98 protein-coding genes and 1 pseudogene (2 of these 99 running past the window's edge) are annotated in these 115,343 nt (G+C 61.0%); 55 read left to right on the forward strand and 44 right to left on the reverse strand.

From position 1 onward, the window contains the following. The 14 genes from tssA to NDJ82_RS04965 all read left to right on the forward strand — a co-directional run. Positions 1-528: the 3' portion of a type VI secretion system protein TssA gene (gene tssA / locus NDJ82_RS04900; protein WP_112192774.1), read on the forward strand. 492 nt of this gene lie to the left of the window's left edge; only the last 528 of its 1,020 coding nucleotides appear in the window; its start codon lies off the left edge, out of view; it ends in the stop codon at positions 526-528. Between the two features lie 54 nt (positions 529-582). Continuing rightward, on the forward strand, positions 583-1,089 hold the full coding sequence (gene tssB / locus NDJ82_RS04905; protein WP_017135823.1) for a type VI secretion system contractile sheath small subunit: 507 nt from the start codon (positions 583-585) through the stop codon (positions 1,087-1,089). Positions 1,090-1,091: 2 nt separating this feature from the next. Beyond that, positions 1,092-2,588 (forward strand): type VI secretion system contractile sheath large subunit, encoded by a 1,497-nt coding sequence (tssC, locus tag NDJ82_RS04910; protein ID WP_099586039.1) that lies wholly within the window; start codon positions 1,092-1,094, stop codon positions 2,586-2,588. Positions 2,589-2,759: 171 nt separating this feature from the next. Beyond that, entirely contained in the window at positions 2,760-3,248 is a 489-nt protein-coding gene (locus NDJ82_RS04915; RefSeq protein ID WP_017735732.1) for an Hcp family type VI secretion system effector, read from the forward strand. Between the two features lie 77 nt (positions 3,249-3,325). Next, positions 3,326-3,841, forward strand: a complete 516-nt coding sequence (gene tssE, locus NDJ82_RS04920; RefSeq protein WP_005792513.1) for a type VI secretion system baseplate subunit TssE — start codon at positions 3,326-3,328, stop codon at positions 3,839-3,841. After that, complete coding sequence (tssF, locus tag NDJ82_RS04925) at positions 3,838-5,697, forward strand: type VI secretion system baseplate subunit TssF (RefSeq protein ID WP_099586040.1); 1,860 nt, start codon at positions 3,838-3,840, stop codon at positions 5,695-5,697. The genes tssE and tssF overlap by 4 nt, the downstream gene beginning before the upstream one ends. Beyond that, positions 5,661-6,704: a type VI secretion system baseplate subunit TssG gene (gene tssG, locus NDJ82_RS04930; RefSeq protein WP_099586041.1), complete on the forward strand. Its 1,044-nt coding sequence runs from the start codon at positions 5,661-5,663 to the stop codon at positions 6,702-6,704. The genes tssF and tssG overlap by 37 nt, the downstream gene beginning before the upstream one ends. Next, entirely contained in the window at positions 6,697-9,351 is a 2,655-nt protein-coding gene (gene tssH, locus NDJ82_RS04935) for a type VI secretion system ATPase TssH (RefSeq protein ID WP_099586042.1), read from the forward strand. The genes tssG and tssH overlap by 8 nt, the downstream gene beginning before the upstream one ends. A gap of 86 nt (positions 9,352-9,437) precedes the next feature. Further along, positions 9,438-11,378, forward strand: a complete 1,941-nt coding sequence (locus tag NDJ82_RS04940) for a type VI secretion system Vgr family protein (protein ID WP_250925021.1) — start codon at positions 9,438-9,440, stop codon at positions 11,376-11,378. Positions 11,379-11,393: 15 nt separating this feature from the next. Beyond that, positions 11,394-11,828: a DcrB-related protein gene (locus NDJ82_RS04945; RefSeq protein WP_099586044.1), complete on the forward strand. Its 435-nt coding sequence runs from the start codon at positions 11,394-11,396 to the stop codon at positions 11,826-11,828. Between the two features lie 12 nt (positions 11,829-11,840). Then, positions 11,841-16,202, forward strand: coding sequence for an RHS repeat-associated core domain-containing protein (locus tag NDJ82_RS04950; RefSeq protein WP_191946686.1), 4,362 nt, complete (start codon positions 11,841-11,843; stop codon positions 16,200-16,202). Continuing rightward, the gene (locus NDJ82_RS04955) at positions 16,196-16,654 is read left to right on the forward strand and encodes a hypothetical protein (RefSeq protein ID WP_099586046.1); all 459 of its coding nucleotides are present in this window, start codon (positions 16,196-16,198) and stop codon (positions 16,652-16,654) included. Before NDJ82_RS04950 ends, NDJ82_RS04955 begins: the two co-directional genes overlap by 7 nt. A gap of 201 nt (positions 16,655-16,855) precedes the next feature. Then, entirely contained in the window at positions 16,856-21,310 is a 4,455-nt protein-coding gene (locus NDJ82_RS04960) for an RHS repeat-associated core domain-containing protein (RefSeq protein WP_250925022.1), read from the forward strand. 19 nt (positions 21,311-21,329) lie between these two features. Continuing rightward, complete coding sequence (locus NDJ82_RS04965; protein WP_099586047.1) at positions 21,330-21,929, forward strand: hypothetical protein; 600 nt, start codon at positions 21,330-21,332, stop codon at positions 21,927-21,929. 100 nt (positions 21,930-22,029) lie between these two features. Here NDJ82_RS04965 and NDJ82_RS04970 read toward each other — a convergent pair whose 3' ends face one another. The 3 genes from NDJ82_RS04970 to NDJ82_RS04980 form a co-directional block, all read right to left on the reverse strand. After that, the gene (locus NDJ82_RS04970) at positions 22,030-22,305 is read right to left on the reverse strand and encodes an HU family DNA-binding protein (protein WP_003176958.1); all 276 of its coding nucleotides are present in this window, start codon (positions 22,303-22,305) and stop codon (positions 22,030-22,032) included. A 191-nt stretch (positions 22,306-22,496) separates the two neighbouring features. Next, positions 22,497-23,645, reverse strand: coding sequence for an NAD(P)/FAD-dependent oxidoreductase (locus tag NDJ82_RS04975; protein WP_250925023.1), 1,149 nt, complete (start codon positions 23,643-23,645; stop codon positions 22,497-22,499). A 37-nt stretch (positions 23,646-23,682) separates the two neighbouring features. Then, positions 23,683-23,850: a rubredoxin gene (locus NDJ82_RS04980; RefSeq protein WP_017528588.1), complete on the reverse strand. Its 168-nt coding sequence runs from the start codon at positions 23,848-23,850 to the stop codon at positions 23,683-23,685. A gap of 196 nt (positions 23,851-24,046) precedes the next feature. Here NDJ82_RS04980 and NDJ82_RS04985 point away from each other — a divergent pair, with 196 nt between their 5' ends. Continuing rightward, positions 24,047-24,610: a chorismate--pyruvate lyase family protein gene (locus NDJ82_RS04985; protein WP_112192779.1), complete on the forward strand. Its 564-nt coding sequence runs from the start codon at positions 24,047-24,049 to the stop codon at positions 24,608-24,610. Further along, positions 24,610-25,500, forward strand: coding sequence for a 4-hydroxybenzoate octaprenyltransferase (gene ubiA / locus NDJ82_RS04990; protein ID WP_191958796.1), 891 nt, complete (start codon positions 24,610-24,612; stop codon positions 25,498-25,500). Before NDJ82_RS04985 ends, ubiA begins: the two co-directional genes overlap by 1 nt. Positions 25,501-25,612: 112 nt before the next feature. On the opposite strand, the gene NDJ82_RS04995 is transcribed toward ubiA, so the two are convergent. Next, positions 25,613-25,990 carry a COG4315 family predicted lipoprotein gene (locus NDJ82_RS04995; protein ID WP_158879253.1) on the reverse strand — a complete coding sequence of 126 codons (378 nt, stop codon included), beginning with the start codon at positions 25,988-25,990 and terminating at the stop codon, positions 25,613-25,615. A gap of 155 nt (positions 25,991-26,145) precedes the next feature. On the opposite strand from NDJ82_RS04995, the gene phoB reads away from it, so the two are divergent. The 3 genes from phoB (at position 26,146) to NDJ82_RS05010 (ending at position 29,814) form a co-directional block, all read left to right on the forward strand. Then, positions 26,146-26,835 carry a phosphate regulon transcriptional regulator PhoB gene (gene phoB, locus NDJ82_RS05000; RefSeq protein ID WP_003231714.1) on the forward strand — a complete coding sequence of 230 codons (690 nt, stop codon included), beginning with the start codon at positions 26,146-26,148 and terminating at the stop codon, positions 26,833-26,835. Positions 26,836-26,917: 82 nt separating this feature from the next. Next, entirely contained in the window at positions 26,918-28,204 is a 1,287-nt protein-coding gene (gene phoR / locus NDJ82_RS05005) for a phosphate regulon sensor histidine kinase PhoR (RefSeq protein ID WP_250925094.1), read from the forward strand. A gap of 269 nt (positions 28,205-28,473) precedes the next feature. Further along, the gene (locus NDJ82_RS05010) at positions 28,474-29,814 is read left to right on the forward strand and encodes a hemolysin family protein (RefSeq protein ID WP_099586053.1); all 1,341 of its coding nucleotides are present in this window, start codon (positions 28,474-28,476) and stop codon (positions 29,812-29,814) included. Between the two features lie 3 nt (positions 29,815-29,817). Here the strand turns inward: NDJ82_RS05010 and NDJ82_RS05015 are convergent, their stop codons facing one another. The 8 genes from NDJ82_RS05015 to NDJ82_RS05050 form a co-directional block, all read right to left on the reverse strand. Then, the gene (locus NDJ82_RS05015) at positions 29,818-30,489 is read right to left on the reverse strand and encodes a peptidoglycan DD-metalloendopeptidase family protein (RefSeq protein WP_250925024.1); all 672 of its coding nucleotides are present in this window, start codon (positions 30,487-30,489) and stop codon (positions 29,818-29,820) included. 55 nt (positions 30,490-30,544) lie between these two features. Continuing rightward, positions 30,545-30,844, reverse strand: a complete 300-nt coding sequence (locus tag NDJ82_RS05020; protein WP_191958794.1) for a helix-turn-helix domain-containing protein — start codon at positions 30,842-30,844, stop codon at positions 30,545-30,547. A 193-nt stretch (positions 30,845-31,037) separates the two neighbouring features. Further along, entirely contained in the window at positions 31,038-31,946 is a 909-nt protein-coding gene (locus NDJ82_RS05025) for a response regulator (protein ID WP_099586057.1), read from the reverse strand. Between the two features lie 168 nt (positions 31,947-32,114). Next, a complete protein-coding gene (gene phoU / locus NDJ82_RS05030; protein ID WP_053127580.1) occupies positions 32,115-32,876 on the reverse strand; it encodes a phosphate signaling complex protein PhoU in 762 nt (253 codons plus the stop codon). A gap of 70 nt (positions 32,877-32,946) precedes the next feature. Beyond that, positions 32,947-33,780 carry a phosphate ABC transporter ATP-binding protein PstB gene (gene pstB, locus NDJ82_RS05035; RefSeq protein ID WP_027608247.1) on the reverse strand — a complete coding sequence of 278 codons (834 nt, stop codon included), beginning with the start codon at positions 33,778-33,780 and terminating at the stop codon, positions 32,947-32,949. 118 nt (positions 33,781-33,898) lie between these two features. Continuing rightward, positions 33,899-35,569: a phosphate ABC transporter permease PstA gene (gene pstA, locus NDJ82_RS05040; RefSeq protein ID WP_099586058.1), complete on the reverse strand. Its 1,671-nt coding sequence runs from the start codon at positions 35,567-35,569 to the stop codon at positions 33,899-33,901. A gap of 15 nt (positions 35,570-35,584) precedes the next feature. Further along, on the reverse strand, positions 35,585-37,618 hold the full coding sequence (locus tag NDJ82_RS05045) for an ABC transporter permease subunit (protein ID WP_178075390.1): 2,034 nt from the start codon (positions 37,616-37,618) through the stop codon (positions 35,585-35,587). Positions 37,619-38,002: 384 nt separating this feature from the next. Beyond that, positions 38,003-38,989 carry a phosphate ABC transporter substrate-binding protein PstS gene (locus tag NDJ82_RS05050; RefSeq protein ID WP_099586060.1) on the reverse strand — a complete coding sequence of 329 codons (987 nt, stop codon included), beginning with the start codon at positions 38,987-38,989 and terminating at the stop codon, positions 38,003-38,005. A 307-nt stretch (positions 38,990-39,296) separates the two neighbouring features. On the opposite strand from NDJ82_RS05050, the gene NDJ82_RS05055 reads away from it, so the two are divergent. Both NDJ82_RS05055 and NDJ82_RS05060 read left to right on the forward strand, forming a co-directional pair. Next, a complete protein-coding gene (locus NDJ82_RS05055; RefSeq protein ID WP_191958792.1) occupies positions 39,297-40,331 on the forward strand; it encodes a helix-turn-helix domain-containing protein in 1,035 nt (344 codons plus the stop codon). Beyond that, a complete protein-coding gene (locus tag NDJ82_RS05060; RefSeq protein WP_250925025.1) occupies positions 40,328-40,828 on the forward strand; it encodes a PIN domain-containing protein in 501 nt (166 codons plus the stop codon). The genes NDJ82_RS05055 and NDJ82_RS05060 overlap by 4 nt, the downstream gene beginning before the upstream one ends. Here NDJ82_RS05060 and NDJ82_RS05065 read toward each other — a convergent pair. Beyond that, positions 40,825-42,114: an MFS transporter gene (locus NDJ82_RS05065; RefSeq protein WP_250925026.1), complete on the reverse strand. Its 1,290-nt coding sequence runs from the start codon at positions 42,112-42,114 to the stop codon at positions 40,825-40,827. The two genes, NDJ82_RS05060 and NDJ82_RS05065, sit on opposite strands and share 4 nt — an antisense overlap. Before the next feature lie 241 nt (positions 42,115-42,355). On the opposite strand from NDJ82_RS05065, the gene NDJ82_RS05070 reads away from it, so the two are divergent. Both NDJ82_RS05070 and NDJ82_RS05075 read left to right on the forward strand, forming a co-directional pair. After that, on the forward strand, positions 42,356-42,760 hold the full coding sequence (locus NDJ82_RS05070) for an acyl-CoA thioesterase (protein ID WP_003176975.1): 405 nt from the start codon (positions 42,356-42,358) through the stop codon (positions 42,758-42,760). Positions 42,761-42,817: 57 nt separating this feature from the next. Further along, positions 42,818-43,717: a D-hexose-6-phosphate mutarotase gene (locus NDJ82_RS05075; protein WP_250925027.1), complete on the forward strand. Its 900-nt coding sequence runs from the start codon at positions 42,818-42,820 to the stop codon at positions 43,715-43,717. Positions 43,718-43,772: 55 nt separating this feature from the next. Here NDJ82_RS05075 and NDJ82_RS05080 read toward each other — a convergent pair whose 3' ends face one another. The 5 genes from NDJ82_RS05080 to NDJ82_RS05100 form a co-directional block, all read right to left on the reverse strand. Beyond that, positions 43,773-44,309, reverse strand: coding sequence for a DUF3299 domain-containing protein (locus NDJ82_RS05080; protein WP_099586063.1), 537 nt, complete (start codon positions 44,307-44,309; stop codon positions 43,773-43,775). A gap of 77 nt (positions 44,310-44,386) precedes the next feature. Then, the gene (locus NDJ82_RS05085; protein ID WP_099586064.1) at positions 44,387-44,632 is read right to left on the reverse strand and encodes a GlsB/YeaQ/YmgE family stress response membrane protein; all 246 of its coding nucleotides are present in this window, start codon (positions 44,630-44,632) and stop codon (positions 44,387-44,389) included. A gap of 104 nt (positions 44,633-44,736) precedes the next feature. Then, the gene (locus NDJ82_RS05090; RefSeq protein WP_250925028.1) at positions 44,737-45,822 is read right to left on the reverse strand and encodes a 5-(carboxyamino)imidazole ribonucleotide synthase; all 1,086 of its coding nucleotides are present in this window, start codon (positions 45,820-45,822) and stop codon (positions 44,737-44,739) included. An 11-nt stretch (positions 45,823-45,833) separates the two neighbouring features. Next, positions 45,834-46,325, reverse strand: a complete 492-nt coding sequence (purE, locus tag NDJ82_RS05095; protein WP_003176980.1) for a 5-(carboxyamino)imidazole ribonucleotide mutase — start codon at positions 46,323-46,325, stop codon at positions 45,834-45,836. Positions 46,326-46,597: 272 nt separating this feature from the next. Next, positions 46,598-47,506, reverse strand: a complete 909-nt coding sequence (locus NDJ82_RS05100) for a LysR substrate-binding domain-containing protein (protein WP_053127569.1) — start codon at positions 47,504-47,506, stop codon at positions 46,598-46,600. Between the two features lie 182 nt (positions 47,507-47,688). Here NDJ82_RS05100 and aspA point away from each other — a divergent pair, with 182 nt between their 5' ends. The 3 genes from aspA to NDJ82_RS05115 all read left to right on the forward strand — a co-directional run bounded on the left by aspA (position 47,689) and on the right by NDJ82_RS05115 (position 52,013). Next, complete coding sequence (aspA, locus tag NDJ82_RS05105) at positions 47,689-49,113, forward strand: aspartate ammonia-lyase (protein WP_032884466.1); 1,425 nt, start codon at positions 47,689-47,691, stop codon at positions 49,111-49,113. A 390-nt stretch (positions 49,114-49,503) separates the two neighbouring features. Further along, entirely contained in the window at positions 49,504-50,949 is a 1,446-nt protein-coding gene (locus NDJ82_RS05110) for an alanine/glycine:cation symporter family protein (RefSeq protein ID WP_158879256.1), read from the forward strand. Positions 50,950-51,026: 77 nt separating this feature from the next. Further along, entirely contained in the window at positions 51,027-52,013 is a 987-nt protein-coding gene (locus NDJ82_RS05115) for an asparaginase (RefSeq protein WP_250925029.1), read from the forward strand. A 40-nt stretch (positions 52,014-52,053) separates the two neighbouring features. Here NDJ82_RS05115 and pdxR read toward each other — a convergent pair whose 3' ends face one another. Next, a complete protein-coding gene (gene pdxR / locus NDJ82_RS05120; protein WP_250925030.1) occupies positions 52,054-53,601 on the reverse strand; it encodes a MocR-like pyridoxine biosynthesis transcription factor PdxR in 1,548 nt (515 codons plus the stop codon). A 90-nt stretch (positions 53,602-53,691) separates the two neighbouring features. Here pdxR and NDJ82_RS05125 point away from each other — a divergent pair, with 90 nt between their 5' ends. Genes NDJ82_RS05125 through NDJ82_RS05135 form a run of 3 tightly spaced genes read left to right on the forward strand, consistent with a single transcriptional unit; the run spans position 53,692 to position 55,455 of the window. Next, the gene (locus NDJ82_RS05125; protein WP_250925031.1) at positions 53,692-54,330 is read left to right on the forward strand and encodes an FMN-binding negative transcriptional regulator; all 639 of its coding nucleotides are present in this window, start codon (positions 53,692-53,694) and stop codon (positions 54,328-54,330) included. Next, positions 54,327-54,773 carry a GNAT family N-acetyltransferase gene (locus tag NDJ82_RS05130; protein WP_250925032.1) on the forward strand — a complete coding sequence of 149 codons (447 nt, stop codon included), beginning with the start codon at positions 54,327-54,329 and terminating at the stop codon, positions 54,771-54,773. Before NDJ82_RS05125 ends, NDJ82_RS05130 begins: the two co-directional genes overlap by 4 nt. Positions 54,774-54,783: 10 nt before the next feature. After that, the gene (locus NDJ82_RS05135; RefSeq protein WP_250925033.1) at positions 54,784-55,455 is read left to right on the forward strand and encodes a GNAT family N-acetyltransferase; all 672 of its coding nucleotides are present in this window, start codon (positions 54,784-54,786) and stop codon (positions 55,453-55,455) included. Between the two features lie 110 nt (positions 55,456-55,565). On the opposite strand, the gene NDJ82_RS05140 is transcribed toward NDJ82_RS05135, so the two are convergent. The 4 genes from NDJ82_RS05140 to NDJ82_RS05155 all read right to left on the reverse strand — a co-directional run bounded on the left by NDJ82_RS05140 (position 55,566) and on the right by NDJ82_RS05155 (position 60,146). Next, positions 55,566-56,654: a BsuBI/PstI family type II restriction endonuclease gene (locus NDJ82_RS05140; RefSeq protein ID WP_250925034.1), complete on the reverse strand. Its 1,089-nt coding sequence runs from the start codon at positions 56,652-56,654 to the stop codon at positions 55,566-55,568. An 11-nt stretch (positions 56,655-56,665) separates the two neighbouring features. Next, positions 56,666-58,462 carry an HsdM family class I SAM-dependent methyltransferase gene (locus tag NDJ82_RS05145; RefSeq protein WP_250925035.1) on the reverse strand — a complete coding sequence of 599 codons (1,797 nt, stop codon included), beginning with the start codon at positions 58,460-58,462 and terminating at the stop codon, positions 56,666-56,668. Between the two features lie 234 nt (positions 58,463-58,696). Beyond that, complete coding sequence (locus NDJ82_RS05150; RefSeq protein ID WP_352230432.1) at positions 58,697-58,936, reverse strand: hypothetical protein; 240 nt, start codon at positions 58,934-58,936, stop codon at positions 58,697-58,699. A 313-nt stretch (positions 58,937-59,249) separates the two neighbouring features. Next, the gene (locus NDJ82_RS05155; RefSeq protein WP_250925036.1) at positions 59,250-60,146 is read right to left on the reverse strand and encodes a homocysteine S-methyltransferase family protein; all 897 of its coding nucleotides are present in this window, start codon (positions 60,144-60,146) and stop codon (positions 59,250-59,252) included. Between the two features lie 112 nt (positions 60,147-60,258). Between NDJ82_RS05155 and NDJ82_RS05160 the strand changes: the two genes are divergently transcribed. From NDJ82_RS05160 to NDJ82_RS05170, 3 genes are all read left to right on the forward strand, one after another. Beyond that, positions 60,259-61,080, forward strand: a complete 822-nt coding sequence (locus tag NDJ82_RS05160) for an ABC transporter substrate-binding protein (RefSeq protein WP_112192792.1) — start codon at positions 60,259-60,261, stop codon at positions 61,078-61,080. Then, the gene (locus tag NDJ82_RS05165) at positions 61,077-61,847 is read left to right on the forward strand and encodes an amino acid ABC transporter permease (RefSeq protein WP_099586074.1); all 771 of its coding nucleotides are present in this window, start codon (positions 61,077-61,079) and stop codon (positions 61,845-61,847) included. The genes NDJ82_RS05160 and NDJ82_RS05165 overlap by 4 nt, the downstream gene beginning before the upstream one ends. A 145-nt stretch (positions 61,848-61,992) precedes the next feature. Next, complete coding sequence (locus tag NDJ82_RS05170) at positions 61,993-63,303, forward strand: autotransporter outer membrane beta-barrel domain-containing protein (protein ID WP_250925037.1); 1,311 nt, start codon at positions 61,993-61,995, stop codon at positions 63,301-63,303. Between the two features lie 84 nt (positions 63,304-63,387). On the opposite strand, the gene oadA is transcribed toward NDJ82_RS05170, so the two are convergent. Both oadA and NDJ82_RS05180 read right to left on the reverse strand, forming a co-directional pair. Beyond that, positions 63,388-65,196, reverse strand: coding sequence for a sodium-extruding oxaloacetate decarboxylase subunit alpha (gene oadA, locus NDJ82_RS05175; protein ID WP_099586076.1), 1,809 nt, complete (start codon positions 65,194-65,196; stop codon positions 63,388-63,390). A gap of 11 nt (positions 65,197-65,207) precedes the next feature. Further along, positions 65,208-66,623 (reverse strand): acetyl-CoA carboxylase biotin carboxylase subunit, encoded by a 1,416-nt coding sequence (locus NDJ82_RS05180; RefSeq protein ID WP_003213442.1) that lies wholly within the window; start codon positions 66,621-66,623, stop codon positions 65,208-65,210. Positions 66,624-66,818: 195 nt separating this feature from the next. Here NDJ82_RS05180 and NDJ82_RS05185 point away from each other — a divergent pair, with 195 nt between their 5' ends. Next, complete coding sequence (locus NDJ82_RS05185; protein ID WP_099586077.1) at positions 66,819-67,793, forward strand: LysR family transcriptional regulator; 975 nt, start codon at positions 66,819-66,821, stop codon at positions 67,791-67,793. On the opposite strand, the gene NDJ82_RS05190 is transcribed toward NDJ82_RS05185, so the two are convergent. The 3 genes from NDJ82_RS05190 to NDJ82_RS05200 form a co-directional block, all read right to left on the reverse strand. Continuing rightward, positions 67,723-67,920, reverse strand: a complete 198-nt coding sequence (locus tag NDJ82_RS05190; protein WP_099586078.1) for a PA3496 family putative envelope integrity protein — start codon at positions 67,918-67,920, stop codon at positions 67,723-67,725. The genes NDJ82_RS05185 and NDJ82_RS05190 overlap by 71 nt on opposite strands. Positions 67,921-68,068: 148 nt before the next feature. Further along, positions 68,069-68,935, reverse strand: a complete 867-nt coding sequence (gene hexR, locus NDJ82_RS05195; RefSeq protein ID WP_003177007.1) for a transcriptional regulator HexR — start codon at positions 68,933-68,935, stop codon at positions 68,069-68,071. A gap of 161 nt (positions 68,936-69,096) precedes the next feature. Continuing rightward, positions 69,097-71,970 carry an EAL domain-containing protein gene (locus tag NDJ82_RS05200; protein ID WP_250925038.1) on the reverse strand — a complete coding sequence of 958 codons (2,874 nt, stop codon included), beginning with the start codon at positions 71,968-71,970 and terminating at the stop codon, positions 69,097-69,099. Between the two features lie 278 nt (positions 71,971-72,248). Between NDJ82_RS05200 and uvrD the strand changes: the two genes are divergently transcribed. The 3 genes from uvrD to NDJ82_RS05215 all read left to right on the forward strand — a co-directional run bounded on the left by uvrD (position 72,249) and on the right by NDJ82_RS05215 (position 76,058). After that, complete coding sequence (gene uvrD / locus NDJ82_RS05205) at positions 72,249-74,432, forward strand: DNA helicase II (protein ID WP_250925039.1); 2,184 nt, start codon at positions 72,249-72,251, stop codon at positions 74,430-74,432. A gap of 189 nt (positions 74,433-74,621) precedes the next feature. After that, on the forward strand, positions 74,622-75,509 hold the full coding sequence (locus NDJ82_RS05210) for a Tim44 domain-containing protein (RefSeq protein WP_250925040.1): 888 nt from the start codon (positions 74,622-74,624) through the stop codon (positions 75,507-75,509). 141 nt (positions 75,510-75,650) lie between these two features. Next, positions 75,651-76,058 carry an SMI1/KNR4 family protein gene (locus NDJ82_RS05215; RefSeq protein ID WP_250925041.1) on the forward strand — a complete coding sequence of 136 codons (408 nt, stop codon included), beginning with the start codon at positions 75,651-75,653 and terminating at the stop codon, positions 76,056-76,058. Between the two features lie 57 nt (positions 76,059-76,115). On the opposite strand, the gene NDJ82_RS05220 is transcribed toward NDJ82_RS05215, so the two are convergent. Further along, the gene (locus NDJ82_RS05220) at positions 76,116-77,879 is read right to left on the reverse strand and encodes a cation:proton antiporter (RefSeq protein ID WP_250925042.1); all 1,764 of its coding nucleotides are present in this window, start codon (positions 77,877-77,879) and stop codon (positions 76,116-76,118) included. A 291-nt stretch (positions 77,880-78,170) separates the two neighbouring features. Here NDJ82_RS05220 and NDJ82_RS05225 point away from each other — a divergent pair, with 291 nt between their 5' ends. Then, positions 78,171-78,647 (forward strand): acyl-CoA thioesterase, encoded by a 477-nt coding sequence (locus NDJ82_RS05225; RefSeq protein WP_028618540.1) that lies wholly within the window; start codon positions 78,171-78,173, stop codon positions 78,645-78,647. A gap of 79 nt (positions 78,648-78,726) precedes the next feature. Here NDJ82_RS05225 and pdxY read toward each other — a convergent pair whose 3' ends face one another. Next, positions 78,727-79,599 (reverse strand): pyridoxal kinase PdxY, encoded by an 873-nt coding sequence (pdxY, locus tag NDJ82_RS05230; protein WP_250925043.1) that lies wholly within the window; start codon positions 79,597-79,599, stop codon positions 78,727-78,729. 117 nt (positions 79,600-79,716) lie between these two features. Between pdxY and NDJ82_RS05235 the strand changes: the two genes are divergently transcribed. Continuing rightward, the gene (locus tag NDJ82_RS05235) at positions 79,717-80,112 is read left to right on the forward strand and encodes a DUF3301 domain-containing protein (protein WP_099586085.1); all 396 of its coding nucleotides are present in this window, start codon (positions 79,717-79,719) and stop codon (positions 80,110-80,112) included. On the opposite strand, the gene NDJ82_RS05240 is transcribed toward NDJ82_RS05235, so the two are convergent. The 4 genes and pseudogenes from NDJ82_RS05240 to NDJ82_RS27595 all read right to left on the reverse strand — a co-directional run. Continuing rightward, positions 80,106-81,068 (reverse strand): CobW family GTP-binding protein, encoded by a 963-nt coding sequence (locus tag NDJ82_RS05240; protein WP_250925044.1) that lies wholly within the window; start codon positions 81,066-81,068, stop codon positions 80,106-80,108. The two genes, NDJ82_RS05235 and NDJ82_RS05240, sit on opposite strands and share 7 nt — an antisense overlap. A 44-nt stretch (positions 81,069-81,112) precedes the next feature. Further along, entirely contained in the window at positions 81,113-81,757 is a 645-nt protein-coding gene (locus NDJ82_RS05245) for a DUF1826 domain-containing protein (RefSeq protein ID WP_099586086.1), read from the reverse strand. Continuing rightward, positions 81,757-82,962 carry a zinc metallochaperone GTPase ZigA gene (gene zigA, locus NDJ82_RS05250; protein WP_099586087.1) on the reverse strand — a complete coding sequence of 402 codons (1,206 nt, stop codon included), beginning with the start codon at positions 82,960-82,962 and terminating at the stop codon, positions 81,757-81,759. The genes NDJ82_RS05245 and zigA overlap by 1 nt, the downstream gene beginning before the upstream one ends. A gap of 92 nt (positions 82,963-83,054) precedes the next feature. After that, a pseudogene (locus tag NDJ82_RS27595) lies at positions 83,055-83,129 on the reverse strand (RNA polymerase-binding protein DksA); the annotation flags it as partial. 126 nt (positions 83,130-83,255) lie between these two features. On the opposite strand from NDJ82_RS27595, the gene NDJ82_RS05255 reads away from it, so the two are divergent. Then, the gene (locus NDJ82_RS05255) at positions 83,256-83,624 is read left to right on the forward strand and encodes a glutamine synthetase (protein ID WP_191946666.1); all 369 of its coding nucleotides are present in this window, start codon (positions 83,256-83,258) and stop codon (positions 83,622-83,624) included. Here NDJ82_RS05255 and NDJ82_RS05260 read toward each other — a convergent pair. Next, positions 83,621-84,832: an N-acetylmuramoyl-L-alanine amidase gene (locus NDJ82_RS05260; protein WP_250925045.1), complete on the reverse strand. Its 1,212-nt coding sequence runs from the start codon at positions 84,830-84,832 to the stop codon at positions 83,621-83,623. The genes NDJ82_RS05255 and NDJ82_RS05260 overlap by 4 nt on opposite strands. 128 nt (positions 84,833-84,960) lie before the next feature. On the opposite strand from NDJ82_RS05260, the gene folE2 reads away from it, so the two are divergent. Genes folE2 through NDJ82_RS05295 form a run of 7 tightly spaced genes read left to right on the forward strand, consistent with a single transcriptional unit; the run spans position 84,961 to position 90,580 of the window. Continuing rightward, positions 84,961-85,851, forward strand: coding sequence for a GTP cyclohydrolase FolE2 (folE2, locus tag NDJ82_RS05265; RefSeq protein ID WP_158879266.1), 891 nt, complete (start codon positions 84,961-84,963; stop codon positions 85,849-85,851). Beyond that, the gene (locus NDJ82_RS05270; RefSeq protein WP_099586091.1) at positions 85,848-86,516 is read left to right on the forward strand and encodes a metal ABC transporter ATP-binding protein; all 669 of its coding nucleotides are present in this window, start codon (positions 85,848-85,850) and stop codon (positions 86,514-86,516) included. Before folE2 ends, NDJ82_RS05270 begins: the two co-directional genes overlap by 4 nt. Continuing rightward, positions 86,516-87,382, forward strand: coding sequence for a metal ABC transporter permease (locus NDJ82_RS05275; RefSeq protein WP_250925046.1), 867 nt, complete (start codon positions 86,516-86,518; stop codon positions 87,380-87,382). The genes NDJ82_RS05270 and NDJ82_RS05275 overlap by 1 nt, the downstream gene beginning before the upstream one ends. Positions 87,383-87,393: 11 nt before the next feature. Continuing rightward, positions 87,394-88,272 (forward strand): metal ABC transporter substrate-binding protein, encoded by an 879-nt coding sequence (locus tag NDJ82_RS05280; RefSeq protein ID WP_112192805.1) that lies wholly within the window; start codon positions 87,394-87,396, stop codon positions 88,270-88,272. Then, on the forward strand, positions 88,269-88,682 hold the full coding sequence (hisI, locus tag NDJ82_RS05285) for a phosphoribosyl-AMP cyclohydrolase (protein WP_099586094.1): 414 nt from the start codon (positions 88,269-88,271) through the stop codon (positions 88,680-88,682). The genes NDJ82_RS05280 and hisI overlap by 4 nt, the downstream gene beginning before the upstream one ends. Further along, positions 88,679-89,239, forward strand: a complete 561-nt coding sequence (locus NDJ82_RS05290; RefSeq protein ID WP_048721911.1) for a gamma carbonic anhydrase family protein — start codon at positions 88,679-88,681, stop codon at positions 89,237-89,239. The genes hisI and NDJ82_RS05290 overlap by 4 nt, the downstream gene beginning before the upstream one ends. A gap of 3 nt (positions 89,240-89,242) precedes the next feature. Further along, a complete protein-coding gene (locus NDJ82_RS05295) occupies positions 89,243-90,580 on the forward strand; it encodes a dihydroorotase (RefSeq protein WP_250925047.1) in 1,338 nt (445 codons plus the stop codon). Here the strand turns inward: NDJ82_RS05295 and NDJ82_RS05300 are convergent. After that, entirely contained in the window at positions 90,577-91,098 is a 522-nt protein-coding gene (locus NDJ82_RS05300) for a DUF3617 domain-containing protein (protein ID WP_112192808.1), read from the reverse strand. The two genes, NDJ82_RS05295 and NDJ82_RS05300, sit on opposite strands and share 4 nt — an antisense overlap. A gap of 130 nt (positions 91,099-91,228) precedes the next feature. Here NDJ82_RS05300 and cls point away from each other — a divergent pair, with 130 nt between their 5' ends. Next, complete coding sequence (gene cls, locus NDJ82_RS05305) at positions 91,229-92,668, forward strand: cardiolipin synthase (protein ID WP_099586097.1); 1,440 nt, start codon at positions 91,229-91,231, stop codon at positions 92,666-92,668. Between the two features lie 47 nt (positions 92,669-92,715). On the opposite strand, the gene cfaB is transcribed toward cls, so the two are convergent. The 8 genes from cfaB to hflK (NDJ82_RS05345) all read right to left on the reverse strand — a co-directional run bounded on the left by cfaB (position 92,716) and on the right by hflK (NDJ82_RS05345) (position 101,862). Further along, positions 92,716-93,900 carry a C17 cyclopropane fatty acid synthase CfaB gene (cfaB, locus tag NDJ82_RS05310; RefSeq protein WP_250925048.1) on the reverse strand — a complete coding sequence of 395 codons (1,185 nt, stop codon included), beginning with the start codon at positions 93,898-93,900 and terminating at the stop codon, positions 92,716-92,718. A gap of 86 nt (positions 93,901-93,986) precedes the next feature. Further along, positions 93,987-94,775 carry an HvfC/BufC N-terminal domain-containing protein gene (locus NDJ82_RS05315; RefSeq protein WP_250925049.1) on the reverse strand — a complete coding sequence of 263 codons (789 nt, stop codon included), beginning with the start codon at positions 94,773-94,775 and terminating at the stop codon, positions 93,987-93,989. Then, positions 94,766-95,611, reverse strand: a complete 846-nt coding sequence (gene bufB, locus NDJ82_RS05320) for an MNIO family bufferin maturase (protein WP_112192812.1) — start codon at positions 95,609-95,611, stop codon at positions 94,766-94,768. The genes NDJ82_RS05315 and bufB overlap by 10 nt, the downstream gene beginning before the upstream one ends. A gap of 64 nt (positions 95,612-95,675) precedes the next feature. Next, positions 95,676-95,927, reverse strand: a complete 252-nt coding sequence (gene bufA2 / locus NDJ82_RS05325) for a BufA2 family periplasmic bufferin-type metallophore (RefSeq protein WP_099586101.1) — start codon at positions 95,925-95,927, stop codon at positions 95,676-95,678. Positions 95,928-96,044: 117 nt separating this feature from the next. Beyond that, positions 96,045-97,931, reverse strand: a complete 1,887-nt coding sequence (locus tag NDJ82_RS05330) for a cation-translocating P-type ATPase (protein ID WP_099586102.1) — start codon at positions 97,929-97,931, stop codon at positions 96,045-96,047. Next, on the reverse strand, positions 97,928-98,962 hold the full coding sequence (gene hflK / locus NDJ82_RS05335) for a protease modulator HflK (RefSeq protein ID WP_099586103.1): 1,035 nt from the start codon (positions 98,960-98,962) through the stop codon (positions 97,928-97,930). Before hflK (NDJ82_RS05335) ends, NDJ82_RS05330 begins: the two co-directional genes overlap by 4 nt. Next, a complete protein-coding gene (hflC, locus tag NDJ82_RS05340; protein ID WP_371926585.1) occupies positions 98,959-99,948 on the reverse strand; it encodes a protease modulator HflC in 990 nt (329 codons plus the stop codon). Before hflC ends, hflK (NDJ82_RS05335) begins: the two co-directional genes overlap by 4 nt. Before the next feature lie 9 nt (positions 99,949-99,957). Next, entirely contained in the window at positions 99,958-101,862 is a 1,905-nt protein-coding gene (gene hflK, locus NDJ82_RS05345; RefSeq protein ID WP_250925050.1) for a protease modulator HflK, read from the reverse strand. Between the two features lie 316 nt (positions 101,863-102,178). On the opposite strand from hflK (NDJ82_RS05345), the gene NDJ82_RS05350 reads away from it, so the two are divergent. The 8 genes from NDJ82_RS05350 to pbpC all read left to right on the forward strand — a co-directional run. Further along, complete coding sequence (locus NDJ82_RS05350) at positions 102,179-102,796, forward strand: CDP-alcohol phosphatidyltransferase family protein (RefSeq protein ID WP_099586106.1); 618 nt, start codon at positions 102,179-102,181, stop codon at positions 102,794-102,796. A gap of 10 nt (positions 102,797-102,806) precedes the next feature. Then, entirely contained in the window at positions 102,807-104,561 is a 1,755-nt protein-coding gene (locus NDJ82_RS05355) for a bifunctional alpha/beta hydrolase/class I SAM-dependent methyltransferase (protein WP_250925051.1), read from the forward strand. A gap of 2 nt (positions 104,562-104,563) precedes the next feature. Then, positions 104,564-105,862 (forward strand): phosphatase PAP2/dual specificity phosphatase family protein, encoded by a 1,299-nt coding sequence (locus tag NDJ82_RS05360; RefSeq protein WP_250925052.1) that lies wholly within the window; start codon positions 104,564-104,566, stop codon positions 105,860-105,862. Beyond that, positions 105,852-106,295, forward strand: coding sequence for a hypothetical protein (locus NDJ82_RS05365; protein ID WP_122306941.1), 444 nt, complete (start codon positions 105,852-105,854; stop codon positions 106,293-106,295). The genes NDJ82_RS05360 and NDJ82_RS05365 overlap by 11 nt, the downstream gene beginning before the upstream one ends. Before the next feature lie 9 nt (positions 106,296-106,304). Then, entirely contained in the window at positions 106,305-106,925 is a 621-nt protein-coding gene (locus NDJ82_RS05370) for a lysophospholipid acyltransferase family protein (protein ID WP_099586110.1), read from the forward strand. 1 nt (position 106,926) lies between these two features. After that, positions 106,927-107,859: a phosphatidate cytidylyltransferase gene (locus tag NDJ82_RS05375; RefSeq protein WP_032885177.1), complete on the forward strand. Its 933-nt coding sequence runs from the start codon at positions 106,927-106,929 to the stop codon at positions 107,857-107,859. Between the two features lie 203 nt (positions 107,860-108,062). Next, positions 108,063-113,867, forward strand: a complete 5,805-nt coding sequence (locus tag NDJ82_RS05380; RefSeq protein ID WP_250925053.1) for an alpha-2-macroglobulin — start codon at positions 108,063-108,065, stop codon at positions 113,865-113,867. Next, positions 113,848-115,343: the 5' portion of a penicillin-binding protein 1C gene (gene pbpC, locus NDJ82_RS05385; protein ID WP_250925054.1), read on the forward strand. It continues 802 nt past the right edge of the window; the window shows 1,496 of its 2,298 coding nt (coding positions 1-1,496); its start codon is at positions 113,848-113,850; its stop codon lies off the right edge, out of view. The genes NDJ82_RS05380 and pbpC overlap by 20 nt, the downstream gene beginning before the upstream one ends.

The following is a 115,343-nucleotide window of genomic DNA, read 5'->3' on the forward strand; positions in this document are numbered from 1 at the left end:
AATTTCCCCGATGAACAACTCGGCGCCCAGCAACTGCACGCCGCGTTCCTCGACAGCGACCCCGAACACCTGCAAGCCACCCGCGACGCCTTGAGTGCCGCCCGTGCGGCCTGCGAAGCCATCGAGCAGCAGGTCAGCGACCAGGTCGGTTCCGCCCAGGGCGTGGACCTGACCCTCTTGAAGCAACCGCTCAAGCAAGCGCTGCAAGTGCTCAACCAAGCGGTTCCAGACACCCAAGGCAGCAGCGAACCCGAGGCCGTCAGTGACGACAATGCCCCCTCGGTCGAGTACGCCGCTGCCCCTGCCGCACCCCGCCCGGCCGGCGACATCGCCAGCCGCGATGAGGTGCTGCGCAGCCTCGACAAGATCCTTGCGTACTACACCCGTCACGAGCCTTCGAGCCCGCTGCCGGTGCTGTTGAACAGGGCGAAGAACCTGGTGCATGCCGACTTTGCGGCGATCGTGCGCAATCTGATTCCCGATGGCATGTCCCAATTTGAAAACCTGCGTGGCCCGGACGGCGAGTAAGCCGGCCGACTGCGCAGTAACAACACCGTCGCTCAAGCGACCAGGAGCAGCAACGTGGCGAAGCAAAGTTCTCAGAAATTCATCGCGCGCAACCGCGCGCCTCGGGTGCAGATCGAGTACGACGTCGAGCTCTACGGCGCCGAGAAAAAGGTCCAGCTGCCCTTCGTAATGGGTGTGATGGCCGACCTCGCCGGCAAACCTGCCGAGCCTCTGGCGCCAGTGGCTGATCGCAAGTTCCTTGAAGTGGACGTCGACAACTTCGACTCGCGCCTCAAGGCCATGCAGCCGCGCGTAGCGTTCCACGTACCGAACGAGCTGACCGGCGAAGGCAACCTGAGCCTGGATATCACGTTCGAAAGCATGGACGACTTCAGCCCGGCCGCCGTGGCCCGCAAGGTCGATTCGCTCAAACAGCTGCTCGAAGCCCGCACCCAGTTGGCCAACCTGCTGACCTACATGGACGGCAAGACCGGCGCTGAAGAAATCATCATGAAGGCAATCAAGGACCCGGCACTGCTTCAAGCACTTGCCAGCGCGCCCAAGCCTGCAGGGGACCAATAATCATGACTGACAATACCGCCCGCGAAGGCGCGCTCAACCTCGGCGCCACCGAAGAAACCAGCGAGTTCGCCTCGCTGTTGATGCAAGAATTCAAGCCCAAGACCGAGCGTGCCCGCGAAGCCGTGGAAACCGCCGTGCGCACCTTGGCTGAACAGGCACTGGCCCAGACTGACCTGGTGTCCAACGACGCGATCAAATCGATCGAATCGATCATCGCTGCCATCGACGCCAAGCTCACCGCCCAGGTCAACCAGATCATCCATCACCAGGATTTCCAGCAGCTGGAAAGTGCCTGGCGTGGCCTGCACTACCTGGTCAACAACACCGAGAGCGATGAGCAGCTGAAGATCCGCGTGCTCAACATCTCCAAGCCGGACCTGCACAAGACCCTGAAGAAATTCAAGGGCACCGCGTGGGACCAGAGCCCGATCTTCAAGAAGATGTACGAAGAAGAATACGGCCAGTTCGGCGGCGAACCGTACGGTTGCCTGGTAGGCGACTACTACTTCGACCAGTCGCCTCCGGATGTCGAGCTGCTGGGCGAGCTGTCGAAAGTCTGCGCCGCCATGCACTCCCCGTTCATCGCTGCGGCCTCGCCGACCGTGATGGGCATGGGCTCGTGGCAGGAACTGTCGAACCCGCGCGACCTGACCAAGATCTTCACCACCCCGGAATACGCCGGCTGGCGCTCGCTGCGTGAGTCGGAAGACTCGCGCTACATCGGCCTGACCATGCCGCGCTTCCTGGCGCGCCTGCCGTATGGCGCCAAGACCGACCCGGTGGAAGCTTTCGCCTTCGAAGAAAACACCGACGGTGCCGACAGCTCCAAGTACACCTGGGCCAACGCCGCATACGCGATGGCGGTGAACATCAACCGTTCGTTCAAGCACTACGGCTGGTGCTCGCGCATCCGTGGCGTGGAGTCCGGTGGTGAAGTGGAAAACCTGCCGGCCCACACGTTCCCTACCGATGACGGTGGCGTGGACATGAAGTGCCCGACCGAAATCGCCATCAGCGACCGCCGTGAAGCGGAACTGGCGAAGAACGGTTTCATGCCACTGCTGCACAAGAAAAACACCGACTTCGCCGCGTTCATCGGCGCCCAGTCGTTGCAGAAACCGGCCGAATACGACGACCCGGACGCCACCGCCAACGCCAACCTGGCTGCGCGCCTGCCGTACCTGTTCGCCACCTGCCGTTTCGCGCACTACTTGAAGTGCATCGTGCGCGACAAGATCGGTTCCTTCAAAGAGAAGGACGAGATGCAGCGCTGGTTGCAGGACTGGATCCTCAACTACGTCGACGGCGACCCGGCGCACTCCACCGAAACCACCAAGGCCCAGCACCCATTGGCTGCCGCCGAAGTGATCGTGGAAGACGTCGAAGGCAACCCGGGTTACTACAACTCCAAGTTCTACCTGCGCCCGCACTATCAGCTTGAAGGGCTGACCGTGTCGCTGCGCCTGGTATCGAAGCTGCCTTCGGCCAAGAGCGCCTAACCCACGGATGAGCTGGCTCTTCTGCGGGAGGGGGCTTGCCCCCGATAGCATCACTGGGGTGTGACTGACACACCGAGGTGCCTGCATCGGGGGCAAGCGCCCTCCCACACAAAAGCACTGCCCATTTGGAGTAACTCAAATTCAGTGGCAAGCGCCACACAGGGAGAAAACATGGCTGTTGATATTTTCATCAAGATCGGCGACATCAAGGGCGAGTCCATGGACAAGGCCCACAAGGACGAAATCGACGTACTGAACTGGAGCTGGGGCATGGCCCAGTCCGGCAACATGCACGTGGGCGGCGGTGGCGGCGCGGGCAAGGTGAATATCCAGGACCTGTCGCTGACCAAGTACGTCGACAAAGCGTCGCCGAACCTGATGATGCACTGCGCCAGCGGCAAGCACATCGACAAGGTCAAGCTGACCGTCCGTAAGGCCGGTGGTGAAAGCCAGGTCGAGTACATGGTGATCAACCTGGAAGAAGTGCTGGTCACTTCCCTGAGCACTGGTGGTTCGGGTTCCGATGACCGCCTGACCGAGAACGTCACGCTGAACTTCGCCCAAGTGATGGTCGACTACCAGCCGCAGAAAGCCGACGGCACCAAAGACGGCGGCGCGATCAAGTTTGGCTGGAACATCCGTTCCAACACCAAGCGCTGATAGCCCTTGTGGCCATGGCTTCGCGCCATGGCCCAAGACATTTGTTTCTCTCGCAACCCGTCCGTGGAGCTGCTTTGGTGGTAACTGAAATCGCTTCCCGCGACCGTCTGCAGCCGTCCTTGCTGGACCGGCTGACCGACGACGATCCAACCAACCCGAAGGAAAGCGCCGACAAACGCGTGCTGTCCCTGACCCAATTGAAAGCCTCGGTCTTGCGCGACCTGGCGTGGCTGCTCAACACCACGTCGTTGCTCGATGCCGATGCCACGCTGCACACCCCGGCCGGCACTTCGGTGGTCAATTACGGCCTGCCGGCGCTCGCCGGCAACAGCGTTTCCAGTGTCGATATCAAGGCCCTGGAAGCCCTGATCTACCAGGCCATCGCCACCTTTGAGCCACGCATTCTGCGTCACACCCTGCGGGTCAAAGCCCGTGTCGGCCATGGCGAAATGAACCACAACGCCCTGAGTTTCGAGATCGAAGGCGACCTGTGGGCGCAGCCGGTGCCGTTGCGCCTGTTGCTGCAAACCGACCTCGACCTGGAATCCGGCCACGTGCGCGTGGTCAATGCCGACCAGCGGAGACGCCCATGAACCCGCGCCTGCTGGAGCTGTACAACCAGGAACTGCACCACGTGCGCGAAAGCGCCGCCGAGTTCGCCAAGGAATACCCGAAGATCGCCAGTCGGCTGACGTTGTCCGGTATGGACTGCGCCGACCCGTACGTCGAACGCCTGCTCGAAGGCTTTGCCTACCTCACGGCCCGCGTACAGCTCAAGCTCGACGCCGAGTACCCGACCTTCACCCACAACCTGCTGGAAATCGCCTACCCGCATTACCTGGCGCCAACCCCGTCGATGACCGTGGTGCAGTTGCAGACCGATCCCGACGAAGGCTCCCTGGCCAGTGGTTTCCCCCTGCCCCGCGACACCGTGTTGCGCGCCGCCCTGGGCCGCGAAACCCAGACCTGCTGCGAGTACCGCACCGCCCACCCGGTGACGTTGTGGCCGTTGCAGGTCAGCAACGCCGAATACTTCGGCAACCCCGCCGCCGTGCTCGGCCGCCTGGCCGCCAGCGAACCCAAGGCCAAGGCCGGTTTGCGCCTGACCCTGCGCACCGGCGCCGAATTGCCGTTCAACAGTCTCGACCTGGACAACCTGCCGCTCTACCTCAGCGGCGCCGACGAGCAACCGTTCCGCCTCTACGAGCAACTGCTGGGCAACGCCTGTGCGGTGTTCGCGCGCAAGCCCGGTGGCGATTGGGTTGAGCGCTTGCCCCAGGACGCATTGCGCTCCCGGGGTTTTGACGATGCCGACGCGGCCATGCCAGTGGTAGCGCGGGCGTTCCAGGGCTATCGGTTGTTGCAGGAGTACTTCGCCCTGCCCCATCGCTTCCTGTTCGTCGAATTCGCCGAGCTGAGCCGTGCGGTCAAACGCTGCGATGGCCAGGAACTGGAGCTGATCGTACTGTTCGACCGCCACGAACCGAGCCTGGAAGGCAGCGTCGGCGCGGCGCAGTTCCTGCCGTTCTGCACGCCGGCGATCAACCTGTTCCCCAAGCGCGTGGACCGTATCCACTTGTCCGACCGCGTCAACGAACACCATGTGATCGCCGACCGCACGCGGCCGATGGATTTCGAGATTCACTCGCTCAGCGGCATCACCGGCCACGGCACCGGGCCGGAGCAGCCGTTTTTGCCGTTCTACGCGGTGCGTGACCCGTCCCGTTACGGCCGTGACCAGGCCTACTACACGGTGCGTCGCGAGCCCCGCGTGCTGTCCAGCGACCAACGTCGCAACGGCCCGCGCTCCACCTACGTGGGCAGCGAAACCTTCGTCAGCCTGGTGGACAGCCGCCAGGCACCCTACGGCCACGACTTGCGCCAGTTGGGCGTGACGGCGCTGTGCACCAACCGCGATTTGCCGCTGTTCATGAGCGTGGGCAATGGCAAGACCGACTTCACCCTGGCCGACAGCGCCCCGGTGCTGGCCGTGCGCTGCGTGGCGGGCCCGAGTCGCCCGCGTGCCAGCCATGCCCATGACGCCAAGGCCTGGCGCCTGATCAGCCAGTTGTCACTCAACTACCTGTCTTTGAGCGAGCAAGGCCAGGGCGCCGGCGCCTTGCGCGAACTGCTGCGCCTGTACGGCGACAGCAACGATGCGGCGCTGCAATTGCAGATCGAAGGCCTGCGCGACGTCAGCAGCAAAGCCGTGACCCGCCGCCTGCCGATGCCCGGCCCGATTGTGTTTGGCCGTGGCCTTGAGATCACCTTGGAATTCGATGAAAACGCGTTTCGCGGCACCGGCGTGTTCCTGCTCGGTGCGGTGCTGGAACGCTTCCTGGCACGCTACGTGTCGATCAACAGCTTTACCGAGACGGTGATCCGTACCACCGAACGCGGCGAGATCATGCGATGGAAAGCCAAGCCCGGGCGGCGTCCGACCCTGTGAGTACCCTGGATGCGATGCATCAGGAGCCCTGGGAATACGATTTCTTCCAGGCATTGCGGCGTATCGAGTGCGAATCGCCCGAGCTGCCGCGCCTGGGCCATTCCCTGCGCCTGGCCGATGACCCGCTGCGTCTTGGGCAACAGGCCGATTGCACCTTCGCCCCGGCCACGCTGGCCTCGGTCGATCCCGGTGGCGACGGCAAGCCGGCGCGGCTGGAGCAGTTCTTTTTCGGCCTCGGCGGCCCCAACGGCCCGCTGCCGCTGCACATCACCGAGTATGTGCGTGAGCGCCAGCGCAACAACGCCGACAGCACCAGCAAGCAGTTCCTGGACGTGTTCCATCACCGTCTGCTCAGCCTGTTTTACCGCGCCTGGGCCGAGGCCCGGCCGACGGTCAGCCATGACCGCCCGGACGATGACTACTGGTCTGCACGCCTCGCCGCCCTGAGTGGCCGGGGCATGCCAAGCCTGCTCAACCAAGGGCTGATTCCCGACACCGCGAAGCTGCATTACAGCGGCCATTTATCCGCACAGACCCGTTATCCAGACGGCTTGAAGGCGATCCTCAGCGAGTATTTCGGCCTGCCGGTGGCGATTGAAGAATACGTCGGCCAATGGCTGGAACTGCCCGAGCGCAGCCGCGTGAGTGTCAGCGCCAACCGGTTGGGCGTGGACTTCTGCCTGGGCAGCCATGTGTGGGACCGCCAGCATAAATTTCGTATTCGCCTCGGCCCGCTCACGCTGGATGACTACATGGGCATGCTGCCCGGCCAACAGCCGTTCAACGAGCTGGTGGCGTGGGTCGCCGAGTACCTGGGCCATGAATTGGACTGGGATCTGAACCTGGTTTTGCAACAACCCGAAGTACCGGCGCTGCAACTCAACGGTCAGTTCCGCCTGGGCTTCAACACCTGGCTCGGCCGCCCTGCGGTTGACGCCAACGACCTAATCCTGGCCCGGCATTACGCCGATCACGCCACCACCTCAAGGAATCCAGAGCATGGGTGAAATCAGTCGCGCCGCGTTGTTCGGCAAACTCAATAGCGTGGCCTACAAGGCCATCGAAGCCGCCACGGTGTTCTGCAAATTGCGCGGTAACCCGTATGTGGAACTGGCCCACTGGTTTCACCAGTTGCTGCAACTGCAGGACTCGGACCTGCACCGCATCATCCGCCAGTTCAACGTGGAGCCGGCGCGCCTGGCCCGTGACCTGACCGAAGCCCTGGACCGCCTGCCGCGCGGCTCGACGTCGATCACCGACCTGTCGTCCCATGTGGAAGAAGCCGTGGAACGCGGCTGGGTCTACGGCAGCCTGATGTTCGGCGAAAGCCAGGTGCGCACCGGTTACCTGGTGCTGGGCATCCTCAAGACGCCAAGCTTGCGCCATGGGTTGCTGGGCTTGTCGTCGGAGTTCGACAAGATCAAGGCCGAGGCCCTGAGCGAACGCTTTGACGAGTACGTCGGCGACTCCCCGGAAAATGCCCTTAGCGCCAGCGACGGCTTCAACGCCGGGGTGCCAGGCGAAGCCAGCGGCGCGATGGCGCCGAGCGCGATGGGCAAGCAGGAAGCGCTCAAGCGTTTCACCGTGGACCTGACCGAACAGGCGCGCAGCGGCAAGCTAGACCCGATTGTTGGCCGCGATGAAGAAATTCGCCAGTTGGTCGACATCCTCATGCGCCGACGCCAGAACAACCCAATCCTTACCGGTGAAGCCGGGGTAGGCAAGACCGCCGTAGTCGAAGGTTTTGCCCTGCGCATCGTCGCCGGTGATGTGCCGCCGGCACTGAAAGACGTGGAACTGCGCAGCCTCGACGTGGGCCTGCTGCAAGCCGGCGCCAGCATGAAAGGCGAGTTCGAACAGCGCCTGCGCCAGGTTATCGAAGACGTTCAGGCGTCACCCAAGCCGATCATCCTGTTCATCGACGAAGCCCACACGCTGGTGGGTGCCGGTGGCGCCGCCGGGACGGGCGATGCGGCCAACCTGCTCAAGCCCGCCCTCGCCCGTGGCACCTTGCGTACCGTGGCCGCCACCACCTGGGCCGAGTACAAGAAGCACATCGAGAAAGACCCGGCCCTGACCCGCCGTTTCCAGGTGGTGCAAGTCGCCGAGCCGTCGGAAGACAAAGCCCTGCTGATGATGCGCGGCGTGGCCTCGACCATGGAAAAACACCACCAGGTGCAGATCCTCGACGAAGCGCTGGAAGCGTCGGTGAAGCTGTCGCACCGCTACATCCCGGCGCGCCAGTTGCCGGACAAATCCGTGAGCCTGCTGGACACCGCCTGCGCCCGCGTCGCCATCAGCCTGCACGCCGTACCGGCCGAAGTGGACGACAGCCGCCGCCGCATCGAAGCCCTGGAAACCGAGCTGCAAATCATCGCCCGCGAGCATGCCATCGGCATCGACATTGGTGCACGCCAGAGCAACAGCGAAGCCTTGCTGACGAGCGAACGTGAACGCTTGGCGACACTGGAAAGCCGTTGGGCCGAAGAGAAAACCCTGGTGGACGAGTTGCTCGCCACCCGCGCAACCCTGCGTGAAAAAGCCGGGGTGGTGGACAGCGGCAACGATGAATTGCGTGCGCAATTAATCGACTTGCAACAGCGCCTCACCGCGCTGCAAGGCGAAACACCGCTGATCCTGCCGACCGTGGATTACCAGGCCGTGGCCTCGGTGGTCGCTGACTGGACCGGTATTCCGGTGGGCCGCATGGCGCGCAACGAACTGGAAACCGTGCTCAACCTCGACCAGCATCTGAAGAAACGCATCATCGGCCAGGACCATGCCTTGCAGATGATCGCCAAGCGCATCCAGACCTCCCGCGCCGGCCTCGACAACCCGAGCAAGCCGATTGGCGTGTTCATGCTCGCCGGCACCTCCGGCGTGGGCAAGACCGAAACCGCCCTGGCCCTGGCTGAAGCCATGTACGGCGGTGAGCAGAACGTGATCACCATCAACATGAGCGAGTTCCAGGAAGCCCACACGGTGTCGACCCTCAAGGGCGCGCCACCGGGCTATATCGGCTACGGCGAAGGCGGCGTGCTGACCGAAGCGGTGCGGCGCAAGCCCTACAGCGTGGTGCTGCTGGACGAAGTGGAAAAAGCCCACCCGGACGTGCATGAGATCTTCTTCCAGGTGTTCGACAAGGGCGTGATGGAGGACGGCGAAGGCCGGGTGATCGACTTCAAGAACACCCTGATCCTGCTGACCACCAACGCCGGCACGGAGCTGATTTCCCAGGTCTGCAAAGACCCGGCGAACATCCCCGAGCCCGAGGAAATAGCCAAGGCCCTGCGCCAGCCACTGCTGGAGATTTTCCCGCCGGCGCTGCTGGGCCGCCTGGTGACGATTCCGTACTACCCGCTGAGTGACACGATGCTCAAGGCGATTACCCGCCTGCAATTGGGGCGCATCAAGAAGCGTGTGGAGAGCACCCACAAAGTCGCCTTCGACTACGACGACGCGGTGGTCGACCTGATCGTCTCGCGCTGCACCGAAACCGAAAGCGGCGGGCGCATGATCGACACCATCCTCACCAACAGCCTGTTGCCGGACATGAGCCGTGAATTCCTCACGCGCATGCTCGAAGGCAAGGCGTTGGCGGGGGTGCGGATCAGCAGCCGGGATAACGAGCTGCACTACCAGTTCAACGATTGACCTGACGGAACGCGGAAAAAAATGTGGGAGGGGGCTTGCCCCCTCCCACATTTGGATTGGGTTCCTTCAGCTATTAGGGTACTTCGATGCTTTTTAACCAAGCCTCACGCCTGGCCAAGATCACCAGCCCCCTCGGGCCGGATGTGCTGTTGCTCAATGAAATGGGCGGCGGTGAAGAACTGGGGCGGCTGTTCAACTATGAGCTGCAACTGACGTCCCTGGACGCCAACATCGATCTCAACCAGTTGCTGGGCAAGTCGATGAGCGTCGGTGTGCAACTGGCGGACGGTGGCGAGCGGCACTTCAACGGCATTGTTGCGCGCTGCAGCCAGAACATCGACCGGGGCCAGTTCGCCAGTTACCAAGTGACGCTGCGCCCGTGGTTCTGGCTGCTCAGCCGCACCTCGGACTGCCGGATTTTCCAGAACCTGAGCATCCCGCAGATCATCAAGCAGGTGTTCCGCGACCTGGGTTTTTCCGACTTTGAAGACGCCCTGAGCCGGCCGTACCGCGAGTGGGAATACTGCGTGCAGTACCGCGAGACCAGCTTCGATTTCGTCAGCCGCCTGATGGAACAGGAAGGCATCTACTACTTCTTCCGCCATGAACAGGACCGCCACGTGCTGGTGCTGGCCGACGCCTATGGCGCCCACACCACCGTGCCGGGCTATGCGTCGATCCCGTATTACCCCAAGGATGAGCAGCAGCGCGAACGCGACCACATGCACAATTGGCACCTGGCGCAGGAAGTGCAGCCGGGTTCCCTGGAGCTCAACGACTACGACTTCCAGCGCCCCAGCGCCAGCATCGACGTGCGCTCGGCCATGCCGCGCCCGCACACTGCCGGCGATTACCCGCTGTACGACTACCCCGGCACCTATGTGCAAAGCGCCGACGGCGAACACTACGCGCGCACCCGCATCGAAGCCCTGCAAACCCTGCATGAGCAGATCGAGTTCAACGGCAATGCCCGCGGCCTCGGTTCGGGCCACCTGTTCAGCCTCACCGGCTTCAGTCGCCAGGACCAGAACCGCGAATACCTGATCGTCGGCTGTCGCTATCTCATCGTCCAGGAAAGCCTGGAAAGCGGCGGCGGCTCAGGCTCGGCGCAGTTCGAAAGCAGCCTGACCTGCATCGACGCCCAACAAAGCTTCCGCCCCCTGGCGAGCACCTATCGCCCCATCGTCAAAGGCCCGCAGACCGCGTTGGTGGTGGGCCCCAAAGGCGAGGAAATCTGGACCGACCAGTACGGCCGCGTGAAGGTGCACTTCTACTGGGACCGTCACGACCAATCCAACGAAAACAGCTCGTGCTGGATTCGCGTGTCGCAATCCTGGGCCGGCAAGAACTGGGGCTCGATGCAGATCCCACGGATCGGCCAGGAAGTGATTGTCAGCTTCCTCGAAGGCGACCCCGACCGGCCGATCATCACCGGCCGGGTGTACAACGCTGAGCAGACGGTGCCCTACGACTTGCCGGAAAACGCCACCCAAAGCGGTATGAAAAGCCGCTCCAGCAAGGGCGGCACACCGGCCAACTTCAATGAAATCCGCATGGAGGACAAGAAGGGGTTGGAGCAGTTGTATATCCATGCCGAGCGTAATCAGGACATCGTGGTGGAGGTGGATGAGAGCCATTCGGTGGGGCATGACCGTAATAAAAGCATTGGGCACAACGAGACGGTGACCATTGGCAACAACCGCCTGCGCGTCGTCAAGCAGGAAGACATCCTCTCGGTGGGCCAGAGAAAGACCGACAGCATCAGCCAGAGCTACGTGATCGAAGTGGGTGAAAACCTGCGTCTGGTCTGCGGCGAAAGCATTCTGGAGCTCAACGCCAGCGGGCAGATCAACCTGACCGGCGTGCAAATCAGCTTCTACGCCAGCGGCGATGCCGAGTTCAACACCGGCGGCGTGCTGCACCTGAACAATGGTGGCGGCGCTGGCGCCACGCCCGACGGCCAGGGCGTCAAAGCCAGCATCGACGCCAATATCAAAGCCGCTTTTCCAGCGCCTAAAGGCTCCTGACGAGATCTGTTTGCCATGACGTACCGAATCAACGAATTCCAGCTTCAACTGCCGGCCGGCGAGCTTCAGGACGCGACGATCAACATCCTCAAGTTCCCCGAACTGGGCACGTCCCTAATCATCAGCCGCAGCTTGCTGGCCGATGGCGAAACCCTGCACAGCAACTTCAATGACCAGCTCCAGCGCCTGGAAAAGCAGGTGCAGGACTTGCGCTACCAACCGGGCGTCGACGTGCGCCTGGGTGCCGCGCAGGAAGTCGAAGGCATCGAACTGCGCAGCCAATTCAACAAGGGCAATGACAAGGTGTTCCAGTATCAGCTGGCGTTGGTGATACCGGGCACGCGCAAAATGCTCGCGTTGAGTTACGTGAAGGCGGACAAGCTTGGAGATACCGAGGCGGCGCATTGGGCGCTGATAAAAAACTCGCTGTCGTTTGACGCTATTTCTTGATGAGCCAATTGCATGTCTGACGCGTTATGGGCTGCCCGGCTAGGCGATGCGCTGACCCACACTTCCATGATGGCCGATATCCTCGGCGGTGTATTGGAGGTGGCGGCCAACGTGGCGATTACGGCACTCGCAACCGCTGCGGTGGCGGCGGCAATAGGTGTGACGGTCGCAACCGCCGGTATTGGCGGCTGCATCCTCGGCGCGGTGGTGGGCATCGTCGTCGGCATGGCAATGAGCAAGACGGGGGCCGATAAGGGCCTCAGTAAGATGTGCGAGGATTTCAGCAACGCACTGTTTCCGCCCGTGGTGGAAGCGACGATTGCGGTGGGTTCAACCAATACTTTCGTCAACAGCATTCCGGCGGCCCGAGCGGCAGGTTCAATTCCTTCTCATGTTGCGCCTGCGGGCACTGAACTCGAACAAGCGCCACCTGAGCCCGACTCTATGCCGCAAGCAGAACCAGGCTTTCTGGATATGGCCGAGGGCTTCTTCTCCCAACTCTGGCGACCAACCGTCGCAACGCCAGCTCCAGGCGTTGTGCCTGCGCTTACCGACATGGTGCTGTGCGCCCGTCACCCGCCGATGCCGCCCCAGCTTCTCGCCGAAGGTTCGGACAAGGTCACCATCAACGGCCAACCCGCCGTGCGCAGCGGCGACCGCAGCATGTGCGACGCGACGGTGGTGTCGTCGGGTTTGATCTCGCCGAACGTCACGATTGGTGGCGGAACGGTGGTGGTGCAAGAGATTCGTAGCGGCAAGACGCCAGGCGTTGGGCTGGCGATTGAAGCGCTGATGATGCTCAAAGGAGCGAAAGGCAAGGCGCTAAGCGACTTGCCCTGCATGTTGCTCAGCGGCGTCTCATCCTATGCGGTCAGCCAGGCCATGGGCGCTGCCGCCAATGCGACGATGGGTTCACCCAACCCGGTGCATGCGGCGACAGGGGCGAAAGTGTTGGGAGGCGATACCGAACTGGACTTCGTATTGCCAGGTATCTTGCCGATCGATTGGCAGCGCTTCTACAACAGTCGGGATGAGCGCCGCGACGGCATGTTTGGCGCGGGCTGGAGCGTTTCGTATGAGGTAAGCGTAGAAATCCTGGCGCATCCGGATGGCGGCGAAGAACTTATCTACACCGACGAACAGGGTCGGCGTATCAACCTGGGTTCGGTGGCGCTGGGCAGCGCGATGTTCAGTCCAGGCGAGGGTTTGAGTGTTCGGCGTCATCGTAACGGTCAATTGTTGATCGAGCGAGATGACGGTCTCTATCGCTTGTTTGATCCAACCCCGACAGCCCGATCAGTGCTACGCCTGAGCCAGTTGGGCGACCGAAATGACAACCGTATTTTCCTCGAGTATGACCCACAAGGGCGCCTGGTCGGCCTGCGAGATACCTTCACGCTGGTGCAGATTGAGCTGGTCCGCGAGCTTGATCGGGTAATCCGGGTCGAGCGTATTCACTCCGATCAACGCCGGGAAACGCTCGCCAGTTATAGCTATGACCTGAACGGCAGTTTAGCCACCGTTACTGATGCGACCGGTCATGTCCAACGGCGCTTCGCCTACGACGCTGGCCTGCGGATGACCGAGCATCAACTGCCCACTGGGTTGCGGTGTTTTTACGATTGGGGCTTGGTTGAAGGGCGCGAATGGCGTGTCGTTCGGCACTGGACCGATGAGGGCGATGAGTACCGATTCGATTACGACTTGAGCGCAGGGGTGACACGTATCACCGACAATTTGCAGCGCGTAAGCATGCGTCTGTGGAATCTGCAGCACCAGATCATTTCGTCCACGGACAACCTTGGCCAAACGTGGCGGTTCGAGTGGAATGACGAACGTCAGATGCTGAGTGCGACCGATCCTCAAGGCGGGCGGTACTCGTTCAACTATGACGAAACCGGAAACCTGATCAGTGAGCAAGACCCCCTGGGGCGTATTGACTCAACCCTGTGGCTGGCGCATTGGGCTTTGCCGCTGATACAGACGGATCCCGCTGGAAACAGCTGGCACTACCGATATGACGCACGCGGAAACTGTATTTGTGCAACCGACCCACTGGGGCATAGCACCCACTACCGTTACGACGTACACGGCCAGGTCGTGGAGATCGTCGACGCGATGGGCAAGAGCAAAAAGCTGCGTTGGAGCTCTCTGGGACAGCTGATCGAGCATATTGACTGCTCCGGCTACCCGACGCGCTTGAGCTATGACAGTCGGGGCTATCTGGCAGTCATCGCCGATGCCTCGGGTGAGCGAACTCAATTCGGCCATGACCCGCGTGGTCGGTTGCTCATGACTCAGTTTCCGGACGGACGAACAGAGCACCTTCAACGTGACGCCAGCGGGCAGCTGGTAAATTACATTGATACTGCGGGACATACCACGCTCTATCAACATAATCGCCGAGGCCAAGTACGCCTGCGCATCGATGCACATGGCCGGCAGGTTCAGTTTGGGTATGACGCCTACGGACGATTGCAAACGCTGGCCAACGAGAATGGCGAGAGCTACCGGTTCGCCTGGGACGATGGGGACCGATTGGCAGAGCAGTACAACCTCGATGGCAGTAGCAAACGATATGAATATGACTCGCTGAACAACATAGTGACAGTCAGCCTCGTACCCGCACCTTACGGGAACAGGCTCGACCTTATGCCATCAACCCCCACGGCCCCCCTCGTTTATCAGCTTTCACGGGATGCAGTGGGACGGCTCACCCAAAAAGAGACCGTGGATGGCATCACTGACTATACCTACGCACCTACAGACCAATTGGTGGCGGCTACATTCACCGACAGGCACGGGCGACGCCAGGAGTTGACGTTTGCCTATAATGGCCTTGGGCAACTGCTGAAAGAAGCTAGCCACTCAGGCACGCTTGAACATCACTATGACGAACTGGGTAATCTGATCCAGACCCAATTGCCCGATGGTCGCTGGCTCAGTCGTTTGCGCTACGGCAGTGGCCACCTGCATCAGATCAATCTGGACGGCCAGGTGATAACTGATTTCGAACGTGACCGTCTGCACCGTGAAGTGTTACGCACCCAAGGCCAGATCAGTACGTGCAGCGAATACGACCGCAACGGTCGCTTGCGCTCGCGCTCACGGCAACAGACAGGCCCACTCTACAGGCGACCCGGCGCGATACAGAAACATTTCGAATACGACCCGGCAGATAACCTTGTCGGCAAGTTGGATCAACATCTCTCCGGCCAACACCGTCAGTTGTTCCATTACGATTCCACCGGACGCATTATTGCCAGTCAGGACAGTACGGATGGCCAGCAGGAGACTTTCGCGTACGACGCTGCGGCAAACTTGCTGGATGGACCAGATGCCGGCACCGGGTTCGTCGTTCATAACCAAGTGATCACCTATCAGGATAAACGTTACCGCTACGACGGCTGGGGTCGGATGATCGAAAAGCGCAGCGGTCGCCATGGCGTACAACGCTTTCGCTACGACGCGGAAAATCGATTGATAGAAGTGCTTAACGAACGCGGCCATACCGTCACGATGACCTACGACCCACTCGGCCGGCGCATAGAGAAAGCCGAGCGGGACCATAAAGGACACTTATTGGGCAACACGTGCTTCATATGGGACGCGGCGCAACTGCTGCAAGAGCACCGTCATCAGCAAACCAGTCTCTATATCTATGGTGATAGTGGCTATGAAGCGCTGGCGCGGGTGGATGGAACAGGCCCGCTGCAAAAGGTCCGGTACTACCACAGCGACCTTAATGGCATGCCGGAGCTGTTGACTGAGGCGGATGGCTCCAGCGTTTGGCAGGCCCATTACCGAGTGTGGGGAAATACCTTGAAAGAGGTACGTGAACCTTACTACATAGAAGAGCAAAACCTGAGATTCCAGGGGCAGTATCTGGACCGGGAGACCGGACTGCACTACAACACCTTTCGTTTTTACGACCCGGATATCGGAAGGTTCGCCACCCCTGACCCGATTGGCCTGAGCGGGGGGTTGAATCTATATACCTATGCGCCGAACCCCTTTGGCTGGATCGACCCATGGGGCTGGTCCTGCTGGAGCACTTCGCGGAAAAAATTCTGGAAGGAGGAGGCGACCAATAACGCATCGCGCTACTCAAAAAATAACCTGGCGCGTATGAAAGACGGCTTGGCTCCGCAAATGAAAGTGGAAGTCGTCAACCGCAAGACGGGCGCGGTTGAGGAGAGAGTGGTTTCGATGGAGCTGCACCACCGTGATATACCTCAGCGTACAGGCGGTACGGGCGTCCATGATTCAAAAAACCTCGATGCACTGACCCCGTGGGACCATGAGGCCGCGGATCCTTATAGACATACCGGATATGATCTTTCCAAAATAATCACGGGTATCGACAAATGGTAAATATTGACGACGTTAAGGCGTTCATAGAGAGCGATCACTATCAGGCCATGTTGCTGGCGGTTCAGGAGCAGTTGAATCTCGACATTAACGAGAGTCAGCCCTCGGACATACTTTTCCAACACGACGCCAATAAAATCAATATCGCCAAAGTAGATATCGACGCGCTTGAACAGCTTTTAGAGCACCGTAAAGTCGGGCTTGTACCGTTCGTAAGAGCAAAGCTATCGACACTTATGTCGACCGCTCACGAGCAAGAGGGAAATCAGGACGAGGATAAAATAGTCAAAACCCTCCCTTTCTATAAAAATTTCCTGATCATCTATTTGCTTGAGCTGTTCTTCCTTGAGAACGCACCTGAACAACTGGATGCTTATCTGAAAGGCATACGCATACCCAACAGTAAGAAATACAAAGAGCAACTAGTGAAAATCCATGCAGCACTGGACCATTGAAACCCATATTAAGGTGGGCGTCCCAACTCAGTCGGCGTGCCATTTTCACTACCACGCTGCTGCCTGGCAAGCGAGGGCTTGAAAGACAAGCTGTGGTGAATGGCGCGTCAGAACTGCTTTGATGAGCATGTCGTAACCAGACCAAGAGACCAACTGGCATTGGAAAATCTCAAGTGAATGCCGTGACGCTGGACAAAACGCGTGCCTGACGCACTCTGGGCTGCCCGCATGGGCGATGCGCTGACCCACACTTCCATGATGGCCGATATCCTCGGCGGTGTGCTGGAGGTGGCGGCTAATATCGCGATCACCGCCGTGGCGACCGCTGCCGTGGTCGCGGCCACCGGCATTACCGTCGCCACCGGCGGGCTCGGCTGCTTCCTGTTGGGCGCAGTTGTGGGCACGATTGTCGGCCTGGCCATGAGCAAGACGGGCGCGGACAAAGGCCTGACGAATTTATGCGACAGCTTCAGCAACGCGCTGTTTCCGCCCACGGTGCAGGCCAACATTCTCACCGGTTCCACCGACACACTGACCAACAGCATCCCCGCAGCCCGTGCCGCCGGGGCGATCAGTTCCCACGTCGCGCCAGCCGGTACCGAGCTGGAAGAGCCCGCGCCTGAACCCGAAGCCAGCTATCTGGACATGGCCGAGAGTTTCTTCTCGCAGATGTGGCGTCCGACCGTTGCGACACCGGCTCCCGGCGCCGTGCCCAAGCCGCTGGACGTGGTCGTGTGCATGAAGCACCCGCCGATGCCACCGCAGTTTCTGGCCGAGGGTTCGGACAAGGTCACGATCAACGGCCAGCCGGCGGTGCGCAGCGGTGATCGCAGCACCTGCGATGCAACGGTGGTGTCGTCGGGGCTGATCTCCTCCAACGTGACCATTGGCGGCGGCTCGGTGGTGGTGCGTGAGGTTCGCAGCGGCAAGACACCGGGCGTCGGGCTGGCGGTGACGGCGTTGCTGATGCTCAAGGGCGGCAAGGGCAAGTTCTTCAGCAAGCTGCCGTGCATGTTGATCGGCGGCGCGACTTCGATGGCTGTCAGCAGTGCGATGGGCGCAATGGCCAACGCGGCGATGGGCTCATCGAATCCGGTGCATGCGGCGACGGGCGCGAAGGTACTGGGCGATGTCGAGGAACTGGATTTTGTGCTGCCCGGCATCCTGCCGATTGACTGGCAACGCTTCTACAACAGCCGCGACGAACGCTCGGGCAGCCTGTTTGGTGCTGGCTGGAGCGTGCCCTATGAAGTGTGCGTAGAGATCCGTGCGCATCCCGAAGGCGGCGAGACGTTGGTGTACACCGACGAGCAGGGACGCCCGATTGACATGGGTTCGATCCCGTTGGGCGGCGCAGTATTCAGCGCCGGTGAAGGGCTCGCCGTGCGGCGACACCTCAATGGGCAGTTGCTGATCGAAAGTGATGATGGTCTGTACCGCTTGTTCGAACCCACTGCCAGCCCGTCGCAGTTGCGCCTGAGCCAGCTCGGCGACCGCAATGACAACCGAATCCATATCGACTACGACGAAACCGGACGCCTGGTGCGGCTGCGCGACACGTTCGACCTTGTGCAGGTGGAGCTGATCCGCGATCAAGGTCTATTGGCGCGAATCGAGCGTGTGTACCCCGACCAGCGTCGTGAAGTGCTCGTCAGCTATGCCTACGACGCAGCCGCAAGCCTAGCCGAAGTACGCGACGCGACCGGCCAGATACAGCGTCGCTTTGTTTACGACAACGGTCGCCGGATGGTGGAGCACCAACTGCCCACCGGATTGCGCTGCTTTTATGAGTGGGCGTTGGTTGAAGACATGGAATGGCGTGTGGTTCGACATTGGACCGACGACGGCGACGCCTATCAGTTCGACTACGACTTGCAAGCCGGTCTCACGCGCATCAGCGACGGCTTACAGCGCGTCAGTTCCCGGTATTGGAACGCACAGCACCAAATCATTGAGTACAACGACAATCTCGGTCAGACCTGGCTTTTTGAGTGGAACGACGAGCGCCAACTGCTCAGTGCCACTAACCCGCAGGGTGGCCGCTATGCGTACAGCTACGATGACCCCGGCAACCTGATCGGCGAGAGCGATCCATTAGGGCGCAATAATTCAATAGTGTGGTTGGAGCATTGGGCGTTGCCGGTTTCGGTGACTGATAGCGAGGGCAACACCTGGCATTCACGCTACGACTCGCGGGGCAACTGTATTGTCGAGACCGACCCGCTGGGTCATATCACACGGTATCGCTACGACAGCAGCGGACAACCGGTAGAGATCATCGATGCAACGGGGAAAAGTAAACGGCTGCGTTGGAACCCGTTCGGTCAACTCATTGAGCATATTGACTGCTCCGGCTACCCGACGCGGTTCAGCTACGACGAAAGAGGTTATTTGCAGGTCATCACTGATGCACTGGGTGAGCGTACGACATTCGTACACGACGTCCAGGGTCGAGTGCTGAGCACTCAACTTCCGGATGGGCGTATTGAGTATTTCCAACGCGACACCATCGGCCAACTAACGGCTCATACCGACTTCGCCGGGCACTCTACACACTACCTGCGAAATCGAAAGGGGCAAGTCCGCCAGCGCGTCGACGCGCACAATCGCGAGGTCAACTTTGCCTATGACAGCTATGGCCGGCTGCGCACATTGACAAACGAGAACGGCGAACGATATCGCTTCGAATGGGACGCCAATGATCGTGTGACCGAACAGCAGGATTTGGATGGGAGTATCCGCCGCTATCACTACGACGTACTGAACAATATTTCGCGCATGGAAGCGGTTGCAGCACCGTACGGTAGCGGGATGGCAGTAGTCACGGCCGTGCTCGAACCGACTGTCGTGCATGACTTTGAGCGCGACGCGGCAGGGCGACTGGTGGGCAAGGTCACCGATGATGGCCGTACTGAGTACACCTACGACTTACTGGACCAACTCAAGGCTGTCACCTTTACCCATAAGACAGGCCAGCAACAAACCGTCTGCTTCAGCTATGACGCCCTGGGTCGAGCTGTAGAGGAGAAAACCGCAGCAGGTGCGTTACAGCATCACTACGACGAGCTGGGAAACCTCAACCAGACGCGCTTACCCGATGGGCGCTGGCTCAATCGCCTCTATTACGGCAGCGGGCACCTCCATCAGATAAACCTAGACGGACGTGTCATCAGCGATTTCGAGCGCGACCGTCTACACCGTGAAGTACTGCGTACTCAGGGGTATCTGAGTACACGCCAGCATTATGATCGCTGTGGCCGTCTGCGCTCCCGCGAACGCGGCCACATCACCCGGGCATCTGTACTGCCTGGCGCAGTACAAAAACAGTTCGAGTACGACACCGCCGATAACTTGGTGGGCAAGCTTGAGCAACAGACCGATGGCCAGCACCGTCAATTGCTGCATTACGATGCAACCGACCGAGTCATCGCCAGCCAGGACAATTTTGCAGCACGACACGAAACCTATTCCTACGACGCCGCTGCCAACCTGCTCGATGGCCCACAACCCGGGGCCGGGCTGGTGGTGCACAACAAGCTCCTGACTTTCCAGGACAAACGCTATCGCTACGACGGTTTCGGCCGGATGATCGAGAAGCGCAGTGTCAAGCGCGGCGTCCAGCGTTTCGCCTATGACGCCGAACATCGTCTGATCGAAGTACGAAATGAACAGGGCGGGCAGCAATCGGTCGTGCACATGACCTATGACCCGCTGGGCCGACGAACATCCAAGACAACCCACGACGCAAATGGCCAACTGCTGAGCGAGACTCGATTCACTTGGGACGGGTTACGGTTGGTGCAAGAGCACAAATATGCGCAGACAAGTCTTTATATCTATGGTGACGAAAGCCACGAACCCCTGGCTCGGGTTGATGGAACAGGCGCCCAGCAAAAAGTGCGCTATTACCATAATGACCTGAACGGGCTGCCCGAGCTGCTTTCGGAAAATGATGGCCAGACAGTTTGGCAAGCCAGCTATCAGGTATGGGGAAACACCGTTCGGGAAACGCGTGAACCCTACTACATCGAAGAACAGAACCTGAGATTCCAGGGGCAGTACCTGGACCGGGAAACCGGCCTACATCACAATATTTTTCGCTACTACGATCCGGACATCGGCCGCTTCACTACGCCTGACCCCATTGGCCTTGCCGGGGGACTGAATCTTTACCTGTATTCAACGAATCCACTGACGTGGATCGACCCCTACGGCCTGAACCCGAAGGATTTGGTACGGTACAAGCCCAAGAATTCCGTTACACCCAAGGCCGGCGGCCGTGGGACAGCCATTAATCGGGCCTGGGGAGAAGAGCGGGAACTCGTGAGCCGCGGTGGTGGTTCAAGAGACTGGGCGCCCCATGAGCGAGACTTGATCGAAAATACCAAGAGCAATGCCCGCTTGAACTCTTTGATGTCCAAAGCGGGTTACACCGGCCACCATATCAACAGTGTCGAAGGTAACGGTGCACTGGGCAAGGCCTGGAAAGGTGACCCACGGAACATTGTATTCTTGCAAAACGCGAACCATCCAAGTGGCATTGACGAACACTTGAACAGCCCCCAAGGGCACAGGAAGAATTACGGTAATGCAGGCAAAGGCCGATTGATCGACCGAGCCAGGACACCGGCTACAAAACCCGGCTGCGGTAAATAGGTTTCCATTGGAGAAGAATATGAGCGCCCTTGATAACGCATTTAAAGAACTGCGCCGCGTCCACAAGAAATTTGACATCGAAGGTCGCTTCGAAAACAACGGCCAGGCAAACGCCAAATGGCCGCAAACCCTGCCTCGGTCCGCTGAGATGGACTCCTTCTACGAACTTTGCGAGCCGGTCGATGTGGAAGTCGAAACGGGCTTGACCCCCATCTGCTTTTTCAACTTGGACGCATTGGAAGACGGTCAAGTCGGCTTCAAGTGGGCAGGCGAATCCAACAAGACTGAGTTGAATGGGAACTGGCCTGCGCAACACTTGGTTTTCATGGATGACATAGGCGGTGGCAAGCCCGTTATCGCGGTGACCGATATGCCAGGCACACCCGTACTGGCGAGCTACGATGCCGTAGCACCGTTCAAGATTGCCGACTCTCTCGCTGATTTCCTGCTGGCATTCGCCAAGACTGTCGAGATCGTCCATGGAAAATTCGACATCTTTGATATCTACAACGACGATGATGAGCTTTCTAGCACGTTCGTGAAGTTACTCAAAAAGGAAGTCAGCCCCTTGTTGGGCGAGGATAACTACGAACGCTTTTTTGACTATTTCTACGGTTGAGCCCAAGCCCATAATCAGCCCCAACAAAAATGGGCACCCAACCCAGTCGGCGTGCCCATTCTTCTTACCGCCCCGCCTCCCTTCGAGACGGTACTGCGCGTTAAGCGTTAACGGTATCTTTCAGCGATTTACCCGGTTTGAACGCAACGGTATTGCTCGCCTTGATTTTCACTGGCTCGCCAGTTTGCGGGTTTTTGCCGGTGCGGGCGCCGCGGTGGCGTTGCAGGAAGGTGCCGAAGCCAACCAGGGTGACGCTGTCCTTGCGGTGCAGGGCGCCGGTGATTTCTTCGAGAACGGCGTTGAGGACGCGGTTGGCCTGTTCTTTGGTGAGATCCGCTTTTTCAGCGATTGCGGCTGCGAGTTCTGGTTTACGCATGTGTGAAGCCTCTTTGACGGTTTTTTGTTGTTATGTCCGTGCCGCTCTCTGACGGAACGGCGCCCAAAGCGCCGCAGGCTCTACTCTGCGGCAGACGGAAGTGAGGATGGCATGCCCTCGCACGCTCCGCCAGCCTCGCGGCGACCTTTCTGGGGTGAAAAACGTGCTTATTCCGACAGAACGACCAGCATTTACGCCAGTAGCGGCGGAAGTTCTTTGTTGAGGGCCAGTTTTTCCATCACGGCTGTGCCCGTCAGTGCGTAACCCAGCAGACGACCGCTGGCGTCGCGGCACAGGGCCTTGATGTCGGCGCCCTGGCCCTCGACGCTCCATACACCTTCGGTGCCCCGTGGTGGCGGCGAAACCACCAGCGGGCAGACCGGGGTTTTCACGGTGACGGGCATCGGGCCGTAACTGACGGCTGTCGCGTTGCCTGCCAGCGTCTGGGCCAGGGCGCGGGCGCAGGTCATCAGGGGCATGACGTACAGCAGGTTCAGGCCGTCGACCTCGGCGCAGTCGCCCAGGGCGTAGATATTGGCGTGGGAGGTCTTGAGGTGGCGGTCCACCATGATCCCACGGTTGATTTGCAGGCCGGCAGCGGCCGCCAGGTCCACACGCGGACGCAGGCCGACGGCCGAGACCACCAGGTCACAGGGGATCACGTCACCGTCCGACAGATGCGCTTCAAGCCCATCCGCCGTGCGCTGCAGGCGGTTGAGCACCGGGCCCAGGTGGAACCGCGCACCCAGGCCTTCCAGGCCAGCCTGTACAGCGGCAGCGGCCGCCGGATGCAGCAGGGTTGGCATTACTTGTTCGCACGGGGCGACCAAGTCGATTTCATAGCCGCCGAGGATCAGGTCGTTGGCGAATTCACAGCCGATCAGGCCGGCGCCCAGCAGTAGCACGCGGCGTTTGCCGGCCGCGGCAGTGCGAAAGCGCGCGTAGTCTTCAAGGTCGTTGATCGGGAAAATCAGTTCTGCAGCGTCGCCTTCAACCGGCACGCGCACGGTTTCTGCACCCCAGGCCAGGATCAGGTCGCGGTAAGCCACGGCTTCCTCGCCGATCCACAGGCGCTTGTGGCCCGGATCGATGCCGCTGACGCGGGTGTGGGTACGCACTTGGGCCTTGAGTTGCTCGGCCATGGTGCCCGGTTCGGCCATGCTCAGGCCATCGGCTTCCTTGTTTTTGCCAAAGCCGGTGGAGAGCATGGGCTTGGAGTAGGAGCGCCCGTCATCTGCGGTGATCAGCAACAAGGGGGTTTCGCTGTCGAGTTTGCGAAACTCCCTGGCTACGTTGTAACCGGCCAATCCTGTGCCGATGATCACGACAGGTGCGTTCATTCCTTTCTCCTTGTAGTACTTTTCTGAAAGCTGAAAATTAGCCGATTTCGATCATTTCGAAATCCATTTTGCCCACGCCGCAATCCGGGCACAGCCAGTCTGCCGGGACATCTTCCCAACGAGTGCCGGGCGCGATGCCGTCATCAGGCCAGCCGTCTGCTTCGTTGTAGATAAGGCCACAGACGATACATTGCCACTTCTTCATTACGTGCTTCCTCAGGTTCAGGCGTCTTGGCCGGCGGTCGATGGATCCAGCGTTGCCGCGCGGCTCAGGGCGTTTTGTACTGATCGGGGCCGGCAGATGCAAGCGCGATCGACGCAAGGTGCCGGTTGAGCCCGGCAAAAGTCCAGGGTGCCATGGTAAGCTCGCCGCCTCTTTTGCTGCCAATTACTGACTCTCCGTGCCGCATTCAACCGCCCTCCCCGATGCTTGCCAATGGCTGATCCAGAGCCGTTTGAGCCCTCTGCCCACGCCCTTGACCCTCAATTGGCTGTTCGATGAAGGCTCGCTGACGCGACGGCTGACATGGCTGTCCGACGAGGCTTTCAGCGTGACGCCGCTGTTCGAAGGCTGGCAGCCGTTGCGGGACGATGAGTGCGTGGCCCTTGACCTGGCCCCGGCCACTGTTGGCTGGGTGCGCGAGGTGTATCTGCGCGGGCACGGCCAACCGTGGGTGTTTGCCCGCAGCGTGGCGGCGCGCAGTGCCTTGCAGGGCGACGGGCTGCACATGGATGAGTTGGGCAGCCGCTCACTGGGCGAGTTGCTGTTCTGCGATCAAGCGTTCACGCGCCAAGCCATCGAGGTGTGCCATTACCCACGGCAATGGCTGCCGACTGCCGATCAGGCCGATGAGCTGTGGGCGCGCCGCTCACGTTTTGATCGTGGGTCGCTGAGCGTGCTGGTGGCGGAAATCTTCCTGCCGAGCTTCTGGCACGCGCTGCATGACCATCCGGAGAACCGCTGATGTACCAACGTCTGCTCAAATCCCTGAACCGCCTGAATCCCAGGGCCTGGGACTTCATCCAACTGACCCGCATGGACAAGCCCATCGGCATCTACCTGCTGCTGTGGCCGACGCTGTGGGCGCTGTGGATTGCCGGCAAGGGTTCGCCTTCATTTATCAATATCGTGATTTTCGTACTGGGCGTGGTGCTGACTCGGGCCGGTGGCTGCGTGATCAATGACTGGGCCGACCGCAAGGTTGACGGCCATGTGAAACGCACCGAGCAACGCCCGTTGGTGAGCGGCAGGATCAGTTCCAAAGAGGCGCTGGTGTTTTTTGCAGTGTTGATGGGCATCAGTTTCCTGCTGGTGCTGCTGACCAACGCCACCACCATCCTGTTATCCCTTGGCGGATTGGCGCTGGCGGCGAGTTACCCGTTCATGAAGCGCTACACCTATTACCCGCAGGTGGTATTAGGCGCCGCGTTCTCCTGGGGTATGCCGATGGCGTTCACCGCCGAAACGGGCCACCTGCCAGCCACGGCGTGGTTGTTGTACATCGCCAACCTGCTGTGGACGGTGGGCTATGACACCTATTACGCGATGACCGACCGGGACGACGACCTGAAGATCGGCGTGAAGTCCACCGCGATCCTGTTCGGCGATGCCGACCGCGTGATCATCCTGACCCTGCAGAGCCTGGCGCTGGTGTGTCTGTTGCTGGCAGGGGCGCAGTTCGAGCTGGGCGGCTGGTTCCATCTGGGGTTGCTGGCCGCTGCGGGCTGCTTTGCCTGGGAGTTCTGGTACACCCGTGACCGGGACCGCATGAAGTGCTTCAAGGCGTTTTTGCACAACCACTGGGCCGGGTTGGCGATTTTTGTGGGGATTGTGGCGGACTACGGGTTTCGCTGAGGTTTTTGTGGTGGCTGTACCGGCGCCATCGGGGCAAGCCCCCTCCCACAGGGGTACGCATTCCCACTGTGGGAGGGGGCTTGCCCCCGATGCTTTCAGCGGCGCCGCAGGCTTATGGCTTGATGATGTGCCACGCACCGCCCTTGCCATCTCCGGTCTTGTCACCGGCCTTCATGTCGTCCTTGTAGGTGTACACCGGCTTGCCTTTGTAGGCCCACTGGCTGGTCTGGTCATCACGGGTAATAACCGTCCAATCGCCCGTCTTTGTGTCTGTGGATTCAGCTTTCAGCGGCGGCCAGTTGGTCGCGCACTGGTCCTTGCACACCGACTTGCCCTCGGCATCCTTATCGAAGGTGTAGAGCGTCATGCCCTTGTGATCCACCAACATGCCGCCTTGGGTCATCGCAGGCTCCCCCGCAAACGCCAGGCCTGGCAGCGTCAACGCGGCCGTTACCAGCAGGGCTTTCCAGGAAACAGTACGGTAAGTCATCGGAACCTTCCTTTTGTGGTTGTCAGGATTCGGACCCAAAGGGTAGTCCAGAGTGCCGTGATTTGCCCGAGCGACTAAATTACTGTCACACGACTGCAATAATTCCGTTATCTAATGCGGCGCAAGACAGTTAAATGACAAGAGGATTTTTGAGCATGGTTGGCAGGAGCATTCTGATTGTTGACGACGAAGCGCCCATCCGCGAGATGATCGCCGTTGCGTTGGAAATGGCCGGCTACGACTGCCTGGAGGCGGAGAACTCCCAGCAGGCCCATGCCATTATCGTCGACCGCAAGCCGGACCTGATCCTGCTGGACTGGATGCTGCCCGGCACCTCCGGCATCGAACTGGCCCGTCGCCTCAAGCGTGATGAGCTGACCGGGGACATCCCGATCATCATGCTCACCGCCAAGGGCGAAGAGGACAACAAGATCCAGGGCCTGGAAGTCGGCGCGGATGACTACATCACCAAACCCTTCTCCCCACGGGAGTTGGTAGCGCGTCTGAAGGCCGTATTACGCCGCGCCGGCCCGACCGACGGCGAAGCGCCGATTGAAGTCGGCGGCCTGATCCTCGACCCGATCAGCCACCGCGTCACCATCGACGGCACGCCGGCCGAGATGGGCCCTACCGAATACCGCCTGCTGCAATTTTTCATGACCCACCAGGAACGCGCCTACACCCGTGGCCAGTTGCTGGACCAGGTGTGGGGCGGCAACGTGTATGTGGAGGAGCGCACCGTCGACGTGCATATCCGCCGCTTGCGCAAAGCCTTGGGCGATGCCTACGAGAATCTGGTACAAACCGTGCGCGGCACCGGCTACCGGTTCTCCACCAAAGGCTGAGCCAACCCTTCTCCTTCCTTAACAGCTGACAAGGACGCATGTTTAAGTGAACCAGAACTGGCATGGCACCCTGATCCGCCACATGCTCCTGTTGATCACCGGCTGCTTGTTGGTCGGGCTGATCAGCGGCTACTACGGCTGGAGCCTGGCCATCGGCATCGGCCTGTACCTGGGCTGGACCCTCAAGCAACTGCTGCGCCTGCATGAATGGCTGCGCCAGCATAAGCCCGACGAAGCACCACCCGACGGCTACGGCCTGTGGGGCGAGGTGTTCGACAGCATCTACCATCTGCAACGCCGCGACCAACGGGTGCGCGGGCGCCTGCAAGCGGTGATCGATCGGGTGCAGGAGTCTACCGCCGCGCTCAAGGACGCGGTGATCATGCTCGACAGCGACGGCAACCTGGAATGGTGGAACCGCGCCGCCGAGACCCTGCTGGGCCTCAAGACGCCCCAGGACAGCGGCCAGCCGGTGACCAACCTGGTGCGCCACCCGCGCTTCAAGGAATACTTTGAGCAGGACAATTACGAAGAAGCCTTGGAAATCCCCTCGCCGACCAACGACCGGGTGCGTATCCAGCTTTACCTGACGCGCTACGGCAACAACGAGCACCTGATGCTGGTACGCGACGTGACGCGCATCCACCAGTTGGAGCAGATGCGCAAAGACTTCGTCGCCAACGTCTCCCACGAGTTGCGCACGCCGCTGACGGTGATCTGCGGCTACCTGGAGACGCTGCTCGACAACGTCGACGAGATCAACCCGCGCTGGAGCCGTGCCCTGCAGCAGATGCAGCAACAAGGTTCGCGCATGCAGACGCTGCTCAACGACCTGCTGTTGCTGGCCAAGCTTGAGGCCACCGATTACCCCTCGGACAACCATCCGGTGGGGGTGCAAAGCCTGTTGCAGACCATCAAGAATGACGCCCAGGCCCTTTCAGGCGAACGCGGGCAGCAGATCAGCCTGGAAGCCGACCCGCAGGTGTTGCTCAAGGGCAGCGAGGGCGAATTGCGCAGCGCGTTCTCCAACCTGGTGTTCAACGCCGTGAAGTACACCCAGGACAAGGGCACCATCCGCATCCGCTGGTGGGCCGACGAGCAAGGCGCCCACCTGAGCGTGCAGGACTCCGGCATCGGCATCGACGCCAAGCACCTGCCGCGCCTGACCGAGCGCTTCTACCGCGTCGACTCCAGCCGCAACTCCAATACCGGCGGCACCGGGCTGGGCCTGGCGATCGTCAAGCATGTGCTGCTGCGCCACCGTGCGCGCCTGGAAATCAGCAGCGTGCTGGGGCATGGCAGCACCTTTACCTGCCATTTTCCGCCGGCGCAGGTGACGCGTTCGCGCGCAATCGGCAAAGACGAATAACACAAATACAACGCCGGGCTAATGTGGGAGGGGGCTTGCCCCCGATAGCAATGGGTCAGCCAGCACCTGTGTTTCTGATACACCGCCATCGGGGGCAAGCCCCCTCCCACATTTGCATTTGCATCGTTTTGAAGAAAGGATTCCACGTCCCACCCGGCAGCAACCACTAGGCAAGCGCCCCGTCAGCCGCTACATTGGCCGACTTGCGCCTGCCTTTCAGGCCTGCCTGTCACCCCTTCTTGAACACACGGAACCTGCAAAACCCAATCATGGACCCTTCCCCTGGTATCACCCTCGCCACACTCTTCGCCGACTTCGGCATGATTCTTTTTGCTCTGATCCTGGTACTGCTCAACGGTTTTTTCGTTGCCGCAGAATTTGCCATGGTCAAACTGCGCTCCACCCGGGTCGAGGCCATCGCCCATACCAACGGCTGGCGCGGGCAGATCCTGCGCACCGTGCACAGCCAGCTCGACGCTTACCTGTCGGCCTGCCAGCTGGGTATCACCCTCGCCTCCCTGGGCCTGGGTTGGGTCGGTGAGCCGGCGTTTGCGCACATCCTCGAACCGCTGTTGGCCGCCGTGGGCGTCGAATCGCCGGAAGTGATCAAGGGGGTGTCGTTCTTTGCGGCGTTCTTCGTGATTTCCTACCTGCACATCGTGGTCGGTGAGTTGGCGCCCAAATCCTGGGCGATTCGCAAACCCGAGTTGCTGTCGCTGTGGACGGCTGTGCCGCTGTACCTGTTCTACTGGGCCATGTACCCGGCAATCTACCTGCTCAACGCCAGCGCCAACGCGATCCTGCGCATCGCCGGCCAAGGCGAGCCGGGCCCGCACCATGAGCATCATTACAGCCGCGAAGAACTCAAGTTGATCCTGCACTCCAGCCGTGGCCAGGACCCGAGCGACCAAGGCATGCGCGTACTGGCCTCAGCTGTGGAAATGGGCGAACTGGAAGTCGTCGACTGGGCCAACTCCCGCGAAGACCTGGTGACCCTTGAGTTCAACGCACCGCTCAAGGAAATCCTCGCGCTGTTTCGCCGCCACAAGTTCAGCCGCTACCCGGTGTACGACAGCGTCCGCCAGGAGTTCGTCGGCCTGCTGCACATCAAGGACCTGCTGCTGGAACTGGCCGAACTCGACCATATCCCCGAGTCGTTCAACCTGGCCGAGCTGACGCGCCCACTGGAGCGCGTGTCGCGCCACATGCCGCTGTCGCAGTTGCTGGAACAGTTCCGCAAGGGCGGCTCGCACTTCGCCGTGGTCGAAGAGGCCGACGGCAACATCATCGGCTACCTGACCATGGAAGACGTGCTGGAAGTGCTGGTTGGCGATATCCAGGACGAACACCGCAAGGCCGAGCGCGGCATCCTGGCCTACCAGCCGGGCAAGCTGCTGGTACGCGGCGACACCCCGCTGTTCAAGGTGGAACGCCTGCTGGGCGTCGACCTGGACCATATCGAAGCCGAAACCCTGGCCGGCCTGATCTACGAAACCCTGAAACGGGTGCCGGAAGAGGAAGAAGTGCTGGAGGTTGAAGGCCTGCGGATTATCATCAAGAAGATGAAAGGGCCGAAGATCGTACTGGCCAAGGTGTTGATGCTCGACTGAGCCTCAATTGCCCAACGCAAAGTTGGGCAAGGCGCCCACCGGCTGGTTGAACTCATACGGGATCGACACCAGCCCTGCCTCGGTGGCGCGCTGTACCACAAAGTGCAGGTGCGGCCCGCTGCTGTTGCCGGTATTGCCCGACAACGCCAGCGGGCTCCCCACCGCCACACGCTGCCCCGCCCTCACACTGACCGACCCTTGCTTGAGGTGCAGGTACACGCCCTGTGTGCCGTCATCATGCTGCACCCGCACAAAATTCCCCGACGCATCATTGCCGCGCCCGGCCTGCCCGTTCTCGGTCTTCACCACCACGCCACTGCGCGCGGCGATGATCGGCGTGCCTTCGGGCATGGCGATGTCCATGGCGTAGCGACTCTTGGCGTCGGTGTGGCTGAAGCTGCCGTTGGGGCCTTGGGTCAGGCGGAACGGGCCGCCGCGCCAGGGTAAGAGATAGCGGTAGGCTTGCGGTCGGTAGAGGGGTTTGGGCATATCGAGCACCGGTCGTCTTACACGCTCGACTCGGCGCTCATGCAGCTCAAACGCTTGAGCGCCCGGGGTGTGCCGGTCGCTGAAAAACACCACACCATTGGCGTCGGTGGATTTGTAGACGGTCATGGCCAAGGTCGAGGTAGTGACCGTGGCCAGCCCGCAGCACAGTAAAAGGCGAAGGAGCATGGTGTGAACCTTCCGAGATGACTGAGCGGCAGGTTAGCAAGTGTGGATGACAGCTCTATGCTGGCAGCCCATTAAAACAAATATCCACGTTCATCTGCGCGGCTGCCGACAAATTGACCAAAGCATCCAGCGAAAGTTTGTCGATCTTGCCGGTGAGTACGTCGTTGAGGCGGGGCTGACTGATACCCAGTCTTTGGGCGGCTTCTTTTTGAGAAAGCTCCCAGCCGCGGATGGTTTTGCACAGTTCCAACAACAGTTTTGAACGTAGCCGCATATTGGCGGCTTGCTGAGGGATATCTTCCAACGCGTCCCAAACGGAGCTGAAACGTTCACCGTGAATGTTTTGAGTTGTCATGGCTTAACCTAACTCCTGCAATCTGGCGCGAGCCCCTAATCGACGATTCGGGCATAAGCGGTGGACGTTTGTTTCAAGGCATAGCAAAGGCTCGATAACGCTGAAGCGTTATCGAGAGACTATATCGAAACGGATATAAATCAAACCAGAAATGGGGAATCAGACAGCCGGTCGATTTCCGATATTCAGGCGCTTACGCACCCGGCACGAAATGCTTCTGCGCCGTGCCCCGTGCAATCAGGCGAGAGATGTAGTCGAGCTTCTGCGCATCCTGGTCGATAAACCGGAAGGTCAGTTGCAGCCAGTCGCTGTCGGGCTTGGGCTCGAAGGCGACGATGGCGTGCAGGTAGCCGTTGAGGCGGGCCACTTCGGCGTTGTCACCTTGTTCCAGGTCGAGTACGGCACTTTCCAGTACCTGCGGCAGGACTTCCGTGCGACGCACCACCAGCAGCGCTTCCTTGATGCTCAACGCTTTGATGACGCATTGCTGGGTGCCGCTGGACAGACGCAGCTGGCCCTGGCCACGACCGGCGGCCGGTGCGGCGGAAGGGGCTTGCACCGCTGGGCTGCTGAGCAGGCCTTTGCTGGGCGCCGGCGCTGCAGCGGCAACGGGGGCCGAACGCAACGCTTCAGGCTTGCCGCCCGTCAGGGCGCTCAGGGAGTCGTTGCCGAAGGCCGAGTTCATTTTGGTCGGCGCGCTGGCGACCAGGGCGTCGAGGCGGCCGACCTTGTGCAAGGCCTGCTTGACCTTGTTCAGCAGCTGTTCGTTGGTGAACGGCTTGCTGACGTACCCGGAAACGCCGGCCTGAATCGCCTGCACCACGTTCTCTTTGTCGCCACGGCTGGTCACCATCACGAACGGCATGGCCTTGAGGTGCGGTTGCTCGCGGCACCAGGTCAATAGCTCCAGGCCGGACATCTCCGGCATTTCCCAGTCGCACAGCACCAGGTCGAAGGTTTCGCGCATCAGGATGGCCTGGGCCTTTTTGCCGTTCACCGCATCTTCAAGCTTGATCCCGGGGAAGTAATTGCGCAGGCACTTCTTCACCAGATCGCGGATAAACGAGGCGTCATCCACCACCAATACACTGACTTTACTCATTGACCCTTCATCCTATAAAAACTTCGGCACGCAGAACGCCTGACTAATGGCATTTTGCCAAAACTCGGTAGTCACAGCTGGACTTTATTTCTTCCGCTGCGCAAAAAATTCAGATGCCAGAAACGAAAACGCCCGGCCAAAGGCCGGGCGTTAATTTCTCGGGCAACCTTACTTATCGTCAGGTTCGCCCGGAACATTAGGGATTTGATCGGCAGAACCTTCAACTTCGGCCTTCATACGCTTGAGGCCCATGTGCCGTACGTCGGTACCGCGCACCAGGTAGATCACCAGTTCCGAGATATTGCGCGCATGATCGCCGATCCGCTCCAGGGAACGCAGCACCCAGATAATGCTCAAGACCCTCGAGATAGAGCGCGGGTCTTCCATCATGTAGGTCGCCAGCTCACGCAGGGCGGTCTTGTATTCGCGGTCGATGACCTTGTCGTATTGCGCCACCGAGAGCGCCAGGTCGGCATCGAAGCGCGCAAACGCATCTAGGGCATCGCGCACCATGTTGCGCACCTGGTCGCCGATGTGGCGCACTTCCACGTAGCCGCGTGGCGCTTCGCCTTCTTCGCACAGCTGGATGGCGCGGCGGGCGATCTTGGTGGCTTCGTCGCCGATGCGCTCCAGGTCGATCACCGACTTGGAGATGCTGATGATCAAACGCAGGTCCGAGGCCGCTGGCTGGCGACGGGCGAGAATGCGCAGGCATTCCTCGTCGATATTGCGTTCCATCTGATTGATCTGGTCGTCGATCTCACGCACCTGCTGGGCCAGGCCCGAGTCGGCCTCGATCAGCGCGGTCACGGCGTCGTTGACTTGCTTCTCCACCAAGCCGCCCATCGCCAGGAGGTGGCTGCGCACTTCCTCAAGCTCGGCGTTGAACTGCGCGGAGATGTGATGGGTAAGGCCTTCTTTGCTAATCATGTTGGCGTCCTTGGAGCGTCCGGTAAGGTGCGGAGAACCGCAGCGTCAATGCAATCAGAACCACAGCTTCCTAGCCGTAGCGACCGGTGATGTAGTCTTCGGTCTGCTTTTTCGCCGGATTGGTGAACAGGGTATCGGTATCGCCGAATTCCACCAGCTTGCCCATGTACATGAACGCGGTGTAGTCGGAAACTCGCGCCGCCTGTTGCATGTTGTGGGTCACGATGACGATGGTGAACTTGGACTTGAGCTCGTAGATCAGCTCTTCCACTTTCAGGGTCGAGATGGGGTCGAGTGCCGAGCAGGGTTCGTCGAGCAGCAGCACTTCCGGCTCCACGGCGATGGTACGGGCGATCACCAGACGTTGCTGCTGGCCGCCGGACAAGCCCAGTGCCGACTCGTGCAGGCGGTCCTTGACCTCATCCCACAGCGCCGCGCCTTTCAAGGCCCACTCCACGGCTTCGTCGAGGATGCGCTTCTTGTTGATGCCCTGGATACGCAGGCCGTAGACCACATTTTCGTAGATGGTCTTGGGGAACGGGTTGGGCTTCTGGAACACCATGCCCACGCGGCGACGCAACTCGGCCACGTCTTCGCCCTTGCGGTAGATGTTGGTGCCGTAGAGGTTGATCGCACCGTCCACACGGCAACCGTCGACCAGGTCGTTCATGCGGTTGAAGGTGCGCAACAGCGTGGACTTGCCGCAGCCCGACGGGCCGATGAAGGCAGTCACGCGCTGCTTGGGGATGTTCATGCTGACGTCGAACAGCGCCTGCTTGTCACCGTAGTACAGGCTCAGGCCTGGCACTTCGATGGCCACGGTTTCCTGGGCCAGGCTCAGGCTCTGCTTGTCGCGACCCAGGGCAGACATGTTGATGCCGTGGGAATGGGTGTCGTGTTGCATGGGATGCTCCCTGTGCTACCAATTCAGTTCGTTGAACCGCCGGAGCGGTTTACTCAAATTCTGTGTATGGCGCGGTCCAGTGTGGGAGGGGGCAAGCCCCCTCCCACATTGGATCGTGTCAGCTGTCCAACGCTTTGTATTTCTCGCGCAGGTGGTTACGTATCCACACCGCCGACAGGTTGAGCGTGGCGATCACCAGTACCAGCAGCAAGGCGGTGGCGTACACCAGTGGCCGTGCGGCTTCGACGTTGGGGCTCTGGAAGCCGACGTCATAAATGTGAAAGCCCAAGTGCATGATCTTCTGGTCCAGGTGCAGGTACGGGTAGTTGCCGTCCAGCGGCAGCGACGGGGCCAGTTTCACCACGCCTACCAGCATCAGCGGCGCCACTTCGCCGGCGGCACGGGCCACGGCGAGGATCATGCCGGTCATCATGGCCGGGCTGGCCATCGGCAGCACGATCTTCCACAGCGTTTCCGCCTTGGTCGCGCCCAGCGCCAGGGAACCTTCACGCACGGTGCGGGGAATCCGCGCCAGGCCTTCTTCGGTGGCGACGATCACCACCGGCACCGCCAGCAGCGCCAGGGTCAGCGAGGCCCACAGCAGGCCAGGCGTACCGAAGGTCGGTGCCGGCAGGGCTTCGGCGAAGAACAGGCGGTCAACCGAGCCACCCAGTACATACACGAAGAAGCCCAGGCCGAACACGCCGTAGACGATGGCCGGTACACCGGCCAGGTTGTTCACAGCGATGCGGATGATGCGGGTCAGGGTGTTCTGCTTGGCGTATTCACGCAGGTACACCGCCGCCAGTACGCCGAACGGGGTCACGATCATCGCCATGATCAGGGTCATCATCACGGTGCCGAAGATGGCCGGGAAAATCCCGCCTTCGGTGTTGGCTTCCCGTGGGTCATCGCTCAAAAATTCCCAGACCTTGCTGAAGTAGAAACCGATCTTGGTCAGCGTGCCCATGGCGTTCGGCTGGTAGGCGTGTACCACTTTGCCGATGCCGATTTCGATTTCCTTGCCATTGCCATCGCGAGCAGTCAGCGCATCGCGGTTGAACTGGGCGTGCAGGTCGGCCAGACGCGCTTCGATGTCCTGGTAACGGGCATTCAGCTCGGCGCGGTCAGCATCCATATCAGCCTGGGCGGTGGCATCGAGCTTGCCTTCCAGCTCCAGTTTACGACCGTGCAGGCGGATGCGTTCGAGGCCGGCGTTGATCGCGCCGATATCGGTTTTTTCCAGGCTCTTGAGCTGGGCGGCCAGCTTGTTGACGCGGTCGACGCGGGCTTGCAGTTCCGGCCACGCGGCCTCGCCTTCAGCGATGACCTTGCCATCCTGCTTGACGTTGACCAGGGTGCCGTAGAAGTTGCCCCACTCACGCCGCTCGATCGCCATCAGGTTTTTCGGCGTTGTCTGGTCCTTCAGCCATTCGCCGACGATCCAGGTGAAGTCGTTGCCATTCAAGTCCCGGTTGCCGACCTTGATCAGCTCGCGGGTCATGAATTCCGGGCCTTCATCGGGCACCGGCAGGCCAGCACTTTTCAGGCGCTCGCGGGGCACTTCTTCTTTCTGCACCACTTCGCCGATGACGATATGGTTTTCCTGGCCCGGCACGCTGTAGTTGGCCTGGATCAGGTCAGCCGGCCAGAAGTGGCCCAAACCACGCACGGCAATCACGGCCAGCAAACCAATGGTCATGATGACCGCGATGGACACCGCGCCACCGCTGATCCAGACGCCGGGGGCGCCGCTCTTGAACCATCCATTCAGGGAGTTCTGTTTCACAGACTTCTACCTTTCTTAAAGCGACGAGTATTTCTTGCGCAGACGCTGACGGATCAGCTCCGCGAGGGTGTTCATGATGAAGGTGAACAGCAGCAGCACCAGCGCCGAGAGGAACAGCACGCGGTAGTGACTGCCGCCCACTTCCGACTCCGGCATTTCCACCGCGACGTTGGCCGCGAGCGTTCGCAGGCCTTCGAACAGGTTCATCTCCATCACCGGCGTGTTGCCGGTGGCCATCAGCACGATCATGGTCTCGCCGACTGCACGGCCCATGCCGATCATCAGGGCGGAGAAGATGCCCGGGCTGGCGGTCAGGATCACCACCCGCGTCATGGTCTGCCACGGCGTGGCACCCAGGGCCAGCGAGCCCAGGGTCAGGCCGCGCGGCACGCTGAACACGGCGTCTTCGGCGATGGAGTAGATGTTCGGGATCACCGCGAACCCCATGGCCAGGCCGACCACCAGCGCGTTGCGCTGGTCGTAGGTGATTCCCAGGTCGTGGGAGATCCACATGCGCATGTCGCCGCCGAAGAACCAGGTTTCCAGGTACGGGCTCATGTACAGCGAGAGCCAGCCCACAAACAGGATCACCGGGATCAGGATCGCGCTTTCCCAGCCATCGGGAACGCGCAGGCGAATCGACTCCGGCAAGCGGCTGAACACAAAGCCCGCCACCAGGATGCCAATCGGCAGCAGCATCAGCAGGCTGAAAATCCCCGGTAGATGCCCTTCCACGTATGGCGCCAGGAACAGGCCGGCGAAGAAGCCGAGGATCACGGTCGGCATCGCCTCCATCAACTCGATCACCGGCTTGACCTTGCGGCGCAGGCTCGGGGCCATGAAATAGGCGGTGTAGATCGCAGCGGCGACGGCCAGCGGTGCGGCCAGCAGCATGGCGTAGAACGCGGCCTTCAAGGTACCGAAGGTCAGCGGGGCCAGGCTCATCTTGGGTTCGAAGTCGGTGTTGGCAGCGGTCGATTGCCAGACGTATTTAGGCTCGTCGTAGTTTTCGTACCAGACCTTGCTCCACAACGCGCTCCAGGACACTTCCGGGTGCGGGTTGTCGAGCAGCAACGGTTGCAGCTTGCCGCCGGCTTCCACGATTACGCGGTTGGCCCGTGGCGACAGGCCGAACACGCCCTGGCCGTCGACCACCGGGTCGACCAGCAAAGTGCGATGGGCGGTGCTGTGGAACACACCGAACTGGCCGGAAGCGTCGAGGGCGGTGAAGCCCTTGCGGCGTTCTTCGGCGGTGATTTCAACGATGGGCGCCGTGCCCATCTGGAAGGTACGGATCTGCTTGAAGCGCTGCTCGCCATCCGGATCGCGGGCCATGAACCACTGGGCCAGGCCGCCTTTGGAGTTACCGATGATCAGCGAGATACCGCCGACCAGTTGAGTGCTGGCGGTGATTTCGGCGTTGCCATCTTCCAACAGTTTGTAGCGGCCGTTGAGGCTCTTGTCGCGCAGGCTGAACACATCGGCCAGGGCACGGCCGTTGATCACATACAGCCACTGCTGGCGCGGGTCGATGAAGATCGCCTTCACCGGCTCGGTCATTTGCGGCAGCTCGACACGCTTCTGCTCGCTGGTGACTTCGCCAGTCATCATGTTCTCTTCGCGGCTCAGGGTCAGCACGCTCAGGTGCGAACCGGCCGAACCTGCCACCACCAGGGAGGTGTCAGTGGCGTTGAGGGCTACATGTTCCAACGGGCGACCGGCGTCATCCAGCACGATCGGCGTTTCACCGTAAGGGTATTCAATCGCTGGCGTGATGGTTTTCTTGCCGTCCGGGTAGGACACTTTGTAGGTGTGGCGGAACACCAACGATTGGCCATTGGACAAACCAAGGATCACCAGCGGGCTGCCTGGCTGGTCTTCACCGATGGACGCGACGCTGGTCCCCACGGGAAGCGCCAGGTCGACGCGTTTGAGCTCGGCGCCAGTCTCTACATTAAAGAACAGCGCCTGGCCCTTGTCGGAAACCCGCATGCCGACCTGGTTCTGCTCTTCGAGGGAGATCATCAGCGGCTTGCCGGCGTCCTGGATCCAGGCCGGGGTGAGCGCCTCTTCCTTGGTCAACGAGGCACCCTGGAACAACGGCGCGACGACGTAGGCGAGGAAGAAGAAGATCAGGGTGATAGCACCGAGGACGGCGAGGCCGCCCACCAGCACGTACCAACGGGTCAGGCGATCTTTGAGCGCGCGAATGCGGCGCTTGCGTTGCAGCTCAGGCGTATTGAAATCAATGCGCTTGGGAGGAGAAGTCGTCGTCATGGTGGAATTGGCCAGATCATTCATGCGCACACCCTAGCGATCCTGTATGACAGAAAGATGACAGTGCAGTGACGCAACAAATCCGCCGCGAAGCATAGCTGGCAGCGGACTAGAAAATTCGGATGCGGGGCCGGTATGCCGGCCCCGCGAAGGCAATCAGTTGCCTTCTTTCAGACCCAGGTCAGCCAGCGCCTTGGCGGCCACTTTGGCTGGCAGTGGGATGTAGCCATCTTTCACTACAACTTCCTGGCCCTGTTTGGACAGAACCAGTTTCACGAACTCAGCTTCCAGCGGAGCCAGAGGCTTGTTCGGGGCTTTGTTGACATACACGTAGAGGAAACGCGACAGCGGGTACTTGCCGTTCAGGGCGTTTTCTTCGGTGTCTTCGATGTAGTCAGTGCTGCCTTTCTTGGCCAGAGGCACGGTTTTCACGCTGGCGGTCTTGTAACCGATGCCCGAGTAACCGATGCCGTTCAGCGAGGAGCTGATCGACTGCACGACCGAAGCCGAACCTGGTTGTTCGTTCACGTTAGGCTTGTAATCGCCTTTGCACAGGGCTTCTTCCTTGAAGTAGCCGTAGGTGCCGGACACCGAGTTACGACCGAACAGCTGCACTGGCTTGTTGGCCAGGTCGCCGGTCACGCCCAGCTCGCCCCAGGTTTTCACGTCGGCTTTGCCGCCGCACAGACGCGTCGAGGAGAAGATCGCGTCCACTTGCTCCATGGTCAGGTGCTGGATCGGGTTGTCCTTGTGCACGAACACGGCCAGGGCATCCACGGCCACCGGGATAGCGGTTGGCTTGTAGCCGTACTTCTGCTCGAAGGCAGCCAGTTCGGTGTCCTTCATCTTGCGGCTCATCGGGCCCAGGTTGGAGGTGCCTTCAGTCAGCGCAGGTGGCGCAGTAGCGGAGCCGGCAGCTTGAATCTGGATGTTGACGTTCGGGTATTCCTTTTTGTAACCCTCGGCCCACAGGGTCATCAGGTTAGCCAGGGTATCGGAACCGACGCTGGACAAGTTGCCCGACACACCAGTGGTCTTAACGTACGCCGGGATTGCCGGATCAACACCAGCGGCCACCGCGTTGGCGGTCGCAACGCCAGCAGCGACAAAAGTCATTGCCGCCATCAAACGTTTCAGTTTCATGCCTTGCTCCTAGCAGATAGGGATAGTTGGATCGGGGCCAAGTATCGGTAGGCCGTGTGAACACTCTATGTCTGCAATGTGACAGTTAGATGAAAGGCCACCATTGGACAGGAGTCCGGCTCGGAGTGGGAGCAATCCGAAAGACTGTTCACCCGCCCCACCCGGAATTTTCCGACAGCCATTTAAGGTTGCCGCTCGGAACCATGACCCATAACCTGCCCGCACACTCAGGCTTGAGCCACAAAGCCTCACCTCAGGTTGACAAAAACATCATTAGGAATAGCCTTGTCAACCCAAGGAGACTTTTATGATTAATGACCGAATTCGCCGTGCGAGGTTGCTCAGAGGCCTGTCGCTGGAGGCTTTAGCGCTCCAGCTAGGCGATATCACCAAACAAGGCTTGAGCAAATATGAAAAAGGACTGACTACTCCCAACTCTCAGCGCCTTCTGCAATTGGCCAAGGCACTGGAAGTGAGTCCGGAATACTTTTTTCGCGCTGAAGCCCTGCCACTGGCTCCGTTGGAGTTTCGCAAACTGGCCAAAATGCCTCAGTACCGCCAGGTGCAAGTCGAAGAGCAGGTCCGCGAGCACCTGGAACGCTATATCGCCCTTGAACAATGCTTCCAGCCATTGGAAATTCAGACCGCTAGAACTCCAGCGAACCTATTGCCAGTGTCCTCCATTGAAGAGGCCGAGATTGCAGCTGACGAACTACGAAAGTATTGGGGAATAGGCGGCGATCCGATCGCCCATCTGACAGAACAGCTGGAAGAACATGGCATCAAGGTCGTGATGTTGGATGGCCCGGATGATTTTGATGGCGCCTGCGTCGCGACCCGTGATGGCGAACATGTCCTGATTGCCTTGAACGCCCATCGTCCAGGCGAACGCATTCGCTTTACCGCTGCCCACGAACTGGGACATTGGATCATGCAACTGCCCGAAGACATGCCAGAGCGCGAAAAAGAGAACTGCTGTCACCGTTTCGCTGGTGCCTTTCTTTACCCAGCTGATGCCGTTACCCGTGATTTTGGTAGCCGCCCTCGCTCAAGAATTCATACCCAGGAACTACTTATTGCCAAGCGTCAGAACGGAATTTCAATGCATGCCGCGTTGCGCCGCCTGAAAGATCTCGGTTTGGTAGGTGACACCGGCTACAAGCTGCTTACCATCCAATTCAGCACTCATGGTTGGCGCAAGGCCGAACCCGAGCCACTGCCCTGCAAACCTCCGCAGCGCTTCGAGTCTTTGGTCTTCTGGGCGTTGGCAGAAGAGCTGATAACCAGATCCCGGGCCGCGGAATTACTACGAAGGCCCCTCAAGGCACTGGAGAGTGCATGAGCCTCATCTATATCAGCGATACGAATATCTGGATCGATTTCAGAAATGCCGGACTGCTGGAACAGATGTTCAAACTGCCCTTTACCCTCTGCTGTACTGACTTCGTTCTGTATGAGTTGGAAGACATCCACCACGGCGAGTTGCTCGCCCAAGGCCTTTTGGTTGAGTCGTTTGACGAGCAAGGTGTACAAAAACTACTCAAGTTAAAAATTGAGCATGGCAATAGCTCAATGGCCGATGTGTCCTGCTATCTGCTGGCACACACAACAGGCAGGCCACTGCTGACAGGTGATGGGAAACTACGCCGCCAGGCGCAGAAAGAGGGTATCCCGGTGCGTGGCGCCCTCTGGCTACTGGACCTCATGGTCGAGCACCACGTAATTACCTCATCAGTCGCCGCGCAGGCCCTGGAAAATATGCTTTGGCACGACGCCCGATTACCGGGGGCGGAATGCGAAACCAGGCTCTCACGCTGGCGAGAGCCTGATCAGGCTTAGCGAGAATGCTTCCAAAGATACCCGCCCACCGCCATCCCCATCACACACAGGGCAGCCACGTAGTAAGACGGGCCCATCGGGCTTTCTTTCATCAGCAGCGAGACAGCCAGTGGCGTCAGACCGCCGAACACGGCATAGGCCACGTTGTAGGAAAACGACAAGCCGCTGAAACGCACCACGGCTGGGAAGGCTTTGACCATCACGTACGGCACCACGCCGATTGTGCCGACAAACAGGCCGGTCAAGGCGTACAGCGGGAACAGCCAGTCCGGGTGAGCCAACAGGCTGTGGTAGAGCGTCCAAGAGGTGGCCAGCAGCAGCGCGCAACCGCTAATGAGCACGCGGCCCGCACCGAAGCGGTCAGCCAAGGCGCCGGAGGCGATACAGCCCAGGCTCAGGGTCACGATGGCCAGGCTGTTGGCTTGCAGCGCTACGGTCGGGCTGAAGTGGTAGATGGTTTGCAGCACGGTCGGGGTCATGAGGATAACCACCACCACGCCGGCCGACAGCAACCAGGTCAGCAGCATCGACAGCACGATGGCGCCACGGTGGTCGCGCAGTACCGCGCGCAATGGCAGCTCGGCGGCCAGCGTCTTGCGTTGCTGCATTTCGGCGAAGATCGGCGTTTCGTGCAGCCAGCGACGCAGGTACACCGACAGCAGGCCGAACACGCCACCCAACAGGAACGGAATACGCCAGGCGTAATCCGAGACCTGCTCAGGGGTGTAAAGCGTGTTGATTGCTGTGGCCACCAGCGAACCCAGCAGGATACCGGCCGTAAGGCCGCTGGTCAGGGTACCGCAGGCGTAGCCGATATGGCGTGGCGGTACGTGTTCGGAGACGAACACCCACGCGCCCGGCACTTCGCCGCCAATCGCTGCGCCCTGGATGACGCGCATCAGCAGCAACAGGATCGGCGCCCACAGGCCGATCTGCGCGTAGGTCGGCAGCAGGCCCATGATCAGGGTCGGTACGGCCATCATGAAGATGCTCAGGGTGAACATTTTCTTGCGGCCCAGCAGGTCGCCGAAGTGCGCCATGATGATGCCGCCCAGTGGGCGGGCAAGGTAACCGGCGGCGAAGATGCCGAAGGTTTGCATCATGCGCAGCCATTCAGGCATGTCGGCAGGGAAGAACAGTTTTCCGACCACGGTGGCGAAAAACACGAAAATGATGAAATCGTAGAACTCCAACGCCCCGCCCAAGGCAGACAGCGACAGGGTTTTGTAGTCGTTGCGGGTCAGCGGGCGCGAAGGCTGCGCACTGCTTGCGGGCACGGAGGACATGGCAAGGCTTCTCTTATTAGTCAGGACGGCAGATCCGGTGTGCTGGCTGAGCCAGGACGGGTTGGGCAAGATAGCAAATCGCTTGCAAAAGCACATCACAAGCACAGTTGCCGCAAAAAGCCGCGATACAGCGGCCAATTGCCGACCAAATCAGCCACAGAAGGTCGTCGCGGCGCAAGGGTGTCGATATACTCGGCCCACGCACGCGCAAGAACCCGCAGTCTTGAGAGGCATCTCCGGCATGATCGAACTCGAACAAGAAGACCCTATCCCGCAAGGCGACCTCGCCCTGCAAATCACCGCGCTTCCGCGCGAGACCAACGGCTTTGGCGATATCTTCGGCGGCTGGCTGGTCGCGCAGATGGACCTGGCCGGCACGGCAATGGCCAGCAAGGTCGCGGGCGGTCGCGTAGCCACCGTGGCGATTGATCGCATGGCGTTTCTGGTGCCGGTGGCAGTGGGCGCGCAGTTGTCCTTCTATACCCAGGCCCTGGAAATCGGCCGCAGTTCGATCCAGATGATGGTCGAAGTGTGGAGCGACGACCCGCTGTCCAGCGAATGGCGCAAGGTCACCGAGGCGGTGTTTGTGTTCGTCGCCATCGACGGCAGTGGCCGCACGCGTTCGGTGCCGTCGCGCGCACGTTAAACCTCGCCGGGTTTTGACGGTCCATTGCCCCATTGCCTGCCATGAAGAGTGCTGTGTATGCCTACGCCCCACGTTGAAACCCTGAAAATCGACGAGCTGGACTGCTGGCGTATCCGCCACAACGGCGCGCAATTGATGGTCGCCCAGCAGGGCGCGCATATCTTCAGTTACGGGCGTGAGGGCGAGCAGCCGCTGATCTGGCCTAACCCGGCGGCGGTGTTCAAGCAAGGCAAAGGCATCCGAACCGGTGTACCGGTGTGCTGGCCATGGTTTGGCGTGTTCGACCGCAACCCGCAAAGCGTAAAGGCGATGCGCCAGAGTGACCAACCTGCCGGCGCCCACGGTTTTGCGCGTACGGCACGCTGGGAATTGGCTGGGAGCAAACTGGAAGGCGAAGTGCTGCGCGTGGACCTGACACTGCCCGTACCGGCAGGCGGCTTCCCCGGCTGGCCTCATCAGGTTGACCTGACACTGAGCCTGCGGCTGGACGACCAACTGCACATCCGCCTGACCAGCCATAACCGGGGCACCGACACCGTCACCCTGAGCCAGGCGCTGCACACCTACTTCGCCGTCAGCGATGTGCGCAACGTGCAGGTCGACGGCCTGGACGGCTCGGCGTACATCGACACCGCCGATGGCTGGAGCGAGAAGAAGCAATCCGGCCTGCTGCACTTCAGTGCCGAGACCGACCGCATCTATCTCGACACGCCTGCAGAGCTGACCATCGTCGACAAGGATTGGCAGCGCCGTATCCAGCTCATCAGCGAAGGCTCGAAATCCACCGTGATCTGGAACCCGTGGACCGAACGCGCCAAGGCCTTCGACGACATGGCCGACGATGGCTGGACAGGCATGCTGTGCATCGAGACGGCGAATGTGCTGGAGGATGTGGTGGCGCTGGCGCCGGGTGAACATCACACGTTGGGCGTGAGCATCTGCGGTATAGCTCTGTAAACCCAATCAAATGTGGGAGGGGCAAGCCCCCTCCCACATGGTTATGTGTCGGGTTCTAGAGGTCTGACTCCTTCACCACACGCACCTTCCCCGCATCCAGCGCATACGCCGCATCCGCCAAGTCATTGTTGACCTTCTCCACCTTCAACGTGCCCGTCACCCACAGCGGCGTGTAGATATCATCCAGCTTCAACCCCTTGGGATAACGCACCAGCACCAATTGATTAGGCGGCGGTGGCGGCACGTGGATACACGCGCCTGGGTACGGCACCAGGAAGAACAGCGTGCTACGGCCCTTGGCATCGGTTTCCAACGGCACCGGGTAGCCACCGATACGGATGTTCTTGCCGTTCATGGCCGCCACGGTCTTGGTCGAATACATCACCGCGGGCAAGCCTTTGCTCTGCTTCAAACCACCCTTGTCGGTAAAGGTGCCTTGAGCTTCCGGGGAGTTGTGGTCGATCTCGGGCATGGCTTCGAGGGCCTTTTGGTCCGACATCGGCATCAGGTCGAGCCAGTCGGTTTCCGGCAATTCACTGGCGTGCGCCAGGCCAGAGCCCAGCAGGAGGAGAGTCAACAGAAGACGGCGCATGGAGAGGCTCGGCAATTACAAGTGCCGAGCATTCTAGCCCTCTGCGCCTGCGCAGCGCAGAGGACTTTGTCGGCTGATTACTTCTTTTTGATCAGGCCGTAGATCACCAGCAGGATGATCGCCCCGACCAGCGCGCCCAGAAAGCCTGCGCCCTGGCCCGCCTGGTAGATACCCAGTGCCTGACCACCGTAGGTCGCGGCCAGGGAGCCGGCAATACCCAGCAGGATGGTCATGATCCAGCCCATGCTGTCGTCGCCTGGCTTGAGGAAACGCGCGAGCAGGCCGACGATCAAGCCGATAAAGATGGTTCCGATGATACCCATGGCATTTCCCTCTGAATGAAGTGAGCTATGCCAAAGCCTAGTCAGGCTTTGGCATCCTGCAATCAGAGAGACGACGGCCACCAATGGTTCCCGTCGGGCTTGGCTTATTGCTCGGCGATCAGCGCTTCAACCTTGAGGATCTGCGCTTGCAGCGTCGCGCGGTCCTTGCAGCGCAGGTTGGCGTGGCCGACCTTGCGCCCGGCCTTGAAGGCTTTGCCGTAGTGATGCACGTGGCAATCGTCAATCGCCATCACACGCTCAACCGGCGGCACCACACCGATGAAGTTGAGCATGGCGCTCTCGCCGATCTTGGCCGTGGAGCCCAGGGGCAAGCCCGCTACCGCCCGCAGGTGGTTTTCGAACTGGCTGCACTCGGCGCCTTCAGTGGTCCAGTGCCCGGAGTTGTGCACGCGCGGGGCGATTTCGTTGGCCTTGAGGCCGCCGTCGACTTCAAAGAATTCGAACGCCATCACGCCGACATAATCCAGTTGCTTGAGCACACGGCTGGAATAGTCTTCGGCCAGCGCCTGCAACGGGTGCTCGGTACTGGCCACGGACAGCTTGAGAATGCCGCTGTCGTGGGTGTTGTGCACCAATGGGTAAAAGCGGGTCTCGCCATCACGGGCCCGCACGGCAATCAGCGAGACTTCACCGGTGAACGGCACGAAGCCTTCCAGCAGGCAGGCGACGCTGCCCAGTTCGGCGAAGGTGCCGACCACATCGGCAGCGGTGCGCAGGACCTTCTGGCCCTTGCCGTCGTAGCCCAGGGTACGGGTTTTCAACACGGCTGGCAGGCCGATGCTGGCGACAGCGGCGTCCAGGTCCGCCTGGGACTGGATGTCGGCGAAGGCGGGAGTCGGAATGCCCAGGTTCTTGAACATGCTCTTTTCGAACCAGCGGTCGCGAGCAATGCGCAGGGCTTCGGCGCTCGGGTACACCGGCACAAACTGCGACAGGAAGGCCACGGTTTCGGCCGGGACGCTTTCGAACTCGAAGGTCACCAGGTCGACCTCATCGGCCAGTTGGCGCAGGTGGTCCGGGTCGCTGTAGTCAGCACGCAGGTGTTCACCCAGGGCCGCAGCGCAGGCGTCCGGCGCCGGGTCCAGGAAAGCGAAGTTCATCCCCAGCGGGGTACCCGCCAAAGCCAGCATGCGGCCCAGTTGGCCGCCACCGATTACACCGATTTTCATCGTCAACAACCTCAGGCGATACGTGGGTCTGGATTGTCCAGCACGCTGTCTGTCTGCTCAGCACGGAATTTTTTCAGCACCGCGTGGAACTGCGGATGCTTGGCGCCCAGGATGCTGGCGGACAGCAGGGCAGCGTTGATCGCACCAGCCTTGCCGATCGCCAGGGTAGCCACCGGGATACCGGCCGGCATCTGCACGATGGACAACAGCGAATCCACGCCCGAGAGCATTGCCGACTGCACCGGTACGCCCAGCACTGGCAGGTGAGTCTTGGCTGCACACATGCCCGGCAGGTGCGCTGCGCCGCCGGCACCGGCGATGATTACCTCGATGCCACGGGATTCTGCTTCATCGGCATACTGGAACAGCAAATCCGGGGTGCGGTGGGCAGAGACCACTTTCACTTCATACGGAATGCCGAGTTTTTCCAGCATATCGGCGGTGTGGCTAAGGGTGGACCAATCGGACTTGGAGCCCATGATCACGCCAACCAATGCACTCATCGTCGTGCCTCTTCTCTCTGGGCGCCCGCAGGCGCGTCAAAAAACAACAAGCCACGCGGGAAATCCGGCGTGGCTTGGTGTACGAATTAAGGCCGGTTGGACCGGCCGAAGGCCGCGCAGTATACCGTAATAATCCAGATAAACAGCCCCTGGGATGACCATCTGTCTTACCGCCCAAACCGGCGGTTTTATTGACTCAAGAGTCAGTACAAAACACCGCAAAACCCTGTGGGAGGGGGCAAGCCCCCCCCCACATTCGATTCGTGTTTGGCTCAGGTACTTTGGGCAGCGCCACCTTCCAGTTTGCGCCACAACAACCGCACATTCGCCTTGCGCACCAACGCACACCGATACAGACGAATCTCCAGCGGCACATGCCATTGCGGCCCGCCGCACACCACCAGTTCGCCACGTGCCAATTCCGCCCGCACACTCAGTTGCGGCACCCAGGCGATGCCCAGGCCTTCCAGGGCCATGCTTTTGAGGCTGTCGGCCATGGCGGTTTCGTACACGGTGGTAAAACGCAGTGCGCGCTGGCGCAGCAGTAAATGCACCGAACGCCCGAGAAAGGCACCCGCGCTGTAGGCCAGCAACGGCACGCTGCCCTCGCCTTCCAGGTCAAACAGCGGTTTGCCGTCGGCATCGGCGGCGCACACCGGGAGCATTTCGGTGTTGCCCAAATGCAGCGACGGGAAGATTTCCGCGTCCATCTGCATTGCCGCGTCCGGGTCGTAGAACGCCAGCATCAGGTCGCAGCCACCTTCGCGCAGGGCGTGCACAGCATCGCCGACGTTGGTGGCGACCAGCCGCGTGGCGATGTTCAAACCCTCGTTGCGCAACTGCGCGATCCAGCGCGGGAAGAAACCCAGCGCAAGGGAGTGGGCGGCGGCCACTTGCATGACTTCGCCCTGCCCGCCTTCCAAATGATGCAAATGGCGCAGCACTTCACCAAGCTGCTCGACCACGGTGCGCGCGGTGACCAGAAACAGTTGCCCCGCCGCCGTCAGCTCCACCGGGGTGCGTGAGCGATTGACCAGGGTCAGCCCGAGCGCGGCCTCAAGGCTGCGGATACGTCGACTGAACGCCGGCTGGGTGACAAAGCGCCGCTCCGCCGCCTGGGAAAAGCTGCGCGTCGCCGCCAAGGCGCTGAAGTCTTCCAGCCATTTGCTCTCAAGGTTCATCACTGCCTCCCACGGGTACGCACCATTTTGGCACACACGCCCGCCATCATAGCCGGGTCACATCTGCATTATGCCGTTTATGCATAGGCCAGTGCTGAACAGCATTGGCCCAAATTTTCCTACAAGCCTAGCATTCGCGGTGTTCCGGCCTGTTCCGGGTCCCTATCGAGATGATTTCCGTCATGTCCTCCGCTGCATCATTCCGTACAGAAAAAGACCTGCTTGGCGTACTCGAAGTACCCGCCCAAGCGTATTACGGCATCCAGACCCTGCGAGCGGTGAATAACTTCCGCCTCTCGGGCGTTCCGATTTCGCATTACCCGAAATTGGTGGTCGGCCTGGCAATGGTCAAGCAAGCAGCCGCTGATGCCAACCGCGAGTTGGGCCAGCTCAGCGAAGCCAAGCACGCTGCCATCAGCGAAGCCTGTGCCCGTCTGATCCGCGGCGATTTCCACGAAGAGTTCGTGGTGGACATGATTCAAGGCGGCGCCGGCACTTCAACCAACATGAATGCCAACGAAGTCATCGCCAACATCGCGCTGGAGGCCATGGGTCACCAGAAGGGCGAATACCAATACCTGCACCCCAACAACGACGTGAACATGGCGCAGTCGACCAACGACGCCTACCCGACCGCGATCCGCCTGGGTCTGCTGCTGGGCCATGACGCGCTGCTGGCCAGCCTCGACAGCCTGATCCAAGCCTTCGCCGCCAAAGGCGTCGAGTTCGGCCACGTGCTCAAAATGGGCCGCACCCAACTGCAAGACGCCGTGCCGATGACCCTCGGCCAGGAATTCCGCGCCTTCGCCACCACCCTCAGCGAAGACCTGGCCCGCCTGAAAACCCTGGCGCCAGAGTTGCTGACCGAAGTGAACCTGGGCGGCACCGCCATCGGCACCGGCATCAACGCCGACCCGCGTTACCAGGCCCTGGCCGTACAACGCCTGGCCACCATCAGCGGCCAGCCGCTGGTACCGGCTGCCGACTTGATCGAAGCCACCTCCGACATGGGCGCCTTTGTGCTGTTCTCCGGCATGCTCAAGCGTACCGCCGTGAAGCTGTCGAAGATCTGCAACGACCTGCGCCTGCTGTCCAGCGGCCCACGCACCGGGATCAACGAGATCAACCTGCCGGCGCGTCAGCCAGGCAGCTCGATCATGCCTGGCAAGGTCAACCCGGTGATCCCGGAAGCCGTGAACCAAGTCGCGTTCCAAGTGATCGGCAACGACCTGGCCCTGACCATGGCGGCCGAAGGCGGCCAGTTGCAACTGAACGTGATGGAGCCGCTGATCGCTTTCAAGATCTTCGACTCGATCCGCCTGCTGCAACGCGCCATGGACATGCTGCGCGAACACTGCATCGTCGGCATCACCGCCAACGAAGCGCGCTGCCGCGAACTGGTGGAACATTCCATCGGCCTGGTCACCGCGCTGAACCCGTACATCGGCTATGAAAACGCCACCCGCATCGCGCGTATCGCTCTCGAAAGCGGCCGCGGCGTGCTGGAACTGGTGCGCGAAGAAGGCTTGCTCGACGACGCCATGCTCGACGACATCCTGCGCCCCGAAAACATGATCGCTCCACGCTTGGTCCCGTTGAAGGCCTAAGCGTTTGTTGCACTGCTCACCAGGTTGAGGGACTAGACACCTCTCACCTTTTGAGGGCCCGAAGGCTCGTTCTTCAGGCCCTTTTTTTTGCCTCAAGGTTGTGAAATGACGCCCATAAAAAATCCAATATCGCCCTGCAAACCCACCTTGCCTGCAACAGCTTGGCTGAAACCTTTAATCAGCCCGAGCAGACGGATCACGTTCGCCTAGGTATAGTGCCGCCCCTCTCGCGTCTGCGGCCGTCGGTAACGAGGCCCGGTACAGCGCGAAACCGCATGAATAACAACCCGCAAAAGGATTGGGGTCGAACGGTCGTGCACTGCCTGGTGCTTAGCGATTGCGTCGAACCGTCCTGCGTTTGCCATTAGAAAAATCAGCGAGGAACACTCCATGCTCGAAGTCATCAACGACTTCCTCTCAGGGAAAGTACTGATCGTGCTCATTGTCGGGCTCGGCGGTTATTTCACGATCCGCTCGCGTTTCGTACAACTGCGTCACTTTTTCCATATGTTCTCGGTGTTCAAAGACAGCCTGAAGAGCAGCTCCGGCCAACTCAGCTCGTTCCAGGCGCTGATGCTCAGCCTGGCCGGCCGCGTAGGCGCCGGTAACATTGCCGGTGTCGGCATTGCCGTTACCCTTGGCGGCCCAGGTGCCGTGTTCTGGATGTGGGTCACCGCGTTGGTGGGCATGTCGTCGAGCTTTATCGAGTGCTCCCTCGGCCAGCTGTACAAGCGCACTGACGCAGAGGGCACCTACCGTGGCGGCCCGGCCTATTACATCCAGCACGGCCTGCAAAAACGCTGGCTGGGTATGGTGATGGCGTTCCTGCTGCTGGTGACCTTCGGCTTCGCGTTCAACGGCCTGCAAGCCCACGCCGTGACCCACTCGCTCAACAACGCCTTCGGCCTCGACACCACCTACACCGGCCTGGCCCTGGCGGCATTGCTGGGCCTGGTGTTCATCGGCGGGATCAAGCGCATCGCCTCGATCGCCGACCTGCTGGTGCCGGTCAAGACCCTGATCTATATCGCCGTGACCCTGTACGTGATCGTGCTGCAATTCGACCACGTACCGGCCATGCTCGCGACCATCGTCAAGAGCGCGTTCGGCCTCGACCAGGCCTTCGGTGGCCTGGTGGGCAGCGCAATCATCATGGGTGTGAAGCGCGGCGTGTTCGCCAACGAAGCCGGTTTGGGCAGTGCGCCTAACGTGGCAGCGGTGGCCTCCGTAGAACACCCGATCGCCCAGGGCGTGGTCCAGGCGTTCAGCGTGTTCCTCGACACCTTCGTGATCTGCACCTGCACCGCGCTGCTGATCCTGCTTTCCGGCTTCTATACCCCAGGTTTTGAAGGCGACGGCATTGCCCTGACCCAGAACTCCCTGGCGGCAGTGGTCGGTGACTGGGGCCGCATGTTCATCTCGGTGGCCCTGGCGTTGTTCGTGTTCACCTCGATCATGTACAACTACTACCTCGGCGAGAGCAACCTGCGCTTCCTGGTGGGCAATAACCGCAAGGTGCTGATGGGCTACCGCGCATTGGTACTGGCGCTGATTTTCTGGGGCTCCATCGAGAACCTGAGCACGGTGTTCGCGTTTGCCGACATCACCATGACCCTGCTGGCCTTCGTTAACCTGTTCGCCCTGGCGTTCCTGTTCAAGATCGCCATGCGCATCCTGAACGACTACGACAACCAGCGCGCCGCAGGCATCAAGACCCCGGTGTTCGACTCCAGCCAGTTCCCTGACCTGGACCTGGACCGCACGGCTTGGCCGGCAAACCCGGTGAAATCCGAAGCGGCCCCGGCGGCGGAACTGAGCGCTCAAGCGCAACGTTAATCGCAGCTAGATGACACGCCGCCCGGCCTTGGGCATGCTCTGGGCCCGGCGGCGTTTTTCGTTCAGGAGATTCTTCGATGCAACCAGCTAACAACGTGATGGTGCTCTACACCGGCGGCACCATCGGCATGCAGGCCAGCGCCAATGGCCTGGCCCCGGCATCCGGCTTTGAAGCCCGCATGCGCGAGCAGCTCGCCAACCAGCAAGTGCCCACGTGGCGCTTCCGGGAAATGGCGCCGCTGATCGACAGCGCCAACATGACGCCCGCTTATTGGCAGCGCCTGCACACCGCCGTGATCGACGCCGTGGACGCGGGTTGCGACGCTGTGTTGATCCTGCACGGCACCGACACCCTGGCCTACAGCGCAGCCGCCATGAGCTTCCAACTGCTGGGCCTGCCGGCGCCGGTGGTGTTTACCGGCTCGATGTTGCCGGCGGGCGTGCCGGACAGCGATGCCTGGGAAAACGTCAGCGGAGCACTGGCGGCGTTGGATCAAGGCCTGGCGCCCGGCGTGCATTTGTATTTCCACGGCGCGCTGATGGCCCCGACCCGTTGCGCGAAGATCCGCAGCTTTGGTCGCCATCCGTTTGCAGCACTGCAGCGCAGCAGCGGCGCGAGCAAGGCCGATACAACCCCGGCAGCCCTGGACTACCGTCAGCCCAAGGCGCTGGCCAACATCGGTGTGCTGCCGCTGGTGCCGGGCATGAGCGCCGTGCAATTGGATGCCATGATCGACAGCGGTATCCAGGCGTTGGTCCTGGAGTGTTATGGCAGCGGCACCGGCCCCAGCGACAACCCGGCCTTCCTCGACAGCCTCAAACGGGCCCAGGAGCAGGGTGTGGTCGTGGTGGCAATCACGCAATGCCATGAAGGCGGTGTAGAACTGGATGTGTACGAAGCGGGCAGCCGCCTGCGTGGCGTAGGCGTGTTGTCGGGCGGTGGGATGACCCGTGAGGCGGCATTCGGCAAGCTCAACGCGCTGATCGGCGCCGGCCTCGCCACCGCCGAGGTTCGCCGCCTGGTGGAGCTGGACCTGTGCGGTGAGCTGATCGCCTATACATAATCACCTCCGCCGCTGACCTGTCGGTCCCTTGCATGGACCCTCATGACCAGGCTTTACGCAAGCGCATAAGCGCCTGGGCAATTGCGGCTTCGGGCACCGCCGCGAACCCCAGGACCAGGCCGGCACGTTGGTCGGGCGCGGTGACAGAGTTCGGCAGCCAATAAGTGCTCAGGCCATTGATCTCGACATCGGCGGAACGCGCCTGGGCCAGCAGCTCACGCTCCCGGGCGAGGCTGTCCACGCGTACGGTCAAGTGCAGGCCGGCGGCGACGCCGGGCAACTCGCCAACCCCCGGCAGTGCGTGCGGCCATCCTGCCAGCAAGGTGTTACGCCGACTCAACGCGGCGCGGCGCATGCGGCGAATGTGCCGCTGGAAATGCCCCGTCGCCATGAACTCGGCCATTACCGCCTGGGTGCTGATCTCCGAGTGCCGCACATCCACTGCCCGGCGCTGAGCGAATGCCTGCACCAAGCCTGGCGGCAGTACCAGATACCCGAGGCGCAGCGCCGGGAACGCGACCTTGCCAAAAGTGCCGACGTACAACACCCGTCCACTGCGATCCAGCGCCGCCAAAGGTGCCAGCGGCGCGCCGCTGTAGCGGTACTCGCCATCGTAGTCGTCCTCGATGATCCAACAGCCACGTCGTTCGGCCCAGGCCAACAGTTCCAGGCGCCGCGTCAGGCTCATCACCACGCCCAACGGGTATTGGTGGGATGGGGTGACGTACGCCAAATGACAGTCATCCAGCGCCGACAGCGCCGTGCAGTCGATGCCTTCCTGGTCTACGGCTACGCCATGCAAGGTTGCCCCGGCAACGGCGAAGGCATGGCCGGCGGCGCGGTAGCCTGGATTTTCAATGGCCACCCCCGTACCGGGCTCAACCAACAGCTGTGCACAAAGGCTGATTGCCTGCTGCGCGCCACTGGTGATCACTATTTGCTCAGCACTGCAATGCATACCCCGGGAACTGCGCAGATAAGCAGCGATCAAGCCACGCAAGCGGCCATCACCCGCCGGGTCGCCGTAACACAGCTGCTGAAAGTCCGGCTTGCGCCAGAATGCCGCGTTCAGCTTGGCCCACACGTCGAAAGGGAACAGATCAAAAGCCGGCACGCCCACGCGAAAAGCTCGTGGAGGACCCGTTGGCGGCAGCGGCAGATGATTCTTTTCCATCCGCTCAATAGCCGGGCTGTGGATAACCTGCGCCGGGAAATTTTCTGCTGATTCGGCGCAAATTGTGGATAAGGCTGGGGATAAGCCTGTTGAAAACCCTGTGGACAGTTTTGTGGATAATTTTTTTGTCGGACTCGGCGCAGGCGTCAATTGCGCCACATACGTGCCATCACCCACCCGCCCTTCGATAAACCCTTCGGCGTACAGCTGATCGTAGGCCCGCACCACGCTGTTGCGGGAGATCGCCAGCGCGGCCGCCAGATCGCGGCTGGCCGGCAAACGTGTGCCGCTGACCAATCGCCCGTCCAACACCCGTTGGCGCAACGCTTGATAAAGCTGACGGCTAAGGCCCTGGCGGCGATCCAGCTCAATACCGGCGGGGTTAAAGGACAGCGGAGGTTCGATGGCTGGCACGCAATTGGACCTATGAAATGAGCAGTAGATGGCTCTTACAACGAACCATTAGCCTGCCTAGGATGCAGGCATTCGCCAAGGAAAATATTTATGTACACACCTCGCGCCTTCGCCATCGACGACTTGCCTGAAATCCAGCAACTGATCCAGCACACACGCCTGGCGCAGGTGGTGACCTTTGGCGAGCAAGGCCTGCAGGCCAGTCACCTGCCGCTGTTGCTCAACCCCGATGAAGGCCCCAACGGCACGCTCTATGGACACCTGGCCAAGGCCAATCCGCAATGGCGCGACTTGCAAAATGGCAGCGACGCGCTAGTGATTTTCGCAGGCGCCGACGCCTACATCAGCCCGGCGTTCTACCCGGCCAAGGCCGAGCACGGCAAAGTGGTGCCGACCTGGAACTACATCGCCGTCCACGCTTACGGCAAAGCTGAAGTGTTCACCGAGGCCGAGCGCCTGCTCGCGCTGGTCAGCGCCCTGACCGAGCGCCACGAAACCGGCCGCGCCCAACCCTGGGCCGTCAGCGACGCTCCGGCCGACTACATTGACGGCATGCTCAAGGCCATCGTCGGCTTCGCCCTGCCGATCAAACGTGTGATCGGCAAACGCAAACTCGGCCAGAACCGCAGCGCGGCAGATATGGCCGGCATGCGCGAAGGCCTGGCCGCCAGCCCCGACGTGCGCGACCAGGCCCTCGCGCGCTTTATTCCCCAAGGAGTTTCAGAATGAGCCAGATCGACATCCGCCCCGTCACCGCCGCCGACGACGCCGCGTGGCTGCCACTGTGGCAGGCCTATTTGACCTTCTACAACACCGAGCTGCCTGACGCAGTGAGCCAGAGCACCTGGCAACGCCTGATCAATCCCCAGGAACCGACCTACTCGGCCCTGGCCTGGCAGGACGGCAAGGCAGTGGGCATGGTTAACTTCATCTACCACCGCTCCAACTGGAGCATCGAGAACTCCTGCTACCTGCAGGACCTGTTTGTGGACCCGAGCCAGCGCGGTACCGGCGTGGGTCGCAAACTGATCGAATTCGTCTACACCACCGCCAAAGCGGACGGCTGCTGCAAGGTCCACTGGTTGACCCATGAGACCAACGCCACGGCGATTCAGCTGTACGAACGCATCGCCGAACGCCCTGGCTTTATCCAATTTCGCAAAGGCCTTTAAGGAGCGCAGCATGTCCATTTCCCCCGCCGACTGGAAAGGCGTCCCGGCACCCAGCACCCACCTGCTTGAAGGGCGCTTTATTCGCCTGGAAAAACTCGACCCGGCACGCCACACCGATCAGCTGTGGCAAGCCCTCGATGGCCCCGGCGCCGATCCGAAGCTTTGGGATTACCTGCCTTACGGGCCGTTTACCGAGCGTGCCGCATTCGATGCCTGGCTGAACAACCACGCCGCCAACAGCGACCCGTATTTCTTCAGCGTGGTTGACCGCGCCAGCGGCGAAGTACAGGGCATCCTCAGCCTGATGTCCATCGTCCCGGCCCAGGGCCGCATCGAGATCGGCCACGTCACTTTTGGCGCGCCGATGCAACGCTCGCCGAAAAGCACCGAAGCCGTTTACCTGCTGGCCAAGTACGCATTCGAACAGGGCTACCGCCGCCTGGAATGGAAGTGCAACAACGGCAATGCCCGCTCCAAATACGCGGCCGAGCGGTTGGGGTTCAGTTTCGAGGGAGTGTTCCGCCAGCACATGGTGGTCAAGGGGCAGAACCGCGATACCGCGTGGTATTCGATTCTGGATGGGGAGTGGCCGAAGGTAGGCGCAGGGTTTGAGGCGTGGTTGTCGGAGGGGAACCAGGCAGGCGATGGCCAGCTGAAAACACTAGTGGAGTGTCGCAATTGAGTTTTTAAACACTCTGGATAAATGCGGAAACCGAACTTGCCCGCGAGTGTGGCTCAATAGTCGTAAAAACCGACTTAAAATAACCACATCGCGAGCAGGCGACTATATATCTAACAATCGCCTTGCTGAAAAAGATCAAAATTGAGCTTCGCCAACAAACGGGTGTTGTTTCTAAAGACTATGAGATTGTCCGGCTCAGACATAAACCAAGCAAAAGATCCCCATGCTAGCCCTGACATTGTTTTTTTATATCCAGCCGTTTCGCGATCCGCATAAGCGGTCACAAAAGCAACCTGCGAACGGTCGAACCCACCTTTGTCGGTTATCGCATACAGAGCTTCTTGTCTACGAGGCGTAATCGCCCCATCAGTGGCAACCACCTCCACAAAAACTATCAAAGGCTGTGATGGCCCAACATCAACTAAAATCAGGTCAGGAAGATCCTTGTTCGCTTGAATATCTAAACCGATAGCTAACGCCAACTTAACATCTGAATGAACCGTTTTGTTACCAGACTCGCTGAGCCAAATCACGCCTGGCTCCTCTAGAAACTTAACAGAAAACACCTCGACCACCGCTTTAGATATATCAGAACTTGGACCATGAATAAGTCGACGGGTATCCCCATTGGGAAAATTCACCAATACGCCATCTTTGGTAATGGTTCCAGCACGCATAAGAGAAACACGTGCTCGCGCGCTGTGCGACAGATGATTTTTTTGCCAAGCCAAAATAGCAATATCTAATAATTCGCCTACTAAATCAGGATCGAATAGTGCCGCAAGATTTTTTTTCAATGCGTAACGCGGAGCACCTGACGTTGTAGGCACGCCAGCCTTTTCAATTACAGCCCCTACAACAAGCAACCCTTCGCGAAGGGTCTCATCACGAATGGGCTCTCTTGTATTGTCTGCATACCATCGGCTACCAGGTACACTATAAGATTTTTTGCGCAGATTACTGCGGTAACTTAAACGCGCCTCATCAGTAATATTTTCCGCTTGTACATCTGTCATACGATAAACATGTACCGGGCCGAGCCAAACATCAGCATCTTCAACAGCACCAATGTATAGCATCGCAAAAACTGTACTGGCCGTGATTTCACGAATGCAGTAGGTACGGTTTGGCGTACCCTCTGGAAAAATAGCAGGTAGCCTTTCAGAAATCAGTTTTCGTGATACATAGGGTGGAAGCACGGTTTTCATCCTTAAAAAAGTTCAGAGCAGGCTGCTTCAATGACATCTTTTGAGCAATCTGCTGCTACCAATCGGCTTAGCTCAGCCAAATCGGCAGGAGCAGGAAGAGGGAGCGACTCCAACTCGTAGGCAGACACGGCTACTGAACCACTAACACATCGAAAAGCTCGATCCGCCGCACCACTATTAAGAAAAGCGGCAAGCACAGATGGGCTAACGGTAGGAGCATCGGTAATCTGCCTAATCATATTAATATGATTCTCAATAACAACTCCCCCGTGCAGCTCCAGAAACTCTATTGGAAGTGCCGTGGCAATTAGGCGCCGACTTTGCTCTTTAGCGGTTGTTCGCTGTAGTAGTACGCAAGGCTGTGTTGTTAACAAATGACGCTCCGAAGGCTTCAACTCGAAATAGGGAGCATGGTTTTTTCTATTTGCCCTGAATATGAACTGTCCATCCCAAGTGATAGCCTCCGCCCAAATAAGTGGAAACCTCTGCTCCCCCCACTTATAAACCAGTTGCGATTTGTGCCGATTCCAAACTAAAGGCCCAGTACTGACTCCGTAGCCCCAATCCGCGAGGCGACACGGCATTTTCGCCAGTTTAGCTACCAACTTGCTTTGACCAGAATTACGTGGCAAGAGCCAAGGCAATGTGGAGTCTTTAGGGAGGCAAATTGATCCAGCATCGACCACCTCTATTGCCCCGCCTGAAACTAATGCAACTTCTGATACCTTAACGGGAACTGACGCACCAGCTCTGCGGTAAGTTGTAAGTGCCATTTCCTGAAGCACGTCGTCAAAAACGCCTTTACGAGCAGCAACGAAGTCAATCGCTAAAGGTGGTGCTTCCTGAGCTATTACAGATCGGAGATTTTTGAAGTACCCTCCGGCTAAAAAAGAAGTAGGTGTAATATAGGCGATTAATCCACCAGGTTTGGTCTGACGAATTGCAAGGTCAGTAAATAAACCGTAGAGGTTCGCATGACCATATAAAGAGCGACTATAGAGCTCGCGCGTTTCAGCGTCGAGCTTAGCCTTACCATAAGGAGGATTACCTATCACTAGGTCAAACGGATCTTTCACGGGAGGCTGACGAAGCGAGTCACAAACCGTCACCATGATGGGCAGCGTCAACCCTGACACGCTACTAATAGGTAACAACACAGCATCAAGAGTGACTTGACTGAGCCAAGCACCAAATGGATCGATTTCAAATCCATGCAGACGATTTCCGATGCTTTGCAGCAACAGCTTAGGACTGCAACCCTCAAGCTCTTCCATAATTCGCTGTGCGATAGGTGCGAGGAAGGCACCACCGCCACATGCTGGATCTAGAACACGACATTTTGCCCAATTGACCTTCGCAGCGGTTGCCTGGTCGAGAAGACGAGCTGTGAGTGCAGGGGGTGTATAAAAGACGCCAAACTCTCCACGATGTTGTGTGGGAAGCATCCCTGTATAGATCAATCCAATCTGATACGCCGCCGCCTCCGCGTCGAGCTTGGCCGCCATCTTACCAATCTGGTCCGCGAGCGAACGCGCGATTGAAGGAAGTTCCAATGTCTCAAACGCTGCAATCGGGGAGCGTAACTCCTGAGGGACCATATGGCCCTCTGTGAGGCCTCCCCACCAAGCCTGAATAACCCTGGAACCAAAGGAGCGGGTCAGGGCAAGCTGTTCGGAAGCTGGAAAATTAGCCGACATTGAGCGAGCCATGGATTTTGCAGACGCCAGCGATTGAGCAGGCAAGTCCAAAACACTTGAAGTTTCTAGCTCAACAAACGCGATTTGTGCCTCTTTTGCCATACACCCCCCATTACGGGCCGCGATTCTACCTTGCTTTGAAGAATTAGACGTCCCGCTCATCGCGATCACGCGATGTTGCGTTAAAAAATGGAAATCAACAATTGCCAATTGCCCGAGTGGAAATGAAACCCACGCGGTAGATTTTTCGAATCACTGTATAAAAATACAGCATTTTTGAATCATGGCGAATTCTCTAGACGGATGGGGTGCTATGGCCTGCTTTGACCTTCCAACCTAACGCCTGCAAAGCGTCACACCATCCTGCAACAATACGTGTGCTGCCGAGGCGACATGTTGCAGGTCGGCGCCTTCAGCCAGTTCGGTACTCAAGCAGGTGACACTGTTCAGCAGGTTCCACGCGGCCTGGATACGCTGCGTGGCAGTTTCAAACAGCTCGCAGGCATCAGCATCGGCATTGAGGAAGAAGACTGGATCACAGCTGATGTTGCTGTCCAGTGGGGTGTAGTTAGGCATGGGTATATCTCATTTATTAGATGAAAACGGCCACCCACAGCGGCTAAACAAAATGGGTGGCAGCTGTACGAGGGTTAGCCGACCGGGAAAAATGAAAAACCCGGCACACCCGAAAGTGTCCCGCGCACAGCCGCCATAAATCAAGGTGCGGCAAAAAGCTCCACGTTTGAACGGGCGCTTGTGCATCATTTTTTCCGACCGGCTAAAGTCGACCGCCGATGTCTCGGCGACTGCTGAGCTATAGGTGAGCCGTCGGATGATACAAACCGCCCAAGTGGACAGTAGCCTTAGTTAAAGAGCCTTCCTACAAGTTCTAACGAAACTGCTGGGCCAGCACCGCAATATGCTCCGGCCCGATCCCGCAGCAACCGCCCAAGTGGCTGGCACCGCGTTTCTGCCAGTCCGCGGCCCAATGCAGGTAGCCCGGCGGGTCGAGGTCGTCGCGCAATGGGTCCAGGCCATCATTGGCCGTGGCTTCCTTGGGTTGTGGCGGGAAGGCATTGGCGTAGGCGCCGATCTGGATCGCCACGCCAAGGCGCGCGAAGGTCTGACGCGCCGCGTCGATGGCCGCGCCAATCACTTCCGGCTGGCTGCAATTGAACAACAGCACCTGCACACCCAACTGCGCCGCCGCTTCGGCGGCGTCTGCCACCGGCTCGCCGGAGCGCAGGCGCGGCACGTCGTCGGTGTCTTCGTCTTTCAAGGTAAACGACAGCCAGAACGGCTTGCCATCCTGCGGCAGGCCGGCCTTGATCGCCTTCGCCTCAATGATCGAACTCTGGGTTTCCGCCAGCCACAGATCAACGTGGGGCGCCAGGCCCTTTACCAGAGGCGTCAGCAGTTCGGTCACCCGCTCAGCCTCGAACAGATCGGGGCGATACGAGCCAAACAGCGGCGGCAGCGAACCGGCCACCCGCACGTTTTTGCCCGAGGCCGTCACCGCACGACGCGCCAACTCACCCGCCAACGCCGCCAGGGCTTGGCCTTCAGCCGCAAACCGCGCTTCACCGATATGAAACGGCACCACCGCGTAGCTGTTGCTGGTGATCACGTTGGCACCGCTGTCGATATAGGCCGCGTGTACCGCCTCCACCGCCTGCGGCGCTTCGCTCAAGGCCAACGCCGACCACTCCGGCTGGCGGAACGGCGCGCCACGGCGTTGCAGTTCACGGCCCATGCCACCATCGAGGATTACTGTTTCTGCGCCCATATGCTTTTTACTCATAAGCTTATGAAAATAACTCACTATGAGAGTCGTTCTTATAACTATTTAATACGTTCACTCCGGTTCGTACCAACTCTTTTTTCTAAAGGTGTCCTTCGTGAAACTTAAACCCCTGCTGGCCCTGGGCCTGATGATACTGGCTGCCTCGACCCAAGCCTTCGGCGGGGCCACGCTGGAGCGGATTGAACAGAAAAAAGAGCTGGTGGGCGTGCTGATGGAAAGCTATCCACCGTTCTCGTTCCTCAATGACCAGAACCAACTCGACGGCTTCGACGTCGATGTGGCCAAGGCCGTGGCACAAAAGTTGGGTGTAAAGCTGCGCCTGGAAACGCCGTCCTGGGACGTTATCGCCGCCGGTCGCTGGAGCGGGCGCTACGATATCTGCATCTGCTCGATGACCCCGAGCAAGGCCCGCGCCGAAGTGTTTGATTTCCCGGTGGAGTACTACGCTTCCCCGGCCGTGATCGTGGTCAATGCCAAGGATGACCGCATCCACGCCGCCAAGGATCTGAGCGGCAAGAAAGTCGGCCTCACCAGCGCCTCCAGCTATGAGAGCTACCTGAACAAGAATCTGGTGATCGAAGGCGCCGAAGACACGCAGTTGCAGTACCCATTCGAGAACGTGCAGATCGCCCCGTACGACACCGATAACGTCGCCTTCCAGGACCTCGGCCTGGGTGCCGGCGTGCGCCTGGATGCGATCCTCACCAACCTGGTCACCGCCCAACCGCGCCTGACCCAGGACAAGCGCTTCAAGCTGGCTGGCGAACCGCTGTACTCGGAGCCCAACTCAGTGGCCATCGAAAAAGGCGACGCCGCGTGGGACAGCAAAGTGCGTGAGGTGTTTGCCCAGCTCAAGCAGGACGGCACCTTGAGCAAGCTGTCGCAAAAATGGATCGGCGCTGATATCAGCCGATGAGTTTTCGCACGCGGCTTTACCTGACCTGGGCGGCGCTGTTCGCCCTGTTTGCCAGTTTCTTCCTGAGCTTTGACCTGAAGTTCTCGATCATTCTCGACAAGCTGCCGAACCTGGTCGGCCTGCATCTGGCGCCCAATGGCTTCCTGCAGGGCGCGGCGTTGACGCTGTTCCTGTGCCTGTGTTCGATTCTGGTGTCGTCGGCGCTGGGTTTCGTCACGGCGCTGGGGCGCCTGTCCCGCAGTGCGGTGGCGTTCGGCATCGCGACCTTCTACGCCTCATTTTTTCGCGGTACGCCGCTGCTGATCCAAATCCTGCTGATCTACCTGGGCCTGCCGCAACTGGGCTTGGTACCTGGGGCGATTACGGCCGGGATCATTGCGCTGTCGCTGAACTATGGCGCCTACCTGAGCGAAATCTTCCGCGCCGGCATCCTCGGCGTGCCCCACGGCCAACGCGAAGCCGCCCTCGCGCTGGGCATGCGCGACAACGCGATCTTTTGGCACGTCACCCTGCCCCAAGCCATGCGTACCATCGTTCCGCCGGCCACCAACCAGTTCATTTCGATGCTCAAGGACTCGTCCCTGATCTCGGTGATGGGCGTGTGGGAGGTGATGTTCCTGGCGCAATCCTATGGCCGTTCGAGCTATCGCTACATCGAGATGCTCACCACCGCGGCGATCATCTATTGGGTGATGTCCCTAGGGCTGGAGCTGATCCAGGCGCGGATGGAGCGTCACTATGGCAAGGGTTACGTTCGGCGTCGGTAAACCGCCGCCATCCGCCCTATCGCCCAGCGTTTCAAATCGCAGCAGACGAGAGACATCTCCCGCAAACCAGTGGCTGCAGGCCTGACATTTATCCTCCCCGTACCTCGCTAAATTCCCCGCCTCATATATCAAGAGGTGGGTTTACATGCGGTTCTTACAGAAACAATTCGCGCTGGCCATGACCCTGGTGCTGGGGGCCGTCGGCGCTCAAAACGCACAGGCACGCGGCGACATGGAGCCCGACAGCGAATGGCTCGACCAGCTCGTGGCAGGCAACCAAAAAGCTTATCCAGAGCCTGCCATTCCAGCGCCCGAAGACGCCTACCTCGCCGACCACGCCACCAGTCGAAACGGCCTGAGTGTCGCCCGCATGCTGGACTCCGCAGTCCATGACCTGCTGGCGTCGGACGAACTGGGTTATTGGACGAAATACGAACTGGAGGATTACCTCCAGTACTTGGGCAGCCTGGAGCCGGGCCGGCTAGGTGCCGTGCTGGAACAAGTGGCCGGTAGCCAAAACGCCAACCTGGGCACCGCCACCCAAAACAGCATGAAACAGCTGAATGCCAGCCTGCATTCGGCAATACGCCAGTTGGATAACGACACCGGCGAGACGGGCCGCGTTTGGGTCCAAGGCCTGGGCAACAGCGGCAGGCTCGATGGGCAACACGGCAGCGCCGGTTTGAAACAACGCAGCCAAGGTCTGTTGCTGGGGGCCGACTGGTCAATCGACCCGGCGTGGCGGATCGGCGTGGTGGGTGGCAAGTCTGGCAGTGAACTGAGCGCCAAGCGTTTCAAGGGCGAATTGGACAGCTGGCACATGGGCGCCTATGCGGTGCGCCAGGACGGGCCGCTGGCGTTGCGCCTGGGTGCGCTTTACAGCAGTCATGCCGGTCGAAACAAACGCGGTGTCGACTTTGACTTCATCGATTATCGCGAGCACCTCACGGGCAAGTACAAAGCCCAGAGCCAAAACGCGTTCACCGAAATGGGTTACCAGTTGGACACGGGCGGCTTGCGCGTCGAGCCCTTTGCCGGTTTGGGTTTCCAGCGTTATCAGCGCGACCGGTTCCAGGAGAAAGGTGGCTACAGTGCCCTGAACGTCGGAACACAAACCCAGCAAAACCTCAGCAGCACCTTCGGCCTGCGCCTGGCCCGCGACTTCAGGCTGGACAACCAGATGACCCTCAAACCGCACCTGAGCACCCAGTGGAAACACCTGTATGGCACCGTCGACAGCCGTGTGCGCCAGTCCTTCGCCGGGGAAAGACGCGAAGACTTCAGCAGCGACTTCACCATCGACGGCACCTCCCTGGACCGCAACAGCCTGGCGATGCGTACTGGCCTGGACATGGCGCTGTCAGCCGAACATAGCGTGGGCCTCACCTATTCCGCCGAGTTCGGCAGCAACAGCCGCAACCAGGGGCTGATGGGCCAATGGGCGATGACGTTCTAAGACGCACAATCGCCTGATCTTCAGGCGAAAAAAAAGGGGGGCACATGCCCCCCCGAGGATTAAGCGGTAGTGTCGAAGGCTGTATCAGCCTTCGATTTCAATCAGGATTTCGCCAGGGTTCACCCGGTCGCCCTTGGCCACATGAACGGCGGTTACCTTGCCGGCAATCGATGCCTGCACTTCGGTTTCCATCTTCATGGCTTCGGTGATCAACACAGCCTGACCGGCCTTGACCACGTCGCCTTCCTTGACCAGCACGTCGACGATATTGCCCGGCATCGCCGTGCTGACATGGCCCGGCTCGCTGGCCTGCTTGCGCTTGCTGCTGCCGCCGCCGACAAATTCGTTGAGCGGTTCGAACACCACTTCTTCCGGCATGCCGTCGATGGACAGGTAGAAATGACGCTTGCCTTCGGCTTTCACGCCGACACCGGTAATGTCCACGCGGTAGCTTTCGCCGTGCACATCAATGACGAACTCGGTCGGCACACCTTCACCACCGGCACGGGCTACGCCGCCGGCTTCAGGGATCGGCAGCAGCACTTCGGGGGCCAAGGTGCCGGCATCGCGCTCTTCGAGGAACTTGCGCCCGATATCCGGGAACATCGCGTAGGTCAGCACGTCTTCTTCGGACTTGGCCAGTGCGCCGATTTCACCGCGCAGCTTGGTCATTTCCGGCTTGAGCAGGTCGGCCGGGCGCACGTCGATCACTTCTTCGCTGCCGATGGCCTGGCGACGCAGCTTCTCGTTAACGGTGCCCGGCGCTTTGCCGTAGCCGCCTTGCAGGTAGAGCTTCACTTCGTTGGTGATGGTCTTGTAGCGCTCACCGGCCAGCACGTTGAAGAACGCCTGGGTGCCGACGATCTGCGACGTTGGCGTCACCAGCGGCGGGAAGCCGAGGTCTTCACGCACACGCGGGATTTCGGCCAGCACTTCGCTCATACGGTTGAGGGCGCCCTGCTCTTTCAACTGGTTGGCCAGGTTGGAGATCATCCCGCCCGGTACCTGGTTGACTTGCACACGGGTGTCGACCGCGGTGAATTCACTTTCGAACTGGTGGTACTTTTTGCGCACGGCATAGAAGTACAGGCCGATCTCTTGCAGCAGCTCCAGGTCGAGGCCGGTGTCGAATTCGCTGCCTTTAAGGGCGGCGACCATCGACTCGGTACCCGGGTGGCTGGTGCCCCAGGCGAAGCTGGAGATGGCGGTGTCGATATGGTCGGCACCGTTTTCGATGGCCTTGAGTTGGCACATCGCAGCCAGGCCGGCGGTGTCGTGGGAGTGGATGAAGATCGGCAGGTTCTGCTCGGCCTTCAGCGCCTTGACCAATTCGCCGGTGGCGTACGGCGTCAGCAGGCCGGCCATGTCCTTGATCGCGATCGAGTCGCACCCCATGGATTCCAACTGCTTGGCCTGGGCCACAAACGCATCGATGGTGTGCACCGGGCTGGTGGTGTAGGCAATGGTGCCCTGGGCATGTTTGCCGGCGGCTTTCACCGCTTCGATGGCCACGCGCAGGTTCCGCACGTCGTTCATCGCATCGAAGATGCGGAACACGTCGATGCCATTCACGGCGGCTTTGGCGACGAAGGCCTTGACCACATCGTCGCTGTAGTGGCGGTAGCCCAGCAGGTTCTGGCCACGCAGCAGCATTTGCAGGCGGGTGTTAGGCAACGCGGCGCGCAGTTGGCGCAGGCGCTCCCACGGGTCCTCTTTCAAAAAGCGTACGCAGGCGTCGAAGGTCGCGCCGCCCCAGACTTCCAGGGACCAGTAGCCGACTTTGTCGAGCTTGTCGCAGATCGGCAGCATGTCGTCAGTGCGCATGCGGGTCGCCAGCAACGATTGATGGGCGTCGCGCAGGATGGTGTCGGTGACAAAGATTTTCTTGGACATTGTTGTATTCCTCACAGGCCTGCGTGGGCGGCGATGGCGGCGGCGATGGCCAGGGCCAGCTCTTCGGGTTTGCGCTTGATCGAGTAGTTGGTCAGCTCAGGGTGGCTTTCCACAAAGCTGGTGTTGAACTGGCCGCTGCGGAATTCCGGGTTGCGCAGAATTTCCTGGTAGTAGGCGGCGGTGGTCTTCACGCCTTGCAGGCGCATGTCGTCCAGGGCACGCAGGCCGCGGTCCATGGCTTCTTCCCAAGTCAACGCCCACACCACCAATTTGAGGCACATGGAATCGTAGAACGGCGGGATGGTGTAGCCGGTGTAGATCGCCGTGTCGGTGCGCACGCCGGGGCCGCCGGGCGCGTAATAACGGGTGATCTTGCCGAAGCTGGGGAGGAAGTTGTTCTTCGGGTCTTCGGCGTTGATACGGAACTGCAACGCAAAGCCACGGTGCTGGATGTCTTCCTGCTTCACCGACAGCGGCAGGCCCGAGGCAATGCGGATCTGCTCACGAACGATGTCGATCCCTGTGATTTCCTCAGTGATGGTGTGTTCCACCTGCACCCGGGTGTTCATCTCCATGAAGTACACCTCGCCCTCGGCGAGCAGGAACTCCACGGTACCGGCGTTCTCGTAGCCCACGGCCTTGGCGGCACGCACCGACAGGTCGCCGATGTAGGCGCGCTGTTCAGGGGTCAACTGTGGGCTTGGGGCAATTTCGATAAGCTTCTGGTTGCGGCGCTGGATCGAGCAATCACGCTCGAACAGGTGCACCACGTTGCCAAAGCTGTCACCGAGGATCTGCGCCTCGATGTGCTTGGGATTGACGATGCATTTTTCCAGGAACACTTCCGCCGAACCAAAGGCCTTGGTGGCTTCGGAGATAACGCGGGGGAAGGCTTGTTCAAGTTCTTCGCGACTGTTGCAACGGCGAATCCCGCGACCGCCACCACCGGAAGTGGCCTTGAGCATCACCGGGTAACCAATGCGGTCGCCTTCGGTGAGGGCTTCGGCGATGTCGGCGACGTTGCCTTCGGTACCCGGAGTCACCGGTACACCGGCCTTGATCATGCTGCGGCGCGCTTCGGTCTTGTCGCCCATGCGGCGGATCACTTCAGCGGACGGGCCGATGAACTTGATCCCACGTTCGGCGCAGATGTCTGCCAGTTCGGCGTTTTCCGACAGGAAGCCGTAGCCGGGGTGCAGCGCATCACAACCGGTTTCCACGGCCAGGTTCACCAGCTTGCGCGGGTTCAGGTAACCGGCTAGAGGCTCGGCACCGATGCTGTGGGCTTCGTCGGCACGTTTAACGTGCAACGCGTGGCGGTCGGCGTCGGAATAGACCGCAACCGAGCGAATGCCCATCTCGGCGCAGGCACGCACGATGCGTACGGCAATTTCACCACGGTTGGCGATCAGGATCTTTTTTATCACTTGGAAATTCCCTTGAGCCGATTGCTGCGTTCTTCGACCCGCTGGAGCCGGGTCGGCGCGTGACTAAATGTTTCATGACAGTCGCAAGACACACACTAAGCCCCAACAGGGATTAACAAAAATCAATAATTATTGGGTTGTGTATAAGTAAAGACTTATAGTCAGCGCATCACGGCCGGGATGGGTATTTGAATTATGCGTAAGTCATTGATGCGTATGACATTGCGTCAATTGCAGGTTTTCAATGAAGTGTGCGATTTGCGTTCATACAGCCGCGCCGCCGAGGAAATGTCCCTCACGCAACCAGCCGTGAGCCTGCAAATTCGGCAGCTGGAGGAGCTGATCGGCCAGCCGTTGTTCGATTATGTCGGCAAAAAACTCTACATGACCGAGGCCGCTGAAGCGCTGCAACGGGCCAGCCGCGACATTTTCGGGCGCCTGGAAAACCTCGATATGCAGCTGTCGGACATGCAAGGTTCACTGCAAGGCCAACTGAAGCTCGCGATTGAGTCCAGCGCCAAGTACTTCGTGCCGCATCTGTTTGCCGCGTTCAAGCGCCAGCATCCAGAAGTGCAACTGCACCTGACGGTGGTCAACCGCGCCCAGGTGATCCGGCGGCTTTCCGACAACCGCGACGACCTGGTGATCATGTCCATGGTGCCCCAGGACATGGGCCTGGAATTCCTGCCGTTTCTCAACAACCCGATTGTCGCGGTGGCACTGCCGGATCATCCCTTGAGCCTGCAAGGACCGTTGCGTCTGCAAGACCTGGAACCCTACACCCTGCTCATCCGTGAACCGGGCTCCGGCACGCGAATGGCCTGCGAGGAATACTTCAAGGAGAAACGTGTGCACTTCACCCAGACGGTGGAAGTGGCCTCGGCCGAGGCTCAGCGCGAATGCGTCTGCGCAGGCCTGGGTGTGGCCTTGCTGACGCGGCATGCGGTGAATATGGAACTGGCCACCGGCGGGCTCAAGGAGCTGCCGGTGGAGGAGCTGCCGCTGTACCGCAGCTGGTGCCTGGTGCAGGCCAAGGCCAAGCGCCTGTCACCGGTGGCCCATGCGTTCCTGGGCTTTATCCGCAGCGAGCGGGTGCAGATCAGCGCGCTGGCTGAACGCTTCGCTGGGCAGCCGCGGGTGCCTGCCAGTGGAGTTCCGGGTAATCACTGATGCTCTGGAGCAGTTGGCGCTCCTGGCAACGGTCTTCAATTGCGCGACGGAACGCCATGCGGCGCTGGTCTTCCTGCTGACGACGGGTTTTTACGGCGCTGTTGCTGTCTTCGTAGGGACGGGCCATTTGGAATCTCCCAATGCGAGTACGGGAGTTCAGAATGGCGTTGGCGGATGACGTGGCGATGACAACCTGATGAAGATTCTGGATACACAGGAGATGCCAATGTGGGAGGGGGCAAACCCCCTCCCACATTTGGATCTGTGTACAGTTTTTAGTCGTCGAGGGCTTTGACGGACTTGGGCGACAACCGCAGGCTGCGCAAGCTGCGCTTCACACTCTTGAGGTGGTTGACCAGGCTCGGCCCGCGCGCCATGGCCACGCCCATCGCCAGCACGTCGATCACTACCAGGTGGGCAATGCGCGAGGTCAGCGGGGTGTAGATTTCGGTGTCTTCATGCACGTCAATCGCCAGGTTGACCGTGGACAGTTCGGCCAATGGTGTCTGGCTCGGGCACAAGGTGATCAACGATGCGCCGCTTTCACGCACCAGGTTGGCGGTGATCAGCAGGTCTTTGGAACGGCCGGACTGGGAAATACAGATCGCTACGTCGGTCGGCTTCAAGGTCACCGCCGACATCGCCTGCATGTGCGGGTCGCTGTAGGCCGCCGCCGTCAGCAGCAAGCGAAAGAATTTGTGCTGGGCATCTGCCGCCACCGCGCCGGACGCACCAAAACCGTAGAACTCCACACGCTGGGCCTGGGACATGGCCGTCACAGCCTTTTGCAGCTCCACCGGGTCGAGTTTCTCACGCACTTCCATGAGGGTGTGCAAGGTGGTGTCGAAGATCTTGAGGCTGTAGTCGGCGACGGAGTCGTCTTCGTGAATCGCAAACTGCCCGAAGCTGGCACCGGCGGCCAGGCTCTGGGCCAGCTTGAGTTTCAAGTCCTGGAACCCGGAGCAACCGATGGCCCGGCAGAAGCGCACGATGGTCGGTTCGCTGATACCCACGCTGTGGGCCAGGTCGGCCATGGAACTGTGCATCACAGCCGCAGGGTCAAGCAGCACGTGATCGGCAACCTTGAGTTCCGATTTGCGTAACAGGTGGCGCGACTGGGCGATATGTTGCAACAGGTTCAAAGGACGGACTCTTGTTATTGGCAGGGCCAGGGGATGTAGCAAGCTTGTAGTTATACTACAAGAATTGTCGTTTTGCCCGTCCGACGCATCACTAAATTGCCCTGGCCCCCTGATATTCAAAGGCTAGGAGCTTTGTAGCCACTCGGGCGCCCTTGGCGTCGCTAAGGAAAATCTGCATTTTTCCATAACAAATCTGCCAGCCCGTCAGCCTGCATGGGGCGGCTGATCAAATAGCCCTGCACTTCGTCACAACGCTCCGCCCGCAGGAAATCCAACTGCTGCTGATCTTCCACGCCTTCGGCCACGACCTTGAGTGCCAAGCCGTGGGCCATGGCGATGATGGCTCGGGTGATGGCTGCATCCTCGCGCCCTTGCCCAAGCCCACGAATAAAGGTCTGGTCGATCTTTACGTAGTCCACAGGGATGCGCTTGAGGTAGCTGAGGGACGAATAACCCGTGCCAAAGTCGTCGATGGCCAGCTTCACCCCCAGGTCCCGCAGCTGCTGGAAGGTGGCGATGATGTGTTCGACGCTGTCGAGCAGTTGGCTCTCGGTCAGTTCCAGCTCCAGGTATTGCGGGTCCAGGCCGGTTTCTTCCAGCACCTGACGCACCAGGCTGACCAGCTTGCCCTGGCGTAACTGGTGCACCGACAGGTTCACCGACACCCGAATCGGCGCCAACCCCTGGCGCTGCCATTCACAGGCTTGCCAACAAGCCTGGCGCAACACGAATTCGCCCAGCGGCACGATCAGGCCCGTTTCTTCGGCCAGGCCGATAAAGTCGCAGGGCGGCACCATCCCCCACTGCGGGTGCTCCCAACGAACCAACGCCTCGGCAGCGTTCAGCCTGCCCGTGACCAAGCACAGCTTCGGTTGGTAGAACACCGAAAGCTGGCGCTCATCAATGGCTTTACGCAGATGGTTTTCCAACTGCAGACGCTCTAGGGTGCTGGCTTGCAGGCTGTCGGTGTAGAACTGGAAGTTGTTGCCGCCCAAGTGCTTGGCGTGTTGCATGGCCATGTTTGATTGGCTGACCAGCTCGGAAATTTCCCGCGCATTTTCGGGCAGGAGGCTGACGCCCATTGAGGCACTGACCACCAACTCATGCCCCTCCACCGTCACGGGTACCCGCAGCTTGGCCAGCAGCCGCGTGGCTACCCGCGCCAGGCTCGACAGGCTGCCGTAGGCGTCGAACAACACGGCAAATTCATCGCCGGACAGGCGTGCAATGGTGTCGGCTTCGGGCAAGGCATTGATCAACCGGCGCGCCATTTTTTGCAGCAACTGGTCCGCCACTTCATGGCCCAGGCTGTCATTGAGCAGCTTGAAGCGATCCAGATTGATATGCAGCAGCGCCAGGCTGCGCCCGCCCTGGCGCACGCGCTGGTGGGCTTCGCGCAAGCGTTCGCGGAACAGCGAGCGGTTCGCCAACCCGGTCAACTCGTCGTAATGGGTGAGGTAGCGCATGCGCTCCTCGGACTCGCGCCGCGCCGACAGATCAGCGAAGAAGCCCACGATATGACTGACGTTTCCGCGAACATCGCGCACCACATTCAGTTGCAGCCACTGCGGATAAAGCTCGCCGTTCTTGCGTGTTTCCACCAGTTCGCCCTGCCAGGTGCCGTGGCTGAGCAAGGCTTGGCGGATCACCGGGAAGTGACGCCGGGCATCGCGGCTGCTGGGTAGCTCTACCACGTTGCGACCGAGCATGTCGTCGATGTCAAAGCCGGTGACGCGACTGAAGGCCTGGTTGACCGCGATCAGCGCGTAATTCGGATCGAGGATCACGATGCCTTCGCTGGCGGCTTCAAATACGGTCGAGGCCAGCCGTTGTTGTTCTTCAAGGGCCTTGCCGGCGCTGATGTCACGCCGCGTGCCGAGCATTCGAATCACGCGCCCACTGGGCGCACGCTCCACCGCGCGGCCACGGTCTTCGATCCACACCCAGTGCCCATCGCCATGGCGCACGCGGTATTCCACCTGGTAATCCTCGGTGCGCCCCTTGAGGTGTTCCACCAGCGCACGCTTGAGCAGCGGCAAGTCATCCGGGTGCAGGCGCGGCTTGAGGTGGCCGAGCATGGCCGTGACGTACTCCGGCTCCAGGCCGAACAACTCTTTAAGCTGGGTGTGGTGGACTTCGTCGGTTTGCAGGTTCCAGTCCCACAGGCCGAGTTCGCTGGCTTGCAGGGCCATGGCCAGGCGCGCTTCGCTCTTATTCAGCGCAAGGCTGGCGACGTCCAGTTCCTGGCTGCGTTGCGCCACGCGGTCCTGCAGGCCGATCTGAGCTTCACGAAGCTCCTGCTCGACCTGACGACGCTGCTCGACTTCACGCACCAAGTCCTGATTCAACTGCTCGCTGCGCTGCTGCGCCTGCTGGAGATGCGCGATCAAGGCCTGGTTCTGGAAACGCCGCAGGAGTTCACGCTGGATCAGGCGGTTGACCTGCCAGGCCACCAGGTTCAGCGACACCAACAGGATCAGGCCGAGTACACCCCAACCTTGTTGCTGCGGGCTGCCATCCCACAACAAGTAGACAATGGACGGCACCAGGCAGGGCACGGCGAAGGATAGAAACGCCGGCAGGCTCACGGCGTAGGCCACGCTGGCCGACAACGTCGCAGCGCCGATCAGGCCGAACACCCAGGCTTGCTGCATGAAGCTGTTCACCGGTGCCAGGGCGATGGCCGCAGTTGCCAGCGTCAGGCCACTGACCGCCGAGCCGAGCATGAACATGCGCCGCCAGATTGGCTGGGCCTGACGGCTGGGCATGGCTGAATCAAAGGCCGCCACCTGGATAACGCGCATGGCCACCAGGGCCAGTAGCCAGACCAACCAGATGCTGTCCAACAGGTATTGCTTGGGATTCCACAGCAGCCAGGCGCAGACCAGGCCGTTCACCAACATTAATAGGGTCGGCAGCAGCGAGCCCTGATACAGCAGGCGCGTGCGCTCAACCGCCATCTCAGTGGCGTAATGTTTGCGGATAACCTGCGCGGGCGCCATCGAGGGGCCAAGCAGGTCGGTGCTGAGGGTCATAGGCAATGTTCTTATAATGGTGAGCCCGAAACGTCGACGGAGCATACACAAGCAAGCGCCCGGGCCAAACTGCTCCATGTCATAAAACTGCGCGGTCACACGGCGCAAAGCTCGGCGCCAGACAGCTTCAGCGAGACCCTGCGCGGGCTGTGGCCATTGACCGACCGGTCATCACCCTGGGCAGAATGTTGAGCCGCCCCAGACTGCGCTGGATATTTTCCATCGACCACCCGGCATTGGGATTTGCCCGACTCCCCCCAGCACCCTAGAATGCGCCGATGCGCGATGATCTCTCTCTTTTGCTTAACTCCCTCAACGATGCCCAACGCCAGGCCGTAGCGGCCCCCGTTGGCCGTCAGTTGGTCCTGGCCGGTGCTGGCTCCGGTAAAACCCGAGTGCTGGTGCACCGTATCGCCTGGTTGATCCAGGTCGAAAACGCGTCCCCGCATTCCATCCTGTCGGTGACGTTCACCAACAAGGCCGCTGCCGAGATGCGTCACCGCATTGAACATCTGATGGGCATCAGCCCGGCCGGCATGTGGGTGGGCACCTTCCACGGCCTGGCGCACCGCCTGCTGCGGGCCCATTGGCAGGAGGCAGGCCTCGCCCAGACCTTCCAGATCCTCGACAGCGATGACCAGCAACGCCTGGTCAAGCGCGTGATCCGCGAGCTGGGCCTCGACGAACAGCGTTGGCCCGTGCGCCAGGCGCAGTGGTTTATCAACGGGCAGAAAGACGAAGGCCTGCGCCCGCAGCATATCCAGGCCAGCGGCGACTTGTTCCTGGCGACCATGCGCAGCATCTATGAAGCCTACGAGGCTGCCTGCGCACGCGCTGGCGTGATCGACTTCTCCGAGCTGCTGCTGCGCGCCCTCGACCTGTGGCGCGACAACCCCGGTTTGCTGGCCCATTACCAGAAACGCTTCCGCCACATTCTGGTGGATGAGTTCCAGGACACCAACGCCGTGCAGTACGCCTGGTTGCGCCTGCTGGCCAAGGGCGGCGACAGCCTGATGGTGGTGGGTGACGACGACCAGTCGATCTATGGCTGGCGCGGCGCGAAAATCGAGAACATCTATCAGTATTCCGACGACTTCCCGGACGCGATCACCATCCGCCTGGAGCAGAACTACCGCTCTACCGCCGGTATCCTCAAGGCCGCCAACGCCTTGATCGCCAACAACACCGGGCGCATGGGTAAAGAACTGTGGACCGACGGCGGCGAAGGCGAAGCGATCAACCTGTACGCCGCCTTCAACGAGCATGATGAAGCGCGCTACGTGGTGGAAACCATCGAAAGCGCGTTGAAAACTGGCCTCTCACGCAGCGACATCGCCATCCTGTATCGCTCCAACGCCCAATCGCGGGTATTGGAAGAAGCCTTGTTGCGCGAACGTATCCCGTACCGCATCTATGGCGGCCAGCGCTTCTTCGAGCGCGCCGAAATCAAGAACGCCATGGCCTACCTGCGCTTGCTGGAAGGTCGCGGCAACGATGCGGCGCTGGAGCGGGTGATCAATATCCCGGCCCGTGGCATCGGCGAAAAAACCGTCGAAGCGATCCGCGACCAAGCGCGCCACGCCGATGTGTCGATGTGGGAAGCGATGCGCTTGCTGATCGCCAACAAAGGCCTGACCGGCCGTGCCGCCGGTGCGCTGGGCGTATTTGTCGAGCTGATCGAGAACCTGGCCGCCAAGTGCATGGAAATGCCGCTGCACTTGATGACTCAGACCGTGATCGAGCAGTCCGGGCTGATCGCCTATCACGAAGCGGAAAAAGGCGAAAAAGGCCAGGCACGGGTAGAAAACCTTGAGGAACTGGTCAGCGCCGCCCGTGCGTTCGAAAACACCGAGGAAGACGAAGAGCTGACCCCGCTCGCCGCTTTCCTCGGCCATGCCTCCCTGGAAGCCGGCGACACCCAGGCCGATGAGCATGAAGACAGCATCCAGCTGATGACCTTGCACAGCGCCAAGGGCCTGGAGTTCCCGTATGTATTCCTGGTGGGCATGGAAGAAGGCCTGTTCCCGCACAAGATGAGCCTGGAAGAGCCCGGCCGCCTTGAAGAAGAACGGCGCCTGGCCTACGTGGGCATCACCCGGGCGATGCAGAACCTGGTAATGACCTACGCCGAGACCCGACGCCTGTACGGCAGCGAGACCTACAACAAGGTGTCGCGCTTCGTACGTGAAGTGCCGAAGGGCCTGATCCAGGAAGTGCGCCTGTCCAACAGCGTCAGCCGCCCGTTCGGCGGTGGCCAGCAGCAGAACTCCAGCAGCATGTTTGCCGGTTCCGAAATTCCGGAAACCCAGTTCAGCCTTGGCCAGCAGGTCCGGCATTCCGTGTTCGGCGAAGGCGTCATCCTCAACTTCGAGGGTGCCGGCGCCCAGGCACGGGTGCAGGTGAACTTCGCCGAAGGCAGCAAGTGGCTGATGATGGGTTACGCGAAGCTCGAAGCCGTCTGAAACATTTGCCTACATGAAGCTTATTGGCCCGCCCTTGTTTTTAACGAGCGCGGGCCAATATCTTCCATTAGTCCTACAGACCTTTCGGAATCGGTCTTACGCAAAAGCCCGAAACATTATGCCGCTAGCCACTGTCACTACACCTGTGCAACATGGCGCGCGTGCAATCCACAAATGGGAATTCCCTTTATGAAACGTTTTCTTAGCATCGCCATGGCGTTGTGCATCGGCCTGACGATGAGCCTCGACGCCAACGCCAAACGCTTCGGTGGCGGCAAAAGCTCGGGCGCGGCGCCGACTCACCAGACCAGCCAAATGGCTCCATCCGCCGGTGCAGGCGGTGCTGCCGCTACTGCAGGCGCAGCCGCTACTGCAGGCGCAGCCGGTGCTGCAGGCGCCGCGGCCAAAGCCGGCGGTGCGTCGCGCTGGTTGGGCCCTCTGGCCGGCATCGCGGCCGGTGGCCTGCTCGCTTCCATGTTCATGGGCGGCGGCTTCCAGGGCATGCAGATCTTCGACATCCTGATCATGGCCGTCATCGCCTTCCTGGTCTTCCGTTTTATCGCCGCCCGTCGTCGCAAGCAGCAGGAGCACATGGCTCCAGCCGGCGCGCCGATGCAGCGTGAAGTGTTCGAGCAGAAGCCTGCCATGGGTTCGATCTTCGGTGGTTCGGCAGCGCCTGCTGCGGCCCGTCCGGTGATCAACGCACCGGCCTGGTTCAACGAAGAGCGTTTCGTCGAAGCGGCCCGTAGCCACTTCCAGTCCCTGCAGCAACACTGGGACGCCAACGAAATGGACAAGATCGCCGAGTTCGTGACCCCCCAACTGCTGGAGTTCCTCAAGCGCGAACGCGCCGAGATCGGCGACGCGTTCCAGTCGACCTACATCGACGACCTGCGCGTACAGCTGGACGGTGTGGATGATCGCGCCGACAAGACCATCGCCACCCTGACCTTCAGTGGTGTGTCGAAGACCTCGCGCTTCGACCAGGGCGAAGTGTTCAGCGAAAGCTGGAACATGGAACGCCCTCAAGGCGAAAACCAGCCTTGGCTGGTCGCCGGTATCCGCCAGAACGGCTGATACCCCCGCGCTTGCAAGCCGTAACAAAAAACCCCGGACATGTCTCATGTCCGGGGTTTTCTATTTCACGGTTGCACTTATAGCGAGCTACTGTATAAAACGCCCCTATAAACCGCGCCATCTAGCAAGAGGATCCCGGCCGTGGAAGAAATCATCGAACAATTGCGTGAAGCCAACGAACCGGTCCCGGTTCCTCTGGAACTGCCTGACGAAGATCAACTGGTGGAAATCGAAGAACAACTGTTCATCGACATCCCGTTTGTCTTCCGTGAATTCCTGCTGACCGTCAGCGATGTTGTATACGGCAGCCTGGAGCCGGTGACCGTCACCGACCCGCAATCCCACACCTACCTGCCGGACGTGGCCGCTAACGCCTGGGATGCGGGCGTTGACCGCACCCTGATCCCGATCTGCCAGGACGGCGACGACTACTACTGCGTCGAAGAAGACGGCACCGTGGTGCTGTGGTCCGCCGAAGAAGAGCTCGTCACCGAAGAGACGTGGGAATCGGTCTGGCACTGGGCGCGGGACGTCTGGCTCGAAAGCTGAGACCTGATCCCTGTGGTGAGCGGGCTTGTCCCGCGCCGGGCTGCGGTGCGGCCCCCATCAGTGCTCCGGCGTATCCTTGTGGTTATCCAGGGTCTCCAGCAAGGCCACCTGCATCCGCGTATGCACGCGGATGAACCAGCGCCAGAGCACCGCCGCCACCGCCGCCGTGACTACGGCAATCAGTAGCAGCAACTTGTTGGTCGGCAGAATACTGGCCGACAAGGCTGCCAGTAGCAGGAAGATCATCAGCAGCGACAGAATCGGGATCAGCTCGGCAATCACCCGCCGCACCCGCTGGGTATGCCGCCCAGCCATTTCCGGCTTGACGCTCATCTCCGCCAGCAACATCGACAGCGCCTTGAGCTTGCGGTAAGCCGCAATCAAAAACGGCAGCGACAACAGCAACGCCCCGCCCCAGATCAATGCCTTCTGCCAGCTCGGATCATTGATCCAACCTTCCAGATACCCACCAATGCGCGCCGCAAAAAAACTGCCGGCGAAGAAAATCGCGATTACCAGCGCCAGGTTCACGCCGACTTGCAGGATGATTCTGCGGATCATCGACGCCAGCATCGCGCCCTCGCCCTGAGGCTGAATGCTGCGCAGCCACTCGCCGTACATACCGAATACCCGGCTCATGCGCTTGGGCATCACCGCCGCGATCTTCAGCGACAGCGGATCAGCACCGCGTATCAGGTAAGGCGTCAGCAGCGTGGTGATCGCCGAAACGGCGACCGCCACCGGATACAGGAAGTCACTGGTCACCTGCAAGGTCATGCCCAGCGCGGCGATGATGAAGGAAAACTCGCCAATCTGTGACAGCCCCATGCCCACGCGCAGTGAGGTGCGGCCGTCATTACCGGCGATAAATGCGCCGAGGCCGCAGGACAACATCTTGCCGAGCACCACTGCCACGGTGATCACCGCGATGGGCCAGGCGTATTGCAACAGGATCTGCGGGTCGATCATCAGGCCAATCGCAACAAAGAAGATCGCGCTGAACATGTCGCGAACCGGCTCGATCAGGCGCTCAATCTTAATCAATTGCTTGGACTCGGCCATGATCGCGCCAATCAAAAACGCGCCCAATACCATGCTGTATTCCAGCTTGACCACCAGCAGGCAGAAACCGAAGCATAGGCCCAGCACGGTGATCAGCAGCATCTCGTTGCTTTCGAACTTGGCCACATAAGCCAACAGACGCGGCACCAGCAAGATGCCGATCACCAAGGCAACGATCATGAACAGCGAGAGCTTGCCGACCGTGGAGAACACCTCGCCGGAGCTGACCGTACCGCTGACGGCGATGCTCGACAGCAAGGCAATGATGCCAATGCCAAGAATGTCCTCGACGATCAGCACGCCGAAAATCAGCTGCGCGAAACGCTGGTTCTTCATCTTCAAATCATTGAGGGCTTTGACGATGATGGTGGTCGAGGAAATCGCCAGAATCGCGCCGAGGAACAGCGAGTCCATGGTGTTCCAGTCAAACCAGCGGCCGATCTCGTAGCCGATCCAGATCATCAGGATGATTTCCAGGAAGGCCGCGATAAACGCCGTGGCACCCACCTTGAACAACTTGCGCAGGCTGAACTCCAGACCCAGGCAGAACATCAGGAAGATCACCCCGAGCTCGGCGAGGGTCTTGATGGTGTCTTCGTCGTGGATCAGGCCGAACGGTGGGGTGTGGGGGCCGATGATGAAGCCGGAAACGATGTAACCCAGCACCACCGGCTGTTTGAGGCGATGAAACAGGACAGTGACTACCCCTGCCACCAGCATGATCACGGCCAAGTCCTGGATAAAGCTGATGGCGTGCATGGCGAGGGGCTCCTTGAGGGTACCGGCGCTTTTCCCACTTCCGCCCGCGCACATGAAACGTCGCAAAGTGCGGAAGGAAAAGTCTGCCTTTATCGTAAGAAATGCCCTGGGATGGGCTTTTGAAGGTTAACACCGCGACTTCCAGCAGAAAGCCGGTGCAATATATGGAAACAGATCGGTGCAGGCGTGACGGCAAGCCGACCACCGGCGTCCCGTAAAGGATGGCGCTGCAAAGATTCCAGCACCCGCAGAGGTGCGCCCCCAACCAATGCCTACAACCGTGAGTGTGCTATGGAACCCGGAAACGCCCAGCTGTCGATGACGGTATTGATGACCCCTGACATGGCCAACTTCTCAGGCAATGTCCACGGCGGCACCCTGCTCAAGTACCTCGACGAAGTGGCCTACGCCTGCGCAAGCCGTTATGCCGGTCGCTATGTGGTGACGCTGTCGGTGGATCAGGTGATTTTTCGCGAGCCGATCCATGTCGGCGAACTGGTGACGTTCCTTGCGTCGGTCAACTACACCGGCAATACGTCGATGGAAGTGGGCATCAAAGTGGTGACCGAGAACATCCGTGAACGCTCTGTGCGCCACACCAACAGCTGCTTCTTCACCATGGTAGCCGTCGACGACCAACGCAAACCGGCCGCCGTGCCGCCGCTGCAACCGCAGAACAGCGAAGACAAGCGCCGGTTTGTACAGGCCCAACAGCGTCGGCAGATTCGTCAGGAGCTGGAAAAGCGCTACCAGGAAATCAAAGGCTGAGACACGGCAAAGCCCGACCTGTAAACCCAATCAAAATGTGGGAGCTGGCTTGCCAGCTCCCACATTGGGTTTTGTGTGTTTATAGATCTATCGGCGTGGCTTCAAAACGTACGCGTGGGTGGGCGATACGATCCTGAGCCCGCACCAGCTCCAGTTCGTAACTGGCGCAGGCCTGGGTTTCCAGCAGCACTTCGTGCACAGCCGCCGCGGTGAACTCAAAGGCGGCCAACAGGCTGTCGCCCAACAACACTCGCGCCAGGAACAACCCCGACGTCAGGTCGCCCACGCCCACCGGTTGGCGCGGGAAGGCCAGCAGCGGCCGACGCAGGTGCCAACTGCCGTCGGCGGTCACCAACAACATCTCGAAACCGTCCGGCAACTTGCCCGGGTAATCCAAATGTTTGACCAGCACGGCCTTTGGCCCGCGTGCCAGCAACGCCTTGGCCATCGCCAGGCAATCGAACAGCGACTGCGGCTTGCGCCCGGCAAAGCTGTCCAATTCCAGTTGGTTGGGGCACAGGAAGTCGGCCATGGCAACGGCTTCGTCGAGCAGGAAATCGCTGACGTCCTGGGGCACGATGCAGCCTTTTTCCGGATGGCCCATGACCGGGACGCACAGGTACAGGGCCTTGGGATTGATGGCTTTGATCCGCGCCACGCCGGTGAGAATCGCCCGGCCCTGGTCCGCGCTGCCCAAGTAGCCGGACAGCACTGCATCGCAATTGCCCAGCTCACCGATGGCGGCAATGCCTTCCACCAACGCAGGAATTTGCTGCGGTGCCAACACTTCGCCCGCCCACTGTCCATACTGGGTGTGGTTGGAGAACTGCACCGTGTTCAGCGGCCAGACATTCACCCCGACCCGCTGCATGGGGAACACGGCGGCGCTGTTTCCGGCGTGGCCAAAGACCACATGAGACTGGATCGCAAGCAGATGAGGTGTGCGTTTCATGCAGGGGATTTCCGTAAAGCCATTGAAATTCTGGCCGCGCAGTATGCGACTAAACGCAGCCTGTACGACAGACCGGCGACACAGTTAAGCTGCTCTCACTTTGTTGGAGTTTTTCGCATGCTGACCCTGGGAAACATGTTTGTGTTGATGCTGCTGGCGACCGGCGCCGCCTGGGTGTGGCACAACCACGGCCTGCGCGAGCGGGCGCTGGCGCGGGTCAAGCAGCATTGCGCCAAGCTCGATATCGAATTGCTCGACGGTGCCGTCGCGTTGAAGCGCATCGGTTTTGTGAAAGACGCCAATGGCCGGCGGCGTCTGGCGCGTATCTACAATTTCGAGTTCACCGTCACGGGCGAGACCCGTCACAGCGGGACTATCACCCAATTCGGCGCCCACAGCGCGCAGATCGAACTGGCGCCCTACCCGTTCGAGGCCAAGGAGGCGCTGCCCAGCGCTGAAGTCATTGAGCTGAGCCAATGGCGGCAGGACCACGCGGCCAAGAACCGTCAGTAACGGCAGGCTGCCAGCGCGGCCTGTAATGCGATAACGTCCTGTGGGGCGCTGAAGATCAGTTCGACACGAGAGTCGCGGCGCCATTCACTGGGCTGCCAGGTGAACGAGCTGTTATCCACAGCATTAACGGAAATCCAGCGATCACGGCTGTGGATAACCAGTTTGGCGCGGCGCCATTCAAGACTTTTGAGCCACAGCGCCAGACGCTCAGGATCAAATAGCTGGCTTGGATGCCAGCGCCAACCAATGCTCCAGCCGCCCTCCTGGGCCTGACTCAAACAAATGGGCTGCGCGGGATCGCTCCAGATCGCCGGCAGTTGGGCCAGCCCCTTGGGCACTGCGAAGTTATCCACAGCCGCGCCTGCAATTGCGTTCAAGCCAGGTAGCTGGGCCAGCGGCAACTGCGCCTGGCGTGTCCAGTAAATCGCACAATCCGGTAACTGCCGTTGGATCGCATGGCGCTGCGTGGCATCCAGCGCCTCATCCTTGTTCAACACCAACAGCCCGGCACTGGCCAGCGCCTCCTGCTGCGCCACCGGCAAAGGCTTGCCCGCCGCCAGTGCTTGGGCATCCAGCACCAGCACACAGGGCTGGACCGCCAGCACCGCTTGCCACGGCGCTTCGCGCAACTGCTTGAGCAACTGCGCAGGATGGCCCAGGCCCGAGGGTTCGATAAACAAACGATCCGGCTTGGCCTTACGCAGCAAGCGGCCCAGGCCTACCTGGAACGGTGCACCATTCACACAGCACAGGCAGCCACCGGCAACTTCGCCGAGGGCAATGCCGTCGTCGTCCCGGGTCAGCAGCGCAGCATCCAGGCCGATCTGCCCGAACTCGTTGATCAACACCGCCCAGCGCTCGTTGGCCGGGCGTTGGGCGAGCAGGTGCTTGATCAAGCTGGTCTTGCCGGCGCCCAAGGGGCCGGCGATCACGTGGGTGGGAATGTTCTGCAGCATCAGGGGCATCGTTCAGACCGTGTAGAGCGTTTGATCCTACGCGGTTACGCGAGCCAATCCAGCGTCAGAATCAATCGGCGCTCATCCGCTTTCAGGCCGGGTGAGCGATGGATCAGGCCGTGGCCTTCGTTGCCATGCCATTTGGTGCCCTTGAGCAGCGCCACTTCACCGCACTGAATCTGCTCGATGCGCTCGCTGGGTTCGGCGTCCGCTTGGCTGAGCTTGCGCCGGTCCATCACGCCTTCACGCAACCACTGGCTGCCGACACCCGCATAGGTGGTGATCAACCGTACCGGCACATGATCGACGTGAAAACGTGGGCACATGGCTTTATCCAACAGCCGCAGGCGCACGCCGATGCGCTTGGCGCCGAGCAGGCAGGCGAAGGCACTGACCAGCCATGACACATCGGCGACAAAGCCTTCATAACCCTCCAGATCACGGCAACTGGACGCCAATCCCTGCAAGTTCGGCTCGGCGTCTTCGCTGTTGAGCTCAATCACCATCGAATCAGCCAACGGCTCGTTAAGTGCCACCAGCAAGGCGCCGAACTCGGCAATATGCAGCGGCAACTGACGCTGCCACAGCGCCAGGTTCACGCCGTCCTCAAGGATGTCGGACAGCGCCAGCGGGGTTTCACCACGGGTCTGGCGAATCACGGGGCGCAAGGGGATAACCGGTGCCAGCATCAGGCTGCCTCTTCATACCAGGGACCAAACGGATCAGCCAGCAGGCGCCAACCTTCGACGCCCAGGGCCATTTCTTCATCGTTGAGCAGGCACGCATCCAACTCGGCGCGCATGTGGGCGAAGTCGATGTTCTGCCCGATAAACACCAGTTCCTGACGGCAGTCGCCGGTGCTGAGTTGCCAGTTGCCCATGATTGCCGCGACGCTTTCTTCGTCCTGGGGCCATTGGCTTTTCGGCACGAAACGCCACCAGCGCCCGGCAAACCCGTGACGCATCAGGCCGCCAGCCTGGGACCAGCTGCCGGCGTCCTGATGTTTGCTGGCCAGCCAGAAAAAGCCTTTGGAGCGCAGCAATTTGCCGTTCACCCAAGGCCGGTCGATAAAGTCGAAGAAGCGTTGCGGATGGAACGGGCGGCGTGCGCGATAGGCGGTGGATGCGATGCCATATTCTTCGGTTTCCGGCACATGCTCACCGCGCAACTCTTGTAGCCAGCCTGGCGCTTGGGCGGCGCGTTCAAAGTCAAAGCGGCCGGTGTTGAGGATCTTGTGCAGCGGCACCTCGCCCATGACCATCGGGATGATTTGTGCCTGGGCGTTGAGGCGCTCAAGGATGGCAATCAACTCTTCGCGTTCGCTGCTACTGATCAGGTCGATCTTGCTGATCAAGATCACATCGGCGAATTCGATCTGCTCGATCAACAGGTCGGTGATCGAGCGCTCGTCCTCTTCGCCAAGGGTTTCGCCCCGTGAGGCCAGGCTTTCGGCGGCCTGGTAGTCGAGCAGGAAGTTCATGCCGTCGACTACCGTGACCATGGTGTCCAGGCGTGCGACATCGGCCAGGCTCTGGTCGTTTTCATCGCGAAAGGTGAAGGTTTCGGCCACGGGCAACGGTTCCGAGATACCGGTGGATTCAATCAACAGGTAATCGAACCGACCTTCCTTGGCGAGCTTTCCGACCTCTTCCAGCAAGTCTTCACGCAGGGTGCAGCAGATACAGCCGTTGCTCATCTCCACCAGTTTTTCTTCGGAGCGATTAAGCGTGACGTCGCGCTGCACCTCACTGCCGTCGATGTTGATTTCACTCATATCGTTGACGATCACTGCCACACGCAGATTTTCGCGGTTACGCAGCACATAGTTGAGCAATGTGCTTTTACCGGCGCCGAGAAAGCCGGACAACACGGTAACGGGGAGACGATTGGGCATCAGGTATTCCTCATCAGGGTCGGCCGGTCAAATCGCCCGTTTATGGCGTTCGTGCAGCTCTTCACGTTCTTTGGCTTCGATACACAGGGTGGTTCGCGGAAGAAGCCCTGCTGGGCTTCATTCATGTAGTCGGCAGGCGGTTGGGTCAGCAGGTCTTGTCCGGTCATGGGGAGCGGGTCACGGGTCAGGCTGTGTTTTTATGTTATAGTATAACAACACAAATAAGCCAATCCCCCTTGCTCGCTGCGACGAAGGGCGCAATGCTTGAACTCCTCCCAGCCCCGAGAAACCTTATGAAATACCTGGTGTGCGCTCTGTTATTGGCAGCGGCAGGGCCTGCTTGTGCACAAGCGCCGAGTCCGCTGGCCACCTGCACGCGCAGCGCCAACGTGCTGGCCTGTGTCGACCCGCTGGGCAACGCCTACAGTGTGGCGACGGTGGGCAACACCACGTATTTGCGCGGCTTCGAAGTGGCCGGCAAACGCTATTGGGCACAGACCAACAGCCGGTATGGGCAACTGACGTTTTTCACTGGCCTGGCCTCGGATGGGGAGGCGTGGGTCGGCTACACACGCCGCGTGGGCTGGACCACGATCAATCGGTTCTCCAGCTCCGGAGGGGCCAGCGCCAAGTTCACCTGTAGCCGGATCACCGGCTGCTAGGCCCGAGGATTCTTCTGTTCCTGAACCCACGCCATGTAGCTGTTCATTGGCGGGTTCTTCTGGAAGTAGTTTTTCAGGCCATCGAACAAACCATCCGCCACCGCCTGTTGATGGCGGGCCGTCACCAGCCGCTGGGCGTCACGGGTGTTGGAGATAAAGCCCGTCTCCACCAAGATCGATGGCACATCCGGAGACTTGAGCACCGCGAACCCGGCCTGTTCCACGCGTTTCTGATGCAGGCTGGTGATGCTTTGCAGACTGCCCAACACCGAGCTGCCCAGTTGCAGGCTGGAGGCAATGGTGGCGTTCATCGACATGTCGAGAATCACCCCGGCCAGCATCGGGTCCTTGTCCTTGAGATTGAGCAACGTGGTGGCGCCCAGCAGGTCCGCGCCGTTTTCACGCTGGGCCATAAAACGCGCCGTGGCCGAAGTGGCGCCGCCCTCCGACAGCGCATACACCGAGGCCCCCGATGCCGTAAGCCGTGGCGCGGCATCGGCGTGCACCGAGATAAACATATCGGCCTTGTGCTGGCGGGCGATGTCCACGCGCTTGCGCAGCGGTACGAAGAAGTCGTCGTTGCGCACCAGTTTCACGTCAAAGCCCTTCTCGCGTTTCAGGCGCTTGGCGAGCAGTTGGGCGATGGACAACACCACGTCTTTTTCGCGCTGGCCCTTGGAGCCGATGGCGCCCGGGTCTTTGCCGCCGTGGCCGGGGTCGACCACCACCATGATGTCGCGCTTGGGATGCGCCTTGTCCACCGGCGCCGCCAAGGGCGCAGGTTCAGCGGCGATTTGACGGGGCGCCTGAGTGGCACTGGTGAGATCGAGTACCAAGCGATGCCCCTGACCTTCCTGCGGCGGCAATATAAAGCTGTTGAGCTGCATCGGTGTGGCCAGGTCGAGCACGATGCGCGTATCCGCCTTGCCGAAATGCCCCGAACGAATCGAGGTTATCCCACTGTTCTTCAACTCAAGTTGAGAAAAATCACCACTGAGCCCCGCACCGCTGAGGTCGATGATCAGGCGCTCCGGCGCGGTCAGGGAGAAGGTCTTGTACTGCACCGGACCGCTGAGGTCGAACACCAGCCGCAGCTTGTCGTTTGAGCGCCATAAACGCGCATTACGAATCTGCGTGGCGTGCGCCGTAAACGGCAACACAAAAAAGGGGCTGGCCAGGAGCAGATTGAGAAGCTGACGTCTGTGCATGACAAATACCGCAAATAAAGGAGCGTCCGTACTCGACATGACTGAAAAAAGGCTAGGACAGAAAATTCATCGTCGACTCTATTGTTATACTATAACATGTCGAATTATTTCCAACGATGGACCTGCTCATGAACGCGCTGACTCTGCCGGATATCGCCGCGCAGGCTTCACGCCAAGCCTTGCCGCTCGACTGGGTGGGCATGTGCGGCATCGCCCTGCCAATCCTCATCGACGGTCAGCGTCTGACCGCCACCGCCGATGCCGGTGTGAGCCTGGACGACGGCACCGCCCGTGGCATTCATATGTCACGCTTGTACTTGGCGCTGGAAATGCTCGACCAGCAGCCCCTTACGCCTGCACTTCTGCGCAATGTACTGCAGCGCTTTCTCGACAGTCATGAAGATTTATCTAAGAACGCCTACCTGCGTATCCATACGAATTTGCTGCTGAAACGCCCGGCGCTGGTGAGCCCTTTGGCCGGTTGGAAGAGCTATCCGGTCAGCATCGAAGCCCGTCTTGAAAATCAGATGTTCCACGTGGAACAAAAAATTGACGTGACTTACTCCTCGACTTGCCCCTGTTCCGCAGCCCTTGCCAGGCAGTTGATTCAGCAGCAGTTTCTCGAAGATTTCGCCGACAAGCCGTTGCAGCATGAAGCTGTGCTGACTTGGCTCGGCAGCGCCAATGGGATCATCGCCACGCCCCACAGCCAGCGCAGCAGCGCCCAGCTTCACGTACACCTGCAAGGCGATCATCTGGCGCTGACTGATCTGATCAACGACGCCGAAGCTGCCCTCGGCACCGCCGTACAAACCGCCGTGAAACGTGCGGACGAACAAGCCTTCGCCCTGGCCAACGGGCAGAACCTGATGTTCTGCGAAGACGCCGCCCGCCGCCTGAACCTCGCCTTGAAACGCTCGGATGCCGTCAAAGCCTTCCACCTGAAAGTGATCCACGCCGAAAGCCTGCACGCGCACGATGCCGTGGCTGAAAGCCGCTGGACGAGACAGCCTGAATGATCACCTGCACCACGTTACGCTGGGGCGCCCCCGGCCAACCGCTCACGCCCGCCGTGGATTTCACCTTGGAAAAAGGCAGCCTCACGGGCGTTATCGGTCCCAACGGCTGCGGTAAAAGCAGCTTGCTGAAAGTGATTGCCGGGCTGCAAAAGCCGCTGGCCGGCAAGGTGATCGTGGATGTTCCACGCCGTGGCGGCCTGGCGTTCCTGCCTCAGCAGCAACACCTCGACCGGCAGTTCCCCATCAGCCTGCAAGAGTTAGTCGCCGCAGGTTTCTGGGGCACCCAACTCACCTCGCAGCAACGCAGCCAGCGCCTGCACACGGTGCTGGAAGACTGGTGCCTCAGTGGCCTGGAACAGCGCCCATTGATGGCGTTGTCCGGCGGCCAATTGCAACGCGCGCTGCTGGCCCGTATGAGCCTGGCCGAGTCGCCGGTGTTGTTGCTGGATGAACCCCACGCGGCCCTCGATGAAGAGGGCCAGGCGCTGTGCTGGAAACATATCCACGCCTGGCATGCCGAAGGCCGCACGCTGGTCATCGTTTGCCACGACTTGACGTCCGTACGCCACCACACCGAGCACGTGCTGCATATCAAAAGCACCGGCTGTGTGTTCGGCAATAGCAAAGAGCTGATCCGCCCGCAGCCCCAGATGCAGGTGGCCTGATGCACTTCGCCGCCCACCTGTGGATGCCCTTCGTCGATTTCGTGTTTATGCGCCGCGCCCTGATCGGCGGGCTGGTGCTCGCATGCAGCACCGCGCCGCTGGGCGTTTTCCTGATCTTGCGCCGCATGAGCCTGATCGGTGACGCCGTGGCCCACGGCATCCTGCCCGGCGCTGCGCTGGGCTTCTGGTTCGCCGGGCTCAGCCTGCCCGCGCTGACCATCGGCGGCCTCGGTGCCGGCTTGAGCATGGCCGGCCTGTCCGCTTGGATCACCCGGCGCACCGGTCTGCGCGAAGACGCCAGCCTCGCCGCCATCTACCCGATTTCACTCGCCGCCGGCGTACTGATCCTCGGCATCGCCGGCAAGCGCCTGGACCTCTTGCACCTGTTGTTCGGCTCCGCCCTGGCCGTCGACGCCACCACCCTCACCGGCATGCTCTGGGTGTCCGGGTTCAGCCTGCTCGCCATGGCGCTGATCTACAAACCGCTGCTGCTCGATACCCTCGACCCGCTGTTCCTGCAAACCGTCAGCCGTCTCGGCCCGCTGGCCCATGGGCTGTTTTTGACCCTGGTGGTACTGAACCTGGTGATCGGCTTCCAGGCCATCGGCGCGTTGATGGTGGTGGGTTTGATGATGTTGCCGGCCATCGCTTCACGTTTCTGGAGCCGGCGCCTGCCGGTGTTGATTGCGGTATCGGCGGTGCTGGGATGCCTGTCGGTGTGGCTTGGCTTGTTGTTGTCGTTCTACTACTCACTGCCCAGCGGCCCGGCGATTGTGCTGGTGGCTGGCGCGGGGTACCTGCTGTCCGTGGTCTTCGGTCCGGTGCACGGTTTGCTGCGCCGCCCGCCCCTGCTTACATCCCAATGAGGTGTTTCCCGATGCGCGCTCTACTCGTGCTGTTCAGTCTGCTGCTGCCGCTGTCGATGGCCCAGGCCGCCGACAAACTCCAGGTGGTCACCAGCTTCAGTATTCTCGATGACATCACTCACCAGATCGGTGGCGATCACATCCAGATCAGCAACATGGTCGGCCCGGATGCCGACGCCCACACCTACGAGCCCACGCCGGACGACGCCAAGGCGCTGCTCAAGGCCAAGCTGATCATCAAGAATGGTCTCGGTTTCGAACCTTGGCTGGACCGCCTGGTCACCAGCACCGAAACCAAAGCCACAGTAGTCACCGCCAGTAAGGGCGTGATCTCCCACACCATGGAAGAAGACGGCGAAACCATCCCCGACCCGCACGCCTGGCACAACCTGGCCAACGCTGAAATCTACGTGAACAACATCACCAAGGCGCTGGTGGCCGCCGACCCGGCCAATACCGCCGATTACCAGCGCAACAGCCAAACCTACCTGAAGGAAATCTATCGCCTGCTGGCCGAAGCCAAGACCAAGTTCGGTGCCCTGCCACCCGGCAACCGCCGCATTGTCACCTCTCATGACGCCTTCGGTTACCTGGGACAGGCCTATGGCATTCAGTTCTTGGCGCCGCAAGGCTTGTCCACCGAACGTGAGCCTTCCGCAGCCGAAGTCGCTGCGCTGATCACCCAGATTCGCAAAGACAAGGTCAAGGCCGTGTTCATGGAAAACATCAAGGACTCGCGCCTGCTCAAGCAGATCGCTGACGAAAGCGGCGCGCAGATCGGCGGTACGCTGTACTCCGACGCCCTCGCCGCCGAAGGCCCCGCCAGCACGTTTACCGGACTGTTCGAATACAACCTCAACACCTTGTGCGCTGCCCTGAGCAAGCCATGAACCTGAGCATGCTCGAACTGGAAGGGGCGGCCATCGGCAGTCGCTTTCCACTCAAACCGGTGCTCGACGCGCTGGCGTGGAACAGCGATGGCTTGATCGCCGCCATCGCCCAGCAACACGGCAGCGGCGCGGTGTTGATGCTGGCCTGGATGAACCGCCAGGCCCTCAACGAAACCCTCGCTACCGGGCAAGTCTGCTATTGGTCGCGCTCGCGCCAGCAACTGTGGCGCAAAGGCGAAAGCTCCGGTCACTGGCAACAGTTGGTAGAAGCGCGCCTGGATTGCGACGGCGACGCGGTGCTGCTGATCGTCAACCAACTCGGCCCTGCCTGCCATACCGGCCGGCCCACCTGTTTCTACAACGCCATCGATGGCGACCACGTCCACATCATCACGGAGCCCAGCGCATGATCCGCAAGAACCCTTCCGGCGATCTGCCAGTGATTGCCGAATCGGCCTACGTCGACAAAACAGCCATCATCTGCGGCAAGGTCATCATCGGCGAGAACGTCTTCGTCGGCCCATACGCGGTGATCCGCGCCGACGAAGTCGACGCCAGCGGCGCCATGGACCCGATCACCATCGGCGCCAATTCCAATATCCAGGACGGCGTGGTGATTCACTCCAAATCCGGCGCGGCAGTCACCATCGGTGAATTCACCTCCATTGCCCACCGCTCCATCGTCCACGGCCCGTGCTCGGTGGGCGATCGCGTGTTCATCGGCTTCAACAGCGTGCTGTTCAATTGCGCCGTGGGCGACGGTTGCGTGGTGCGCCACAACTCGGTGGTCGATGGCCGCGACTTGCCGGCCGCGTTCTACGTGCCCTCCACCACCCGCATCGGGCCCAACACCGACCTGTCGCAATTTCCGCCGGTGAGCGTCAGTGCCTCGGAGTTTTCCGAAGACGTGGCGCGCACCAACGTTGATTTGGTGCGCGGCTACAAAGCCCTGCAAAACGAGTTCTGAACCATGAGCCGCCTGCTGATCCGCAACGCCCGCCTGGTCAATGAAGGCCAGATTTTCGACGCCGATGTGCTGGTCGCCAATGGCCGTATCGAGAAGATCGCCAGCAGCATCACCGGCTGCAATGCGCCGCTGGCCATCGACGCCAAGGGCCAATGGCTGCTGCCGGGCATGATCGACGACCAGGTGCACTTTCGCGACCCCGGCGCGCCGGACAAAGGCAGCTTTTACAGCGAGTCCCGTGCGGCGGTGGCTGGCGGCATCACCAGCGTGATGGACATGCCCAACACCAACCCGGCCACCCTTAACCTGGAAGCCCTGGCCGATAAAAAGCGTCGTGCGGCCCTGCACTCGGTGGCCAACTACGGCTTTCACTTTGGGGTGAGTAACGACAACCTCGACACCGTCGCGGCCCTCGACCCCTGTGAAGTGGCCGGGGTCAAAGTGTTCATGGGCGCTTCCACCGGCAATATGCTGGTGGACGATCCACGGATTCTGGAGCGCCTGTTTGCCGAAGTGCCGACCATCCTGCTGGCCCACTGCGAACACACGCCAAGTATCCAGGCCAACGAACTGCGCTTGCGCGAGCGTTTCGGCGACAACATCCCCGCCGTCGCCCACCCGCTGATCCGCGATGCCGAGGCCTGCTATCGCTCGTCGTCTTTCGCGGTGGAGTTGGCAAAGCGCCACGACACACGCTTGCATGTGCTGCACCTCACCAGCGCCCGGGAACTGGCACTTTTCGACGACAAGCCCCTGGCGCAAAAACGCATCACCGCTGAAGTCTGCATCCATCACTTGCTGTTCGATGACCGTGACTATCACCGCCTCGGCCATCAGATCAAATGCAACCCGGCGATCAAGACCCGCGCCGACCGCGACGCGCTGCGCCAGGCGTTACTGAGTGATCGTCTGGATGTGATTGGCACTGACCATGCGCCGCATACCTGGGCGCAAAAACAGCTGGCGTATCGTGAAGCGCCGTCAGGGTTACCGCTGGTGCAACATGCGCTGCCGGCGTTACTGGAGTTGGTGGCGGACGGCCTGCTGCCGCTGACTACGCTGGTCGCCAAGACCAGCCACCGGGTCGCCGACCTGTTTGCTATCCCGGACCGCGGTTATCTACGCGAAGGGTATTGGGCCGACCTGGTGCTCATCAAACCCGAGCCCGAAGGCAAGCCGGTGAGCGAAGAACCGATCCTCGCCCGCTGCGGCTGGACACCTTTTGCAGAACGCAGCTTTCGCCACAGCGTCAGCACCACCCTGGTCTCCGGCCACCTGGCCTGGCACAACGGCCAGGTGGTCGACAGCTGCCAGGGTTTGCCGCTGCATTTCTTGCGTTAGGCGCGGGGTTTGACCGTGCCGCAGTCGTTGCCCAACCACTGCGCGTGGGTGTCCAGGCTGCCCTTCTGCTGAATGCCGGTGGCATTGAAGGTGCCGTTGACGGTGGTGGTGAATTCTTTCTGGCTCTGGAAAGTGGCGACACCGGTGCCCTGGGCTTTCGGGCAACTGAAGCGGAATTTCCACTGGTTGCCGGTCTTGTCGGTCACCTCCTGTTTGCAACCCGATTGCGGGTCGGTCAGGGGGATCGAGTCAGACGCGACCTGCGCCGGCGTCAGGCACACCTGCACGCCTTTGCCGGCCATGGTGATGCCCTGTTTTTCGAGCATGGCACGTTGTTCAGGGGTCATTTGTTGCTTGAGCTGACCGAGGATCAGGGACAAGTCCGGCAGGTCCTGGTTATCGACTTTCATATTGCTGGTGGTCAATTCCCACAAGCCCGGCGCCAGCATCTGCGCCTGCGCTGCCACCGGCAGCGACAAACCAACAACCAAGGACAAGCAGAGCAGACGAGCATTCATCGGGTAACTCCTGAGCAATTGTGGGCGTTAGACGCTGCAAAGGCGCCAGTGTTGCACGCCAAATAAAATAGCGACATTCACAGCCGAACATGGTCTGTTAGGCATTGGATTGCCTGGAGTACCGACGTCCATGGATTTCTTCGGCCCGCACCTGCTCGCCTACGTCATCGCCACACTGCACTTTCTCGGGACTCTCGCCGCGATCCACGCGGTGTTGACCGTCAGGACCGCCCAAGGCTCGATCGCCTGGGCCTTGTCGCTGATGTTCATGCCCTACCTCACGCTCATTCCCTACCTGATCTTCGGCCGCAGCACCTTCGACGCCTACATCCAGGCCCGTCGCCAGGCCAACCAGGAAATGCACACCGCCATCACCGAGCTGAACTGGCGCCCCTGGGTCGAAGAAGCCCTGGCCGCGCGTAACTCCAGTGCCTACGCTTCTTTGCGCGCCATGCCCAAACTGGGCCGTATGCCGTGCCTGGCCAACAATGAAGTACGCCTGCTGGTGAATGGCGACGCCACCTTCAGCGCGATCTTCGACGCGATCCGTACCGCCAGGACGGCCGTGCTGTTCCAATTTTTCATCATTCATGACGACCAACTTGGCCGGCAACTTCACGCGCTGCTGAAGGAAAAAGCCGCCCAAGGCGTGAGCATCTACGTGCTCTACGACCGCATCGGCAGCCACGCCCTGCCCCATCGCTACGTGCAATCGCTGCGCGACGCCGGGGTGCAGGTCAAGGCTTTCGCGACCCGCAGTGGCTGGCTCAACCGCTTCCAGGTCAACTTCCGCAACCATCGCAAAATCGTGGTGGTGGATGGCATCACCGGGTTTGTCGGCGGCCATAACGTGGGGGATGAATACCTGGGCAAAAAACCGCCGTTGGCGCCGTGGCGCGATACCCATGTGCAGGTGAAGGGCCCGGTGGTGGCGTGCCTGCAAGAGTCGTTTGCCGAAGACTGGTTCTGGGCGGCGCGGGAACTGCCGCCGCTGATTCTGCCGGACGCCTACCCCGAAGACGGTGTGCTCTGCCAATTGCTCGCCAGCGGCCCGGCCGATCCGTATGAAACCTGCTCGCTGTTTTTCGTCGAGGCCATTCACGCAGCGACCGAACGGGTGTGGATCACCAGCCCGTATTTCGTCCCCGACGAAGCCGTGTTTGCCGCCCTGCGCCTGGCGGTACTGCGCGGTGTGGACGTCCGCCTGCTGCTGCCGTCGCGGCCGGATCACCGCATTGTGTATGCCGCCTCCAGCCTCTACGCCATCGAAGCCGTGCGCGCCGGGGTGCGAGTGTTCCGCTACACGCCGGGGTTTCTGCATCAGAAGGTGGTTTTGGTGGACAGCGAAATCAGCGCCATCGGCAGTGCGAATATGGACAACCGCTCGTTCCGGCTGAATTTTGAAGTGATGTTGCTGACCGTCGATGAAGCCTTTGCCAAAGAGGTGGAACAGATGCTGCTGGATGACTTCGCACAGGCCCATGAAGTCAGCCAGGAAGAAAGCCGCGAAACCCGGCGCCTGCAACAACTGGGGATGCGAGTGGCGCGCTTGATCTCACCCATCCTTTAACCAGATAACACAAAACAAAATGTGGGAAGGGGCAAGCCCCCTCCCACTCAGCGGTACAGATCCTCCCGCGTCCACGGCAGTTCATGGCTGCCATCGGCATGGGGCTTGACCGCCAGGATCTGGTGCAGGTTGATCCAACCCCGTGCAAACGCATAGGCGCAACCGGCCAAGTACAAGCGCCAGATACGCAACGCCTGCTCCGGCACCATCTTCGCCGCTGCCTCCAGGTTGTCTTCCAGCCGCTCGCTCCAATGGTCCAGGGTGCGGGCGTAATGCAGGCGCAGGCTTTCGACGTCGACCACTTCCAGCCCGACTTCGCTGATTTCGGCGGTCATCATCGCCAGGTGTGGCAGTTCACCGTTGGGGAACACGTAGCGCTCGATAAATTCACCTGCGCCACGGCCCACCGGGCGGCCGTCGGTGTGCTTGGCGGTGATGCCATGGTTCATCACCAGGCCGCCTTCACGCACGGCGCCGAACAGGGTCTGGCAGTACTGCGCCAGGTTGGCGTGGCCGACGTGTTCGAACATGCCCACGCTCACCACTTTGTCGAAACGGCCATCCTGGGGCAGGTCGCGGTAGTCCAGCAGTTGCAGGTCGATCTGGTCGTCCAGGCCCTCGGCGCTCACCCGCTCCCGAGCCAATGCCAACTGCTCCTTGCTCAAGGTGATACCAAACACCTTCACCCCGAATTCCCGCGCCGCAAAACGCGCCAGCCCGCCCCATCCGCACCCGACGTCGAGCAAATACTCGCCCGGCTGCAAGCGCAGTTTGCGGCACAGGTGGCGGAATTTGTCTTGTTGGGCCTGGTCGATGGATTCGCTGCCGGTTTCGAAATAACCGCAGGAGTACGCCATGTCCTGGTCCAGCCACAGCTGGTAGAACGCGTTGGACAGGTCGTAATGGTAGGAAATGGCCGCGGCGTCGGTGGCCTTGTCGTGGATCGAGCGCACCGGATGACTGCCACCGTCGTCCTCGACTAGAGCATGACTCAGCTCATCACACACCCGGATCACTTCGCTGATAGAGCCTTCCAGCTCCAGTTTGCCCTCGACGAAGGCTTCGCCCAATGAGTCGAGCGTGGGATGGGTCAGTTGCGAGACGACCGTGGGGTCCTTCACCACGATGGTCACACTGGGCTCGGGGCCCAAGTTGAATTCATAGCCATCCCAGAGTCGCAGACGCAGCGGTAGCTGAAGATTCTGTAAGGCCGGTGGAAGTTGCGCGAGCATGAGTAGTCCCCCCTTGTTTCAGACGTCTGAAATGAGGGTAGACCATCCCAATAAAAGTAGGAGGCTATCGATTTGATAGCCCGCTTCTATGGAGCTCGGCGCTGGAGCAGACCGTCCTGGACCCACTGTTTCAGCCATGTAACAGCCTGCAGCGGCGCACCCTCTGCATAAGTGACTGCCAGTTGCTCGCACAGTTCTGCGAAGGTCCAACCGGTCGTCACCATGCCGGACAATGCGAAGGCCTCTGCGGGTTCCAGGCTGCGGTAATGGCACACATGCAGATGGCGCCACACCAGGCAAATCTGTGCGAGGTCCAAGCTGTGGCTGTCGGGGAAGTCCGAGCCATCCTTGCTGGCACGCCAGATGGCGACGCTGTTGAAGTGGCACAGTCGCTGTTGCACGGACGGCATCAGGGTGACTTGCAAACCCGGCCAATCCTCAGGCGGCAGCAGCGCCATGTCATTCAGGGTCAGCGGTTGGCCTTCCAGCGCATCGAACGCCAGGGTGAAGGCCCACTCCAACTGGGCCAGCTCCGCCAACGGTGCACTTTGTTCGGCCACCAGATGCTCGTGGATAAACGCCGGCAAGCGCTCGCCGAGCCAACGCAGGCTGTAATGGGCCGACGGATAACGGCGTACATACGCGTGGGTCAGCGCCGCAAACTCATCATCCCCCAGCCAATACAGAATGGCGCTGAAGTCATGCCGCAACACCTCCTGCAACCGTGCGATATAGGCGTTGTGGTAGATCGCCAGGCCCGTGTCCACATCCAGCGTTGGCCCGCCGAGTAAGGTCGCGGCGAAGCCACTGTTGGCATCCGGCGTTTGCGCTAATAAATGCTGTTCGAAGGCCAACTGCCAATCGGTCAGGCGCATAGCGCTCTCCTGGCCAAGGCCGTGGCGCCCAGTTCGCGGGCTTTGCTCAACTCGGTGAGCAGCTCCTCGAATGGCGGAAAATGGTCATCGCGCTCCAACAATGTCGAGACCGGCCCCAAATGCTCCAGCGTCTGTTGATACAGCGCCCACACCGGATCACATACCGGGTGGTCGTGGGTATCGACTACGTAGTCGCCATAGTCCATATGCCCCGCCAGATGCAGCTGGCGAATGCTATCGGGCGGCAAGTTGCGGATAAAGGTCCAGGCATCGAAGCCATGGTTGCGCGAACTGACGTACACATTGTTCACGTCCAACAACAACTGGCAGCCCGACAGATGGGCCAGGGCGTTGAGGAATTCCCACTCGGTGAATTCATCCGACTTGGCGCGCACATAACTGGAGACGTTTTCCAACACCAGCGGGCGCTGCAGTACGTCCTGCACTTGGCGAACGCGGCTGGCGACGTGATAAAGGCTTTCTTCGGTGTAAGGCAGGGGCAGCAGGTCATGCAACTGGTGCGCACTGCCGCGGCTCCAGCACAGGTGATCGGAAACCCACGCCGGCTGGATGCGCTCGGCGAGCTGTTTGATTTGTTTCAGGTAATCGATATCGAGGGCGTGCGGCCCGCCGATGGACAGGGACACGCCGTGCATGACCAAGGGATAGCGCTCGGCTATCGCGTCCAGGAAGTACAAGGCTTTACCACCCTGCACCAGATAATTTTCGGAGATCACTTCGAACCAATCCACGGCCGGCGATTGTTCAAGGATCTGCTGGTAGTACTCACTGCGTAAACCCAGGCCGTAACCCAGACTTGGAAGGGAAGCGGACATGACTGACTCCTGGGAAAGTGTCCGCAGCGCAGGGGGCTAGCGCTGCGGTTGCACTCGTTGCCGGTTATTCGCCGACTTTGCCGCCAGCCGCGTCGCACGCTGCCTTGGTCATGGACTTGAAGCCGTGGCCCTTGCAGACCGCTTGGCCTTTGCAGGCGTTTTCAGCGGTCTTGCAGTCGTTCATGCCTTTGCAGGAGGTCACACCGTAGCAGTGCACTGGCGCGTCAGCCGCTTGTACCTGGGTGGCAACACCGGCAAACATGGTAGCGGCGGCCATCGCCAGAGCAGCACCAGCAGCAGCGGATTTAATGTTCATTGTTAAAGTCCTCATGATCGGTAGGGGTGTCGGTCTGAACGGATTGCTCAGTCTCGACACACCACTAGAGTGAGGCCCCCCGACGGCGTTACAGCAGTGTGCAAAGATTTCTGAAAATTATTCGTCGAGCTTCAACAGCGGTTCGTGGAAGCGCAGCAAACGCCCGGCGTTTCCCAACACCAGCAACGTGCTGAGGTTGTGCAGCACCGCCGCGATCATCGCGCCTGCGGCACCCAGCCAGCCAAACGCGGCGAACACCACAATCGCCAGCGTCCAGCCCAGACCGATGATCACATTGACCTGCAACGTGTGCCGGCATTGGCGACTCAAGCGCACACAGGTGCCCAGGCGGCGCAGGTCGCTGCCGATCAGCACCACGTCCGCCGAGGCCAGCGCGATGTCTGCCCCGCCCGCCCCCATCGCTACGCCAACCACCCCAGCCTTGAGCGCCAGGGAATCGTTGATCCCATCGCCCACCACCATCGGCCGGAAGCCGCTGCCGATTTCCCCCAGCACGCGGTTGAGCTTGTCCTCGGGCAACGCCTGGGCTTCGACATCGCTGATGCCCACGTCCAGGGCCAGGCTGTCGGCCACGCTTTGGCGGTCGCCCGTCAGCAGCAATTGGCGGCCCAGGCCCAGCTCGCGAAGTTCTTGCAGGGCCTGGCGGGCTTCCGGCTTGACGCTGTCGGCCAACAGCAGCCAGGCGAGAAATTGCCCGTTCAGCGCCAGCCCGGCAATCGGGCCGTCATGGTTGGGCACGCCCGTGGTGGCAATGCCCAACTGCGCGAACAACTCCGGCCGCCCAAGGGCCGCTTCGCCCTGCTCTGTGTGTGCCACGACGCCCAGGCCCTGGCGTTCGCGAATATCCGTGAGCGCCAGCATTTGGGCCTGAGTCGCCAACCCCGCCAACGCGCGGCTGACCGGGTGGCTACTGGCCGAACCAAGGCTGGCCGCAAGGTTTAGCAGCGCCTGGCGATCGGTCGAGGATGTCTCGATGGACTGCAATCGCAGCGTGCCATAGGTCAGCGTGCCGGTCTTGTCGACCACCAGTGAGGTCAAGTCCGCCAGCTCTTCCAGGAACGCCGAGCTGCGAATCAGAATCCCATGACGCGCCGCCACCGCGATCCCGGCAATCGCCGTGGCCGGTGCCGACAGCACCAACGCACACGGACACGCCGCCACCAACACGGCGAGCATCGCCTGGGCATCGTTGGTCACAAACCAGGTGACCGCCGCCAGCAGCAGCACCAGCACCATATAGCTGCCCGCGTAGCGCTCCAGCAGCCGCGTGATCGGTGGCTTGGACCGCTCAGCGTTCTGCATCAACGCGATGACCTTGCCCAAGGTCGACTCGTTGCCGGTGCGCGTCACTTCAAGACGCAGCAGGCCGTCGAGGTTGATCGCACCGCCAAATACCTGCACACCCACGCTCGCCTCCAAGGGCACCGACTCGCCGGTGATCGGCGCCGTGTCCAGGCTCGCCTGGCCGGACAACACCACACCGTCGGCGGGCACGCGGTCACCGGCACGCACTTCGACGATATCGCCGGTGTTCAACGTACCGTTATCCACCTCGACAATGCTGCCGTCGGCCTGCACCAACCGCGCATGGCTGCGGGTCAGCTTGCCCAGAGCATGGATCGCTTCCTGAGAGCCGATCACGCTGCGCTCTTCCAGCACATGGCCGAAGATCATAATGATCGGCAGCAACGCCGCCGTCAGCAGATCGCCGGTGGCCCAGGCGCCGAGCATGGCCAAGGCGATAAGTTGATCGGTGATCCCATGCAAACTGGGGAACCGCAGGCTGTACCACGCCGAACGCATCACCGGCACGGCCACCAGCAGCGATGCCACGCCCAGCAGCAGCTGACTGACGCCCGTCTGGTCCGGCGCCAGCCAGCGCCACACCAGGCCCAGTACGAGCAAGCCCAGCGCCAGCATGGCCAGGGTCAATTGCCGGGCAGCGCTGCGCTGCTCGGCGGAGGTCAACATAGGTGCGCTCATTGCTCGGCTCCCTGGATGATCAAGCGGGAGTCGTCTTTAGGGTCGACCGTGGTCACGGAACCCGCCTGGCCGAGAATCCTCGGCAGGCGCTCGCGGTACAGCCGCAGCAGCAAACCCGGGTCTTTGACCTGGGCGAGGCTGGCGACCGTGGCGGTTTGCGCCTTGGCACTGGCCAGGCGCTCGCTGGCCTGGGCGTGGGCAACCTGCACCACACGATCCGCTTGCTGATTGGCGGTTTGGGTGAGTTTTTCCGCTTCGGTGCGCGCATTGGCCACCGCTTTATCGGCTTGCTGACTGGCCGTCAGCACCGCATTGAACGCATTCACCGCCGGGCTCGGCAGGCTCGATTGCACATCAACGCGAGTGACTTCGATGCCCAGGCCCAGACCGCTGGAGGTCAACTCCGACAGCCGCTTATTGATGCCTTGCACCAGGTCACCGCGCAAGCGTTCCCGCCGTTCGGCGGCGCTATTGTCGGTGCCGATCAGTTCCGGACGCGCCACCAGAATCGTGTCCAGATCCCGCGCCGCCGTCAGGGCCACGGCGCTGCGCGTGACCAGCCGATCCAAGGCCGGCAACACATGCTCGCCCTGCAACACAAAGGAATACGGTTCGGTGACCTTGTAGAACACCCGCACATCCAACTGCACCACGCCGGCATCGCCGGTCAGCAGGTAACCGGAACCGGCCAGCGCATCGCTCAGCGGCGTGGCGAAGCTGGCCACGCGGTCAGCCTGCACCGCCGCCTCCGAACGCAGCAGGTTTTCCACCCGCCGCTCGATCACGCGGTCGGCAGCCGGCAGCAACACCACTTGCTCAAAGGGCTGCGGCCAGGCCAACAGCAAGCCAGCATTCTGGATGCGGTCAAGGGCGCCGAAGTGCAGCACCACGGCGCGGTTCTGCGGGTCGATCTGGCGCACATTGGAAAATGCCCAGGCCAAGGCCGCCAACACGGTCACCGCGTACAGCGCCATGAAGGTCAGGCGCCCGGCCTGGATCCACGGGCTGTCCGGGCTGTCACGCTCGGTCATGGCTGGACGTCCTTCGGCCCGTCCACCAGTGCGCGAAACGGCGCGGCGTCGGTGCGCAGGATGATCTTGGTGCCCGGCGTCACCACGGTGCCCAAGGTATCCAGCGAGCGCAGCAAGTTGTACAGCTGAGGATTGCCGGCGTAGGCCCGCCCGTAAATCTGCGCGGCCTCGACTCGCGATTGGGCTTCGATATCGGCGGCTTTGACTGTGGCGTCAGCCTGCACGATCCGCGCGTCGCGCTCGGCGGCGGAGCGGATCTGCGCTGCTTCGCGCTTGCCCACGGCGGTGCGTTCGGTGGCGATGGTTTCGCGCTCGGCACGCATGCGGTCGACGGTGGCGGTGAGGGTCACCGACGGCAGCGTCAGGCGCTCGATGCCGACCTGGGCGACGCGCACGCCGTAGGTGGTGAGCAATTGTTGATCAATCTGCTGGCGCAATTGCGCTTCGAAATCGGCGATGCGCACTTGGCTGGCATCCGTATTGATCAGGCTGGACAGATCAAAACTGGCTGCCGTGGTTTCCAGCGCCGAGCCGACGAAGGTGCGGATCTGCCGCGCCGCCTCATCCGGCTGATTTTGTACTGCACGCATAAAGCGCTGCACATTGTCGGCATCGCCTTGCACCTGCCACGCCACATAGGCCTGCACGATGATGCGCAGGCCGTCGCGGGTGCCTACGTCCTGCAAGCCGCTGGAGGTCGTGCGCAGGCGCAGGTCCACCGGGATCGCCGCCTCGAACGGCGCCGGCCAGCGCCAGCCCAGACCCGGCTCCAGCAGCACCCGCGACGGGTTGCCGAACCGCGTGATCACCGTGGCTTCGCCGGAACGCACTTGCACCAGGCTGGCCGCTGCGACCGCAAACAACACCAGCAACGCGGCCCAGGCCATGCGCCGCCAAGGGAAAGGGCCAGCAGCGTGCACGTCACCGTGGTGGTGGTGGCCATGATGATGGTGATGACCGTGATCGTGAGAATGAGCGCTCAACAGACAGACTCCTTATTGAACGGCTTTACGCGGCAGCGACGGATCGGCCGGCAAGGTAAAAGAACGCAGATCGATCGTCGGTGCGCCATCGGCGCCCAGGCGATGATCCAGAATCAGCAGCCTGGCGTGGGCCAGACCTTGGCTGAGTTGGCCGAGGTACTGTTCCAGCACGAAGGCTTGGCCGGCGCTGGCGTAGGCCTTTTGTTCGGCGGTGAAACGCAGGTTGGCCGCCTGGGCGCCGGCATTCACTTCGTGGGCAGTCGCCGTGGCTTGATCGCGGGCGGTGCTGGCTTGCAGCAGGGCTTGGTTGGTCTGCTCGCTGGCCGCGCCACGTTCGCGGGAGATCAGGGCCTGGGCACCGATCTGCGCGGCTTGCACGCCGTGATAGGCATTGGCGGCGCCGGCCGGTGGGTGGATGGCTTCGACCACGGTGGCGAGGATTTCCACACCACTGTGGAGCTTGCGCAAATCCGCCTGCACGGCGCGGCCCACTTCGTCAGCCAGGCTGGTGCGTTGCTCGCCGAGCAATTCGTCGAGGGTGCGCGAAGCAAAATCGTGCACGAGGATGCGGCTGGCGGTGCTGCGGATCAGGCTCGGCACGTCCGCGCTGTTATAGGTGGCGGCCAGCGCAGCCTCGTCGGTCAGGCCGATGCGGTAGACGAAGCGCACATCCATATTGACGATCTGGAAGCCCTGTTTGTCGCCGCTGCTGCTGGCGATGACCTGGGATTTGTCGTTCACGTGGCTGGCGTCCCACAAGCGATTGGCAATCAACGGCGCCGGGCCTTCCGCTGCGGCCAGCTCGGGCGAGGCGGCTTCGCTGACGCTGGTGGCCAGTTCGTGCACTACGCCGTTTTCCACCTTGATCACACGGCCCAACGGCCACGGCAATCCGGCATGCAGGCCAGGGCCGAAGACCTGCACCGGTTTGCCGAAGCGCTCATAAATCCCACGGCCTTGCAGGGGCACTTCATGCACGCCGGTCAGCGCCCAGCCGACCGCCAGCACCACCAGCAGCACCGGCCAAAATGCGCGGCGCATGTAGGTAAAGGCCCAGATTTGCCGCAGGTCGATGCCGAAGCGGTTGTGCAATTCGTGCTGCAACGCCAGCAAAGGTTGTGGCGGCCAGCGCAGCAACCCGGCGATAAAACTTTGCGCCATCAGCCGCGGTTCGAGGTGCGGTTGGCGTGGGCTGAACAGTGACAGCGCGCCTCTGAACAGAAACTCCACCGCCACCAGCGCCGGCAGCAGCCCCATCAACACCGCCAGGCGCAACGGCCAGACAGACTCGGCGCCAGCAAACAGCAGGCACATCGCGCTGACCACCAGGCAACTGATCGCCACCCGGCTCACCTGCGCCAGTTGCGAAGCTTCCGGCCATTGCGCGGCGGTTTCCTGGGCCAGGCGTCGTTCGAACACCAGCAAGCCAAACGCCAGGGCCAAAGCCAGCGCGGCGCCGATGCTGGCGGATTGACCGACAGCTGCAGCCGGCAACGCCAGGTTCCAGAACTCGACGATGCTGACCAGCGCCAGCAGCGACCAACCCGCGAGCCAAAGCACGGGCGTGCCGATCTGTCCGACCAAGCGCCCTGCCAGGCGTGCATAGCGACTTGTTTCTTCCTGCTTCAATTCAACCGTCGGCGCTTCAAGCGCCTGGGCGCGCCAATCGGCTACCCACCACGCCGACTGCAGGCAGGCCACCAGCACCAGCAACGCCGAGGCGCAGTTGATCAGCACCACCGGCCAGATCGACACCGGCGCAAACAGCGCGACAAACAACGCCAGCACCCAACCGCCTACGGCCAGGACCGTCAGGCCGATACCGGCCTGGCGCAACCGACGGGCATGGAACAGCCCCTGCTGAAAACGCGGCAGGCCTTCAACCGAAGCGCCGTCAGCTTCTAGATCCACTTGCATCCCGACACGCCCGCTTGCACATAATTCGTTACGATATAACACGGGGCGTGAAATTTTTGTTCGATGAACAGCGTTTTAAGCGGTACATCGATCCAATGTGGGAGGGGCTTGCCCCCGATAGCGGTGGGTCAGCGCCACATAAGTGACTGACACACAGCGATCGGGGGCAAGCCCCCTTCCACATTTGTCCTTCAGTGCTCTCCAGATCGTGACTAAACCCCCATAAACACGCGCCATCACTGGTGAACACCGTGATTAATCGGCACACTCCAAGCCAGTTTTTCGCGGGCTCACGGACAAGGAAGCGTCACCCCCCATGATTTCGATCTATCAGCTCAAACCGCGTTTTCAAAACCTGCTGCGCCCCCTCGTGCAGCGCCTCTACGACAACGGCACCACCGCCAACCAGATCACCGTGCTGGCCGGGGTGATTTCCCTGCTGGTGGGCCTGCTGATCGCCAGCTTCGCCCACCACCTGTGGCTGTTTGCGCTGATCCCGCTGTGGATGATTGCGCGCATGGCCCTCAACGCCATCGACGGCATGCTCGCCCGTGAATTCGGCCAGCAATCGCGCCTGGGCGCCTACCTCAACGAACTGTGCGACGTGATCGCCGACAGTGCGCTGATCCTGCCCTTTGCACTGATCCCCGGCGTGAGCCTGGCGCCGGTGTTGCTGGTGGCCTTGCTTGCGGTGTTCAGCGAATACGCCGGTGTGCTCGGGCCGATGGTCGGTGCATCGCGGCGCTACGACGGGCCGATGGGCAAGAGTGATCGGGCCTTTGTACTCGGCGTGCTGGCCACCGGTGTAGCGCTGGGCTGGCTCGGCGCGGGTTGGGTCGACACGGTGATGTGGCTGGTCGCCGCCCTGCTCGCCTACACCCTGGTCAACCGCGTACGCCAAGGCCTGAAAGAAACCCCTTCCCCTTCTGCATAAGGATTTTGCGATGCGCGAACAGCAAGCACACACTTTCAGCACCCATGATGGCGTCGAGCTTTTTTACCGACACTGGCCGGCCACTTCCCCTGCGGAGGGCGAGCCACGCCAGGCGATCGTGCTGTTCCATCGCGGCCACGAGCATTCGGGGCGCATCGCCCATCTGGTCGATGAGCTGAACCTGCCCCAATTCGACTTCTTCGCCTGGGACGCCCGCGGCCACGGCCAATCCCCCGGCGAGCGTGGCGACAGCCCCAGCTTCGCCACCAGCGCCCGCGACGTGCAGACCTTCTGCGACCATATCGGCGCCACCTATGGCATCGAAGAGGAAAACTTCGCCGTCATCGCCCAAAGCGTCGGCGCGGTGATTGCGGCCACTTGGGTCCACGATTACGCGCCGAAAATCCGTGCGCTGGTGCTCGCCTCGCCAGCGTTCAAGGTCAAGCTGTACGTGCCGTTCGCCCGTCCGGGCCTGGCACTGATGCGCAAGTTTCGCGGCAACTTTTTCGTCAACAGCTACGTCAAGGCCAAGTTCCTCAGCCATGATCCGGAGCGGGTGGCGTCCTACGACAGCGATCCGCTGATCACCAAGGCCATCTCGGTGAATGTTCTGCTGGGCCTGTACGAAGCGGCCGACCGGGTTGTAGCCGACGCCCAGGCGATCCAGGTACCGACTCAACTGCTCATCTCCGGCTCCGACTTCGTGGTGCATCGAAAGCCCCAACAACAATTTTTCGACCGCCTTGGCAGCCTGAAAAAAGAGCTGCACATCCTGCCCGGTTTCTTCCACGACACCCTTGGCGAACGTGACCGCGCCGTGGCGGTGAGCAGCGCCCGGCGCTTTATCCTGCAAAACTTTGCACACCCGCTGGACCGCGCCTCCCTGCTCGACGCCGATAAACTCGGCGCCACCTGCGCCGAGTCCGAATCCCTCGCCGCGCCGCTGCCGCGCAATTCCCTGCGCGACCTGTACTGGCGCATGACCCGCGCCAGCATGGGCCTGGGCAAGAACCTGTCGGATGGGGTGAAACTGGGCTTCGACACCGGTTTCGACTCCGGCAGCACCCTGGACTACGTGTACCGCAATACGCCCACCGGCAAGGCCGGCCTGGGGCGGATGATCGACACCAACTACCTCAATTCCATCGGCTGGCGCGGCATCCGCCAGCGCAAGCTCAACGTCGAGGAACTGCTGCGCCTGGCGATGGCCAAGCTGCGTGGCGATGATCGCGAAGTGCGTATCGTCGATATCGCCGCCGGCCACGGGCGTTACATCCTGGAAGCCTTGCAGGGCGTGTCGCCGCTGCCGGAATCGATCCTGCTGCGCGACTACAGTGACATCAACGTGCGCGACGGTGGCGCGTTGATCCGCGAGAAAGGCCTGGGAGACATCGCGCAATTCGTCAAAGGCGATGCATTCGACCGCGCCGATCTGGCCGCTCTGGACCCCAAGCCGACCTTGGCCGTGGTGTCCGGGCTGTATGAATTGTTTGCCGATAACGCCATGGTCGGCGGTTCCCTGGCCGGCCTTGCCGAAGCCGTGGAGCCCGGTGGTTACCTGGTGTACACCGGCCAACCGTGGCACCCGCAACTGGAACTGATCGCCCGCGCATTGACCAGCCACCGCCAAGGCCAGGCCTGGGTGATGCGCCGCCGCAGCCAGGCAGAAATGGATCAATTGGTGGAGGCCGCAGGTTTCCGCAAGATCACCCAGCGTGTGGATGAGTGGGGCATCTTTACCGTGTCCCTGGCACAGAAGATCTGAACATGCGCGAACCCGGTTTGTTGAAACCCGCAGTGCTGTGGCTGCTACTGCTGGCACCGCTGTTTTTCAGCACCTACGGCTTTGCCACGTGGGTCACCAGCCAGCGCAGCGACGTGGGCACGCTGGTGTTCGGCTGGGAAACCCATATGCCGTTCTGGGCCTGGACCATCGTGCCCTACTGGTCCATCGACCTGCTGTATGGTTTCTCGCTGCTGCTGCCGAGCACCCGTCACGAACTCAAGCAACATGCGCTGCGCCTGCTGAGTGCCCAAGTGATTGCGGTGAGCTGCTTCCTGATCTGGCCGCTGCGCTTCACCTTCGAACGGCCGGAGCTGGATGGCGTGTTTGGCTGGCTGTTTGCGGTGCTGGCGGGCTTCGACAAGCCGTTCAACCAGGCACCGTCGCTGCATATCGCGCTGCTGGTGATTTTGTGGGTCATGTTCCAACGTCATACCCAAGGTTTCTGGCGCTGGCTGGTGCATGGCTGGTTCGCGCTCATCGGGATTTCGGTGCTGACCACTTATCAACATCACTTTATCGACTTACCCACAGGCGCCCTCGCCGGTTGGCTATGCGTGTGGTTGTGGCCGCTGGAACATCCGAGCCCGCTGCTGAATGCACGACTTGCCCGAGATGCGAAGCGCTGGCGGCTGGGCGTGCGTTACGGCTTGGGCGCGCTGGCGTTGATCATCCTGGCCTTTAGCCTTGGCGGATGGTGGCTGTGGCTGCTGTGGCCAGCGGTTTCCCTGGGGTTGGTCACGGCGAATTACTGCGTGCTGGGGGCTGCGGGTTTCCAGAAGCGCGCCGATGGCCGGCTCACACCCGCCGCTCGCTGGTTGTATGCGCCCTATCTGGTGGGCGCCTGGATCAATTCCCGGCTGTGGACACGCAAACATCCACAGCCTGACCGGGTTGTGGATAACGTTTGGCTGGGGCGGATTCCTACCGCAAAGGAGCAGGGTTCGTTCAGCGCCATCGTCGATCTCTGCGCCGAACTGCCGATTAATCCACAGGACCGCGCCTATCAATGCATTCCCGTGCTGGACCTGATCGCACCGACACCCGCCGAATGCCTGCAAGCGGCTGAGGCCATCGAACGCCTGCGTGCAAGCGGCTCGTTGCTGGTGTGCTGCGCCCTGGGCTACTCACGCAGCGCCACTGCTGTCGCCGCGTGGTTGTTGCACAGTGGGCGAGCCACCACGGTGGACCAAGCGCTGACTATTATTCGTACAGCGCGGACCGATGTGGTCCTGCACCCCGCTCACCGTGAAGCGTTGGAGGGTTTGCCCCATGCCCGCTGATATGGAACTCCAGGTCGTCGCCAGCCTGCTGCGTCGCGGCCGCTCGCTGGATCAGTTATCCACAGGCTTGACCGTGGCCGGTGTGTTGTTCGGCCTGGCGCAATTGCTGATGCCGAGTGTTACGCCGATCTGCCTGTTGCTCAGCCTGTGGATGATCATCCTCGGGCTGCTGCAAAAGTACTGGGCGCTGCGTGTGGCCTTCGACGCCGACCTGTTCGCGTTGCTGGCCCGTGATACTGAGCGCACCGCCGACCTCGACCAGGCGCTGCAAACCCTCGGCCTGCAATCGCCCAAGCGTGCCGGCCGCCCCTGGACCGAGCGCCGTCGCGGCGCCCTCAAACTGTTGCGCAAACAAGCCTGGCTGCTGGGCGCGCAAGCGCTGCTGACCCTGGGCGTGATCCTCGCCAGCCCTTGGCTGCCTTTCGCCGGATAAGGAATCCCCATGTTCGAACCCGTGGTCGCCACGCTGATTACCTCCATGGCCCGCACCGTCACCGGGGCTCGCAGCCTGTGGCTGGGGTGTGCGCCGGTGCCGGTGCAACGCATCTATTTCGCCAACCACAGCAGCCACGGCGACTTCGTGCTGCTGTGGGCCTCGTTGCCGCAAAACCTGCGCAAATTCACGCGCCCGGTGGCCGGCAGCGATTACTGGAATAAAAGCGCGCTGCGTCGCTACATCATCAACCGGGTGTTCAACGGCGTGCTGATCGATCGCGAACGCAAAGAGCCTGTGGATAACCCTTTGCAGCCGATGCTCGCCGCCCTGGAAGGCGGCGATTCGTTGATCATCTTCCCTGAAGGCACGCGCAATCCGGAGGACGGCTTGCTGCCGTTCAAAAGCGGGCTGTACCACCTGGCAAAAAGTTACCCACAGGCCGAATTGATCCCGGTGTGGATCGCCAACCTCAACCGGGTCATGCCCAAGGGGCGGGTCTTGCCGCTGCCGTTGTTATGCACAACCAGCTTTGGTGCGCCACTGCAACTGGAGGACGGTGAAGACAAGGCGCTGTTCCTGGCCCGTACCCGCGACGCCTTGCTCGCCCTCGCCCCGGAGCATGTCTGACATGGATAGCCAAACCCTGATGTTATTCGGCGGGATCGGCGCGATCCTGGTGCTCGCCTCGCTGATCGGCCTGATCCTCAAACTGCGCACCCGTGGCACGCCAAACGCGGTAATCGACAACCTCAACGCCCGCATCAACGCCTGGTGGGTGATGGTGGTGGTGATCGGCATCGCCTTCTGGCTCGGCACCGGCGCGGTGATCCTGTTGTTCTACGCGGTGTCGTTCTACGCCCTGCGCGAATTCCTCACCCTCACGCCGACCCGGCGCAGCGACTACCCGGCGCTGGTGGCGGCGTTTTACCTGGCGTTGCCACTGCAATACCTGCTGATTTATTCGGACTGGTACGGGCTGTTCTCGATCTTCATCCCGGTGTACGTGTTTTTGCTGCTGCCGATCCTCGCCTCGCTGGGCGGCGACACCACGCACTTTCTGGAACGTGCCTCGAAAGTGCAATGGGGCCTGATGATCGCGGTGTTCTGCGTGTCCTTCGTCCCGGCGTTGCTGACGCTGGACATCCCCGGCTACGAAGGCCGCAACCTGCTGCTGATCGCCTACCTGGTGATCGTGGTGCAACTGTCAGACGTGCTCCAGTACGTGTGTGGGAAATTGTTCGGCAAACACAAGATCGCGCCCAACCTGTCGCCGTCTAAAACCGTGGAAGGCTTTGTCGGCGGGATTTTGCTGTCATCGCTGATCGGTGCGGCGCTGTGGTGGACCACACCGTTCAACCCGTGGCAGTCGTTTTTGATTGCGCTGCTGATCAACCTGCTGGGGTTTGCCGGTGGGATTGTGATGTCGGCAATCAAGCGCGACCGGGGCGTGAAAGACTGGGGCCATATGATCGAAGGCCATGGCGGGATGCTGGATCGGTTGGATTCGGTGTGTTTTGCGGCGCCGATCTTCTTCCACCTGGTGCGCTACTGGTGGACGTGACCCCACCGTTCGCAGCACCAACGAGCTTAAAGGCTGACCGATAACCCTTGTGGTGAGCGGGCTTGCCCGCGCTGGGCTGCGCAGCAGCCCCTAACCAGACGCTGAGTTCCAACAGAAGGATCCCGGCGTGCGGCGCATATCGGCGTCATCTTTTGTATCAAAGACCCTGTAAGATACGCCGCACTTAGCCAGGGATGCTCACCATGTTCGATTCGCTCAAAGCCATCAGCCGTCGTGTTGTCGGCGTGTTTCTGACCGTGGTGGGGGCCGTTTTCGGCCAATGGCATCCGCCGCTGTGGCTGCGGGCTATCGGCCGTGGCGTGGCGAAACTGGGCGCTAAAGCCCGCGCTTACCCGCGCCAGACGGGTGCCGGGGTGCTCGGGCTGGTATTGCTCGCAGCGGCTGGCTTCTACGGCTGGCACTGGTATTCCAACCTGCCGCAGCCACACACCGCGAGCTACTCGTTGCACAAACCCAACCTGACTGACTACACCCAGCCCACGCCGGTTGTGGATAACTTGCAGGTGCGTTTCGCCGAATCCGTGGCGCCGCTTGCCGCCATTGGCAAGCCTGTTACCGAGGGCATTACCCTCAAGCCTGAGGTCGCGGGCACCTGGCGCTGGGCAGATGACCGCAGCCTGTTGTTCGTGCCGGAAAAAGACTGGCCCATCGACGCCCACTACACCCTCGATTTGGCCAAGAAAAACCTGCTGGCAGACGGCGTATTGCTGGATCAGTACAGCACCCAGTTCTCCACCCAACCGTTCCGCGCCACCCTGGCCGCCAACGAGTTGTACCAGGATCCATCCAACCCGACGCTGAAACAGCTGGTGGCGACCTTCCGGTTTTCCCACCCGGTGGATGAAGACAACCTACGCAAGCGTGTAACCGTGACCCTCGGCAAAGGCCTGGCCTACCGCGACGCCCAGTTGCCCAATCGCCCGGAAATCACCTTCGACGAGAAGAAGCTCAACGCCTACGTACGCTCCGCCGCCCTGGCCACCCCGCTGGAAAGCACCCCGGTCAGCGCCAAGCTCGACGAAGGCATCAAGGCCCGCGACGGCGGCAATGCCAGCGCCGCGCCATTGGTGGCCGAAGTCACCGTACCCGGCCGCTATCGCCTGACCTTTTCCGGCGCCGAAGTCCGCTTTGTGGATAACGAACGCGCCGAGCCAGAGCCGGTGCTGATGTTCAGCAGTTCCAGCGCGGTAGCCGATGACACCATCGCCGGTAAGGTCCAGGCCTGGTTGTTGCCAGAAAAAGCCCAGGACGACACGCGCCCTTACACCACTAATGAGATCGACGACGCCCTGCTCGCCCGCAGCACCAAGGTCAACCTGACCCACGTGCCCAGCGTCGAACCGCTGAACACCCTGCATGCCTTCAAGTTCAAGGCCCCGGCCGGTCGTGCGCTGTATGTTCGCGTGCCCGCCAACCTGGAAGCCATTGGCGGTTATCTGGCAAAAAATCCTACGGCGTCGCTGGTGAGCATGCCGGCGTATCCGCGCACCTTGCAGTTCCTGTCTGACGGCGCCCTGCTCAGCCTTACCGGTGAAAAACGCTTGGGCTTCATGGCCCGTGGCGTGCCCGGCGCCCACGTGGAAATCGCCCGCCTGTTGCCCAACCAGTTGCAGCACCTAGTGGACCAGAGCAGCGGCAGCTTTGCGCGACCGAACTTCGGCAATGAGTACTTCGATCGCATGGTCGAGCGTCAGTCCCTGGACATTGCGCTGTCATCCAATGACCCGGCCAAAACCGTCTACGACAACGTGGACTTGAGCCACTACCTCACCGCCAACGGCGGCCGTCGCGGCATTTTTGTGCTCAAGCTCAGCCCACAGGATGAGCCGGCCGAGCGTACCTTCGACTACGACCGCAGCAGCACCAGTGACCTGCGGTTTATCGTGGTGACCGACCTCGGCATCATCGCCAAACGCTCCAGCGATGGCAGCCATGACGTGTATGTGCAGTCCATCGGCAATGGCTCTCCGGTGGCCGACGCGCAGGTCGACATCATCGGGCGCAACGGCTTGCCGGTTAGCAGCGGCCACACCGACGGCGAAGGCCATGTGCATTTCGCCAAGCTGGATGAACTGCGCCGTGAGAAAACGCCGCTGATGTATGTGGTCAGTCGCGGCAATGACCAGTCGTTCCTGCCGATTGCCCGTCAGTCTCAGCAGCTGGATTTGTCGCGCTTCGATGTAGGCGGTTTGGAAGAAGACGGTGCGATTGATCGCCTCAGCGCCTACCTGTTTACCGACCGCGGCCTGTACCGGCCTGGCGAAACTGCTCACTTGGGCATGATCGTGCGCAGCGGCAACTGGAAAGGCGCTCTGCAAGGCCTGCCGGTGGAGCTGCAAATCACCGACCCACGGGGTCTGGAAGTGATTCGCCAGCCGCTGAAGCTGTCCGCCAGCGGGTTTGAAACCTTTGATTTCCCCAGCAGCGAAGTCGCCCCCGCCGGGGACTACACCGCGACTTTGCAGTTGATTGGCCAGAAACAGACCCGCACCGACCTGGGCAGTGTCAGCTTCAAGGTCCGCGACTTCGAGCCGGACCGCATGAAAGTCAGCCTGAGCCTGCATGACACGCCGGTACCGGGCTGGATTGCGCCGGACCAGGTGGTGGCCAAAGTCACCGCCATGCACCTGTTCGGCGCCCCGGCGTCGGGCCGTCGCGTCACTGCGAAAATGTCCCTGAGCCCGACGCTCGCGGCCTTTGACCGTTACCCCGATTACCGCTTCCGCCTCAATGATTCCCTGGAAGACGCCAGCACCGAAGACCTGGCCGAAACCACCGTCGACGATAACGGCCAGGCGGTGCTCGACCTCAACCTGCAACGTTTCGCCAACAGCACGTATCGCCTGCAAGTGATGACCCAGGTGTTTGAGGCCGAAGGTGGCCGCAACGTCGCAGCGCAAAGTGCCTTGCTGGTGTCGTCCGCGCCCTACCTGGTGGGTGTGAAAAGTCAGGACTCGCTGTCGTACGTTGCCAAGGATGCGCCACGCCAGGTGCAGTGGATGGCCGTCGCGCCAGACCTTTCGCCGCTGGCGGTGGATGGCCTGACCAGCGAAGTGGTCGAGCACCGTTATGTGTCGGTGCTGGTGAAGCAATCCAACGGTACCTACAAGTACGAGTCGCGCATCAAGAACATCAGCCAACCGGCCTCACCGCTGGTGATGACCAAGGACGGCGCCAAGCAGACCCTGAACACCGGCACACCAGGGGATTTCACCCTGCAAGTGAAGGACGCCAACGGCAACCTGCTCAACCAGATCGACTACAGCGTGGCCGGGCGCGGCAACACCTCGCGCTCCCTGGAGCGTAACGCCGAGCTGCAGCTGCGCCTGGATAAACGCAGCTACGCCACCGGTGATGAGATCGCCATCAGCATTCGCGCGCCTTACACTGGCGCGGGCTTGATCACCATCGAGCGCGATAAGGTCTACACCCAGCAGTGGTTCAAGGCTGACAGCACCAACAGCGTGCAACATATCCGCGTGCCTGCAGGGCTTGAGGGCAATGCCTACGTAAACGTGCAGTTCGTGCGGGACATCGGCTCGTCCGAGGTTTATATGAGCCCGCTGTCCTATGGCGTGGTGCCGTTCAGCATCAACCTGGATGCGCGGCGCATGGCGCTGAAGGTCGAAGGCCCGGCGAAGATCGAGCCGGGGCAGACCCTGGATATCAAGGTCAACGCCGACCGGCCGGGTCGCGCAGTGGTCTACGCAGTGGACGAAGGCATCCTGCAAGTAGCGCGCTATCAGACGCCGGATCCGCTGGGTTTCTTCTTCCAGAAACGTGCACTGGAGGTCGGCACCAGTCAGATTCTTGACCTGATCTTGCCGGAATTCAGCCGCCTGCTCAGTGGGGCAGCGCCCGGTGGCGATACGGAAGGCGCCCTGGCCAACCATCTCAACCCGTTCAAGCGTAAACATCAGCCGCCGGTGGCCTGGTGGTCCGGGCTGGTGGATTTGCCGGCCGGTGAGACCGTGCTGCATTACCAGGTACCGGACAGCTTCAACGGCAAGTTGCACCTGTTTGCCGTTGCGGTGGATACCGACAGTGTGGGCGTCAGCGAGGCGACGACCGACGTGCGCGGGCCGATTGTGATCACGCCCAACGTACCGGCCTTTGTGGCGCCAGGGGATGTGTTCACTGTCAGCGCCGGGGTGTTCAGCAACCTCGACGCCGCAGCGCAGGTGAAGTTTGAGGTGCAGACCAGCGCCGGCCTCGTGGTGCAGGGCGACAAGGGCAGCACGTTGTCGCTGCAACCACGCAAGGAAGGCACTGCCGAGTTCAAGATCAAGGTCGGCGACACGCTCGGGTCGGCGGACCTGCGCTTTGTTGCGGTGCTGCCGGATGGCAAGCGGATCCAAGTGGCAGAAACTACCTCGATCCGGCCCTTGAGCGAACACCGCGTGGCCCTGAGCCTGGGGCGTTTCGACAGCGCCAGCAAAGAGCTCAAGCCCACGCGTGAACTGTTCAGCCAACTGCGTGATGTGCAACTGGGCGTGGCCGCCTCGCCGCTGGTATGGGCCAACGGCCTCAAGCATTACCTGGATGACTACGGCTATGCGTGCACCGAGCAGTTGGTGTCCAAGGCCATGCCGGCCTTGATCTGGGGCGGCACCGCACCCGAGGCTGAGCAAGCCTTCAACAGCGCGGTACGCATGTTGCGCCAGCGTCAGAACCAGGCCGGTGGCTTTGGTTTGTGGGCGGCCAACCCGGACGTGGCGCCGTACGCCAGCCTGTACGCAACCGACTTCCTGATCGAAGCCAAGGAGCGCGGGCTGCCGGTACCGGAAGATCTGCTGGTACGGTCGAATGCGTATCTGACAGACCTGGCCAACGGCCCGAGCGAAGGCTTGTCGGAATTGCGCAACCGCGCCTACGCCAGTTACCTGCTGAGCCGTCAGGGGATTCTGGTGAGCGGCGCGCTGAGCGACATCCGCGAGCGCTACGAAAGTTACTTCAAGGACAGCTGGCAGAACGACCTGGGCGCCGCCTATCTGGCAGCCAGCTACAAGCTGCTCAAGCAGGATCGTCAGGCCGATACGCTGTTTCGCAAAATCCCGTGGCGTTCTCTGGTGGATAAGTGGGACAGCGACGGTCTGTACTACGACCCACTCGTGCACGACGCCGAACACTTGCACCTGCTGGCGCGCCACTTCCCTGAACTGATGGATGACGTGCCCACCGCGCTGCTGGACAAGCTTGGCAAACGCCTCAATGAGCAGCGCTACAACTCACTGTCGGCAGCCTTGTTGCTGCGCGCCCTGGACAACTATGGCCAGCGTGCGCAAAGCGACATGACCCTCAAGGCCACCGCCTGGCTGGGCGACAAGCAGCAACAATTGCTGGAGATGGCCGGCCAGCCACCGCGCGCCGCCGTACCGGGCGCCACGCAGAAGCTGGTCATGGAAAAATCCGACGGCCCTGCGGCGTTCTACATGCTCAGCGAAGCCGGTTTTGATAAGGGCACCAAGCTCAAAGCCATCAGCAATGGCCTGGAAATCATCCACGAATACCTCGACCTCAAAGGTGAGCCGGTGAGCAAGGTGGCAGTGGGCGACGAGTTCCTGGTGCGCCTGCGCCTGCGCGCCACCGACCGTGATCAAGTGCAGCAAGTGGCTGTGGTTGACCTACTGCCGGGTGGCGTCGAGCCTGTGTATAACTTGCCGCCGGAGCCAGAAGCCGCGAGCAGCGAGGAAAGCGAGGGCGAGGAATCCGAGTACGTAGAAGCCAGCGAAGAAGAAGCCGACACCTGGCAAGCCCCCATCGGCGAGACCGAGTTGAGCAACTGGCAGCCGGACTACGTGGATGTGCGGGATGATCGGGTGGTGTTGTACGGCACTGCGCTACGTGATGTAGGCACTTTCGTGTACCGCGTGCGCGCCACCAATGCAGGGACGTTCAACACGCCACCGGCCTACGCCGAAGGTATGTACGAAACCACCCTGCAAGGGCGTGGCAAAGTAGGCCAGCTTGAAATTACCAAGCCTTAAACGCCTGGCGCCGCTGCTGGCCGCAGCGGCGCTACTGGCGGGGTTGCGGCTGTGGCCCCATGCGCCGCTGGAACAGGCCGTCACGTCCTCCAGAGTGGTATTGGCCGACGACGGCTCGCTGCTGCGCATGACCTTGGCCCAGGACGGCCAATATCGCCTGTGGCTACCGCTGGAGCGCATTTCGCCTTCATTGATTGAGGCCCTGCTGCTCAAGGAAGACCGCAATTTCTACTGGCACCCTGGGATCAATCCCCCGGCGTTGCTGCGGGCGGCCATGGCCACCTACAGCGGCGGCCAGCGCCAGGGCGGCTCGACCTTGAGCATGCAACTGGCGCGGCGCCTGTGGGACCTCAACACCCGCCAGGTGCCCGGCAAACTGCAGCAGATGGCGTTGGCGCTGTGGCTGGAGGCGCGCTACAGCAAGCACGACATCCTTGAGGCGTACCTGAACCTGGCGCCCATGGGCGGCAATATTGAAGGTGCCGAAGCGGCCAGCCGCATTTACTTCGGTAAAGCGGCGGCGCAATTATCGTTGTCCGAAGCCTTGGCGTTGGCAGTGATCCCGCAACAGCCGGGCCGGCGGGCGCGCTTCGGGCCTTCGCTGCAAAACGCCCGGCTGCGCCTGATGGCTGACTGGCGCGAGACTTATCCACAAGACCTGCGCAATGACAGTCTGCTGGACTTGCCCCTGGAAGCGCGCAATCGCCAGCAAATTCCTTTTTTGGCGCCGCACGTGAGCGAACAACTGCTGGCATCCCAAGCCGGTAACGAATTGAACAGCACCCTCAATCTGCCTTTGCAGCAATTGCTGGAGCGTCTGATCAGCGGGTTTATCGCCGAACGGCGCAGCACCGGTCTGGAAAACGCCACGGCGATCCTGATCGACAGCCGCGACCAGAGCGTGAAGGCGTTGGTGGGCTCGGCGGACTACTTATCCACAAGCATCCATGGGCAGGTCAATGGCGTGCTGTCACGGCGCTCGCCGGGGTCAACGCTCAAGCCGTTTCTCTACGGGCTGGCGCTAGACCAAGGGGTGATCCACCCCATGAGCATCCTCAAGGACTTACCGAGTAACTTCGGCTACTTCCAACCGGAAAACTTCGACGGCAGTTTTGTCGGGCCACTGACGGCGCGGGATGCGTTGATCCGTAGTCGCAATATTCCGGCCGTGTGGCTGGCAAGTCAGGTCAAGTCGCCGTCTCTGTACGGTTTGCTGCAACGCGCCGGCATCAAAGGCCTGCGCGACGAAAGCCATTACGGCCTGGCCCTGGCACTGGGTGGTGGCGAGATGACCCCGGAGGAGCTGGCGCGGCTGTATGTGATGTTAGCGGGAGACGGGCATTTACGGCCGTTGCGCTACTTGCAGGAACAGCCGCAAACCACCGGCGCGCAACTGCTCACGCCCCAGGCGGCCTTTATGGTACGCGACATGCTGCGGCGCAACCCGCGTCCCGATGGTCTGCCAGGCCGCCATTG

The organism is Pseudomonas sp. SR18 (genome assembly GCF_023701505.1).
Classification (GTDB): Bacteria; Pseudomonadota; Gammaproteobacteria; order Pseudomonadales; family Pseudomonadaceae; genus Aquipseudomonas; species Aquipseudomonas cyclaminis.

Coding starts and splice junctions, on each gene's coding strand:
- NDJ82_RS05355 (WP_250925051.1), top strand. CDS start 102,807: ATGCGCGAACAGCAAGCACACACTTTCAGCACCCATGATGGCGTCGAG.
- NDJ82_RS04965 (WP_099586047.1), top strand. CDS start 21,330: ATGAGCGCCCTTGATAACGCATTTAAAGAACTGCGCCGCGTCCACAAG.
- folE2 (WP_158879266.1), top strand. CDS start 84,961: ATGAACGCGCTGACTCTGCCGGATATCGCCGCGCAGGCTTCACGCCAA.
- NDJ82_RS05165 (WP_099586074.1), top strand. CDS start 61,077: ATGAGTTTTCGCACGCGGCTTTACCTGACCTGGGCGGCGCTGTTCGCC.
- bufA2 (WP_099586101.1), bottom strand. CDS start 95,927: ATGAACATTAAATCCGCTGCTGCTGGTGCTGCTCTGGCGATGGCCGCC.
- bufB (WP_112192812.1), bottom strand. CDS start 95,611: ATGTCCGCTTCCCTTCCAAGTCTGGGTTACGGCCTGGGTTTACGCAGT.
- tssC (WP_099586039.1), top strand. CDS start 1,092: ATGACTGACAATACCGCCCGCGAAGGCGCGCTCAACCTCGGCGCCACC.
- NDJ82_RS05295 (WP_250925047.1), top strand. CDS start 89,243: ATGAGCCGCCTGCTGATCCGCAACGCCCGCCTGGTCAATGAAGGCCAG.
- cls (WP_099586097.1), top strand. CDS start 91,229: ATGGATTTCTTCGGCCCGCACCTGCTCGCCTACGTCATCGCCACACTG.
- NDJ82_RS04950 (WP_191946686.1), top strand. CDS start 11,841: ATGTCTGACGCGTTATGGGCTGCCCGGCTAGGCGATGCGCTGACCCAC.
- NDJ82_RS05080 (WP_099586063.1), bottom strand. CDS start 44,309: ATGCGCCGTCTTCTGTTGACTCTCCTCCTGCTGGGCTCTGGCCTGGCG.
- NDJ82_RS05365 (WP_122306941.1), top strand. CDS start 105,852: ATGCCCGCTGATATGGAACTCCAGGTCGTCGCCAGCCTGCTGCGTCGC.
- phoU (WP_053127580.1), bottom strand. CDS start 32,876: ATGATTAGCAAAGAAGGCCTTACCCATCACATCTCCGCGCAGTTCAAC.
- NDJ82_RS05085 (WP_099586064.1), bottom strand. CDS start 44,632: ATGGGTATCATCGGAACCATCTTTATCGGCTTGATCGTCGGCCTGCTC.
- NDJ82_RS04940 (WP_250925021.1), top strand. CDS start 9,438: ATGCTTTTTAACCAAGCCTCACGCCTGGCCAAGATCACCAGCCCCCTC.
- NDJ82_RS05280 (WP_112192805.1), top strand. CDS start 87,394: ATGCGCGCTCTACTCGTGCTGTTCAGTCTGCTGCTGCCGCTGTCGATG.
- NDJ82_RS04970 (WP_003176958.1), bottom strand. CDS start 22,305: ATGCGTAAACCAGAACTCGCAGCCGCAATCGCTGAAAAAGCGGATCTC.
- NDJ82_RS05075 (WP_250925027.1), top strand. CDS start 42,818: ATGCCTACGCCCCACGTTGAAACCCTGAAAATCGACGAGCTGGACTGC.
- oadA (WP_099586076.1), bottom strand. CDS start 65,196: ATGTCCAAGAAAATCTTTGTCACCGACACCATCCTGCGCGACGCCCAT.
- phoR (WP_250925094.1), top strand. CDS start 26,918: ATGCTCCTGTTGATCACCGGCTGCTTGTTGGTCGGGCTGATCAGCGGC.
- NDJ82_RS05270 (WP_099586091.1), top strand. CDS start 85,848: ATGATCACCTGCACCACGTTACGCTGGGGCGCCCCCGGCCAACCGCTC.
- NDJ82_RS05380 (WP_250925053.1), top strand. CDS start 108,063: ATGTTCGATTCGCTCAAAGCCATCAGCCGTCGTGTTGTCGGCGTGTTT.
- NDJ82_RS05225 (WP_028618540.1), top strand. CDS start 78,171: ATGGAACCCGGAAACGCCCAGCTGTCGATGACGGTATTGATGACCCCT.
- NDJ82_RS05360 (WP_250925052.1), top strand. CDS start 104,564: ATGCGCGAACCCGGTTTGTTGAAACCCGCAGTGCTGTGGCTGCTACTG.
- NDJ82_RS05260 (WP_250925045.1), bottom strand. CDS start 84,832: ATGCACAGACGTCAGCTTCTCAATCTGCTCCTGGCCAGCCCCTTTTTT.
- hflK (WP_250925050.1), bottom strand. CDS start 101,862: ATGCAAGTGGATCTAGAAGCTGACGGCGCTTCGGTTGAAGGCCTGCCG.
- NDJ82_RS04945 (WP_099586044.1), top strand. CDS start 11,394: ATGACGTACCGAATCAACGAATTCCAGCTTCAACTGCCGGCCGGCGAG.
- hflK (WP_099586103.1), bottom strand. CDS start 98,962: ATGACCGAGCGTGACAGCCCGGACAGCCCGTGGATCCAGGCCGGGCGC.
- NDJ82_RS05375 (WP_032885177.1), top strand. CDS start 106,927: ATGGATAGCCAAACCCTGATGTTATTCGGCGGGATCGGCGCGATCCTG.
- NDJ82_RS05220 (WP_250925042.1), bottom strand. CDS start 77,879: ATGCACGCCATCAGCTTTATCCAGGACTTGGCCGTGATCATGCTGGTG.
- pdxY (WP_250925043.1), bottom strand. CDS start 79,599: ATGAAACGCACACCTCATCTGCTTGCGATCCAGTCTCATGTGGTCTTT.
- NDJ82_RS04975 (WP_250925023.1), bottom strand. CDS start 23,645: ATGAACGCACCTGTCGTGATCATCGGCACAGGATTGGCCGGTTACAAC.
- NDJ82_RS05255 (WP_191946666.1), top strand. CDS start 83,256: ATGAAATACCTGGTGTGCGCTCTGTTATTGGCAGCGGCAGGGCCTGCT.
- NDJ82_RS05330 (WP_099586102.1), bottom strand. CDS start 97,931: ATGAGCGCACCTATGTTGACCTCCGCCGAGCAGCGCAGCGCTGCCCGG.
- NDJ82_RS05210 (WP_250925040.1), top strand. CDS start 74,622: ATGAAACGTTTTCTTAGCATCGCCATGGCGTTGTGCATCGGCCTGACG.
- NDJ82_RS05125 (WP_250925031.1), top strand. CDS start 53,692: ATGTACACACCTCGCGCCTTCGCCATCGACGACTTGCCTGAAATCCAG.
- NDJ82_RS05350 (WP_099586106.1), top strand. CDS start 102,179: ATGATTTCGATCTATCAGCTCAAACCGCGTTTTCAAAACCTGCTGCGC.
- NDJ82_RS05235 (WP_099586085.1), top strand. CDS start 79,717: ATGCTGACCCTGGGAAACATGTTTGTGTTGATGCTGCTGGCGACCGGC.
- zigA (WP_099586087.1), bottom strand. CDS start 82,962: ATGCCCAATCGTCTCCCCGTTACCGTGTTGTCCGGCTTTCTCGGCGCC.
- NDJ82_RS05070 (WP_003176975.1), top strand. CDS start 42,356: ATGATCGAACTCGAACAAGAAGACCCTATCCCGCAAGGCGACCTCGCC.
- NDJ82_RS05240 (WP_250925044.1), bottom strand. CDS start 81,068: ATGCTGCAGAACATTCCCACCCACGTGATCGCCGGCCCCTTGGGCGCC.
- phoB (WP_003231714.1), top strand. CDS start 26,146: ATGGTTGGCAGGAGCATTCTGATTGTTGACGACGAAGCGCCCATCCGC.
- NDJ82_RS05065 (WP_250925026.1), bottom strand. CDS start 42,114: ATGTCCTCCGTGCCCGCAAGCAGTGCGCAGCCTTCGCGCCCGCTGACC.
- NDJ82_RS05185 (WP_099586077.1), top strand. CDS start 66,819: ATGCGTAAGTCATTGATGCGTATGACATTGCGTCAATTGCAGGTTTTC.
- NDJ82_RS05055 (WP_191958792.1), top strand. CDS start 39,297: ATGATTAATGACCGAATTCGCCGTGCGAGGTTGCTCAGAGGCCTGTCG.
- NDJ82_RS05115 (WP_250925029.1), top strand. CDS start 51,027: ATGCAACCAGCTAACAACGTGATGGTGCTCTACACCGGCGGCACCATC.
- NDJ82_RS05050 (WP_099586060.1), bottom strand. CDS start 38,989: ATGAAACTGAAACGTTTGATGGCGGCAATGACTTTTGTCGCTGCTGGC.
- NDJ82_RS05015 (WP_250925024.1), bottom strand. CDS start 30,489: ATGCTCCTTCGCCTTTTACTGTGCTGCGGGCTGGCCACGGTCACTACC.
- NDJ82_RS05275 (WP_250925046.1), top strand. CDS start 86,516: ATGCACTTCGCCGCCCACCTGTGGATGCCCTTCGTCGATTTCGTGTTT.
- NDJ82_RS05245 (WP_099586086.1), bottom strand. CDS start 81,757: ATGCTGGCACCGGTTATCCCCTTGCGCCCCGTGATTCGCCAGACCCGT.
- NDJ82_RS05130 (WP_250925032.1), top strand. CDS start 54,327: ATGAGCCAGATCGACATCCGCCCCGTCACCGCCGCCGACGACGCCGCG.
- NDJ82_RS05090 (WP_250925028.1), bottom strand. CDS start 45,822: ATGAAAATCGGTGTAATCGGTGGCGGCCAACTGGGCCGCATGCTGGCT.
- NDJ82_RS05025 (WP_099586057.1), bottom strand. CDS start 31,946: ATGAGTAAAGTCAGTGTATTGGTGGTGGATGACGCCTCGTTTATCCGC.
- NDJ82_RS05135 (WP_250925033.1), top strand. CDS start 54,784: ATGTCCATTTCCCCCGCCGACTGGAAAGGCGTCCCGGCACCCAGCACC.
- tssH (WP_099586042.1), top strand. CDS start 6,697: ATGGGTGAAATCAGTCGCGCCGCGTTGTTCGGCAAACTCAATAGCGTG.
- tssF (WP_099586040.1), top strand. CDS start 3,838: ATGAACCCGCGCCTGCTGGAGCTGTACAACCAGGAACTGCACCACGTG.
- pstB (WP_027608247.1), bottom strand. CDS start 33,780: ATGCAACACGACACCCATTCCCACGGCATCAACATGTCTGCCCTGGGT.
- aspA (WP_032884466.1), top strand. CDS start 47,689: ATGTCCTCCGCTGCATCATTCCGTACAGAAAAAGACCTGCTTGGCGTA.
- ubiA (WP_191958796.1), top strand. CDS start 24,610: ATGTACCAACGTCTGCTCAAATCCCTGAACCGCCTGAATCCCAGGGCC.
- NDJ82_RS05010 (WP_099586053.1), top strand. CDS start 28,474: ATGGACCCTTCCCCTGGTATCACCCTCGCCACACTCTTCGCCGACTTC.
- tssG (WP_099586041.1), top strand. CDS start 5,661: ATGGAAAGCCAAGCCCGGGCGGCGTCCGACCCTGTGAGTACCCTGGAT.
- NDJ82_RS05060 (WP_250925025.1), top strand. CDS start 40,328: ATGAGCCTCATCTATATCAGCGATACGAATATCTGGATCGATTTCAGA.
- NDJ82_RS05290 (WP_048721911.1), top strand. CDS start 88,679: ATGATCCGCAAGAACCCTTCCGGCGATCTGCCAGTGATTGCCGAATCG.
- NDJ82_RS05315 (WP_250925049.1), bottom strand. CDS start 94,775: ATGCGCCTGACCGATTGGCAGTTGGCCTTCGAACAGCATTTATTAGCG.
- NDJ82_RS04955 (WP_099586046.1), top strand. CDS start 16,196: ATGGTAAATATTGACGACGTTAAGGCGTTCATAGAGAGCGATCACTAT.
- NDJ82_RS05370 (WP_099586110.1), top strand. CDS start 106,305: ATGTTCGAACCCGTGGTCGCCACGCTGATTACCTCCATGGCCCGCACC.
- NDJ82_RS05200 (WP_250925038.1), bottom strand. CDS start 71,970: ATGACCCTCAGCACCGACCTGCTTGGCCCCTCGATGGCGCCCGCGCAG.
- cfaB (WP_250925048.1), bottom strand. CDS start 93,900: ATGCTCGCGCAACTTCCACCGGCCTTACAGAATCTTCAGCTACCGCTG.
- NDJ82_RS05190 (WP_099586078.1), bottom strand. CDS start 67,920: ATGGCCCGTCCCTACGAAGACAGCAACAGCGCCGTAAAAACCCGTCGT.
- NDJ82_RS05150 (WP_352230432.1), bottom strand. CDS start 58,936: ATGCCTAACTACACCCCACTGGACAGCAACATCAGCTGTGATCCAGTC.
- uvrD (WP_250925039.1), top strand. CDS start 72,249: ATGCGCGATGATCTCTCTCTTTTGCTTAACTCCCTCAACGATGCCCAA.
- NDJ82_RS04980 (WP_017528588.1), bottom strand. CDS start 23,850: ATGAAGAAGTGGCAATGTATCGTCTGTGGCCTTATCTACAACGAAGCA.
- NDJ82_RS05020 (WP_191958794.1), bottom strand. CDS start 30,844: ATGACAACTCAAAACATTCACGGTGAACGTTTCAGCTCCGTTTGGGAC.
- purE (WP_003176980.1), bottom strand. CDS start 46,325: ATGAGTGCATTGGTTGGCGTGATCATGGGCTCCAAGTCCGATTGGTCC.
- hisI (WP_099586094.1), top strand. CDS start 88,269: ATGAACCTGAGCATGCTCGAACTGGAAGGGGCGGCCATCGGCAGTCGC.
- NDJ82_RS04995 (WP_158879253.1), bottom strand. CDS start 25,990: ATGACTTACCGTACTGTTTCCTGGAAAGCCCTGCTGGTAACGGCCGCG.
- NDJ82_RS05100 (WP_053127569.1), bottom strand. CDS start 47,506: ATGAACCTTGAGAGCAAATGGCTGGAAGACTTCAGCGCCTTGGCGGCG.
- NDJ82_RS05170 (WP_250925037.1), top strand. CDS start 61,993: ATGCGGTTCTTACAGAAACAATTCGCGCTGGCCATGACCCTGGTGCTG.
- NDJ82_RS05110 (WP_158879256.1), top strand. CDS start 49,504: ATGCTCGAAGTCATCAACGACTTCCTCTCAGGGAAAGTACTGATCGTG.
- NDJ82_RS05155 (WP_250925036.1), bottom strand. CDS start 60,146: ATGGGCGCAGAAACAGTAATCCTCGATGGTGGCATGGGCCGTGAACTG.
- NDJ82_RS05300 (WP_112192808.1), bottom strand. CDS start 91,098: ATGAATGCTCGTCTGCTCTGCTTGTCCTTGGTTGTTGGTTTGTCGCTG.
- NDJ82_RS05145 (WP_250925035.1), bottom strand. CDS start 58,462: ATGGCAAAAGAGGCACAAATCGCGTTTGTTGAGCTAGAAACTTCAAGT.
- NDJ82_RS04915 (WP_017735732.1), top strand. CDS start 2,760: ATGGCTGTTGATATTTTCATCAAGATCGGCGACATCAAGGGCGAGTCC.